Annotated in this window: 114 protein-coding genes and 2 tRNA genes (1 of these 116 running past the window's edge); 79 read left to right on the top strand and 37 right to left on the bottom strand. The window is 41.2% G+C overall.

Annotated features, from left to right (window positions below; genetic code table 11):
- From OFO07_RS05220 to OFO07_RS05245, 6 genes are all read left to right on the top strand, one after another.
- A partial coding sequence (locus OFO07_RS05220; protein ID WP_270871188.1) for a hypothetical protein occupies window positions 1–190 on the top strand: 190 nt, incomplete at its 5' end.
- 652 nt (window positions 191–842) lie between these two features.
- Window positions 843–1,217, top strand: coding sequence for a 30S ribosomal protein S12 (rpsL, locus tag OFO07_RS05225; protein ID WP_270859212.1), 375 nt, complete (start codon window positions 843–845; stop codon window positions 1,215–1,217).
- A 74-nt stretch (window positions 1,218–1,291) separates the two neighbouring features.
- Complete coding sequence (gene rpsG, locus OFO07_RS05230) at window positions 1,292–1,762, top strand: 30S ribosomal protein S7 (RefSeq protein WP_270859211.1); 471 nt, start codon at window positions 1,292–1,294, stop codon at window positions 1,760–1,762.
- 10 nt (window positions 1,763–1,772) lie between these two features.
- Window positions 1,773–3,848: an elongation factor G gene (fusA, locus tag OFO07_RS05235; RefSeq protein WP_270859210.1), complete on the top strand. Its 2,076-nt coding sequence runs from the start codon at window positions 1,773–1,775 to the stop codon at window positions 3,846–3,848.
- Between the two features lie 141 nt (window positions 3,849–3,989).
- Window positions 3,990–6,857, top strand: a complete 2,868-nt coding sequence (locus OFO07_RS05240; protein ID WP_270871189.1) for an Eco57I restriction-modification methylase domain-containing protein — start codon at window positions 3,990–3,992, stop codon at window positions 6,855–6,857.
- Window positions 6,858–7,116: 259 nt separating this feature from the next.
- Window positions 7,117–7,644, top strand: coding sequence for a hypothetical protein (locus tag OFO07_RS05245; RefSeq protein ID WP_270871190.1), 528 nt, complete (start codon window positions 7,117–7,119; stop codon window positions 7,642–7,644).
- Window positions 7,645–7,784: 140 nt separating this feature from the next.
- Here OFO07_RS05245 and fldA read toward each other — a convergent pair whose 3' ends face one another.
- The 8 genes from fldA to OFO07_RS05285 all read right to left on the bottom strand — a co-directional run bounded on the left by fldA (window position 7,785) and on the right by OFO07_RS05285 (window position 15,509).
- Complete coding sequence (gene fldA, locus OFO07_RS05250; protein ID WP_270866789.1) at window positions 7,785–8,276, bottom strand: flavodoxin FldA; 492 nt, start codon at window positions 8,274–8,276, stop codon at window positions 7,785–7,787.
- A 3-nt stretch (window positions 8,277–8,279) separates the two neighbouring features.
- Complete coding sequence (locus OFO07_RS05255) at window positions 8,280–9,026, bottom strand: hypothetical protein (RefSeq protein WP_270871191.1); 747 nt, start codon at window positions 9,024–9,026, stop codon at window positions 8,280–8,282.
- A gap of 121 nt (window positions 9,027–9,147) precedes the next feature.
- The gene (locus tag OFO07_RS05260; protein WP_270871192.1) at window positions 9,148–11,358 is read right to left on the bottom strand and encodes an endonuclease MutS2; all 2,211 of its coding nucleotides are present in this window, start codon (window positions 11,356–11,358) and stop codon (window positions 9,148–9,150) included.
- Window positions 11,355–11,582: a hypothetical protein gene (locus OFO07_RS05265; protein WP_270871193.1), complete on the bottom strand. Its 228-nt coding sequence runs from the start codon at window positions 11,580–11,582 to the stop codon at window positions 11,355–11,357. Before OFO07_RS05265 ends, OFO07_RS05260 begins: the two co-directional genes overlap by 4 nt.
- Before the next feature lie 123 nt (window positions 11,583–11,705).
- Window positions 11,706–13,013, bottom strand: coding sequence for a UDP-N-acetylmuramate--L-alanine ligase (gene murC, locus OFO07_RS05270; RefSeq protein ID WP_270871194.1), 1,308 nt, complete (start codon window positions 13,011–13,013; stop codon window positions 11,706–11,708).
- Between the two features lie 17 nt (window positions 13,014–13,030).
- Window positions 13,031–13,600: a recombination mediator RecR gene (gene recR, locus OFO07_RS05275; protein WP_270859202.1), complete on the bottom strand. Its 570-nt coding sequence runs from the start codon at window positions 13,598–13,600 to the stop codon at window positions 13,031–13,033.
- Window positions 13,597–14,841, bottom strand: a complete 1,245-nt coding sequence (locus OFO07_RS05280) for an ArsS family sensor histidine kinase (RefSeq protein ID WP_270859201.1) — start codon at window positions 14,839–14,841, stop codon at window positions 13,597–13,599. Before OFO07_RS05280 ends, recR begins: the two co-directional genes overlap by 4 nt.
- Window positions 14,838–15,509 (bottom strand): response regulator transcription factor, encoded by a 672-nt coding sequence (locus OFO07_RS05285; RefSeq protein WP_270859200.1) that lies wholly within the window; start codon window positions 15,507–15,509, stop codon window positions 14,838–14,840. Before OFO07_RS05285 ends, OFO07_RS05280 begins: the two co-directional genes overlap by 4 nt.
- Window positions 15,510–15,624: 115 nt before the next feature.
- Between OFO07_RS05285 and dnaJ the strand changes: the two genes are divergently transcribed.
- From dnaJ to OFO07_RS05315, 6 genes are all read left to right on the top strand, one after another.
- Window positions 15,625–16,719, top strand: a complete 1,095-nt coding sequence (gene dnaJ, locus OFO07_RS05290) for a molecular chaperone DnaJ (RefSeq protein ID WP_270871195.1) — start codon at window positions 15,625–15,627, stop codon at window positions 16,717–16,719.
- A gap of 19 nt (window positions 16,720–16,738) precedes the next feature.
- Window positions 16,739–16,966, top strand: a complete 228-nt coding sequence (locus tag OFO07_RS05295; RefSeq protein WP_270859198.1) for a FeoA family protein — start codon at window positions 16,739–16,741, stop codon at window positions 16,964–16,966.
- Window positions 16,967–16,990: 24 nt separating this feature from the next.
- Window positions 16,991–19,369, top strand: coding sequence for a ferrous iron transporter B (feoB, locus tag OFO07_RS05300; RefSeq protein ID WP_270871196.1), 2,379 nt, complete (start codon window positions 16,991–16,993; stop codon window positions 19,367–19,369).
- 1 nt (window position 19,370) lies between these two features.
- Window positions 19,371–19,532: a FeoB-associated Cys-rich membrane protein gene (locus OFO07_RS05305; RefSeq protein ID WP_270869759.1), complete on the top strand. Its 162-nt coding sequence runs from the start codon at window positions 19,371–19,373 to the stop codon at window positions 19,530–19,532.
- A 179-nt stretch (window positions 19,533–19,711) separates the two neighbouring features.
- Entirely contained in the window at window positions 19,712–19,861 is a 150-nt protein-coding gene (locus OFO07_RS05310) for a hypothetical protein (protein ID WP_270871197.1), read from the top strand.
- Window positions 19,862–19,869: 8 nt separating this feature from the next.
- Window positions 19,870–20,505 carry a hypothetical protein gene (locus OFO07_RS05315; protein WP_270871198.1) on the top strand — a complete coding sequence of 212 codons (636 nt, stop codon included), beginning with the start codon at window positions 19,870–19,872 and terminating at the stop codon, window positions 20,503–20,505.
- A gap of 218 nt (window positions 20,506–20,723) precedes the next feature.
- Here the strand turns inward: OFO07_RS05315 and OFO07_RS05320 are convergent, their stop codons facing one another.
- A complete protein-coding gene (locus tag OFO07_RS05320; protein WP_270871199.1) occupies window positions 20,724–21,641 on the bottom strand; it encodes a M48 family metallopeptidase in 918 nt (305 codons plus the stop codon).
- A complete protein-coding gene (locus OFO07_RS05325; RefSeq protein WP_270871200.1) occupies window positions 21,617–22,939 on the bottom strand; it encodes an MATE family efflux transporter in 1,323 nt (440 codons plus the stop codon). The genes OFO07_RS05320 and OFO07_RS05325 overlap by 25 nt, the downstream gene beginning before the upstream one ends.
- A 124-nt stretch (window positions 22,940–23,063) precedes the next feature.
- On the opposite strand from OFO07_RS05325, the gene abc-f reads away from it, so the two are divergent.
- From abc-f to OFO07_RS05355, 6 genes are read left to right on the top strand one after another with little or no spacing between them, the layout of a single operon-like run.
- Window positions 23,064–25,016: a ribosomal protection-like ABC-F family protein gene (gene abc-f, locus OFO07_RS05330; protein WP_270871201.1), complete on the top strand. Its 1,953-nt coding sequence runs from the start codon at window positions 23,064–23,066 to the stop codon at window positions 25,014–25,016.
- 8 nt (window positions 25,017–25,024) lie between these two features.
- On the top strand, window positions 25,025–26,263 hold the full coding sequence (locus tag OFO07_RS05335; RefSeq protein ID WP_270871202.1) for a M48 family metallopeptidase: 1,239 nt from the start codon (window positions 25,025–25,027) through the stop codon (window positions 26,261–26,263).
- Window positions 26,260–27,054 carry a peptide chain release factor N(5)-glutamine methyltransferase gene (prmC, locus tag OFO07_RS05340; RefSeq protein ID WP_270862343.1) on the top strand — a complete coding sequence of 265 codons (795 nt, stop codon included), beginning with the start codon at window positions 26,260–26,262 and terminating at the stop codon, window positions 27,052–27,054. Before OFO07_RS05335 ends, prmC begins: the two co-directional genes overlap by 4 nt.
- Window positions 27,054–27,698: a uracil-DNA glycosylase gene (locus OFO07_RS05345; protein WP_270871203.1), complete on the top strand. Its 645-nt coding sequence runs from the start codon at window positions 27,054–27,056 to the stop codon at window positions 27,696–27,698. The genes prmC and OFO07_RS05345 overlap by 1 nt, the downstream gene beginning before the upstream one ends.
- Complete coding sequence (locus OFO07_RS05350; RefSeq protein WP_270871204.1) at window positions 27,695–28,873, top strand: hypothetical protein; 1,179 nt, start codon at window positions 27,695–27,697, stop codon at window positions 28,871–28,873. Before OFO07_RS05345 ends, OFO07_RS05350 begins: the two co-directional genes overlap by 4 nt.
- 29 nt (window positions 28,874–28,902) lie before the next feature.
- Complete coding sequence (locus OFO07_RS05355; protein WP_270871205.1) at window positions 28,903–29,706, top strand: transporter substrate-binding domain-containing protein; 804 nt, start codon at window positions 28,903–28,905, stop codon at window positions 29,704–29,706.
- Window positions 29,707–29,878: 172 nt separating this feature from the next.
- On the opposite strand, the gene OFO07_RS05360 is transcribed toward OFO07_RS05355, so the two are convergent.
- From OFO07_RS05360 to OFO07_RS05375, 4 genes are all read right to left on the bottom strand, one after another.
- A complete protein-coding gene (locus OFO07_RS05360) occupies window positions 29,879–30,268 on the bottom strand; it encodes a DUF7674 family protein (protein WP_270871206.1) in 390 nt (129 codons plus the stop codon).
- Window positions 30,269–30,409: 141 nt separating this feature from the next.
- Window positions 30,410–30,796, bottom strand: a complete 387-nt coding sequence (locus OFO07_RS05365) for an adenylate kinase (protein WP_270871207.1) — start codon at window positions 30,794–30,796, stop codon at window positions 30,410–30,412.
- Between the two features lie 187 nt (window positions 30,797–30,983).
- Window positions 30,984–31,376 carry a YbgC/FadM family acyl-CoA thioesterase gene (locus OFO07_RS05370; protein ID WP_270865513.1) on the bottom strand — a complete coding sequence of 131 codons (393 nt, stop codon included), beginning with the start codon at window positions 31,374–31,376 and terminating at the stop codon, window positions 30,984–30,986.
- Window positions 31,366–31,869 (bottom strand): DUF4149 domain-containing protein, encoded by a 504-nt coding sequence (locus OFO07_RS05375; RefSeq protein ID WP_270871208.1) that lies wholly within the window; start codon window positions 31,867–31,869, stop codon window positions 31,366–31,368. Before OFO07_RS05375 ends, OFO07_RS05370 begins: the two co-directional genes overlap by 11 nt.
- A gap of 171 nt (window positions 31,870–32,040) precedes the next feature.
- On the opposite strand from OFO07_RS05375, the gene OFO07_RS05380 reads away from it, so the two are divergent.
- Window positions 32,041–32,116: transfer RNA gene (locus tag OFO07_RS05380), tRNA-Phe, on the top strand.
- Between the two features lie 29 nt (window positions 32,117–32,145).
- Complete coding sequence (locus tag OFO07_RS05385; RefSeq protein ID WP_270871209.1) at window positions 32,146–32,439, top strand: hypothetical protein; 294 nt, start codon at window positions 32,146–32,148, stop codon at window positions 32,437–32,439.
- A 113-nt stretch (window positions 32,440–32,552) separates the two neighbouring features.
- Here the strand turns inward: OFO07_RS05385 and uvrA are convergent, their stop codons facing one another.
- On the bottom strand, window positions 32,553–35,369 hold the full coding sequence (gene uvrA / locus OFO07_RS05390) for an excinuclease ABC subunit UvrA (protein WP_270871210.1): 2,817 nt from the start codon (window positions 35,367–35,369) through the stop codon (window positions 32,553–32,555).
- 128 nt (window positions 35,370–35,497) lie between these two features.
- Between uvrA and OFO07_RS05395 the strand changes: the two genes are divergently transcribed.
- The 13 genes from OFO07_RS05395 to tgt all read left to right on the top strand — a co-directional run bounded on the left by OFO07_RS05395 (window position 35,498) and on the right by tgt (window position 48,370).
- Window positions 35,498–36,919, top strand: coding sequence for a TrkA C-terminal domain-containing protein (locus tag OFO07_RS05395; protein ID WP_270871211.1), 1,422 nt, complete (start codon window positions 35,498–35,500; stop codon window positions 36,917–36,919).
- A 48-nt stretch (window positions 36,920–36,967) separates the two neighbouring features.
- Entirely contained in the window at window positions 36,968–38,002 is a 1,035-nt protein-coding gene (gene aroB / locus OFO07_RS05400) for a 3-dehydroquinate synthase (protein ID WP_270871212.1), read from the top strand.
- A complete protein-coding gene (locus OFO07_RS05405; RefSeq protein WP_270871213.1) occupies window positions 37,999–39,666 on the top strand; it encodes a mechanosensitive ion channel family protein in 1,668 nt (555 codons plus the stop codon). Before aroB ends, OFO07_RS05405 begins: the two co-directional genes overlap by 4 nt.
- Window positions 39,667–40,905, top strand: a complete 1,239-nt coding sequence (gene mtaB / locus OFO07_RS05410; protein WP_270862357.1) for a tRNA (N(6)-L-threonylcarbamoyladenosine(37)-C(2))-methylthiotransferase MtaB — start codon at window positions 39,667–39,669, stop codon at window positions 40,903–40,905.
- Window positions 40,889–42,658: an AAA family ATPase gene (locus OFO07_RS05415; protein ID WP_270871214.1), complete on the top strand. Its 1,770-nt coding sequence runs from the start codon at window positions 40,889–40,891 to the stop codon at window positions 42,656–42,658. The genes mtaB and OFO07_RS05415 overlap by 17 nt, the downstream gene beginning before the upstream one ends.
- Before the next feature lie 7 nt (window positions 42,659–42,665).
- Window positions 42,666–43,196, top strand: coding sequence for a molybdopterin adenylyltransferase (gene mog / locus OFO07_RS05420; protein ID WP_270871215.1), 531 nt, complete (start codon window positions 42,666–42,668; stop codon window positions 43,194–43,196).
- 3 nt (window positions 43,197–43,199) lie between these two features.
- A complete protein-coding gene (locus tag OFO07_RS05425) occupies window positions 43,200–43,517 on the top strand; it encodes an HMA2 domain-containing protein (protein WP_270871216.1) in 318 nt (105 codons plus the stop codon).
- Between the two features lie 219 nt (window positions 43,518–43,736).
- Complete coding sequence (locus tag OFO07_RS05430; RefSeq protein ID WP_270871217.1) at window positions 43,737–44,099, top strand: hypothetical protein; 363 nt, start codon at window positions 43,737–43,739, stop codon at window positions 44,097–44,099.
- Window positions 44,100–44,108: 9 nt separating this feature from the next.
- Window positions 44,109–44,408 carry a Cys/Met metabolism pyridoxal-phosphate-dependent enzyme gene (locus tag OFO07_RS05435; RefSeq protein ID WP_270859170.1) on the top strand — a complete coding sequence of 100 codons (300 nt, stop codon included), beginning with the start codon at window positions 44,109–44,111 and terminating at the stop codon, window positions 44,406–44,408.
- Entirely contained in the window at window positions 44,405–44,773 is a 369-nt protein-coding gene (locus tag OFO07_RS05440; protein WP_270871218.1) for a YtxH domain-containing protein, read from the top strand. Before OFO07_RS05435 ends, OFO07_RS05440 begins: the two co-directional genes overlap by 4 nt.
- Window positions 44,763–46,937: a heavy metal translocating P-type ATPase gene (locus tag OFO07_RS05445; RefSeq protein ID WP_270871219.1), complete on the top strand. Its 2,175-nt coding sequence runs from the start codon at window positions 44,763–44,765 to the stop codon at window positions 46,935–46,937. Before OFO07_RS05440 ends, OFO07_RS05445 begins: the two co-directional genes overlap by 11 nt.
- The gene (locus OFO07_RS05450) at window positions 46,927–47,223 is read left to right on the top strand and encodes a hypothetical protein (protein ID WP_270871220.1); all 297 of its coding nucleotides are present in this window, start codon (window positions 46,927–46,929) and stop codon (window positions 47,221–47,223) included. Before OFO07_RS05445 ends, OFO07_RS05450 begins: the two co-directional genes overlap by 11 nt.
- Window positions 47,213–48,370 (top strand): tRNA guanosine(34) transglycosylase Tgt, encoded by a 1,158-nt coding sequence (gene tgt, locus OFO07_RS05455; protein WP_270871221.1) that lies wholly within the window; start codon window positions 47,213–47,215, stop codon window positions 48,368–48,370. The genes OFO07_RS05450 and tgt overlap by 11 nt, the downstream gene beginning before the upstream one ends.
- A gap of 5 nt (window positions 48,371–48,375) precedes the next feature.
- On the opposite strand, the gene OFO07_RS05460 is transcribed toward tgt, so the two are convergent.
- Window positions 48,376–49,272 (bottom strand): hypothetical protein, encoded by an 897-nt coding sequence (locus tag OFO07_RS05460; RefSeq protein WP_270871222.1) that lies wholly within the window; start codon window positions 49,270–49,272, stop codon window positions 48,376–48,378.
- Between the two features lie 65 nt (window positions 49,273–49,337).
- Window positions 49,338–51,161, bottom strand: coding sequence for a glutamine--fructose-6-phosphate transaminase (isomerizing) (gene glmS, locus OFO07_RS05465; RefSeq protein WP_270871223.1), 1,824 nt, complete (start codon window positions 51,159–51,161; stop codon window positions 49,338–49,340).
- A gap of 134 nt (window positions 51,162–51,295) precedes the next feature.
- On the opposite strand from glmS, the gene mqnE reads away from it, so the two are divergent.
- From mqnE to OFO07_RS07875, 14 genes are all read left to right on the top strand, one after another.
- Entirely contained in the window at window positions 51,296–52,384 is a 1,089-nt protein-coding gene (gene mqnE, locus OFO07_RS05470) for an aminofutalosine synthase MqnE (RefSeq protein WP_270871224.1), read from the top strand.
- Between the two features lie 2 nt (window positions 52,385–52,386).
- Window positions 52,387–53,607, top strand: a complete 1,221-nt coding sequence (locus OFO07_RS05475) for a potassium/proton antiporter (RefSeq protein WP_270871225.1) — start codon at window positions 52,387–52,389, stop codon at window positions 53,605–53,607.
- The gene (locus OFO07_RS05480; protein ID WP_270866754.1) at window positions 53,591–54,886 is read left to right on the top strand and encodes an NCS2 family permease; all 1,296 of its coding nucleotides are present in this window, start codon (window positions 53,591–53,593) and stop codon (window positions 54,884–54,886) included. Before OFO07_RS05475 ends, OFO07_RS05480 begins: the two co-directional genes overlap by 17 nt.
- 12 nt (window positions 54,887–54,898) lie before the next feature.
- On the top strand, window positions 54,899–55,348 hold the full coding sequence (locus OFO07_RS05485) for a phosphoribosyltransferase (protein WP_270871226.1): 450 nt from the start codon (window positions 54,899–54,901) through the stop codon (window positions 55,346–55,348).
- Between the two features lie 23 nt (window positions 55,349–55,371).
- The gene (locus OFO07_RS05490) at window positions 55,372–56,526 is read left to right on the top strand and encodes an MFS transporter (protein ID WP_270871227.1); all 1,155 of its coding nucleotides are present in this window, start codon (window positions 55,372–55,374) and stop codon (window positions 56,524–56,526) included.
- Entirely contained in the window at window positions 56,504–57,712 is a 1,209-nt protein-coding gene (locus tag OFO07_RS05495; protein WP_270871228.1) for a hypothetical protein, read from the top strand. The genes OFO07_RS05490 and OFO07_RS05495 overlap by 23 nt, the downstream gene beginning before the upstream one ends.
- 25 nt (window positions 57,713–57,737) lie before the next feature.
- On the top strand, window positions 57,738–58,403 hold the full coding sequence (locus tag OFO07_RS05500; RefSeq protein ID WP_270871229.1) for a type II secretion system protein: 666 nt from the start codon (window positions 57,738–57,740) through the stop codon (window positions 58,401–58,403).
- 24 nt (window positions 58,404–58,427) lie between these two features.
- Window positions 58,428–60,323 (top strand): methionine--tRNA ligase, encoded by a 1,896-nt coding sequence (gene metG / locus OFO07_RS05505; RefSeq protein WP_270871230.1) that lies wholly within the window; start codon window positions 58,428–58,430, stop codon window positions 60,321–60,323.
- Window positions 60,324–60,404: 81 nt separating this feature from the next.
- Window positions 60,405–61,394, top strand: coding sequence for a hypothetical protein (locus OFO07_RS05510; RefSeq protein WP_270862374.1), 990 nt, complete (start codon window positions 60,405–60,407; stop codon window positions 61,392–61,394).
- Window positions 61,395–61,409: 15 nt separating this feature from the next.
- On the top strand, window positions 61,410–63,254 hold the full coding sequence (locus OFO07_RS05515) for a menaquinone biosynthesis decarboxylase (protein ID WP_270871231.1): 1,845 nt from the start codon (window positions 61,410–61,412) through the stop codon (window positions 63,252–63,254).
- 15 nt (window positions 63,255–63,269) lie between these two features.
- Window positions 63,270–63,944: a methionine ABC transporter permease gene (locus OFO07_RS05520; RefSeq protein WP_270871232.1), complete on the top strand. Its 675-nt coding sequence runs from the start codon at window positions 63,270–63,272 to the stop codon at window positions 63,942–63,944.
- 265 nt (window positions 63,945–64,209) lie between these two features.
- Window positions 64,210–64,284 (top strand) — tRNA-Glu (locus OFO07_RS05525).
- Window positions 64,285–64,903: 619 nt separating this feature from the next.
- Window positions 64,904–66,301 (top strand): carbon starvation CstA family protein, encoded by a 1,398-nt coding sequence (locus tag OFO07_RS05530; RefSeq protein ID WP_270859151.1) that lies wholly within the window; start codon window positions 64,904–64,906, stop codon window positions 66,299–66,301.
- 153 nt (window positions 66,302–66,454) lie between these two features.
- Window positions 66,455–66,559 carry a winged helix-turn-helix transcriptional regulator gene (locus OFO07_RS07875; protein WP_442867876.1) on the top strand — a complete coding sequence of 35 codons (105 nt, stop codon included), beginning with the start codon at window positions 66,455–66,457 and terminating at the stop codon, window positions 66,557–66,559.
- Window positions 66,560–66,567: 8 nt separating this feature from the next.
- On the opposite strand, the gene OFO07_RS05535 is transcribed toward OFO07_RS07875, so the two are convergent.
- The 4 genes from OFO07_RS05535 to OFO07_RS05550 all read right to left on the bottom strand — a co-directional run bounded on the left by OFO07_RS05535 (window position 66,568) and on the right by OFO07_RS05550 (window position 71,110).
- Window positions 66,568–67,533 (bottom strand): helix-turn-helix transcriptional regulator, encoded by a 966-nt coding sequence (locus tag OFO07_RS05535; protein ID WP_270871233.1) that lies wholly within the window; start codon window positions 67,531–67,533, stop codon window positions 66,568–66,570.
- A gap of 52 nt (window positions 67,534–67,585) precedes the next feature.
- On the bottom strand, window positions 67,586–68,989 hold the full coding sequence (locus OFO07_RS05540) for an anion permease (protein WP_270871234.1): 1,404 nt from the start codon (window positions 68,987–68,989) through the stop codon (window positions 67,586–67,588).
- Window positions 68,990–69,006: 17 nt separating this feature from the next.
- A complete protein-coding gene (gene purB, locus OFO07_RS05545; protein WP_270871235.1) occupies window positions 69,007–70,362 on the bottom strand; it encodes an adenylosuccinate lyase in 1,356 nt (451 codons plus the stop codon).
- A 262-nt stretch (window positions 70,363–70,624) separates the two neighbouring features.
- Window positions 70,625–71,110, bottom strand: coding sequence for a YbaK/EbsC family protein (locus tag OFO07_RS05550; RefSeq protein WP_270871236.1), 486 nt, complete (start codon window positions 71,108–71,110; stop codon window positions 70,625–70,627).
- Between the two features lie 91 nt (window positions 71,111–71,201).
- Between OFO07_RS05550 and mnmG the strand changes: the two genes are divergently transcribed.
- From mnmG to OFO07_RS05580, 6 genes are all read left to right on the top strand, one after another.
- Window positions 71,202–73,073 carry a tRNA uridine-5-carboxymethylaminomethyl(34) synthesis enzyme MnmG gene (gene mnmG, locus OFO07_RS05555; RefSeq protein ID WP_270871237.1) on the top strand — a complete coding sequence of 624 codons (1,872 nt, stop codon included), beginning with the start codon at window positions 71,202–71,204 and terminating at the stop codon, window positions 73,071–73,073.
- Window positions 73,074–73,573: 500 nt separating this feature from the next.
- Window positions 73,574–75,136: a cyclic peptide export ABC transporter gene (locus tag OFO07_RS05560; RefSeq protein WP_270871238.1), complete on the top strand. Its 1,563-nt coding sequence runs from the start codon at window positions 73,574–73,576 to the stop codon at window positions 75,134–75,136.
- A 108-nt stretch (window positions 75,137–75,244) separates the two neighbouring features.
- Window positions 75,245–75,568, top strand: coding sequence for a c-type cytochrome (locus tag OFO07_RS05565; protein ID WP_270871239.1), 324 nt, complete (start codon window positions 75,245–75,247; stop codon window positions 75,566–75,568).
- A gap of 103 nt (window positions 75,569–75,671) precedes the next feature.
- Window positions 75,672–76,646: a biotin synthase BioB gene (gene bioB / locus OFO07_RS05570; protein ID WP_270871240.1), complete on the top strand. Its 975-nt coding sequence runs from the start codon at window positions 75,672–75,674 to the stop codon at window positions 76,644–76,646.
- Between the two features lie 54 nt (window positions 76,647–76,700).
- Window positions 76,701–77,324 (top strand): riboflavin synthase, encoded by a 624-nt coding sequence (locus tag OFO07_RS05575; RefSeq protein WP_270871241.1) that lies wholly within the window; start codon window positions 76,701–76,703, stop codon window positions 77,322–77,324.
- On the top strand, window positions 77,288–78,130 hold the full coding sequence (locus OFO07_RS05580; protein ID WP_270871242.1) for a polyphenol oxidase family protein: 843 nt from the start codon (window positions 77,288–77,290) through the stop codon (window positions 78,128–78,130). The genes OFO07_RS05575 and OFO07_RS05580 overlap by 37 nt, the downstream gene beginning before the upstream one ends.
- 20 nt (window positions 78,131–78,150) lie before the next feature.
- Here OFO07_RS05580 and OFO07_RS05585 read toward each other — a convergent pair whose 3' ends face one another.
- Window positions 78,151–78,927 (bottom strand): NYN domain-containing protein, encoded by a 777-nt coding sequence (locus OFO07_RS05585; RefSeq protein WP_270871243.1) that lies wholly within the window; start codon window positions 78,925–78,927, stop codon window positions 78,151–78,153.
- Window positions 78,928–79,152: 225 nt separating this feature from the next.
- Here OFO07_RS05585 and OFO07_RS05590 point away from each other — a divergent pair, with 225 nt between their 5' ends.
- Entirely contained in the window at window positions 79,153–79,491 is a 339-nt protein-coding gene (locus tag OFO07_RS05590; RefSeq protein ID WP_270871244.1) for a hypothetical protein, read from the top strand.
- Window positions 79,492–79,498: 7 nt separating this feature from the next.
- Here the strand turns inward: OFO07_RS05590 and OFO07_RS05595 are convergent, their stop codons facing one another.
- Window positions 79,499–79,957: a hypothetical protein gene (locus tag OFO07_RS05595; protein ID WP_270871245.1), complete on the bottom strand. Its 459-nt coding sequence runs from the start codon at window positions 79,955–79,957 to the stop codon at window positions 79,499–79,501.
- 434 nt (window positions 79,958–80,391) lie between these two features.
- Between OFO07_RS05595 and rpsB the strand changes: the two genes are divergently transcribed.
- The 8 genes from rpsB to OFO07_RS05635 are packed head-to-tail and all read left to right on the top strand — an operon-like array spanning window position 80,392 to window position 87,841.
- Entirely contained in the window at window positions 80,392–81,186 is a 795-nt protein-coding gene (gene rpsB / locus OFO07_RS05600; RefSeq protein WP_270861913.1) for a 30S ribosomal protein S2, read from the top strand.
- Window positions 81,186–82,244 (top strand): translation elongation factor Ts, encoded by a 1,059-nt coding sequence (tsf, locus tag OFO07_RS05605; RefSeq protein ID WP_270871246.1) that lies wholly within the window; start codon window positions 81,186–81,188, stop codon window positions 82,242–82,244. Before rpsB ends, tsf begins: the two co-directional genes overlap by 1 nt.
- Window positions 82,245–82,246: 2 nt before the next feature.
- Window positions 82,247–82,888 (top strand): ABC transporter ATP-binding protein, encoded by a 642-nt coding sequence (locus tag OFO07_RS05610; protein WP_270861911.1) that lies wholly within the window; start codon window positions 82,247–82,249, stop codon window positions 82,886–82,888.
- A 58-nt stretch (window positions 82,889–82,946) separates the two neighbouring features.
- The gene (locus OFO07_RS05615) at window positions 82,947–84,815 is read left to right on the top strand and encodes a hypothetical protein (RefSeq protein ID WP_270871247.1); all 1,869 of its coding nucleotides are present in this window, start codon (window positions 82,947–82,949) and stop codon (window positions 84,813–84,815) included.
- Complete coding sequence (gene gmk, locus OFO07_RS05620; RefSeq protein ID WP_270871248.1) at window positions 84,816–85,430, top strand: guanylate kinase; 615 nt, start codon at window positions 84,816–84,818, stop codon at window positions 85,428–85,430.
- Window positions 85,431–85,439: 9 nt separating this feature from the next.
- Entirely contained in the window at window positions 85,440–85,643 is a 204-nt protein-coding gene (locus OFO07_RS05625; RefSeq protein WP_270859118.1) for a twin-arginine translocase TatA/TatE family subunit, read from the top strand.
- A gap of 3 nt (window positions 85,644–85,646) precedes the next feature.
- Window positions 85,647–87,242, top strand: coding sequence for an arginine--tRNA ligase (gene argS, locus OFO07_RS05630; protein WP_270871249.1), 1,596 nt, complete (start codon window positions 85,647–85,649; stop codon window positions 87,240–87,242).
- 35 nt (window positions 87,243–87,277) lie between these two features.
- A complete protein-coding gene (locus OFO07_RS05635) occupies window positions 87,278–87,841 on the top strand; it encodes a hypothetical protein (RefSeq protein WP_270871250.1) in 564 nt (187 codons plus the stop codon).
- Between the two features lie 10 nt (window positions 87,842–87,851).
- Here the strand turns inward: OFO07_RS05635 and OFO07_RS05640 are convergent, their stop codons facing one another.
- From OFO07_RS05640 to ilvC, 8 genes are all read right to left on the bottom strand, one after another.
- Window positions 87,852–88,742: a DMT family transporter gene (locus OFO07_RS05640; protein ID WP_270871251.1), complete on the bottom strand. Its 891-nt coding sequence runs from the start codon at window positions 88,740–88,742 to the stop codon at window positions 87,852–87,854.
- Between the two features lie 227 nt (window positions 88,743–88,969).
- Window positions 88,970–89,743 (bottom strand): pyrroline-5-carboxylate reductase, encoded by a 774-nt coding sequence (gene proC / locus OFO07_RS05645; protein WP_270871252.1) that lies wholly within the window; start codon window positions 89,741–89,743, stop codon window positions 88,970–88,972.
- Window positions 89,744–89,753: 10 nt separating this feature from the next.
- Entirely contained in the window at window positions 89,754–91,001 is a 1,248-nt protein-coding gene (locus OFO07_RS05650; protein ID WP_270871299.1) for a glutamate-5-semialdehyde dehydrogenase, read from the bottom strand.
- Entirely contained in the window at window positions 91,002–92,120 is a 1,119-nt protein-coding gene (gene proB / locus OFO07_RS05655) for a glutamate 5-kinase (RefSeq protein WP_270871253.1), read from the bottom strand.
- A 36-nt stretch (window positions 92,121–92,156) separates the two neighbouring features.
- Window positions 92,157–92,549, bottom strand: coding sequence for a Holliday junction resolvase RuvX (ruvX, locus tag OFO07_RS05660; protein WP_270871254.1), 393 nt, complete (start codon window positions 92,547–92,549; stop codon window positions 92,157–92,159).
- Window positions 92,550–92,568: 19 nt separating this feature from the next.
- Window positions 92,569–93,360: a DNA-processing protein DprA gene (locus OFO07_RS05665; protein WP_270871255.1), complete on the bottom strand. Its 792-nt coding sequence runs from the start codon at window positions 93,358–93,360 to the stop codon at window positions 92,569–92,571.
- On the bottom strand, window positions 93,344–94,435 hold the full coding sequence (locus OFO07_RS05670) for a divergent polysaccharide deacetylase family protein (protein WP_270871256.1): 1,092 nt from the start codon (window positions 94,433–94,435) through the stop codon (window positions 93,344–93,346). Before OFO07_RS05670 ends, OFO07_RS05665 begins: the two co-directional genes overlap by 17 nt.
- A 2-nt stretch (window positions 94,436–94,437) precedes the next feature.
- Window positions 94,438–95,460, bottom strand: a complete 1,023-nt coding sequence (gene ilvC, locus OFO07_RS05675; protein WP_270859109.1) for a ketol-acid reductoisomerase — start codon at window positions 95,458–95,460, stop codon at window positions 94,438–94,440.
- Window positions 95,461–95,568: 108 nt separating this feature from the next.
- Here ilvC and OFO07_RS05680 point away from each other — a divergent pair, with 108 nt between their 5' ends.
- The 6 genes from OFO07_RS05680 to rpsR all read left to right on the top strand — a co-directional run bounded on the left by OFO07_RS05680 (window position 95,569) and on the right by rpsR (window position 100,661).
- On the top strand, window positions 95,569–96,369 hold the full coding sequence (locus OFO07_RS05680; protein WP_270871257.1) for a hypothetical protein: 801 nt from the start codon (window positions 95,569–95,571) through the stop codon (window positions 96,367–96,369).
- Window positions 96,366–98,288: an RNB domain-containing ribonuclease gene (locus OFO07_RS05685; protein ID WP_270871258.1), complete on the top strand. Its 1,923-nt coding sequence runs from the start codon at window positions 96,366–96,368 to the stop codon at window positions 98,286–98,288. Before OFO07_RS05680 ends, OFO07_RS05685 begins: the two co-directional genes overlap by 4 nt.
- A complete protein-coding gene (locus OFO07_RS05690) occupies window positions 98,288–99,271 on the top strand; it encodes a DNA polymerase III subunit delta (protein WP_270871259.1) in 984 nt (327 codons plus the stop codon). The genes OFO07_RS05685 and OFO07_RS05690 overlap by 1 nt, the downstream gene beginning before the upstream one ends.
- 109 nt (window positions 99,272–99,380) lie before the next feature.
- Complete coding sequence (rpsF, locus tag OFO07_RS05695) at window positions 99,381–99,788, top strand: 30S ribosomal protein S6 (RefSeq protein WP_270859105.1); 408 nt, start codon at window positions 99,381–99,383, stop codon at window positions 99,786–99,788.
- Between the two features lie 11 nt (window positions 99,789–99,799).
- Window positions 99,800–100,387: a single-stranded DNA-binding protein gene (locus OFO07_RS05700; RefSeq protein WP_270861896.1), complete on the top strand. Its 588-nt coding sequence runs from the start codon at window positions 99,800–99,802 to the stop codon at window positions 100,385–100,387.
- Window positions 100,388–100,400: 13 nt separating this feature from the next.
- Entirely contained in the window at window positions 100,401–100,661 is a 261-nt protein-coding gene (gene rpsR, locus OFO07_RS05705; protein WP_270859103.1) for a 30S ribosomal protein S18, read from the top strand.
- Between the two features lie 45 nt (window positions 100,662–100,706).
- Here rpsR and OFO07_RS05710 read toward each other — a convergent pair whose 3' ends face one another.
- From OFO07_RS05710 to hemW, 5 genes are read right to left on the bottom strand one after another with little or no spacing between them, the layout of a single operon-like run.
- Entirely contained in the window at window positions 100,707–101,756 is a 1,050-nt protein-coding gene (locus OFO07_RS05710) for a hypothetical protein (RefSeq protein ID WP_270871260.1), read from the bottom strand.
- A complete protein-coding gene (gene queA, locus OFO07_RS05715; protein WP_270871261.1) occupies window positions 101,753–102,769 on the bottom strand; it encodes a tRNA preQ1(34) S-adenosylmethionine ribosyltransferase-isomerase QueA in 1,017 nt (338 codons plus the stop codon). Before queA ends, OFO07_RS05710 begins: the two co-directional genes overlap by 4 nt.
- On the bottom strand, window positions 102,769–103,551 hold the full coding sequence (tatC, locus tag OFO07_RS05720; RefSeq protein WP_270871262.1) for a twin-arginine translocase subunit TatC: 783 nt from the start codon (window positions 103,549–103,551) through the stop codon (window positions 102,769–102,771). Before tatC ends, queA begins: the two co-directional genes overlap by 1 nt.
- 3 nt (window positions 103,552–103,554) lie before the next feature.
- Window positions 103,555–104,055 (bottom strand): Sec-independent protein translocase protein TatB, encoded by a 501-nt coding sequence (gene tatB, locus OFO07_RS05725; RefSeq protein WP_270861892.1) that lies wholly within the window; start codon window positions 104,053–104,055, stop codon window positions 103,555–103,557.
- Window positions 104,056–104,112: 57 nt separating this feature from the next.
- The gene (gene hemW, locus OFO07_RS05730) at window positions 104,113–105,171 is read right to left on the bottom strand and encodes a radical SAM family heme chaperone HemW (RefSeq protein ID WP_270871263.1); all 1,059 of its coding nucleotides are present in this window, start codon (window positions 105,169–105,171) and stop codon (window positions 104,113–104,115) included.
- Between the two features lie 113 nt (window positions 105,172–105,284).
- On the opposite strand from hemW, the gene OFO07_RS05735 reads away from it, so the two are divergent.
- The 8 genes from OFO07_RS05735 (at window position 105,285) to OFO07_RS05770 (ending at window position 112,541) form a co-directional block, all read left to right on the top strand.
- Window positions 105,285–105,749 (top strand): RNA pyrophosphohydrolase, encoded by a 465-nt coding sequence (locus tag OFO07_RS05735; protein WP_270859098.1) that lies wholly within the window; start codon window positions 105,285–105,287, stop codon window positions 105,747–105,749.
- Complete coding sequence (locus OFO07_RS05740; RefSeq protein WP_270871264.1) at window positions 105,749–106,954, top strand: aspartate kinase; 1,206 nt, start codon at window positions 105,749–105,751, stop codon at window positions 106,952–106,954. Before OFO07_RS05735 ends, OFO07_RS05740 begins: the two co-directional genes overlap by 1 nt.
- Entirely contained in the window at window positions 106,954–107,487 is a 534-nt protein-coding gene (locus OFO07_RS05745) for a HobA family DNA replication regulator (RefSeq protein ID WP_270871265.1), read from the top strand. The genes OFO07_RS05740 and OFO07_RS05745 overlap by 1 nt, the downstream gene beginning before the upstream one ends.
- Window positions 107,484–108,101 (top strand): DNA polymerase III subunit delta', encoded by a 618-nt coding sequence (locus OFO07_RS05750; RefSeq protein ID WP_270861888.1) that lies wholly within the window; start codon window positions 107,484–107,486, stop codon window positions 108,099–108,101. The genes OFO07_RS05745 and OFO07_RS05750 overlap by 4 nt, the downstream gene beginning before the upstream one ends.
- Entirely contained in the window at window positions 108,101–109,237 is a 1,137-nt protein-coding gene (folP, locus tag OFO07_RS05755; protein ID WP_270871266.1) for a dihydropteroate synthase, read from the top strand. Before OFO07_RS05750 ends, folP begins: the two co-directional genes overlap by 1 nt.
- A 74-nt stretch (window positions 109,238–109,311) precedes the next feature.
- The gene (locus OFO07_RS05760; RefSeq protein ID WP_270871267.1) at window positions 109,312–110,253 is read left to right on the top strand and encodes a TAXI family TRAP transporter solute-binding subunit; all 942 of its coding nucleotides are present in this window, start codon (window positions 109,312–109,314) and stop codon (window positions 110,251–110,253) included.
- Between the two features lie 8 nt (window positions 110,254–110,261).
- Window positions 110,262–112,301 (top strand): TRAP transporter permease, encoded by a 2,040-nt coding sequence (locus OFO07_RS05765; protein WP_270871268.1) that lies wholly within the window; start codon window positions 110,262–110,264, stop codon window positions 112,299–112,301.
- A gap of 45 nt (window positions 112,302–112,346) precedes the next feature.
- Window positions 112,347–112,541 (top strand): hypothetical protein, encoded by a 195-nt coding sequence (locus tag OFO07_RS05770; protein WP_270871269.1) that lies wholly within the window; start codon window positions 112,347–112,349, stop codon window positions 112,539–112,541.
- A gap of 74 nt (window positions 112,542–112,615) precedes the next feature.
- Here the strand turns inward: OFO07_RS05770 and OFO07_RS05775 are convergent, their stop codons facing one another.
- On the bottom strand, window positions 112,616–113,803 hold the full coding sequence (locus OFO07_RS05775) for an ammonia-forming cytochrome c nitrite reductase subunit c552 (protein ID WP_270861883.1): 1,188 nt from the start codon (window positions 113,801–113,803) through the stop codon (window positions 112,616–112,618).
- Between the two features lie 145 nt (window positions 113,804–113,948).
- Here OFO07_RS05775 and OFO07_RS05780 point away from each other — a divergent pair, with 145 nt between their 5' ends.
- The 3 genes in view from OFO07_RS05780 to OFO07_RS05790 are tightly spaced (at most 9 nt apart) and all read left to right on the top strand, a layout consistent with a single transcriptional unit that may run on beyond the window.
- The gene (locus OFO07_RS05780; protein WP_270861882.1) at window positions 113,949–114,332 is read left to right on the top strand and encodes a CidA/LrgA family protein; all 384 of its coding nucleotides are present in this window, start codon (window positions 113,949–113,951) and stop codon (window positions 114,330–114,332) included.
- Window positions 114,329–115,021 carry an LrgB family protein gene (locus tag OFO07_RS05785; protein WP_270871270.1) on the top strand — a complete coding sequence of 231 codons (693 nt, stop codon included), beginning with the start codon at window positions 114,329–114,331 and terminating at the stop codon, window positions 115,019–115,021. Before OFO07_RS05780 ends, OFO07_RS05785 begins: the two co-directional genes overlap by 4 nt.
- Window positions 115,022–115,030: 9 nt before the next feature.
- Window positions 115,031–115,343: the 5' portion of a cytidylate kinase-like family protein gene (locus OFO07_RS05790; RefSeq protein WP_270871271.1), read on the top strand. Its footprint extends 263 nt past the window's final position; 313 of the gene's 576 nt are visible here — the first part of the coding sequence; it begins with the start codon at window positions 115,031–115,033; its stop codon lies off the right edge, out of view.

The raw sequence follows: 115,343 nt of genomic DNA on the forward strand, positions 1-115,343 counted from the left end.
CACTAGCGATCTAAAATCTGCCGCGAAAAAAGAAAAAGAAAAAGCCACAAAAAAAGCCGATAAAAAGGTCAAAAAAGAGGTCGTAAATCTAAAAGACAAGGCTGCGAGCACCGACACAGCTAAAAAAGCCAAAAAAGCAAAAGATACAGCAGACGAAGCCAAAAAAATCAAAAAAGCTGTGAGTGAATAAGAATTTAGAATTCATAAATTCCACGAAATTCTTAAATTTCCAAATTTACGCTATGGGTTAAATTTAGCCCGTAGCTTGAAATTTTAAAATTCGCAAATTTTATCGCATTTCAAATACTGCCCCGATACGCTAACCATTGTCATTACGCTAAATTCGCTGTCATTGCGAGCGAGTGTAACGAGCGAAGCAATCCAGTAAAATTTATAGAGAATTTAAAATTAATCAAAATTTATCTAAATTTCCCTGGATTGCTTCGCTACGCTCGCAATGACACGAAATTCAGATTTTTGTAATTGTCGCTCGTAGATTGCTTCGCTTTCTGCGAAAGCTTGCAATGACAGATTATGCGAAATTTACCCTCGCCATTGTCAGCACAATCGAGAAAAACGAAAATTTACTTTGATTTGTCATTGCGAGGAGCGTTAGCGACTAAGCAAACTACGAGTTTAAAATTTAAGGTCAGTATTTTTGCGGAATTTAGAGAATTTTATAAATTTTATATAAGAATAAAATTTTTAGTTTTTTTTGCCGCTAGAATTTTAAATTAAGAGCTTTAACATAAATTCCCTTATTTTCAACCACCTTTAAGCAAATTTTTAGTAGAATCAATCTCTTTTTTATTTAATAAATTTTTTGATGAAAGGAATTTACTGTGCCAACCATAAATCAATTGGTCAGAAAAGAGCGCAAAAAAGTGACTGTAAAGTCAAAATCACCTGCGCTAAAAGAGTGTCCTCAAAGACGCGGAGTTTGCACCAGAGTTTATACAACAACTCCTAAAAAACCAAACTCAGCTTTGAGAAAAGTTGCCAAAGTAAGGCTAACAAGCGGTTTTGAAGTCATCAGCTATATCGGCGGTGAAGGTCATAACCTACAAGAACACAGCATTGTTCTAGTTCGCGGCGGTCGTGTAAAAGACTTACCGGGTGTTAAATATCACATTGTTCGTGGTGCGCTTGATACCGCAGGTGTCGCAAAAAGAACAGTTTCTAGATCTAAATACGGTGCTAAACGCCCTAAAAAATAGTTTAGCTAAGACAGATTTAACCCTTAGTTTTGGTTAAATTTGAGTAAAATTTTCAAATTTGAAGGAATAATAAAATGAGAAGAAGAAAAGCTCCCGTAAGGGAAGTTATGCCTGACCCAATTTATGGCAACAAAGTAATCACTAAATTTATTAATTCACTTATGTATGACGGCAAAAAAAGCGTTGCGACTGAGATTATGTATGGTGCGCTTGATTTGATCGACAAAAAAGGCGGCGAAGCCAAAGGTATAGATGTTTTCAACGACGCTATCGAAAATGTAAAACCGCTTATGGAAGTTAAATCTCGCCGCGTGGGTGGTGCTACATACCAAGTTCCAATCGAAGTTCGCCCAGCTCGCCAACAAGCTTTGGCAATCCGCTGGATCATCACTTTTGCTAGAAAAAGAAGCGAAAGAACTATGATCGAGCGTTTAGCTTATGAGCTACTTGATGCAGCGAATTCAAAAGGTTCTTCATTTAAGAAAAAAGAAGACACTTACAAAATGGCAGAAGCTAATAAAGCATTTGCTCACTATCGCTGGTAAGGAGTAAATCATGGCAAGAAAAACTCCACTTAATCGTGTTAGAAATATCGGTATCGCTGCTCACATCGACGCCGGTAAAACGACAACAAGCGAAAGAATTCTATTTTTCACAGGTATGAGCCACAAAATCGGCGAGGTGCATGAGGGTGCTGCTACTATGGACTGGATGGAGCAAGAGAGAGAAAGAGGTATTACTATCACTTCTGCTGCGACAACTTGCTTTTGGAATGATCACCAAATCAACCTAATCGACACCCCAGGCCACGTTGATTTTACTATCGAAGTTGAACGCTCTATGCGTGTTTTAGACGGCGCTGTTTCTGTATTTTGTTCAGTCGGTGGCGTGCAACCACAAAGTGAGACCGTTTGGAGACAAGCGAACAAATATCAAGTCCCAAGAATTATTTTCGTAAATAAAATGGACCGCGTAGGCGCAAATTTCTTCAATGTCGAGCAACAAGTCCGCGATAGATTAAAAGCTACACCAGTTCCGATTCAAATTCCAATCGGCGCAGAAGACAACTTCAAAGGCGTAGTTGATCTAATCACTATGAAAGCCCTTACTTGGGACGATGCAAAAGGCCCAAGCGCACCAGAAGTAGGCGAAATTCCAGCTGAATTAAAAGAAAAAGCACAAGAATATCGCGACAAAATGATCGAAGCAGTTGCTGAGACTGATGAAGCTTTAATGGAAAAATATTTCGCAGGTGAAGAGCTAAGCGAAGCAGAGATTAAAGCTGGTATCAAAAAAGGCTGCCTAAGCCTAGCATTTTTCCCTATGATGTGCGGAACAGCTTTCAAAAACAAAGGCGTTCAACCACTACTTGACGCTGTTGTGTGGTATCTACCAGCTCCGAACGAAGTTCCAGCTATCAAAGGCGTTTATGAGGACGGAAGCGAAGCAGAAGTTCTATCTACTGATGACGGCGAATTTGCAGGTCTTGGATTTAAGATTATGACTGACCCATTTGTCGGCCAGCTAACTTTCGTTAGAATTTACCGCGGTATGTTAGAGAGCGGAAGCTATGTAATCAACTCTGGTAAAAACAAAAAAGAGCGTATCGGTCGTTTGCTTAGAATGCACTCAAACAAACGCGAGGAAGTCAAAGAGCTTTACGCTGGCGAAATCGGCGCGATTGTCGGCCTAAAAGATACACTTACTGGTGATACACTAGCTAGCGAAAAAGACAAAGTTATCTTAGAGCGTATGGAATTCCCAGATCCAGTTATCAGCGTCGCAGTTGAACCAAAAACAAAAGCAGACCAAGAGAAAATGGGTATCGCACTTCAAAAACTTGCACAAGAAGATCCAAGCTTCCGCGTAGCAACTGACGAAGAGAGCGGTCAAACTATCATCTCAGGTATGGGTGAGCTTCACCTTGAAATCATTGTCGATCGTATGCTACGCGAATTTAAAGTCGATGCAGAGGTTGGACAACCACAAGTTGCTTACCGCGAGACTATCCGCAAATCTGTCGAGCAAGAATACAAATACGCTAAACAATCAGGCGGTCGCGGTCAATACGGCCATGTATATTTGCGCTTAGAGCCATTAGAGCCAGGTAGCGGATATGAGTTTGTCAATGATATCAAAGGTGGTGCGATTCCAAAAGAATATATCCCAGCTGTGGATAAAGGCTGCCAAGAAGCTATGCAAAGCGGTGTTTTGGCTGGATATCCAGTAGAAGATGTCAAAGTTACTGTATATGACGGAAGCTACCACGAAGTCGATAGCTCTGAAATGGCGTTTAAACTAGCTGCTTCAATGGGCTTTAAAGAGGGCGCACGCAAAGCAGGCGCAGTTATCTTAGAGCCTATGATGAAAGTCGAAGTAGAAACCCCAGAAGAGTATATGGGCGATGTAATCGGCGATCTAAACAAACGCCGCGGCCAAGTAAATAACATGGGCGAACGCGGTGGAAACAAAATCATCGACGCTTTCTGCCCACTTTCAGAGATGTTTGGTTACTCAACTGACCTTCGTTCTCAAACACAAGGAAGAGCTACTTACTCAATGGAATTTGACCACTACGATGAAGTTCCAAAAAATGTAAGCGAAGAAATCATCAAAAAACGCAACGGCTAAAATTTAGCCCGTTTGATACTTCACACAGGGATTTGGCGAATTTGCCAAATCCCTTTTTTTATTTCTAATTTCCTTTTTTTAATCCAAATTTGGCTAAAATTCACGCATTAATTTTAAATTACAAAGGAAAAAATTCGCAAAATGCCACTTTTCAAAGAAAAAATCATCAAAGAACAAAAGCAAGATGAAAAAACTCTAAACGAACGCTACGAAAATTTACTCAAATTTCAAGCAAAAGCAGAGTTGATTAAATCCGTAAAAGAAGAAGAGTATCAAACGGCTTTTTTGCAAGATATTTTTGAAAACTGCTTGGGCTACACGCTAAAAACGACAAATCCGCAAAATTTCAACTTAGAGCGAGAAAAGAAAAATAAAAACAATAGCAAAAAATGCGACGGAGCGATTTTAGATAAAAACGGCGAAGTTATCGGCGTTATCGAGCTAAAAGACCAAAAAACGCATAGCCTTGATAAGATTGAAAATCAAGCCTTTGATTATCATAATTCACAAGATAAAAACAGCTATATCATCATCTCAAATTTCGATGAAATTCGTTTTTATATCGAGAAAAAGACTGCTTATGAAAAATTCAATCTACTTTCGATGACACGCTCTGAGTTTGAGTTTTTTCATCTGATTTTTTCGTATGAAAGTATCATTGCGAATTTGCCAAAAACGCTAAAAGAAAAGAGCGAAAGCTCGGACAACGAAATTTCTAAAAAACTTTATGCCGATTTTAGTGAATTTCGCCTAAAACTCTTTGAAAACGCCGTTTCAAACAATCAAAATTTAGACAAAAAGCAAATTCTTAGCCTAGTTCAGAAATTCTGCGACCGCATTATTTTTGTTTTATTTGCCGAAGACTGCGGACTTTTGCGAGTAAATTTCGTAAGCGAAATAAATTCACAGTGGCAAAATCAAAAATTGACGAAATTTAGCCTTTATGAAATTTGGCAAATTTATTTTGACGCTATCGATAAAGGCAATGAAAAACTAGGCGTTCTAGCCTACAACGGCGGACTTTTCGCCACCGACGAAGCTCTAAATTCGCTAAAATTTAGCGATGAAATTTTACAAAGCTATATCGCCAAACTCTCATCTTATGACTTTGCAAGTGATATTAGCGTAAATATTTTAGGTCATATTTTTGAGCAAAGCCTAAGCGACCTTGAAGAGTTAAATTCGCAAATCGTAGGCAATAAATTTGACAAAAAAGATAGCAAACGCAAGAAAGACGGCATTTTCTACACGCCTGAATACATTGTGAATTTTATCGTTAGCCAAACACTAGGCGAGATTTGCGAAAACGAGAAAACAAGGCTAAATTTACACGAAATCGCAATACCAAAAAACCCAAAACGCCTTAGCAAGGACGAAAAACAAACGCTAGAAAATATCCGTGCTTACAAAGAATTTTTACTAAATTTAAAGGTTATCGACCCTGCGTGTGGCTCGGGTGCGTTTTTAAACGGAGCGTTGGAGTTTTTACTAAACGAACATAAAAACCTAGATAAATTTCGCAAAATTTACGAAAACGAAGCCCTGCCGTTATACGACATAGAACCACAAATTTTAGAAAACAACCTTTACGGCGTGGATATTAACGCCGACGCTGTGGAGATTGCAAGGCTTTCTTTATGGCTTCGCACCGCTAGGAAAGGACGAAAACTCACAAATTTATCAAACAATATCGTAACGGCAAATTCACTTTTAAATTTTCCGTTTGATTTCAAATTTGACTGCGTTATCGGAAATCCGCCGTATGGCGCAAAAGACGCCAAAATGGAAAATGAAACAACTACCGAAAGCTATATTTTATTTTTTTATAAAGGTTTTGAATTATTAAAGAAAAATGGATATTTGGGATATATTACGCCTGATAGTTGGCTTACTAATATTAATGCAAAAAAATTAAGAAAACTTTTTATTGATAATGGTTCGATAAAAAGAATTAGAGATACTTATAAAATTTTTGATGATGCACCAGATGTTTGGTGTGATGTTACAATTTTTCAAAAAGATTTTAAAACAGAATTTACAGAAATTAGTAGAGATTTTCCATATAATTTGCCTATATTTCAATTTAAAATTTCTTGGCAAGATATAGTAAATTTTGGTGAAAATGAGTGGTTTATTTATATAAATCCAAATTTTAAACAAATATTTGAAAAGATGAATAAAAATGAAAATTTAGAAAATTTTTTTGAAGTTAAGCGTGGTTTTTCTCCTACTCCGAACGATAAAAATATTACTTTAACTAAAACAAATAGGCAAATTATTGGCGGTGAAGATTTCGGAAAATATATCTATAAAATAAAACCAAAATTTTTAATCAATGAATATGAAAAAAGCAGAAATCAAATTGATGAAATTTTAAAATCAGATTTTATAGGAATTCAAAGAATTAGAACAAATAGTTTAAATTTTTCAAGTAGTTGGTTGGTAGCTCAATATTTTTCAAATGGTTTTGTGCCTATTGATTCAATAGGTTATTTTTTGCAAAAGTCAAATTTAAAACTCAAATTTTTACTAGCAATTATAAATTCAAAACTTATGAATTTATATTACAAGTTGCATTATACGGATAAAAATGTAAAGCCGATTTATTTGAAAAAGTTGCCTATTCCAAATTTGAGCGACACAGACCAACAACCTTTTATAAATTTAGCCGATAAATTAATAGAATTAAACTCAAATTTGCAAAGTGTAAAAAGCGAATTTTTGCGTGAGCTAAATTTGGAAAAAATACCGCAAAAACTAGCCGAATTTGAAAATTTAGAATTCGACGAATTTGTCAAAGAATACGCAAAAGCCAAAAAAGAAAAATTCACGGACAAACTCGCCGAAGTGAAATTTAAAAATTACTATCAAGGCTTTTTTAGCGAATACAAATCACAAGTGCTGTCCTTAAAATCGCAAATTTTAGAGAGCGAAAAAGAACTAAATTCGCTTGTTTTTGCACTTTATGATTTGAGTGCCGACGAAATCGCCTTAATCGAAAACTCTTAAATTTCGTAGGGTGGGCATCCTTGCCCACCAAAAAATTTAGTAACCCTATTGTCATTGCGAGACGGCGTAGCCGTCGTGGCAATCCAGTAAAATTTAGAGCGAATTTAAAATTTATCAAATTTTATTGTGAATTAAAATTTTTTTAAATTTCTCTGGATTGCTTCGTCGCTGTCGCTTCTCGCAATGACAGATTAAAGCGAATTTGCAAATTTAAACAAAAAATCGCTAGAATTTGCCTAATTTTTCAAAAGGAAAAACAATGAGTTTTAAGTTTAACGAAGCCAAAATATCGGACTTAGATAGCGTTTTAAAGCCGTTTAGTAGCGTGGGCAAAGAGTGGATGCTAGTTAGCAGCGGCACTAGCGAAAAATATCCGCTTTATAACACAATGACTGCCTCATGGGGAGGATTTGGCTATCTTTGGGAAAAGCCAGTAGCGCACATTTACATCCGCCCGCAACGCCACACCTTCAAATTTAGCGAAAAAGGCGAGCTTATGAGCCTTTCGTTTTTTGAGCCTGGACACAAAAAGGCTCTGGCATACTGTGGCAAAATCAGCGGAAAAGACGAGGACAAGGCCGCGAACTGCGGTCTAAATTCGGTTTTGTTAGAGCGGGATTTAATCGGTTTTAAAGAGGCGAATTTGATACTAAAATGCAAAAAACTCTACACTTCGTATTTTAAAGAAGAGAATTTCATAAGCTCGCAAGAGCCTGAAATGTGGTATTCTAACAAGGATTTTCATAGAATTTACATTTGCGAAATTTTGGGATTTTACACAAAATAAATTTTAAAATTTAAGGCTAAAAGTGGCGAGATTTCGCCACTTTGATTAAAATTGCGCCACTAAATTTCGCGGCGCAGTATTTAAAAAGGCGCGCAAAATTCTAAAATTTCGCGGCGCAGTATCCCCCAAACCAGATAAATTTACGCCAAATTCGGCTTTATTTGCTCCACCCACGCGCTAATTCTAGAATCCGTTAAATCGCTTTGGTTGTCGTTATCTAGGGCAAGGCCTACGAATTTGCCGTCTTTGACAGCGTTGCTAGCGTCAAACTCATACCCCTCAGTGCTCACCGCACCCACGATTACGGCGCCTTTTGCGACGAAATTTTCGTATAATTCCGCCATTGCGTTGCAGTAGGCGTCCGAGTAGCTAGCGCTATCGCCCATGCCAAAGATTGCCACGGTTTTGCCCGTAACTTCAAGAGCGCTAAAATCGAAGCTCGCCCAATCGTCCTGCAACTCGCCGTCGTTCCAAGTCGAGCTTCCTACGATGAGCGAGCTGTATTTGCCAAGCTCGCTAGGGGCGATGTCGGCGACATTTACGACCTCGTTTTCTATGCCAAGTTGCGCTGAAATCGCCTTTGCGGCGTCCTCTGTGTTGCCCATAGAGCTACCAAAAATAATTCCTACCATGTTTTATCCTTTCAAAAAAATTTTATTATTTATACTGTAAGGGACGAGTTTGAGAGTGAAATCCGGCGCGAAAGAGTGGGATTTGACCTCGATATGACGGCGAAAATGCTCGTTTCTAGGATAGACTAGATATAGCGTGTCTAGATTTAGGTGCGAATTTTGCGAGATTGCAAGGGCGATGTCGCTTTGAATACCTGCGCCGTTTGCGTCGCCAACCCGCCTAAAAAAGGGCAAAATTCCAAGGCGAAATTCACCCTTTTGTATGATGATAACCTCGCCATTTAGCGAGATTTGGCAGTTTTTGTTTTTATATGAAATTTTGTCAAACACGAAATTTTTAAATCCGCTTGAAGCGTCGAAATTAATGCCAAATTCGCCGTTGTTTTGGAGTAGGGCGATGATTTTGGCGACTTTGAGTTTTGGCAAGCTCGCGCAAAGTGGAGCTTTTTTGCCTTGTAAAAATGAGTAAATGATTAAATTTGAAGTAAGGCAAAATTTGGTTGTTTTTTTGAAATTTAGGCTGTTTTTGGCGAGTGAAAATTTGATAAATTTATCAAAAATTTGGCGAATTTTGGTGCAATTACGGCTAAATTTATGCGGGATTTGATAAGCACTACCAAGATTTGCGTTATACAGCGTCAAAAAAATTTGGCAAACCTGCTCTTTGCAAAATTCTTTAAAAATATCTGGCACGAAATCTTTGTTTCCAGCAAAGCCGAAAATTTCGTTATTTGGTGTGAAATTTTTCATCGCTAACCTTTTGTATTTTGATATTTGATATTATTATAGTGGATTGTAGATTAAATTTAACTGATACCAAATATCATAAAAGTAAAAATTTCACACTAAATTTTGAAATTTCACGCAAATTTTAGAGTTTGACGACCTTGCTTCCAAAACCCCCTTCGTTCGGGGCTCCGTCGCGGAAATCTTTCACGCTAGGGTGGGATTTGAGAAACTCTTTTACGGCGTAGGCTAGTTTGCCAGTGCCGATTCCATGCTTTACGATAACTTCGTCAAAGCCCATTACAAGGCTTTGGCTGATGAATTTATCAAGGCGCGTTATCGCCTCATCGGCGCGCAGTCCGTGCAAATCTAGCACGAGCGAGGCTTCGCGCGGTTTTTCGACCTTTATGCTGATTTTATTTGGCGCTGGGGCTGGCTGATTTCCGCTTAGTTTTAGCATATCGCGTGGCACACGAAGCCTTATTCCGTCGCTTTCAATCATCGCCATAGTTTTGTTTAGGCTTACGATTTCGCCCTTGATTTTGCCGTATTTTACGCGATCGCCGACCTTGAAATCCACAGGCTCGCTGGCACTTAGCTCCGGTTTAGAAATCGCCTTAACTAGCTCGTTTGCGTGGTTTATAGCGCGTTGCTTTTCTTTGGTATCATTTAGCCTAACCGTGCGTTTGGCCTCGTTTATAGCGTGGTAATACTCGTTTTCTAGCCTAGAAATCGTGGCGGCTAGCTCGTTTTGCGCGTTTTCTTTTTGCTCTTTTAGCGTGGCAGTTAGGGCGTCGAGTTTGCGCTCTTTTTGCTCGGTGGCGATTAGTTTTTGCTTTAATTCTAGCTCTAAATTTATCGCTTTTGAGATTGCTTCGTTTAGATTTTCTTTATTTTCGCCGTAATTTTGGCGAGCAGCCGAGACCAAATTTTGCGCTATGCCGTATCTTAGAGCAGTTTCAAAGGCATAAGATTTGCCGATAATGCCCTTTAAAAACTCGTATTTTGGGACGCTGTTTTTCTCATCATACAGCGCAGCGATGAGCTCGACACGCTCATCTTTGGCTAGTAGCATAGCAAGGCGCTTGTGGTGTGTGGTGATGACCATTTTTATATCATTTTGCATTAACTGCTCGATTATAGTGCTATACAGACTAGCAGCTTCTTCAAAATCCGTGCCAAGCTCGATTTCATCGACGCCTACAATCATATCCTTGCGCCCAAAAAGTTTGCTAAATGCGACCATACGCCCAGCAAATGTGGAGATATCGTTTTTGGCATTTTGCGGATCTTCCATGATTAGCTCAAATTCCTTAAACGAGCCAATCTTGCTTTTTTGGGCGCAAATTCGCATAGGAAGCAGGTATTTGCCTAGCAAGCACGCACTCATTATGCTTTTTAAAAGCATTGACTTTCCGCCGGCATTTACGCCAGTAATCAGCAAAATTTTGCCCCTAAATTCCACGCTGATTTTTTTAGGATTTTTTAGCGCAGGGTGGGCAAATTCGCTAATTACTATATCTTTTGAACTATCGGCTAGCACGATTTCGTAGTCGTTTGCTCTCATCATCTGCGCTCTTGCGATAAGTCCGTCGATTTCGTCGAAAGCCGAGTTTATAAATTTCAAAAACGGCAAATTTTTGCTGAAATTTGAACTAATTATTTTACAATGCTCGAAAATGATTTCTTCTTTTTTATCCAAAATCGCACTTTGAGCCGATTTGAGCGCGGTTACAGCATCAGGTGCGACATAAAAATACCCATTGGCTGAGCGCCCCAAAACTGCGCCTTTTAGCGCGTGGTTAAATCCGCCCCGCACCAAAAGCGTCTCGCTGTCGTTGATATAGTGAATCTGCGTGTCGGCTAGGTAGGGCGAAATGGATTTTGTGTAGATTAGCTTTTTTAGGGTTTGATTAATCTCTTCGCGCTTGATTTTGTAAGCCTCATTTAGCGCGATGAAACGCTCATCGACGCTGTCTTTGAAGGCGCCGTTTTCGTCAAAATAGTCTTTTATGGCTTTTATGCTATCTGGAATTTCGATTTTATCGAGATACGCGCGCAGTTTTCCTTCGAAGTTTTGTCTTTTTAGATACAAAAAATAGCGGATAATCTTGCTAAATTCGTAAATTTCGCTTATGTGAAGCACGGCGTGTTTGCCAAGGCGCATTAGCGCGTCATCGAGATTTGTGATAGTTTCGCAAGGATTTATGTCAAATTTAGCGAATTCATTTATTTTTTCGAAATTTATCTTGCTATCGCCGTGCAAAAATAGTGGTTTTTCACGCGCCAAATATGAGTTAAATTTCGCCAAATACTCGCTTAAATCGAGTTTTTTAAACAGCTCGTCTATGTTCATAATTCGCACTCTTTAATCTCGTAAATTTTGCCGTTGTATGGGTGTGGGGCGTCTTTTTTGGCGATGAAGGAATTTAGCGAAAATGAGTAGGTAAAATGCGCGCTCTCCACGCTCTCACCACGGCATTTTACGCTTTTTCCAGCGTTAAAGGCATTTGCGATTTGCTGGGAATTTTTAGCAAAATTTGCGCTAAAATTTTCGTAAAAATAGGCGCTACCTCCCACGCATAAAATAATTGCAGTAAGCAAAATTTTAAATTTTGCATTTAAAATTTTATTATCCACGAAAAAAATCGCCACTATGAATAAAAAAGCAAAAATAAAAATCAAAAATCGCACAACTTTTCCTTAAAATTCGCCACGCAACTGATATGTGATATCACCTGCGCCAAAGCCGATTACTAGGCCGTCATTTATGATATGGCGCACGCCAAAAATATCGCTGAATTCGATCTTTTCGCCATTTCTAAATACTCTCTCGGCAAAAAGCGGATTAAGGACTTTAAACTCTTCTTTTAAATCCACGCCGTTTGGGTTCTCGCCGGCTGCATACACAGGCAAAATCACCAAATCCACACCCTCGCCAAAGCACTCTTTAAACCCGGCTAAATTTGCCTTTAACCTGCTGTATCTATGTGGCTGGAAAATCGCCGTAATCTTGCTAATGCCTAGCAAGGCGGCGTATTCTTTCGCGCTTTTTAGTGTAGCGGCGATTTCTGTGGGGTGATGACCATAGTCGTCGATTAGGACGAAATTTGGATTGGCGCAGAGTATGTCAAAACGCTTTTTAATGCCTTTGTAGTTTAATAAATTTTGGCGTATGTTTTCTAGCCCTGTCTCGCACGCAGCGGCTAAAATCGCTAGCGAAGCGTCGATCGCGATATGCTCGCCAATCCCAAAAACCTCGAATCTGCCAAGCTCTTTGAGATTGAAGCTAAGATATGGTTGATTATCGCGTAAAACCATTTTTAAATCCGTGATATCGCGCGAAGGGTAGAGTTTGATCGCGCTTAAATTTAACGAGCCTAAAAATTCGTCCTCGGCGTTGATAACGCGAATTTTAGCCCTTTCCAAAAATCCGCGATATGCGGCGTGAAATTTGTCTAAATCGTTGTCGTAATGATCCATGTGCTCTGGCTCAGCGTTGGTTACCACGGCGACATAAGGGTTGGAGTTAAGAAAGCTAGAATCGCTCTCGTCGGCTTCGAAAATGATATTTTCGCTGTTTTCGTATTTCATATTTGAGCCAAACTGCTTGCTAATCGCGCCGATGATAACCGAGCCATTTATTAGCGATGAGGCAATCGCGCTCGTGGTGCTTTTGCCATGCGCCCCAGCCACGGCAAATACATGCTTGTCTTTTAGCACATAAGGCAAGGCTTCTTTGCGCGATAGGCATTTGATACCGCGCTTTTTGGCCTCGACTAGCTCGACATTATCCTCTTTGATAGCGGCTGAATACACCACGACCTCTTGATCTTTTATCGCCTCTGCGCTGTGCGGGGTGTTGATATCCATACCGCTTTCGCGTAGTTTTATCGTGGTTGGGCTTTCTGAAATATCGGAGCCTGAAATCGTGTAGTTTCGCTCCTGCAAAAATCTAGCCAGCGCGCTGATTCCGATACCGCCAATGCCTATGAAATGAACCTTTTTCACTATTTTTCCTTTTAAATTTATATATTCGTGCGCCCGTTGATTGCCTTCATAAGCGAAAGCATATCGATATTATCCAAGCTTACGCCAGTTGGCACGCCTTGGGCAAGCTTGCTAAAACGCAAATTTAAATCAGAGAGTTTATCCTCGACATAGAGCATAATCCCATCTGAATTTATACTAGGCGTTAGCGCAAAAATCAGCTCATTTGCGCCATTTTGGATTATCATGGCGCGAAGTTTGTCGATGATTTCTTCGCTAGCGTCTTCTAAAACAAAATATTTGCCATTAAAAATTTTATTACTCTCAAAGATAAAAATATCTTTCGGGCTCTCTACAATGGCGATTTTCTCGCTCTCTCGCTCCTCATCGGCGCAGTATTCGCAGATCTCGTCCTCGCAAATCGCACCGCAAATTTCGCATTTTTTCAGTCCTCGCACAGCTTCTTCGATATTGTGAGCTAAATTTAGCCCGAGGGTTGAGTTTTGCACGCTGACATAATACGCAAAACGCAAAGCCGACTTTTTGCCCACGCCTGGGAGCTTTTCGAAGCTAGCAACTAGCTCTTCAAATTTATCATTTGCACTCATTTTTTACTGCCTGGATTGTTGAAAATTATAGAAAAATAATGTGTATTATCTGAATAATTATAAGTAAAGCTAAATTTATGAAGTTCGCAAATTTTATCTATGATATACAGCCCAAGCCCCATGCCAGTGGCCTTTTCGTTTTTGTTGCGAATAAAGGCTTGTTTGTAGTGCTCGAAGGATTTTTCAAGCGCGGCTCCGTGGTTGGCTACGCTGATTTTATTTTCGTCGCAAATCACGCTGACATGGTGATCGCTGGAATATTTTAGGCCATTGTCGATTAAATTTTTAATCGCCAAGGCAAAAAGCCCAAAATCGACATTGATAATGGCGTCATCTTCGATATTTTCGGCAACTAAGCTATCCCATTTATCTAGCATTGACATATCGCGAACCTGCTCTAAAATCAGGCTGAAATGGTATTTTTGGTAATTTAGCGTGTAGCTTTTCGATAGTAGTTGCTCGATTTTTGCAAATTCATTAATCAAAATTTCAAGCCTCTCAAAAACAGCCACAAGGCGCGTCTTTTGCGTCTCATCATCGAGCATTTCAGTGATTAGTCTGCCTTTGCCAATTGGGGTTTTTAGCTCGTGCATTATGGTGCGTAAAAACAGCTGTCGAGAGCGGATAAGCTCTTGAATTTTAATAATCGCGTTGTTAAATTCATGCGCTACTTGGCCGATTTCGTCCTCACGGCGAATTTGTTTTAAATCAATCTCCAAATTTCCAAGTGAGAATTGTTTTATGTTTTTGCTAAGCTTTTTTAGTGGCGCGAAACTGCGTAAAATCGAGAGATACAGCGAAAACAAAACCACAATAGTAATCAAAAATCCCACCCAGAGCGGATCGTTTAAATTTTTGGTGCCAATGCTCTCAAAAACCACTACCATTGAGTTGTTTTTGATATTTAAAAACAGAGTGTTGTTATACTCGATCGAGCTAATCTCGCCTATGGCGGTTTCTTGCGCGAAGTATTTTTTGCCCGAAATAAGGACATTTTGGACTAAATTTTTATCCTTGACAAGCTCCAAGCCAAAATTTGAAAAATAGCTTTCGATATCTTGTGGCGGGTTGTTTCGTTTGTAGGATTCTAGTAGGTAATTTACGGCGTTGATTTGGTTTGCTTGCATGCTACCTAGGGCTTTGTTCATTTGAATTCGCCCAAATGTAATAAACAGCACGCAAACCAAAATTATCGCAGTTACGAAAAATATCGTAATTTTCGTGATTAAAGAGTGCTTCATCCGATGAGCTTATATCCGATTCCGCGAACTGAAAAAATATGTTTTGGTGATTTTGAATTATCGCCAATTTTTGTGCGAAGGCGACCGATGATGACATCAAGGCTCTTTGAGTCTTTGTCTTTTAGGCTCTTGCAGTGATATACTAGCTGCTCGCGAGAAACTGAAAAGCTGTGTTGTTTGATGAGATATTCTAAAATTTCATATTCAGCCGGAGTTAGCACGAGTGCCTCTTCGCCAAAGTAAATTTCATGGCGTTTTTCATCTATGCGAAATACGCTATCAGCGACGGTTTCTTCTTTTTCGATTGTTTTTTTATAGCGGCGAATTAGGCTCATAATTCGTGCGTGCATTTCCTTTGGATCGTAAGGTTTAGGTAGATAATCATCTGCTCCGATTTGAAGCCCCACGACCTTGTCGCTGACATCAGATCTGGCCGAGCTAATGATGATTGGAATATCGTATTTTTCGCGGATTTCTTTGCATACTTCCAGTCCGTCCATGCCCGGAAGAGTTAAATCCAAAATTAGCAAATCATAGTTTTTGATTCCGGCACTTAGTCCGATATATGGGTCTTCGAAATTTGTAACATTGATATTAAATTTAGCCAAATATTCACTTAGCAAAGTAGCAAATTCGCTATCGTCTTCGATCATAAGCACATTTACCATGACGCGTCCTTTATAAAAATTTTGAAATTTTGCATTATATTGTAAAATAGTTAAATCTTAACTTGCATTTTAGCAAATTTAGATAAAATTGAGCCTTTTTAGTTTAGGAGAGATAATGGAAGAAGATTATTATGATATTTTAGGCGTGGCGCGCGACGCGGACGCTGAAACGATAAAAAAGGCATTTCGCAAACTAGCCTTGCAGCACCACCCAGACCGCAACCAAGGCAACAAAGAGAGCGAAGAGCAGTTTAAGAAAATAAACGAAGCTTACCAAGTCCTAGGCGATGAAGAAAAACGCAAAATGTATGATAGATACGGCAAAGAGGGCTTATCTGGCGGATTTGGCGGTGGCGGCAATGCAGGAGATGCCTTTGGGTTTGGTTCGATGTTTAGCGACTTTTTCGAGCAAGCTTTTGGCGGAGGTGGTAGCAGAGCCAAACGAAGCGTCGATCCATACGGCATAGATACGGAGCTAGCCGTTACTTTGGAATTTAAAGAAGCTCTACGCGGCGTGCATAAAGATGTCAAATACAAAATCAAAAAACCATGCCCTACCTGCGACGCAACCGGCTCAAAAGACAAGAAAAAACACACCTGCCAAACATGCGGTGGTTCTGGGCGAATCATGGCAAGGCGCGGATATATGAGCTTTATTCAGACTTGTAGCGCGTGTGGTGGAAGTGGCGAAAGCATAAAAGAAAAATGCAAAGATTGCGGTGGCAAGGCATATATCGAGGAGGAAATCAGCGTCAAATTTGACATACCAGCTGGCATTGATGATGGGCAAAGAATCCGCCTAGGAGGCAAAGGAAATGTCTCTAAAACAGGCGAGGTCGGCGATGTTTATGTGCTAGTAAGAGTGCGCGCTGATAGCCATTTCGAGCGCGACGGCGATGATTTGTATATCGAAGTGCCTGTGTTTTTCACCCAAGCGATTTTGGGCGAGAGTATCGAAGTGCCAACCCCTGAGGGCAAGACCGAGTTAAAATTAAAAGTCGGAAGCAAGGATAAGGATAGATTTGTGATCCATGGCGAGGGTGCGCCAAATATCAGAACGAAGCAAAAAGGCGATTTAATCGTGCAAATCAGCGTCCAAACTCCAAAAAAACTAAATGACAAACAAACCGAGCTTTTGCGCGAGTTGCAAGCTAGCTTTGGCGAAAATGACGAGGGAATTTTAAGCAAAATCAAAAATTTCTTTAAATAATGAAATTTATGGAGAATTTATGCAAAGGCTAAACGAGGTAAAAATCGGCGCAAGTGTCAAGGTGGTGAAAATCCACGGAGACGGCGCACTCAGGCGTCGGATTATGGATATGGGGATTACAAAAGGCATTGAGATAAAGCTAAAAAAAGCAGCCCCCTTAGGCGATCCTTTGGAGCTAGGCGTGAGAGGATACGAGCTCTCGCTACGCAAGGCCGACGCGTCATTGATAGAGGTCGAAAATTTATAAAATTTGCAAATTTAAAGAGTAAAAATGATAAAAATCGCACTTGTAGGAAATCCAAATTGTGGCAAAACGACATTTTTTAACGCCCTAACTGGCGCAAATGCTTTTGTCGGCAACTGGCCGGGCGTAACGGTTGAAAAAAAAGAGGGCTGTTTAATCGGCAAAGAAAATATCATAATCACCGATTTGCCGGGCATTTACTCGCTCTCGCCATACACGCCAGAAGAGATTGTGGCGCGCAACTACCTTTTGCACGAAAATCCAGATGTGATTTTAAATATCATCGACGGGACGAATTTAGAGCGAAATTTATACCTTAGCACGCAACTTTTGGAGCTTGAAATTCCAATGGTGATCGCTGTGAATATGACCGATATTTTGCGCAAAAGAGGCGATAAAATCGATTTAAAACTTCTTAGCAAAACCCTTGGCGCGCCGTGTGTGGAGATTTCTGCGCTTAAAAATATTGGCACGAATTTATGCGTGGAGCTAGCAATCGAGGCTAGCAAAAACCCTGCTCCGCACCCAAAACACGATTTTTGTGGCGCAGCCGAACACGCGCTAGCGCATATCGAAGACGCTGTTTTAAAGGGCGAAAAGGGCGATAGGTGGTATGCGGTTAAAATTTTTGAGCGCGATGAGAGCGTGCTAAAAGAGCTAAAAATCGAAAAAGCCAAATTTAGCCTAATCGAGGAAAAAATAAAATCCTGTGAAACCGAGCTCGATGACGATAGCGTGGGGATTATCGCAAACGAGCGATACAACTATATCGCGCGCGTAAAAGAGGCGTGTTTTATCAAAAACACCGATTTCGTGGCAAATGCCAGCGAAAATATCGACAAGGTTTTGACGCATAGAATTTTCGCTTTGCCGATTTTTGCGGTGATTATGTTTATCGTGTATTACACTTCGGTTACAGGCGTGGGTGGGCTGATGACGGACACCGTAAATGACGGGATTTTTGGCGATGGATTTTTCGTGGGAAGTGGCGAAAAATACGAGCAAGCGCTTAGCGAGCATTTGCAAAGCAAAATTTGCACGAGTGAATTTGTAGGCGCGCTAGATATGATAAATCCTGAATTTAGCGCAGTCTCAGAAACTCTCAAAACCGCTTGCAATGAAGGCGATTTTGGCGCATTTAGCGAAAATTTTGACGCACTAAGCGGTGAAATTTCGCAAATTTCAAACGAAAATTTAAAAGAGCAAATTTCACTAGCTAGTGCGAATTTAGAGGCCCAAATTTTACCAAATCCTAGCGAGTATGGGCTGTATCTGCGCGGTCTGCCTGTGGTAATGGACGAGTTTTTGGAGCGCATAAACTGCGCGCAGTGGCTAAAAAGCCTCATCATCGACGGCGTTATTAGTGGCGTTGGAGCGGTGCTTGGCTTCGTGCCACAAATGGCGGTGCTTTTTATCTTTTTAGCGTTTTTGGAGGCGTGCGGATATATGACGCGCGTGGCTTTTGTGCTGGATCGTGCATTTCGTAAATTTGGGCTTAGTGGCAAATCCTTTATCCCTATGCTAATCGGCACGGGTTGTGGTGTGCCTGGTGTGCTAGCCACCCGCACAATCGAGAGCGAAAAAGACCGCAAAATGGGCATTATGACGACTACATTTATGCCGTGTTCGGCGAAAATGCCGATGATTGCGCTCATTTCCGCTGCGCTTTTTGGCGGAGTGTGGTGGGTGGCGCCTAGTGCGTATTTTCTAGGGATTTGCGCGATTGTGATTTCAGGGCTAATGCTCAAAAAAACGCCGATGTTTGCGGGCAAACCTGCACCTTTTGTCTTGGAGCTTCCGCCATATCACATGCCAACCCTCAAAAATATTTACCGAAGCGTCAAAGAGCGCGTTAGCTCGTTTATCAAAAATGCCGGAACGATAATTTTCATCTCATCGGTGCTGATTTGGTGCGGATCGAGGTTTGGCTTCGCCGAGGGGGGCTTTGTCTTTGATATAGAGCTTGATTTAAACGATAGCTTTATCGGCAAAATCGGCGCGTTTGTGGCGCCACTATTTGCGCCACTGGGCTTTGGCGACGCGAAGTCTGCAATCGCTACGCTTATGGGCTTAGTAGCCAAAGAAGAGGTCGTGGCGGTCTTTGGGATACTCGATTTTTCGGGGCTTGACACGCTTAGTGGATATGCGTTTTTGGCTTTTAATCTGCTTTGCGCGCCTTGCATAGCGGCAATGGCGACAATCGCAAAAGAGATGAGAAGTGCGCGCTGGACGGCGTTCGCGCTTGTGTATCAGACGCTGTTTTCTTACGCGGTCGCGCTTATGATTTATCAATTCGGCAGATTTTTTAGTGGTGCGCAAGGCGCGGGAGTAGGGCTTTTCGTGGCGTGCGCGTGCGCTGCGCTGATAATTTTAATGCTAGCAAAACCTTATAAAGAGAAAATTTGATATGGAAATTTTAATCAACAATATCGGAACAATCGCGGTTTTAGTGGTGCTTGGCGGGCTTTTGTTTTTGGCAGCAAGAAGCTTTGCGAAAAACAAAAATTCCTGCAACAAATGCGAGGGCTGCGGCTGCAACAACCCGCAAGAGTGCAAAAAAGACGAGTGAGGGTGGTTTCGCCTTTGCAAGGCGCGCTTGGCGCGAACCTATGAACCCTGCGCCTGATTTGTCATTGTGCGGTAATCAAAGCGCAAATTTTGCTAAATCTGTCATTAGGGGAATTTTTGCGAAGCAAAAATTCGTGGCAATCTACGACTTTAAAATTCCAAAATGCAAATTTCGTGTCATTGCGAAATTTTAGTAATAAAATTGAAGCGATAAACTCGCTAATTGCTACCATAGAAGTAAAATCAGAGCTACAAGCTCACATACTAAAATCAAATTTTACGCTTAAAAAGCTTGGCTTAATCACAAGCCAAAGCAAAGCGTGTGAGTAGGTGGGGAAATGGGAAATTTAGATAATAAGCAAAAATTAGATGAAAATGTAAATTACGATACCTTATTTTCATTAAAAATTCTTTTATTGTATGTTGTGTTTGCAAGTCATATTTTTATTTTGCCAAATGATATTTTAGATAAATTTCCTTTTTTAAATTCGTATGTTGAATTTATGAAAGAGAATTTTGAGATTATAAAGCAAATATCTATAAGAACTACAAATTTTCAACAAGCTGGAACGCTTTGGGGTGCAAATATGCTTATTATTTGCTGTGTATTTTGTGTTCCGCTTGCCTATGATTTTTTCGTTAGTGCTAAGTGTAATTCAAATTTTTTACTTGATAGTATTAGGCAAGAAAAATTATTTTTTCTATCTTGTTATATCATTATTTTGCTTTTAATAGAATATAAATTTTGTAGTGTCGCTTTTAGTGGCGATTTGTTTGACACACAAATACGGTTGGGTAAAAATACGGAAGCCATAAATTCCAAATTTGGTTTATTTTTTAAGGGTGGAGCACTTTATGCTCTTATGTCTGTTTGGACTGCAATGTGTTTAACATTCACATATTTTTTTATAAATATAACATTTAAAAAATTTAAAAATTTAATAACAAAATTCAATGCAAAGGATAAAAAATAAAATTTAGAAAATTCAATTTTTAATAAAGGAGTAAGTTATGGTTAGCATAGAAAAAGCTAAACAAATTTTGGGTATTGCAGCAAGGCTACTAGTGAGCTAAACAAGGCAGAATAAAGATTATAAATTTTGATAAATTTTAAAAATTCTCTAAATTTTGCACGCGCAGATTGCTTCGTCAAGGCTTGCGCCTTTTCTCGCAATGACAACAGGGGCGCAAATTATCTATTTTTCACCAGATTAATTCGCTCTTTGAAATCAGGCATAATCCTAGCTATAAAGTCGTAAAATTCGCGCCTGTGGTGCGCAAAGATGAGGTGAGTTAGCTCGTGAAGCACGACATAATGGATAAAGCGCAAATCTTTTTCGACCAATTTTAGCGACAAATTTATGTAGCCCTTCGTGCTGTTGCAGCTGCCCCAGCGAGTTTTCATATCGCGCACGACTAGGCGATGGACGGGCTTTTGCACGAACGGCAAGTAGAGTTTAATCAAATCTTTGTATAAATTTAACGCCAAAAATTTCTTAAATTTCGCAAATTCTATCTCGCTTACGCAGTAAATTTCGTTTCCGCAAACGGCGATTTTGCCATTAAATTTCGTCAAATTTTGCGCCAAAATTTCGTTTGGCGTGGCTGGCGTGGCTGGCGTGGCTGGCGTGGCTGGCGTGGCTGGCGTGGCGGACTGGGCTGACTGGGCGTTCGTGGCGTTCGTGTTTGGCGTGGCGCTAGGCGCAGTATCACTCGCAAAATTTGCGTCAAATTTTAGCGCACTACCACTCGCGCCACTCTCGCAAAATTTCGGCGCAGTATCGCCACCGCTAAAATTTTGCGCACTAAATTTCGGCGCAGTATCCCACAAATCCGCGAATTTCTCGCCAAATTTCAGCTCATAAATTTGCCCTAAAATTTCACTCTCGTTTTCTTTTAAAGCCAAATTTTCGTATTTTGCCAAGGTTTTTTCAATCCATGCTTTGTGCGAGGCGATAAACTCTCTGGCTCGCTCCACGCTCCAAAACCACGGCACGCTAGCGCGCACGGCGCAATCAGGGCTAATGCGAATCCTAGCGTATTTGACGCGCTTGAAACTAGCCACGACGCAAATTCCGCCCAAATTTAGACTAATCGTTTGCTCTGCCATTTTTTGCTAATCCACCGCCAAGTATTCGCCCCGCCTCTGAGCCACTCATCGCACAAAAACCCAATCCAAACGCCCAAAATCCCGATTCCAAGCGAAATGCCTAAAAAATACCCCGCTGGAAGCGACACGCCCCACATAAATATTAACCCCATTAAAAACGGAAATCTCGCATCGCCACTGGCGCGCAAGGCATTTACGAAAACGATATTGAAAGTGCGCCCAAGCTCTAAGATTATCGTTAGATAAAACAGCGGCCGCATGATTTCTTTGTGCGCCCCACCCAGATTTAGCACGCTCATGATTAGCTCGCGCGCGAAAAAGACAACCGCGATGAAAAACGCCGTGACGATTAGACCGATTTTTAGCGCGTGAAAGGTGTGCGAATACGCGCGTTCTGGCTCTTTTGCGCCCACTAGGCGACCTACGATGACCTCGTTTGCCATGCTAATGGCACTTCCGCCAAAGAAAATAAAGCTTGAAATCTGAAAATAAATCGTCTGCACCGTAAGACTTGCCTCGCCCATACTCGCTACAAAGGCAAAGGCGACTAGATATTGCGTGATCCAAAGCAGATTTTCCCCCGCGCTCGGCAATCCCACGGATAAAATTTTGCGTAAAATTTCAAATTTTATTTTCAAAAACATTGAAAAGTAAAATTTCAGTTTTATGATTTTTACGGCAATTAGCGCGAAAAGTATCACGCCCACAATCCGCCCGATAATCGTGCTAATTCCCACGCCAAAAAGCCCGTAAAATGGCAGTCCAAAGGGCTGGAAGAGTGCGATAAAATTTCCCACTAGCGTGATGATATTCATCGTCACGGAGATGATGATTATGTAGTTTGCATAGCCATACACGCGAATTATCGCGCTAAAAACTATCGCCACAGCGTCGATTGCAAAGACAATGCTAATGATTTTTAGATAAATCGTGCTATCGGCAAGTAGTTCGCTTGGCACTTGCAAGGCACGGAGCAAAAGCGTGGCGCACGAAAATACAAAAACCCCGCTAAGTCCGCCGATTAGGGCGTTAAAGGTAATACTAGTATGTATTGCGCGCAGGGCTAAAATTTTATTCCTAGCCCCCAGAGCTTGGGCGACCACGACCGAGCAACCCACAGCCAAAAACCCAAAAACCGTGATAAAAAGCAAAAATACCTGATTGCCAGCGCCCAGTGCGCCTACGAGCCTGACATCGACAAGGCTTATCATGTAGGTGTTAATCAGCGCCGTAACTAGGCGCAAAAACATATCCGCATAGATTGCTAGGCTTAGTTTTGTTAGTGAAATTTCCTTCATTGATTCTCTTTTTTTAAAATAAGAAGTGCATTTTAGCGAAAAATTCATAGATTAAATTTAGAAATTATTCAAATTTAATATTTTTTTTACTACAATCGACAAATTTTATCTATAAAGGCAAATTTTGGCATTAGTTGATTTGATTGATGTAGTTAAAAAATTCGGTTCAAACACTGTCCTTGACGGCGTGAATTTCAGCCTGAGCTCTGGCGAGAGAGTCGCAATCATCGGCAAAAACGGCGGCGGAAAATCTACGCTGATGAAAATCATCGCCGGTGAGTATGAAATCGACGGCGGTAGGGTAATCACGCAAAACGGCATAAATATCCAAATGCTAGAACAAAGTCCGAAATTTGACGATAATCTCTCGGTCAAAGACGCCCTAAAACGCGAACTCAAAGAAATCTACGATGCCATTGATGAATACAACCAAATTTTAGAACAAATCTCAAACGACCCCCAAAATGAAGCACTTCTAACCCGCCAAAATGAGCTAAATAAATTTATCGACGCCAAAGACGGCTGGAATATCGACAATAAAATCGAGCGAATTTTGGAGCATTTTGGGCTTAAAATTTACGAAAACCGCTCGGCTTGCACGCTAAGCGGGGGCGAAATTCGCCGCGTGGCACTTGGTGCGCTGGTGCTAAAAAAGCCAGATATTTTGCTACTCGATGAGCCGACAAACCACCTTGATGTCTATATGGTGAGATTTTTGGAGGATATGCTTTTAAATTCGAAGCAAACCATACTTTTCATCTCGCACGATCGCTATTTCATCGACAAACTTGCGACCAGAAGTATCGAGATAGAGGAAGGCAAACTAAGCTTTTTTGATGGCGGATACGAAAACTATCTAAGGCGCAAACAAGAAATTTTAGCTAGCTTGCAAAAATCCCACGAAACGCTTTTAAAACAGCTAAAATACGAAGAAGAGTGGCTTCATCGTGGCGTAAAAGCGCGCCTCAAACGCGACGAGGGTCGCAAAGCCCGCGTGCTAGCCATGAGAGAAGAAGCCAAAAAAAATCCGGGCGTGATAAGGCGCGTGAAATTGGAGCTTGAACGCGCTAGTAGGAATTTCAACGGCACAGGTGGCGAGAACCGCAAAAAAATGCTTTTCGAGTGCAAAAATGTAAGCAAAATTTTAAACGGGAAGGACCTTTTTAAGGGCTTTTCGGCTAGGGTTTTGCAAGGGGAAAGAATTGGCATAGTCGGCGCAAACGGCGCAGGTAAATCCACACTAATAAAAATGCTGATTGGCAAAACCCGCATTGACGGGGGCGAGATCAAAAGGGGCGACATCAAAATCGGCTATTTTGATCAGGCTAGGTCTGAAATTTCAGGCGATAAGAGTTTGATTGAGATTTTTTGCCCAAACGGCGGAGATCACATTATGGTGCGCGGACATTATATGCATGTTTATGGCTATCTTAAAAATTTCTTATTTCCAAAAGAATTTTTGGATAAACCAGTCAGCGTGCTAAGTGGTGGCGAAAAAAACCGCGTCGCCCTTGCCAAGCTTTTTACTGAGCAATACGACTGCCTTATTTTAGACGAGCCGACGAACGATTTAGATATCGCTACAATCAACATTTTGGAAGATTATTTGCTCAGCTTCGAAGGGGCTGTGATTATCGTAAGCCACGATAGATATTTCATCGACAAAATCACAAACAAGCTCTGGGCGTTTGAAAAGGGCAAAATCGAGCAGATTTACATACCATACAGCGAGTATTTGGAGTATGAAGACGAGATAAAAGACCTTGAAATTTATGAAAGCGAGGTCGCTTCTAGCGCGAGGGATACTGCGCCCGAAATCAAAGAAAATAAAAAAGAAAAAACCGCCACTACCAAACTTAGCTACAAACAAAACAAAATTTTAGAAGAATACCCAGCCAAAATCGAAGAGATAGAAAATAGAATAAAAGAGCTAAATCACGCTCTTTCAACCCCTGAAATTTACCAGCAAATCGGGCTTCAACCGCTTTTTGAAGAGCTCGAAGAGAAAAAGGGCGCACTAAATCAAATGGAAAACGAATATTTCGAGGTGCTCTCGCTGGCTGAAAATTTAAAATAGGAAAATTTATGCTTTATTTTTTGATAATCATTTATATAATTTACACGATTTATAAAATTTCATTAGCCCTTTTACAGCTAAATTTCATCAAGGAAAACGCCAAAAAACCAGCCGTGATTTTAAGCGAAGCAGACTATCAAAAGGCTGGAATTGTAAGCGTTACAAATCTGAAATTTGAAATTTTTAGCCTTGCGTTTGGGCTTTTGGTCGCAATTTTTTGGATTTGTTATGGTGCGGGTGCGTTGCAGGAATTTATCTACGCTAAATTTGGCGCAAATGGCGCAAATGGCGCAATTTTGGAGGGCGGCGCGAGTATCCTAATCCAAAGCGTTTTTGTTTTGGCTTTCATCATACTTGGCGGGGTGATTGATTTGCCGTTTGAAATTTACGCTACTTTTGTCAAAGACAAAAAACTAGGATTTTCCACAATCACGCCTAAAATTTTCATCGCTGATAAGCTAAAAGCCCTTGCGCTCACGCTAATTTTTGGCTTTTTGGTGGTTTTTGCGCTAGTTTTTTGCGTGCAAAATTTGGGGCAGTTTTGGTGGGTGTATGGGTTTGGATTTTCGTTTGGGCTGATTTTGCTGATAAATTTGATTTATCCCACACTAATCGCGCCGCTGTTTAACAAAATGTCGCCACTAGCTGAGGGCGAGTTAAAATCGCAAATCGAGATTTTGCTGGGCAAATGTGGCTTTAAAAGTAGTGGCGTTTTCGTCATCGATGCAGGCAAGCGCGACAACCGCTTAAATGCGTATTTTGGCGGACTTGGGGCGAGTAAAAAGGTCGTGCTTTTTGACACTCTGATAAAAAAGCTAAGCCAGAGCGAAATTTTGGCAGTTTTGGGACATGAACTAGGGCATTTCAAGCACGGCGATATACTCAAAAATATCGCGCTTGGGGCGTTTATGCTGATTGTGATTTTTGGCGTGTTTGGAAATCTGGCTACAAAAGGGGTTTTTGACGCGCTAAATTTAGTGCGTGACGGCGGTGCGACGCTGATTTTTATCATGCTGTTTTTGCCGATTTTGCAGAGTTTTTTAGAGCCTGTGATGTCGAAATTTAGCCGTATGCACGAGTTTGGCGCAGATAAATTCGGCGCAGATAATGCGAGTAAAAATGATATGATTAGCGCACTTAAAAAACTTGGTAGCGAAAACAAAACTTTTCCGATTTCTCACCCACTTTACAGCGCGATTTACCACTCGCACCCGAGCCTGTATGAGCGTATCAAGGAGCTAGAATGAAAATTTTCGAGGCGTTAAAATGGGCGCACGGCAGGACAAATTCTAGGTATGTTTCAAGGGAGCTTTTGAAATTTAGCGAAAATTTAAGCAACGAAGAGTTTGTAATGCTCTTTAACCACGCTATGCGAAATGAGGAAAAATTTCGCCAAAGTGTCGAAATTTACGCTTCTGGCGTGCCACTTGAATACATCACAAACAAGTGCAAATTTTTCGATTTTGAGTTTTTCGTCGATGAGCGGGTGCTGATACCTCGCTTTGAGACTGAAATTTTGGTCGATAAGGCTTTTAGCGTGGCTCATCTTTTCAAAACTCCGCGCATTTGCGAGGTCGGCACTGGAAGTGGGATAATCTCGATTTGCCTTAAAAAATTTTTCCCAGACGCGCAAATTACCGCCACTGATATCAGTGAAAGCGCGCTTGAAGTAGCGCGCAAAAACGCCCAAAATTTGGGTGTGGATATTGAATTTGTGCATTGCGAATACCTAAGCGGAGTGCAGGGGGATTTCGATATCGTCGTATCAAATCCGCCATATATCGCCTCCTCGTATAAGCTCGATGAGAGAGTGCTAAAAGAGCCAAATTTGGCGCTAATCGGCGGCGAGAAGGGCGATGAGAAGCTAAAAAAACTAATATTTTTAAGCGAAAATCGCACGAAATATCTGCTTTGCGAAATGGGGTATGATCAAAAGCAAAGCATGCAAGAAACGCTAAGCGAGCATGGATTTGCCTTTGAATTTTACAAAGATTTGGCTGGGTTTGATCGCGGATTTGTCGCAAGGAAAATGAATTAATGCAGGGCTCAAAACTTCATAGATTGCTTTGCTACAAGGCGTTTGGTTACAGGTATATCGACGCTGGAATCCTTGCTAGTGGCGAGAGATTTTTTAGCGATATTGATAGCCTTTCGCACAGCGTGCAAAACTGCGCGCTGTGCGAACTATCCAAAACACGCACCCACGCCATGGTGCCTTATGGCGATAAAAACGCCAAAATAATGGTAATCTCTCAGTGCCCAACGCACGCAGAAGATGAGAGCGGTGAGCCATTTAGCGGGAATTTGGGCGAGAAATTTAGGGCTAGTTTGAAGGAGCTTTGCGGTTTGGAAATCGACGAAATTTACGCGTCGTATCTGATAAAATGCGCCCTAAATTTAAATAAAAAACTCACCTCTGAAATCATACTCAAATGCGCTCCCTACGCTATCGACGAGATTAAAATAATTCGTCCCAAAGTCGTGCTTTGCCTTGGCGAGCTGTGCGCTAAAATTTTGCTTAAAAACAACAACCTCCCAGATATCAGGCTGATTCACGGCACGCCATTTCGCGAGGGCGGGATTACCTTTATACCGACATTTGATCTAAATTTCCTAAGCCAAAACCCAAGCCAAATTCCACTTTTCCACGATGATTTGCGCAAAATAAAGGAATTTTTGTGAGAGCGATTTTTGCGCTTTTAATTGCTGTTTTTTGCTTGGCGCAGGAGAGTGAGGGCGAAAATATTTCGCTAAAAGATCTAAATTTTACGATAAGCGATGATGAAAATTCTAGCATTGAAATTTTATTTGAGGGCGAGGATTTTATCCAAAAAAGCCTAGATGAGGGATACACGCTCTGGGACCCAGACAGCGAGAAAGGCGAGGTGTATAATCTCGTGGCAAATGCGATGAGCGCAACGATTGAAAATTCGCAAAATTCGGGCTTTAAAGTGGGTGTTTTAATGGCGCAAAATATCCTTGGCTCGCGCGCAGATAGCATTGCAAATGCGCTTTTGGCATTTGTGAGCGAGAGAAATTTGCAGGCGAATTTGCGCTTTTATTACATAGGAAATGAGAGCGAGGAGGGCATTATAGCGGCACTTGAAGCTATGGAGCGCGATAATGTCGCCCTCATAATCGCTCCCTTAAATAGATCTGGCGTGGATATCGTAGATGAAAACTCGCAGTATAGTAGTATGGTTTTTGTGCCGACGCTAAATCAAAATTTAAGCGGGTTTGTGTCGAATAATATATATTTTGGCGGTATTGATTACAGCGAGCAAATGCAGTATCTGCTGGGGCGTTTCGCTGAGAATTTATACGCTATCGGCGATGAGAGCGCGCTGTCGCAGGTGCTAAACGATATGGCGTTTGATAGTCGCAATATCGAGGAGTTTTACACGATTAAAAGCAACCGAAATGCGGTGTTTGATTTTGAGAGCGAATTGCCACAAAATGCGAATTTTATCCTAAATTTGCCTAGTTCTAAAATACTCTCCATAATCGGCGAAATTTCGCACAAAAAGCTAAACACGCAAAATCTGCTTGCCACGCAAGTGGGCTTTGACGGCGAGATTATCGGTGCGCTTCCAAGCGCGATTGGCGGGAAATTTTACCTTGCAAACTCCATTTCGCCGGTTTCAAACTCGCTTCTTCATCGCGCGCTTAGCCTTGGCGTGGATTTGCGCTACGAGTGGATTGCATACAGCGCGCTTAGCGGGTTTGACTATTTTTATTCAAATTTTGCATTAAACCGCTATGAACGGGCATTTAGCGAGGAATTTTACGATAACGGCCTTAGGTTTGATACCAAAATTTACGAGGTCGGCGAGGGTAAATTTCAAAAATTAAATTAAAATTTCAAATTTTTTTAGAAAAGAATTGCATGAAAAAGTATTTCAAAACACCTTTTTTAGGGCTTTCGTTTTTGTTTTTGCTCGCTGGTTGTGCGAGTAATCAACCCGCGTTAAACCAACCTACGCTAGATCAAATCAAATCTCGCGGAACTATCCTAGTGGGCGCTACTGGGGATTATAAACCGCTAAGTGTGCGCGAGCAAAACGGCACGCTATGGGGATTTGACATCGATATCGCAAAAGCTATCGCCAAGAAGCTTGGCGTGGAGCCCGAGTTCGTCGCTACTAGCTGGCCAAGTCTGAGTGATGATACGCAAGCAGAGCGCTTCGATATCGCTACTACCGGCATTACGATTAACGAAACACGCAAAAAAACTATGCTAATGAGCGATGGCTACCTTGCTAGCGGTAAGACGATTTTGTGCCGCAAGGGCGACGCAGCGAAATTCACAAGCTTAGAGAGTATCGATAAAAAGGTCGTTCGCGTGATGATAAACCCGGGCGGAACGAACGAGAAATTTGCGCGCGCAAATTTTAAAAACGCCAAAATCATCGTCCATAAGAAAAACGCCGAAATCCCAGCGCAAATCGCAAAAGGCGCAGCCGATGTGATGATCACAGAGACCACTGAGGCGCCGTATTATGTGGCAAACAACCCTAAACTAGCCGCTCCGCTGCTAGAAAGTCCATTTACGCGCGATGAAATCGGGGCTTTGATGTCGCAAAACAAGGGCGATTTGCAGAGCTTCGTAAATAAAGTAATCGCCGAGATGAAGGCAAATGGCGAGTTGAAAAAAATCACTGAAAAATATGGATTAGTTTATTCGTATTAAAATTTTAAAATTTCGGTTGCGAGGACTGCTTTTTGGTTTTCGCAACCGCTTTTAAAATTCCACGCTGAGGCAATCTTGGATACTGCGCCGAAATTTTAGTTGTAGTGTGGTAAGTTGCCTAGCGAAAATTTTGGTAACCTTATGGTGGGCAAGGATATCCACCCTACGATACTCAAAACTTAAAACTATTCCAATTGTTAGCATATTCAAGTGATTTTGATTGAAAATATGGCTTAATTTTCTCGTACTCTTTTTTACTAGAAGTATTTACAATGCTTTCTATAAAACCAGTGCAAAATGCCGTAGATATGTAATCATCGATATTTATTACGCCACTTTCTACAAATTCAAATATTTTCTTTTTATCTAATTCATCAAGCTCATCAAAAATTTTTATAGTAGTATTAGCAAACGAACTTAATATCCATAATAAACTAGGAATATATTGCATATCAAATGGAAAAATTTGTTCCATATAAGAGCTAAAATATTTCTTATGCTTTGATATAAAAAAATAAATATATTCTTCATATTTTCCCAAATCAGTTTCCATTAAGTGCATTATTTAAATCCTTTATATATTTTTGTGCAGCACCGTAGGGCGGGCATCCTTGCCCGCTGAATTTTATAAATTTATTAAATTTAATCATTTTTAATCCTTTATTTAACCTTTGTGGTGGGCAAGGTGCTCACCCTACGATACTTATTTCTTTTTCCTTTCTTCTTTGATTTGTTTTATCCACTCTTCTTGAAATTTCTCAGCTTCTTTAAATTCGTCTTGTTTTTCTTGTTCTTTTTCAAATTCGGCATAGTCTTGAAGTTTGCCACCACATTTAGGGCAAATCATATCTTTTGTGTCGGAAAAATTATAAACTTTCTTGCATTTTTTGCAGCGAGTGAATTCGGGATTTTTTGTTTTGTATTTGAAACCAAAAAATACAAAAAACAAACCTACAATTAAATAAAATAAAGATAATTCACTAGATGGCTCACGCCAACCGCTCATTTTTGTATGAGTTTTAAAACCAAGTGATGAAAATATTCCAAGAATTAATAATATTATTCCGCCAAATATCATTTGAAATTTCATTTAGATTTTTTATCCTTATTTGTTTCAATCTCAATTAGCACCGTAGCACCGTAGGGTGGGTATCCTTGCCCACCGAATTTTATATTTTTATCAAATTTTATTTTAGCCCCTTTAATTTTTTAAAATTTCAGACAGATAAAAGCAAGTTTTTATATTTTAAATTTGCAAAATTTAGCCCTGCCAAACCTCACAACCCCTTGAAAAACTCCACGATTTCATCGCTGAATTTCACAGGTTTGCCGTTTTGCAGGTATGCGACTCTGACATCTTGGGCGAAGATTAGCTCATCAAATTCGCGCCCATTTATATCTTTTAGTTTGTAGATCTTTTGCGTCAGCACCGCGCTTGCGTTTTTTAGCTCTTTGAGCGTGGTTTTGATTTCTAGTTCGTCGCCCAGCACCGCAGAGCGCAGGAATTTCGCCTGCAAATCGCTCACCACGAAATGCGAGTGCTCGCCAAAAAAACTCACGCCCGCACGCATTAGTGCCTCGCTTCTAGCCCGCTCGCAAAATTTTATGTAGTTTGCGTGATAGACGATGCCCTGCGCGTCGGTATCGTCGTAATAAATCCTAAATTTCATCGCCTCTGCCTATGCGCAAGTTTGGCACCATTTTTAGGAAAAACAGCACCGTTTGCGCGATTATCATTAGTTTGGCGCACCACTCGCTGGCTTTGTGGATTTGGGCGAATTCGGCTGTTTGTGTGCCTGCTTCGCCTAGCTTTTGCGCGTCAAGGATAAATTCCGTGAAATACAGCACGAAAAGTGTCGCTAAAATGAGGTTTATGAGCGCTAGCATAAGGGTTGAGAGTTTTAGGTTGAAGGGCTGGGATTTGTTGTTGTTGAAATTCACCATTTCAAAAATGAGGCAAATTATCGAAAACGGCATTAAAATGGCGTTGTATTTGACAAAAATCGCGCTCATCATCTGACCGCTTTGGAAGTGGCTAAGCACGCCCTCGCCAATGAGGCTTTGCGGGTAAAAAATCGTCGGAGCCACAAGCGCGCCAAGGCTAAGCTCGATACCGATGAGCGCGCCAAGAGCGAGGATATAAATCGAAAAAATCGCTTTCATAAAAATCCTTAAATTTGTAAATTTCGTAAATTTTGTAATTTCGCGCCATTATACCCTAAAATTTGTCTTTATTTGGAAATTTTGTGTAAATTCGGCTGAAATTTAGCCGAATTTTTCAAATTTTATCATTATTTAAGCAATGTTTAAATAAAATAATTTCTCTTTTTTCGTGGTTGGATAGCTCAGTCGGTAGAGCAGCAGACTGAAAATCTGCGTGTCGGCAGTTCGATTCTGCCTCTAACCACCACTTTTATTCAAATTTAAATCCCAAAATCAGTGAAATTTAGAAAGTGGTATTTCGGACACTTTCATACAAATCGCAAGATAAACCAAAAATTTAGCGCTCTTTATAATAAAATCGAAAAGATAAATTTGAAGCCAGGGGCGAATTTTGCGCCGAAATTTGCGAATTTGCCAGGCAGGATTACAGAGGCGATAGCGAAATTTTATGACGAGCCAAAATTTGCGGGTGAGTTTTTGCAAATTTTAGATAACGCCTGCAAAAACGGCGAAATTTCACCCGCGTGCAAAGATGAAATTTATCGTAGATTTTTAGCTGAGGAATTTTAGGCTAAATCTGAAAATTTGGGAAAATTTGCGTAAATTTCATGCAAATTTGAAACTAAATTTGTCAAATTTAACTCCAAAATTCACGCTAAATTTTCCCCAAATTCACCCAAATTTTACCCTGCAAATTCCTCGTTTAAAAACTCCCCTGTATATGAGCGCGTTTTTTTGTAGTTTTTCGCCAGCTGTTTTGGTGTGCCTTGCGCTACGATTTTTCCGCCACCATCGCCGCCCTCTGGCCCCATATCTATGAGATAGTCGCAGTTTTTGATGATGTCCATATTATGCTCGATGACAAAAACTGAATTTCCCAAATCCACGAGGTGATGAAGCACCTGCACTAGCCTATCGACATCGGCGAAGTGTAGGCCAGTGGTCGGCTCATCGAGGATATAAAGTGTATTGCCGGTATCTGTGCGACTTAGCTCTTTTGCGAGTTTGACGCGCTGAGCCTCGCCTCCGCTTAGCGTGGTTGCAGGCTGACCTAGCGCGATATAGCCAAGGCCGACATCTTGGAGGGTTTTTAGCTTTTGGTGTATTTTTGGCACAGCTTTGAAAAACTCCAACGCCTCGTCGATACTCATCGCCAAAACCTCGGCGATATTTTTGTTTTTGTAGTAAATTTCAAGCGTCTGGGCGTTGTAGCGCGAACCACCGCATGCGTCGCAAACCACGCTGATATCGGGCAAAAAGTGCATTTCGATTTTGATTTCGCCCTCTCCTGCGCATTTTTCGCAACGCCCGCCCTTGACATTGAAGCTAAATCGCCCGATTTTATACCCCCTCATCATCGCCTCTTTTGTCTGCGCAAAGAGCGCGCGGATCTCGTCCATGACGCCAGTGTAAGTGGCTGGATTGGAGCGTGGGGTGCGACCGATTGGGCTTTGGTCTAGGTAGATGACCTTGTCTAAATTTTGCAGGCCTGAAATTTTGGCATTTTTTATAATTTTTACATTTCTGGCGCGGTTAAGTTCCTCTAATGCCGCTGGCAGGATTGTTTGAAGCACGAGTGAGCTTTTGCCGCTGCCACTAACTCCGGTAATTCCGACTAAATTTCGCAAAGGAAATTTTGCGCTTAGGTCGTGGATATTGTTGATTTCGACATTTTTTATGCTTAACCACTCTTTTTGCGGGCGGTTTTTTTGGTAATCAATCGTTTTGTGATTGTTCATATATAGCGCGGTTTGCGTGTCGCTTTTAAGCAGATTTTCCACGCTTCCGCTAAATACGACCTCGCCGCCGTATTTACCAGCCCCGGGTCCGATATCTACGACGAAATCTGCTTGTTGTATGGTTTTTTTGTCGTGTTCGACGACGATTACGGAATTTCCCTTTTGCTGTAAATTTCGAAGCGTATTGATTAGCTTTTGTGTATCGCGCTCGTGAAGCCCGATACTAGGCTCATCAAGCACATACATTACGCCACTAAGCCCACTTCCAATCTGGCTAGCTATTCGGATTCGTTGCGCCTCGCCACCGCTGATTGTGCGTGCATCGCGCCCAAGGGTCAGGTATCCAAGACCTACATCGTTTAAGAAAAATAGCCTTTCGTTGATTTCTTTTAAAATCGGAGCCGCGATTTGCGCCTCTTGTGTGCTAAAATGGGCGAAATTTTTCTCATCGCCAAAGAATTTGACATTTTCTTCTATGCTCGTTCGCACCACTTCGCCAAGCCCTTTGCTAGCGACTTTTACAGCTAGACTTTGGGGTTTTAGGCGCAGTCCGCCACAAGCAGAGCAGGTTTTTTCGCTCATATATTCGTCTAAATCGTTTTCGTTTTTTAGCAAATCATAGGCGTATTTTATCGCGCCCTCGAATTTACGCATTAGCTTGTGCGATTTCCAATAAAACGGCACCTCTTTCGCGCTTCCGTATAAAATGAGCTGTTTTTGTGCCTCGTCAAGCTCGGCGTATGGGACATCTGTGGGGATATCGTTTGAGGCGCAAAATCCGAGCAAAAATTTATAATAATAGCTTTTGTTAAACCCTGACATTACCTTAATCGCGCCGTTTTCGATAGAATTTGCCTCGTTTATGATTTTAGCTAAATCTAGGCTAAATTTAATCCCAAGCCCGTCGCACTCTTCGCACGCACCTTTTGGGCTGTTGAAGCTAAAAGTCAGCGGTTCAAGCGGTGTAAATGAAATTTTACAATCAAAGCACGCCATGTGTTCGCTGTAATGGATATGATCGTGCGCAAGCCCGAATTCATCGGCATTTGCGATATCTATTTCAACCTCGCCAAAGCTAAGTTTTAAGGAATTTTCGATGTCGCTTGCGATTCGCGTGGTGTTTTCTTCGCTGATACTGACGCGGTCGATGACGACTTTAATCGTGTGTTTTTTGGTTTTGGCTAGTTCGATTTCTTCGTCAAGTCTGACTAAAACGCCGTCAATCTGGGCTCTGACATAGCCTTTGTTTCGCATATCTTCGATCAAATCAGCAAAAGTGCCCTTTTTTTCGCGCACGAGCGGGGCAGAAATTGAAATTTTCGCGCCATTTGGGAGTTTCATAACCTCGGCAATGATATCAGATGAGCTCATTTTAGAGATTGGTTTGCCACATTGGTGGCAGTGTTGCACGCCCGTTCTAGCGTAAAGCAAGCGCAAATAATCGTAAATTTCAGTTATCGTGCCCACGGTCGAGCGCGGGTTTTTGGAGGTGGTTTTTTGATCTATCGCGATCGCAGGAGTTAGGCCGTCGATTTTGTCGATATCTGGCTTGCCAACCCTGTCTAAAAACTGCCTAGCATACGCCGAAAGGCTCTCTACATAGCGTCTTTGCCCCTCGGCATAGAGTGTATCAAAGGCTAGCGTGGATTTGCCAGAGCCGCTAAGCCCCGTAAAAACGACTAATTTATTTTTTGGAATTTTCAAATTTATATTTTTTAGGTTGTGTTCTCTTGCGCCGATAATTGTGATTTTATCGTTCATTTTAGCCTCTTTTTTGTGAAAATTAACCTTTAATTATATCTTAAAATTCTTTGAAAGAGTTTGCAAAAACGCTTAAATTTCAGCCATGTTTGATATAATTTTGAAAAATCAAAATTTAATGGATAAAAATGAAAAAAGTTTTAATCATAGCAAGTGGCGATTTCGCGCGCCATTTTTTAAATAGAATTTACAAATCCAAAGATGTTATCCACGAATACTTCATCATCGCAAAAGACAGCTCCTGCGTGCCTGAGGGGATTTTGGGTATGCAAAATTTCAGCGTGGAGATTTTCGATCCTACAAGCATAGAAAGGCTAAAATTAGTAGTAAATCAGGGCGAATTCGATAGGTGTATAATGATAATGGACATTGAATTTGACGCTAGGGTGAGTCTGAATAATCTTAAAGAAATTGCGCCGAATTTGGAAATTTATCTCGCTGATTTTTGGGATTTGGTGCAAGAGTATAAAGAAGAAAAGCATATTAAAATTTTAAATGTTTTATCGCTAAATTCATCTCGTTTTATGGGTTGTTTGCCAGATAGCCCGGTTTTTGCGCAGTATGTAGGGCTTGGTAGAGGCGAGATAATGGAGGTAAAAATCCCAGTGGGAAGCTCGTTTGCCTATCGCAAGGTAGGCACTCTAAGCTCGAAGCGATACAAAATCCCGATGATTTATCGCCACAACACCTACATAATCACCACGAAAAGCACGGTGATTTATCCAAACGATACAATTTTGGTCGTGGGCGAGCCAAGTGCCTTGCGCGCGGTTTTTGCGCAGGTCAAACAGCAAAACGGCCAGTTTCCATCGCCATTTGGGATAAATATTTATGCGCTAATTGATATGAAGGAAATGAACGAGAGCTCGATTTATAAGACGCTAAGAGCGGTGGAGTATCTAGATAGCAGGCTCCAAAATCACAAAATTTGCATTAGGGTGGTAAATCCCAAAATTTCGCCTAGTTTCGAGGAGATTAAGGCCAAAAGCGATGATGAAAAATTTGAAATTTTAATTGATTATAAAGAGAAAAATATCTCGAATTTAAACGGCGATGTGAGCGAAAATAAGGCTGGTTTGGTCGTGTGCGTGAGGGAGATTTTCGAAAAAAATAAAGCCTATTTGCAAAGTCTTGGCGTGCCGATTTTAAGCCTAGGGCAGAGCGAGTTAGAGGCGATAAAACGCAGTGTGGTGGTAAATGGCGGAGCGAATATGGACGAGGAATCAAGCGTGGTTTTTGATATCAGCTCGCAGCTTGGTATGAATATTCACCTGTATATTTTTAACGAAAACGGTGGCAAGGGTGGCGAGTTTGTGCAAAATTATCTAAATTTGTCAAAGCTTTTCTCAAAAGAGCTCATAATCCACGATGATATGAGCAAAAACCCATTAATCGAGCTTAGCTCAGAGAGTGATTTCTTGCAGTTTGTGCCATTTAGTGATAAAATTTTAGCCCCGAAATCGACAGCGATTTTCAAAAAAGACCTTGACAAAATGTATTTCAAACTAAGCCACAATCACCAAATTTTTCTTCCATGCGATATGGGGTAAAAAAATGCAAAATTTATGCTACAATAAGGCAAATAAAGGGGTTAGAATATGAAAATTGATATTGATTTGAAAGAGAAAAGTTACAGCGTTTTTATCGACGAATTAGCCAAAATTTCACTTCCTGGCAAGGTCGCAATCATCACAAACCCCAAGGTTAGCGGGCTTTGGCTCTCGTATTTGTTGGAGAGATTGGAGTGCGAGCAGAAATTTATTATCACAATTCCTGATGGCGAAGAGTATAAAAGCTTAGCCAGCGTGGAGCAAATTTTAGAGCAACTTTTTAGCTCCAAACTAGATCGCAAAAGCACGCTAATAGCACTTGGCGGTGGCGTGATTAGCGATATTACGGGATTTTGCGCGAGTATTTATGAAAGAGGGATAAATTTTATAAATATCCCAACCACGCTTTTAGCCCAAGTAGATGCTAGTGTGGGCGGGAAAACAGGCGTGAATAACCGCTTCGGCAAAAATTTAATCGGCTCATTTTATCAGCCACGCGCCGTGTATTGTGAGAGTAAATTTCTCTCAACCTTGCCAGCGCGCGAATTTGGCGCAGGTGTGGCGGAAGCTGTGAAAATGGCGGTTACATTTGATAAAGAGCTATTTGAGTATTTTTGCGAGCATGATTTGAAGAGTGATAGCGAAGTAGCCCATATCATCGCAAAATGCGTGGAAATAAAAGCCGGTGTCGTGGCGAGAGATGAGCGCGAAAACGGCGTGAGAGCGGTGCTAAACTACGGACACACCTTCGCGCATGTGATTGAGAATTTGACGAATTATTCTGTGTATTTGCACGGCGAGGCTGTGGCGATTGGCATGGTTATGGCAAATGATTTGGCTGTAAGACTTGGCAAACTAAGCGTTGATGAGGCGGAAAAAATTCGTTCCGTGCTCGCTAAATTTGGACTTCCGCTAAGCTATAAAATCCAAAGCGTAGATAAATTTTACGAAATGTTTTATCTGGATAAAAAAAGTGCCTTAGGCAAGATAAAATTTATCATGCCAAAGGGAATTGGTGATTTTTTCGTATCTGATGATATCGATGAAAATCTCGTAAAATCGACATTAAGAGCGTTTCAATGAATAAAATTTTAACTCTTTTTTTATTTTTTGTTTTTGCTTTTGGCGAGGGAAATTTAAGCGAAAATTTAGCAGAGCAAAATTTAAGCTTATCAGAGCAAAACAGCTCCGCCACTAGATTAAATAAAGAATATGTCAATTCAAGCGAAAGTGCCGATGTAGCGATGATTGCTCCGCTTGGCGAGCAGATTAGGGCGATTGATGAGGAGATCAAAAACAATCTTTGGGTTAGCAGATTTGCGAATTTCATCGGTTACCAAGAGCTTTTAAAACAGCAAAAAATCCTGCAAGATGAGCAAAAATCCCTAAACGACGCGGACGAGATCAACGAAATAGGCAAAAAACTTCGCGCTGTAAATGAGCAACTCTCGCTTTTAAAAGAGTATGAAAAAAGCCCATTTTTGGACATTGTCGCTATGCCAGAGACCCCAGAACCAGAGCGCGTGAGCAATCCCTTTTCGATAATCACGGGCTTTTCGACGATTCGAAATTTGCAAGAGCAAAAATTGGAGCAAAAACGAAAAATCGAAAATTTAAAGGTTTTGATAGAAAAACTCGAAACCAAGGCCGAATTATACGCCAAAGTGGAAAAAATTTCCCCAGATGATAAACTCATCAAAGATTACGAAAATTTAAAATATGAAATCGGCGAATTTAGCTCTGCTTACGAGCTTGCTGGGACGACTTATGATGTGTATGAGAAAAAAATCAACTCCCAAATCACCGCGCTAACTGCCGATATCACGGCGCAAATCAAGCGTGCTGGAAATATCCTTATATGGATTGGCATAGTTTTGGCTTTGGCGTTTTTAGCCAAATTTATCGCCAAACGATATGTCATAAATGATGAAAATTTCTACCTTGTAAATAAAATCATAAATGTTATAAATTTCACCATTATCGTGCTGATTTTACTATTTTCGTATATTGATAATATGACGCATTTTGTCACCGTGCTGGGCTTTGCTTCGGCAGGTTTGGCGATTGCGATGAAGGATATGTTTATGAGCTCGCTTGGCTGGCTTGTAATCGTATTTGGCGGCACATTTAGGGTAGGGGATCGCGTCAAAGTCTGCAAAAATGGCGTCGTGTATGTGGGCGATATCATCGATATTTCCGTGCTTAGAATGACGATTTTCGAAGATGTTACGATGACAACATGGAGAGAAAATAAACGCGCCGGCAGGGTTGTATTTATACCGAATAACTACATTTTTACAGATTTGCTGGCTAATTATACGCACTCTGGGTTAAAGACCGTTTGGGACGGCATCGATATCTTACTCACATTTGATAGCAATCACAAAAAAGCTATGTATATCATCAAAAACATAGTCAGAAAGTATTCGAAAGGCTACACCGATATCGCCAAAAAGCAAATGTCAAAACTCCGTTCTCAATACAGCATAAAAAACCCAAATGTCGAGCCTAGAATTTTTAGCTTTTTTGAGCCTTATGGTATTCAAATTTCGGTTTGGTATATGACGAATTCATACGCTACTTTGGGGCTTAGAAGTAATATTTCAAGTGAAATTTTAGAAAGCTTGCAAAAAGAAGATGATATCAAAATCGCTTACCCAGCTTACACGCTTTACAACGGCAAAACTTATGGCGCAAACAAAGCGCCAAATTTCGAGCCAAATGAGCCACCTATGGGGGAAGTATAGGTGAGGGTGTATTTTAAGACCTTTGGGTGTCGCACGAACATTTACGATACTGAATTAATCAAAAAAATGGTGCAAAACGCGCAGATTGTGGGCAATGAGAGCGAAGCAGATATCATTGTGGTAAATTCATGCACCGTTACAAACGGCGCAGATAGCGATGTCAGAGGCTATATTTCGCGTATGAATAGGGCTGGAAAAAGGGTGATTTTAACAGGCTGTGGCGCCAAATCGCAGGGGCAAAATTTGCTAGCAAAAAATCAAATTTTTGGCGTTTTTGGTATGAGCCAAAAGGCCAAAATCGATGAGTATTTGCGCGCAGATACGAAATTTTACGATATCGGAGATTTGGAGTATAAAGAAAGTAGCGTGCTCGGCGATTTTGAGAATCACACGAAAGCCTTTATCAAAATCCAAGAGGGTTGCGATTTTTCGTGTGCTTACTGCATAATCCCCTCTGTAAGGGGGCGCGCGCGCTCTATCGATGAGAATTTGATTATAAATGAGGCGCGAAATTTAGCCCAAAATGGTTTTAGCGAAATCGTCCTAACTGGCACGAATATCGGTAGCTATGGCAAGGATAGCGCCACATCTCTTGGGGCTTTACTGCAAAGGCTTGGCAGCCTTTCAGGCATAAAGCGCATTAGGCTAGGTTCAATCGAGCCAAGTCAGATTGATGAGAGTTTTCGCGAAATTTTGGGCGAGAGCTTTTTGGAGCGACATTTGCATATCGCTTTGCAGCACACTTCGCAGACGATGCTTAGCATTATGCGTCGCAGAAACACGGCGTTTAGGGATTTGGAGCTGTTTTTGGAGCTAGGTGAGAGGGGTTTTGCGCTAGGCACTGATTTCATCGTCGCTCACCCTGGCGAGAGCGAGGAAGTCTGGGGCGAGGCGGTTGAGAATTTCAAAAAATTCCCGCTTACGCACCTGCACGCCTTTATTTTCTCTCCACGCCGGGGCACAGCTTCTGCTTCGATGAGCGGGAGGATTAATGGCGAAGTGGCGAAAGCTAGGCTTAAAATGCTTAAAAATATCGTAGCGTTAAATAATTTCGAGTTTCGAAAAGCTCACAAATCGCCACTTTCGGTGCTAGTGGAGCGCAAAAATGGCGAGTGTTACGAGGGATACGATGAGTTTTATAATAAAATTTTGATAAAAAGCGAAAAAGATTTATCTAAAAAATGGGTAAGGATAGAAGATTATGAAGTCAAATTTGAGTCAAATGTGGCAGAAATTTAAGGCAAACAAGCTAAATTTAATCCTTGTGTTTTTGGGATTGCTTATCGTTTTGCTTAGTATTGTGTATTTCAAAGATGACGCGCAATACATCAGCGAGCGCGAATTTAGCGAGCTTATGCAAAGGGATTTGATCAAGCGAGCCCATATCGAGGACGGCGCGCTAAATTTCATTTACGAGGGCAAAAGATACCGCATTTTAGCCGATATCGTCGATCTCAAAGAGCTGGCAAATCACGCAGTTATCAGCAAATCGCACGGCAATAGTGGCGAAATGACAATCAGCGCGATTTTGGTGATTTTTACTTTTGCGTTTTTTCTTTTTGTCTATTATTTCGAAACCGTGCTTTCACGCCGTAAAAAAGGGCAAAATTTAGCTTCGCAGGCCCAAAATACTGCGCCGCAAAATTTCGCACCAAACTCATTTGAACCAGTTAAAAGCGATGTGAAATTTAGCGATATCGCAGGTATTAGCGAGGTCAAAGACGAGCTAATCCAAATCGTAGATTTTCTAAAAAATCCGCTCAAATACCAAAAATTTGGCATAAAACTTCCAAAAGGCGTTTTGATGATAGGAGCCCCTGGTGTGGGAAAAACGCTAATTGCAAAGGCCGTAGCCGGCGAGGCTGGCGTGCCGTTTTTTTACCAAAGCGGGGCGAGTTTTGCCGAAATGTTTGTCGGAGTGGGCGCAAAGCGCGTCAGGGAGCTCTTTGCCAAGGCAAAATCCTGCGCGCCTGCGATTATTTTCATCGACGAAATCGACGCTGTGGGCGGTAAAAGGGGCGTTGGGCGAAACGACGAGAGAGAGGCTACGCTAAATCAGCTTCTAACAGAAATGGACGGATTTGAAGAAAATAGCGGTGTAATGGTCATTGCCGCGACGAATAAAATCGATTTGATTGACGAGGCTCTGCTTCGCTCTGGCAGGTTTGATAGGCGCATTTTTATCTCGCTACCAAACTACAAAGACAGGATTGAAATTTTAAAAATTTACCTTGCGGATAAAAAATTTGATTTAAATATAACCAAGGTTAGTCGCCTTTGCGTGGGATTTAGTGGGGCGGGCGTGGCGACATTTGTCAATGAGGCTGCGATGAAGGCATTGGAGAGGGGAAGCGATAAAATCGAGCTAATAGACTTCGAAAATGTGCGCACAAAGGTCTTTTATGGCGTGCAAAAAAGCCAAATTTTAACGGAAAATGAAAAAGAAATCCAAGCCTTTTATCAGGCTGCAAAGGCGCTAATCGCGTATTGGTATTCGATGAATTTCGATAAAATCGAGCTTTTAAACGATAAATTTTTAAACGATGATTTCGAAATCCGCTCCAAAACCCAAATGCTAAATCAAATCAAAGTCTTACTCAGCGGCACAGCAGCCCTTGCGATACACAAAAACGACGCCTTTACAAACGGCTCAAACGATGTCAAAGAAGCCACCGAGCTGGCGCAAAAAATGGTCTATGAATACGCTATGGGGGATAGTTTCGTGCCAAATCCTGCCAGCGTCAATGAGATACTAAACTCGTGCTATGAAGATGTGGGAGAGACGCTTCGCACTATGCAAGAGGCGCTAAATTTGATAGCGAAGCAAATTTTTGTTTATGAGTATATCACTCACTCTGGCGTGCGCTCGATCTTGCAACCAGAGCTTGATGAGGACGAGGAAAATTTGGGCGAAGAGCAGGGCGAAAATCAGGGTGAAATTCATAGCGAAACACCTGCGCCTAGAAGTGATAGATTAAATTTCGATGATTAGGAAAAATATGCAAAAAAAGGTAAAAATAGGAATTTTAACCATTAGCGATCGCGCTTCAAGCGGGGTTTATGAGGATAGGGGCGGTCCTGAGATTAGGCGCATAATGAGCGAGTGGATAGAGGGCGAGGTGGAATTTGACTACCGCATAATCGCCGATGAGCGCACGCTAATTGAGGGTAGTTTGCGAGAAATGTGTGGTAATGGGTGCGACGCTGTATTTACCACAGGCGGCACAGGTCCAGCCCTGCGCGATGTCACGCCAGAAGCTACCGAGGCAGTGTGCGAAAAAATGCTACCTGGTTTTGGCGAGTTAATGCGCGCTGTGAGCCTAAAATATGTCCCAACCGCCATTTTATCGAGGCAAACGGCCGGTATTTACAAAAACTCTCTTATCGTAAATTTGCCGGGCAATCCAAAGGCGATTTTGCAGTGTTTAGAGCCGATTTTCCCGGCGATTCCATACTGTATAGATTTAATCGGTGGCGCTTATATCGAGGTAAGCGATAAAATCACAGCCTTTCGCCCAAAAAAGAAGTAAAAAATGCAAATTGAGAAAAACGATATTTTAAATTTCGCCAAATATTTCACCAAAATCGCCCACACAAGGGGTCGTTTGCGAATTCGCGTAAGCCCAAAGATTAGGGAGATTAGTGGGGTTGGCGAAGCGGAATTAAAGGCGAAAATCGCTAGTATTAGCGGAATAAAAGAGTATAAATTTAACCCGCTAATTGGCTCTTTGACGATCTTTTACGACAGCGAAATTTTTAAGCCCCAGCTGTGGGAGGAGTTTTTGTCTGGGCAGGTTTCGCCTGAGCTAATTTCGCTTGTAAATTCTACGGCTAATGATATTTGCTCTTAAAATTTTCATAATTAAATGAAAATCGTTTTTATAAATTCAGCTAATTTTATACAAAAATATTCTATTATTTCACACTAAAAATTTGATAAATTTATCGTTTAAAACGCCTTGAAATTTTGATTTTAAGGCGTTTTTGCGTAAAATCAAATTTTTATTTTTTATAATTATGATAGCAAAAATCATAAGTATGTAAATTTCAAAATTTTAAAAGGAGAAATTATGCCGATTAGATTTTTTTTAGGTTTAGTTTTTGGCGGGGCTAGTGTCTATGCGCTCACAAATCGCAAAAAAATCGCACAAGGTCTTAGCGAGCTTGCCAAAAGCGAGAGCGCAAAAAAGCTAAAAGATAAGGTAAAAAGTGCGAGTGATGGCGTAAAAACCACGCTAAATAGGGCAGGTGATGAGATTAGCGAGAAATTTAAAAACGCAAAAGGCGAGCCAGAAAAAACTGCTGGTGAGCCGAAAAAATCCGCAAACAAAAAAAGCGTCGAAAAACCAGCGAAAAAACCGCGGGCGAAAAAATCAACCACCCCTAAACCACGCGTCAAACGCGTAGACACTGCGACTGAGACGCAAATTTAAGGTTAGGGCATGAATACCAAACTAACTCTATCTCGCTCGCCAATCGATAACGCCCTAAGTGGCGCGCTAGCTGGGGCGATCGCTGGGGCTGCGAGCGAGATTGCAAATGTCAAAAAAGGAAAAAACAAAAAGCAGGCTATGCGCGACGGGCTAAATTCGGCACTTCGTGGAGGTATCATCGCAGGTGGGGCGATTTATAGCGCGAATAAACTAGTCCAGGGCGAGTATTTGGGGGCGCTTGTGGGCGCAGTTTTGGCGACATGCGCGCTAGAAATGAGCGAAAATTTAATCACAAAGGAAGCAAAATGAGCAAAAAAAAGATTTCTAAAAAAGAGTTAAAACAAATTTTAAAATATTGCGAAAACAGCGCAAATGGCGAGCTTGGTGAGCTATCAAAATGGATAAATAGCGCACTTGGTGGCAAAAAATCCAAAAACCTTTCAAATTTTGTCGGGCTAAATCAATTAGGCAAAAGCAAATTTTTTAAGAAAAATTCATTTCTAAATGGCGCAATTTTGGGCGCTGCGGTCGTGTATTTTTTCACTAACGAAAATGCGCAAACAAACCTTTTTAAATTTATCGCAAAGGGCTCGGAGCTCTTTGAAATGGGGATTGAGGAGATGAAGGAGCGTTTTTTGGACGCAAAAGCGCAAATGAGCGAAGATGAAATTTGAGATAAAACACGAGTGTGCGGGGCGAATCAGGCTTAAAATTTGCGCTTTTAAAAATTTAAATGAGGGCGAATTTTTAAAAGAAATTTCAAAATTTAGTGGCGTTAAAGAGTGCAGATTTAACGCTAAAATCGGCGCTTTAATTATAAATTATGACAAAAATTTTACTAGTCCAGCTTTCAAAAATACTGCCCGCAAAGCCAAGGGCGAGAGTGATGGCTTCCGCAATAGCGCAAACTCCCGCAAGAGCGCAAATATTAGCACTCGCGACGAGCTGATAAAGCACCTAGCGAATTTAGACTTAGCCAAATTTAAGCGCGCCAAAAAGCGCGAACGCTCACATGCCCCTAGCAAAAATGCTTTGATTGTCTCAGCCGCTGCGCTTGGGGCGAATTTTTTCTTTCGAAATTCGGCGTTTGTGCGACTTTTTAGCTTGATTGCTTGTTTGCCGCTTCTCAAAGAGGGGGCAAAAGAGAGCCTAGCGCACGGACTAACTTCTAAAACGCTTGAAGCTTTGGCTGTGGGGATTTCCTTTGGCAGGGCTGATACTTTCGCGGCAAATAGCACAAATGCAATGCTAGCCCTTGGCGAGTATATGGAAGAAAGCACCGTTTATAAAAGCGATGATTTGATAAAAGAGCTAGCCAAACCTGATATTAGCGAGGCGTGGGTTGAGGTAGAGCAAAACGGCGAAAAAATTGAGATGAAAATCCCAGCCAAAGAGCTTAAAACAGGCGATATCGTCGTGGTAAGATCTGGCGATATTATCGGCGTAGATGGCCATATTTTAAGCGGAGAGGCGCTGATTAATCAATCCTCTATGACAGGCGAAGCCTTGCCGGCGCGCAAAAGCAGGGGCGATATGGTGCTTAGTGGGACGATAGTCGCTGAGGGGGCGATTAGGATCTATGCCCAAAGTGTGGGCGATGAAACATCTGCGCACAGTATCAAAAAATACATCGCAAACGCACTCAAAGAGCGCTCGCAAATCGGCGCGCGTGCGATGAGGCTGGGCGATAAGCTAGTGCCTATTACCTTTGGGCTAGCTGGGGTTTCGTATCTGATAAATCGAAATTTCACTAGCGTTGCCTCTGTTTTGCAGGCTGATTATTCCTGTGCGCTCAAACTCCCAACGCCAGTTGCCTTTAAATCGAGCATTTCAAAGGCTGGCAAGGCTGGAATTCTCATAAAAGGGGCGAAAGCCTTAGAGAGCCTTGGAGCTAGCGATACCTTTGTTTTCGATAAAACAGGTACGCTCACACACGGGAATTTAGAGGTCGTAAAAATCATATCCTTTGATAAAAATTTCAGCGATAAAGACATTTTAAATTTGACAGCGAGCGCAGAGGAGCATTATTTCCACCCAGTCGCCCAGGCTATCGTTGAAGCAGCTAAAAAGCGAGGATTTATTCATGTCAGCCACGATGAGGTCGAATTTGTCGTAGCGCACGGGGTGAAGACAAACATAGAGGGCAAAATTTTAATAATCGGTTCGAAGCATTTTTTACAAGATGATGAGATGATAGATTTTTCGCCGTTTAAAAAACGGATTGAAAACTTAGAAAATCGCGGCCTCTCGCTACTTTTCATCGCATTTGACGGCAAGCTTTTGGGTGTGATTGGACTGCGCGATAGACTTCGTGATAATGCTAAATTTGTGATTTCCCAGCTTCGCAAAATAGGGGTCAAACAAATCATAATGCTAAGTGGCGATGTGAAGCAAAAAGCCGATGAAGTGGCGCGCGAGCTGGGGCTTGACGCGGCGTATGGGGAGCTTTTGCCGACGCAAAAAACCGAGATTATCAAAGATTTGCAATCGCGCGGGCATAAGGTTACATTTATCGGAGACGGCATAAACGACGCTCCTAGCCTAATGGCGGCAGATGTGGGGATAGGTATGCCAAGTTCCGCGCACATCGCAAAGGCAAGCGCGCAAATTTTGCTTTTGAAAAACGATATCGAGGGCGTGGCGAAAATCAAAGCCGCAGCAGATGATACACTAAGGCTGATTAGGCGGAATTTTAACGCTACCGTTGGGGTAAATTCGGCGATTTTGCTTTTGGCTACGCTTGGGATTTTAAGCCCGATATCTACGGCGATTTTGCATAATGGCACGACGATTGCTCTGCTTTTAAATTCGATAAAAGGGGCTAAATTTGAAAAATAAGGATAAAATTTTGGATTTGCAATTTCAGCGAAAACTAGCCAAAAATAGCCTTGCGGTGAGTATGGGAATCTGCGCGTTTAGCGGGTTTAAAAAGGGCAAGGTGTGGCGCAAAATCCATAAAATAAGCGGAATTAGTATGCTTGGCTTTGCGATTTGGCACGCAAGTCTGTATGGCACGAGATACAGTGAGTATTTAAGCGGACGCAAAAATTTCAAAAACTCTAAAAAAGGCAAAAACTTTGGTAAAATAGCGCAAAATTTACCAAAGGAAAATAATGAAATTTAAAATAGACGCAAAAGACGGCGCAGCGCGCGCCTGCACCCTAGAAATGGCGCACGGCGTGGTGCAAACGCCGATTTTTATGCCTGTTGGCACGGTGGGTGCTATCAAAGGCCTAGACGCGCATGATGCGAGCGAAATACTAGGCGCAAAGATAATCCTAGCAAACACATATCACATGTATCTGCGCCCAGGAGCTAGCGTGGTAGAGGAGTTTGGCGGACTTCATGGATTTAGCAAATTTGGGGGAAATTTCCTAACAGATAGCGGTGGATTTCAGGCATTTTCACTGCGAGCAAACACCAAAAACGACGAAAACGGCATAAAATTTAAAAGCCATATCGACGGAAGCACGCATTATTTCACGCCTCGCTCTGTGATAGAGACGCAATACGCGCTAAATTCGGACATTATGATGATTTTAGATGATTTGGTCGATTTGCCACGCAATCCAAACGAACTTGAAAGCGAGGCTAAAATCAGACTTAAAAAGCGCATTGATTTAAGCGTGAAACGCACGATAAAATGGGCAAAGGAAGCGGTGGAATTTCACAGCGAAAATAAATCGCGCGGATCTCACACTCACCAAAATATCTTTGGCATTATCCAAGGCGGCACGGATTATGAAGCGCGAAAAGAGTGCGCTAGTGCGCTTTGTGAAATGGGCTTCGACGGACTTGCGATAGGCGGGTTAAGCGTAGGCGAGACAAACGAGCTTATGTATGACACGGTCGAGGGGGTGATGCCTTTTATTGATGAAAACAGACCGCGCTATTTAATGGGCGTAGGCACGCCAGAGGATTTGGTCGAAAATGTCGCGCGTGGCGTCGATATGTTTGATTGCGTAATGCCTACGCGAAATGCGCGTAATGGCACGATATTTACAAGCAGGGGCAAATTTAGCATTAAAAATGCCTGTTTCGTCCATGATCATGGACCGCTTGATGAGGAGTGTGATTGCTACACTTGCAAAAATTTTTCGCGCGGGTATTTAAACCACCTATTTCGCGCGCACGAGCTGACATTTTACCGCCTAGCAAGTATTCATAATCTGCATTATTATCTAAATTTAGTAAAACAAATGCGAGAAGCGATAATGCGGGGTGAATTTGCTAAATTTAGGCTAAATTTTTACGCCAAAAGAGCCAAATAAAACGCCTAAACAAGGCGTTTTATCAGCAAAAATGAAAGTATATAAAGTGGCGCGATAACAGCGCAGATTGCGACATGCTGCCACCAAATCAAATCAGGGTTAATAAAGCCAAAAAATCTGTTTAGCACATTTGCGCTAAATACAGCCACGAAATCCACAATCAGGGCTAAAATGAAGAGTTTGACCCCTGTTTTTTTGCTGAGATAAAAAAATGCTTTTGATTTGTAAAAATACGCGCAAAACCCTAGCACGCCTAGCGCGCACAGCACGCCAAGGCCGTATTTTTGCAGGCCAAAGAAATTATTCATTTCTGCTAGTGCGACAATCAAAGTTAGGATAAAAAACAGATTAAATGAGTTGATTTGGCGTTTGGCGTATAGATCGTGCGTGGCGACTGCAAGGCCGTTAAATGCGAAATTTAGTGGGATTAGATAGGCTAGAAGCCAGATAAAAACTATGGCTAAATCTACGCAAATTCCAACCGAAGCTGAATTTACAAAGCCTAAATTTGCGCTATTAGCGAGTAAAAATGAGATTATTTCGCCTTTGAAAAACATTAATCCCCCGGCGAAAATCAGTGGCAAAATGCACGAGAGAATTCCGTGTTTGCGTATGAAATTTGAATAAATTTTGCTCTCTAAATTTTCGTTTTGTTTAGGCTCGATTTCGACGAATTCGAAATTTACCTCTTTTTTGAGAAACGAAGTCTCGTCCTGTGGCTCTGGGCTTACGCCGTCTTTTATGTATTTGATAAAAACTGCTTTATCTTTTTCGGCGATGAAGCTTACAAAATCGCCGATTTTTAAATTTTCGTCGTGGAAATCAAAGGTAGAGTAGGTGTATCTTTTGCCGTCGTCGCCTAAGATTACAGATTTGTTTAGAATTTGTCCTGCAAGTTTCATAAAAACCCCGTGAAAGTGAAATTTCACGGAATTTTATAAATTTAAAGTAAATAAATATTTAAAATTTATTCTACGGTTACACTTTTTGCCAAATTTCGTGGCATATCCACATCGTTGCCAAGGCGCACAGAGATTTCAAGTGCTAAAAGTTGCAAAATTATCATCATTTCGAAAAATTCAGCCATTGGGCTGGTTTGGTCGCTGGTTTTGATAAAATCATCTGCTAGGTCAAATTCCTTTGGACTAATCGCCAAAATATACGAATCCCTAGCGGCAAGTTCTTCGACATTGCTTTTGGTTTTCTCATACAGCAGGGATTGTGGCATTAGCGCGATTGTGAAAAGGTGCTCGTCTGCTAGCGCGATTGGGCCGTGTTTCATCTCGCCACTTGGGTATCCTTCGGCGTGTAGATATGAAATTTCTTTTAGTTTGAGTGCGCCCTCTAATGCTAGCGGATAGAAAATATCCCGCCCGATAAAGAAAAATCCATGTCCGTGCAAATAGTGCTTGCTAAGGCGGTAAATTCGCTCTTGTAGGCGCGGATTTATTTTTAAAATTTGCGGAATTTTAAGCATTGTTGAAATTTGCTCGTTTTGTTCATTTTCGCTGATAGTTTTGCGCAGTCTTGCAGCATAGACGCTTAGCATCCATAGCACCATGACCTGCGTAGCAAAGGCTTTTGTGCTTGCCACACCCTTTTCGATACCGGCGCGAGTTAGGATTACACTGCCTGCTAAGCGCACGATTGAGCTGTTATCGACATTGCAGATTGCTAGGGTTTTTAATCCTGCTTCTTTGGCGATTTTTAGGGCTTCTAGGGTGTCGGCTGTCTCGCCACTTTGGCTAATTACGATAAAAAGCGCGTTTGGGTTTAAAAATGGCTCTTTGTAGCGAAATTCGCTAGCGATTTCGATTTTGGTGCGAATTTTGGCTAGTCTTTCGAAAAGATACGCGCTAACTAGCGCAGCATGGTAGCTCGTGCCACACGCACAAATCATAATCTCATCTACGCCCTTAAACAAATCAGGCGAAATTTCATCAAATTTAATATCCCCAGCCTTTATCACGCGCCCCATCATGGTCTCTGTGATGACTTGGGATTGTTCATAAATCTCTTTTTCCATGAAAAATCTATAACCCTCTTTTTGCGCGTAGCCCTTGTCTTTCGGGAGTTCGCCGTAGTTTGGAGAGATTTTTTTGCCGTTTTGATATACGCTGATTTCATCGCTATTAGCCACGCCATACACGCCGTCATCTAGGTAGGTAACCTTGCTAGCTAGTCCGATTAATGGTGCGTCTGATGAGCTAAACAAAACTTCACCACTCTCGCCAAATCCCACGATTAGTGGAGCTGCGTTTTTGGCGAAAAATACCTTCCCTGGTGCTGCTTTTGTGATTAAAAGTGTCGCATAAGCCCCATGCAAACGCGCAATCGTAGCCTCGTAAGCCTTAAATGCGTCGGCGTGAATTTTATAGTATTTTTCAAACAAATGCACGATGACCTCAGTGTCTGTTTGGCTCAAAAACACCACGCCCTCGCTACTAAGCTCATCTTTTAGCTCTTGGTAATTCTCAATAATTCCATTATGCACCACAAAGCTAAATTCACCAAAATGCGGGTGAGCGTTTAGCTCGGTCGGCTTGCCGTGCGTCGCCCACCTAGTATGCCCGATTGACACGCCAAAACACTCGCTGCTAAAATCAGCCATTTTTTCATCTAAATTTTTAAGTTTTCCCACAGCCTTAAAATATGTAATATTTGCATTTTCCTTGCCCTCCATAATAGCGATTCCAGCGCTATCATAGCCTCTGTATTCAAGCTCTCTTAGACCATTTAGGACGATATTTTTTTTCTCTTTATTTCCGATATATCCTACGATTCCGCACATTTTTAAATTTTATTCCTTTCAGCAAAATTCGCAAAATTATAGTAATTTTTCGTAAATCGTTAGAAAATTTTTAAAAAATTAGCTAGATTAAATTTTAAAACTATATAATTACGATTTAAATTTTAGGAAGTTTTATGGAAATATTAAAAAAATTAGAAAATAATGAAAGATTAAATTTCGATGAAGCGACCAAATTGTGGGACTTAGACCTTTTCGACCTAGCTAAATTTGCAAATTTGATTAGAGAGCAAAAAAACGGCAAAAAGGTGTTTTTCAACTCAAATCGTCATATAAATCCTTCAAATTTGTGCGCTGATACCTGTAAATTTTGCGCTTTTTCGGCTCATCGCAAAAACGAGAAGCAATCTTACACAATGAGCAAAGATGAAATTTTGGGCATAGTGGCTGATACTGTGGAGAGAGGCACCAAAGAGGTGCATATCGTAAGCTCGCATAATCCAAATTTAAAGCCTGAGTGGTTTTTTGATTTATTTAGCTCGATAAAAGCCAAATTTCCAAATTTGCATATCAAAGCAATGACCGCAGCCGAGGTGGATTTTTTCAAACGAAAATGGAAAATGCCTTACGAAGAAACGCTAAAAAATATGATTGCTAGCGGCGTAGATAGTATGCCTGGTGGCGGTGCTGAGATATTTGATGAGGGTGTGAGGGAGCAGATTTGCAAAGGAAAGGTAAGCTCGGCAAACTGGCTTGAAATTCACAGAATTTGGCATAAAATGGGTCGCCAAAGCAATGCAACTATGCTTTTTGGCCATATTGAAAATTTTGCTCACCGCACCAATCACATTTTGCGAATTCGCGCATTGCAAGAGCAATCCCTAAAAAACGGCAATGGTGGTGGATTTAACGCATTTATCCCGCTTGTGTATCAAAGAGAAAATAACTATTTGCAGACGCCTAAGGCTATGGGTTCGGCTGAGGTTTTAAAAACAATCGCGATTGCCCGAATTTTGCTAGATAATGTTACGCATATCAAGGCGTATTGGGCGACTTCGACGCTAAATTTAGCCTTAGTGGCGCAAGAATTTGGCGCAGATGATATAGATGGCACGATAGAGAACGAAAGTATCCAAAGTAGCGCAGGCGCGCAGAGCAAAAAGGGTGTGAATAAAAAAGATTTTATCGATTTAATTCAAACTGCCGGATTAATCCCAGTCGAGCGCGATAGTTTGTATAACGAACTTCAAATTTATGCGAGTTAAAAATGGAAATTTTACTAAGTAGCCTGAATTTATATATCATCGGTATCGGTGTTATACTCTTTATCAGTGTTTATGCTAGTAAAATTTCAGAAAAAATCGGACTTCCGCTTCTGCTTGTGTTTTTGGGTTTTGGTATGCTACTTGGTAGTGAGGGCATTGTGGGGATTGAATTTGACAATCCACATTTGGCACAAGCTGTGGGGACAATCGCCCTTGTTTTCATACTTTATAGTGGCGGATTAAATACCAAATTTGAACACATTAAAAGCGTTATGGTAAGCGGGGTTTTGCTTGCTACTATCGGTGTTTTGCTGACTGCTTTGATAATGGCGGTTTTTATATATTTGGTTTTGGGTTTTGCGCCACTTCACGCACTTTTACTTGGCTCGATTATATCTTCGACAGACGCTGCGGCTGTGTTTATGATTTTGCGAAGCCAAAAAATCAAGCTCAAAAATGGCTTAAATGAACTTTTAGAACTAGAAAGTGGCAGCAACGACCCTATGGCGATTTTTTTGACAATCGCTATTTTAAATTTGATAGTTTTAGCCCAAGATACAACGATAGAAAAAATGCTAATGCACTTTTTCTTGCAGTTTGCAGTGGGCGGAGTTTTGGGCATTGCGTTTGGGTATTTGTTCCCTAGAATTTGCATAAATTTACGCCTTATGCAAACAGGACTTTACCCGCTAATTAGCATTGCGTGGCTACTTATAATGTTTGGGCTAAGCTCGCATTTGGGCGGTAATGGATATTTAAGCGTCTATATGGCTGGGGTTTTGGCGAACAAATACGCATTTCCAAACAAAGAAAATATCATAGCATTTCACGAAGTGATTGCGTGGATGATGCAAATCGTCGTATTTTTGACCCTTGGGCTTTTGGTTTTTCCATCAGACCTGCCTCAAATCGCGCACAATGCGATTATTTTGTCGCTGGTTTTGATTTTTATAGCTAGGCCAGCTAGCGTTTTTATCTCACTTATCAAAAGCAAATATTCCAAATTTGAAAAATTTTATATTTCGTGGGTAGGGCTAAGGGGTGCAGTTCCTATCATACTTGCGACATATCCTTATGTTTATCATTTAGAGGAATCTCATATTATTTTTAATATCGTTTTCTTTATGGTTTTAATCTCGGTTTTAATCCAAGGAACGACTATAAATTTTGCAGCAAAAAAACTAAATATCACTGAAAAGGACGGCGATGACTTCGTTATTTAAGTTAGAAGAAAACAAAACTTCTATCAAGCAAGAGTTGAATGCGGGAATTACCACATTTTTGGCTATGATTTACATAGTGCCTGTAAATGCTATCATTATGAGCCAAACAGGCATGCCATACGAGGCGCTAGTTACAGCTACTGCGCTAATTACGATATTAGCGACGCTTTTTAATGGCTTTTTTGCAAATACGCCTGTCGCACTTAGTGTGGGCATGGGCTTAAATGCGTATTTTACATTTGGGCTTTGCATGGGGGCGCAAATTCCATGGCAAACAGCCCTTGGAATCGTGTTTTTGAGCGGATTTTTATTTACTGTTCTTTCATTTACAAATTTCCGAATTTGGGTTATCAAATCAATTCCGCTTGATTTGCGTCGCGCTATAAGTGCCGGTATCGGCGCATTTATCTGCTTTATCGGGCTTAAACAAATGGGCATTATCGTAGCCGATCAAGCTACCCTTGTCGCTCTTGGCAATTTACGCGATCCACTTGTTTTGCTTGGTCTTGGCGGTCTAACTATCATGATTTTGCTTTTTGTTTTGCAGGTAAAAGCTTCGTTTATTTTGGCGATTTTGATTACCTCTGTGATTGCATGGGTGTTTGGGATCTCGCCTAAACCAGAGGGTATCGTCTCACTTCCTGCTTCAATTTCGCCGATTTTTGGACAGCTTGATATCATGGGCGCGCTAAAACTCGCGTTTTTGCCATTTATCATCACATTTTTTGTAACTCACCTTTTCGATAGTATCGGCACGCTAACTGGTGTTGGAAATAGGGCGAAAATTTTTAGCGACGAAGATCCTGAGGGTATGAAAAAACTAGCGCGAAATTTGACTGCCGACGCTGTTGGCTCAGTAGGTGGCGCGATAGTGGGCACTAGCACGGTTACAGCCTTTGCAGAAAGCGCAAGTGGTGTCGAGGCTGGTGGTCGCACTGGTCTAACTGCTGTGTTTGCGGCGGTTTGCTTTATTTTGACGCTATTTATGCTTCCGCTTTTTAAAGCGATTCCAAGCAACGCAATTTATCCAGTTTTGGTAATGGTTGGAATTTTGATGTTTAGCGAGCTTGGCAAGCTTGATTACAGCGATATTGGAATTTTAATTCCGGCATTTTTTATCGTTATGCTTATGCCTTTTACATATTCGATTACAAATGGTCTAAGCTTCGGATTTATTAGTTATTTGCTTGTGCGTTTGGTGCAAAGAAGGTTTAGCGATATAAATTTGGGTGTTTTGGTGCTAGCAGGAATTAGCGCGCTGGTATTTATTTTGCATTAATAAGGAGAAAATATGAAATTTTACAGCTTTGAAGAACTTGATAAAGATAGTAGAATCATCGCCAAACAAGTGCGCGATAGCTTCGCGCCTGACGCGATTGTAGCGATTGCGCGTGGCGGGCTGACATTTGGTCATGCGCTAGCAAACGCACTTGATATGAGGACGATTTTTTCGATCAACTCAATCCACTACGCAGATACGCAAAAGCTCGATACAATCGATGTTTTCAATATCCCTGATTTGGAACTTTATAAAAGAATTTTGCTAGTCGATGATATCATCGATAGTGGCGATAGTATGGTCGAAATCAAGCGTGTTTTGGAGGAAAAATACCCTAAGGCTGAGATTAAAACAGCGGTGATTTTTTACAAAAGCAAGGCGCTAATCCAGCCTGATTTTAAAATCAAAGAGACCGATGAGTGGATTAACTTTTTTTGGGAAAATTACAAAATAGAAGAGTAAATTTTAAAATTTAGAAGTGGGCTGTGAAGAATTTTAATTTTTTGATTTTATATTTTTGTGCGGTTTTAGCAATGTGCATTATGTATGCGCCACAGCCCCTGCAACCGCATTTCGAGCAAATTTTAGAAATTTCAAAATTTAAAGCCTCGCTTTTTACCACTGCGATTTTAGCTCCGCTTGCATTTGCTTCGATAATTTATGGCTATATTTTAGAGAAAATTTCGATTAAAAATGTCCTAGTGGGGGTGTTTTTTGTATTTGGCGCGAGCGAAATTTGCTTTGCTTTGGCGGATAGTTATGAAATTTTGCTTACTATTCGCATAATCCAAGGCTTCATTGTCCCAGCGGCTCTGACTGGGATAATGAGCTACATCTCCCAAAGCGCAAACAAACAAAACCTAGCCAGCGCAATCGGCGCGTATGTGGGTATGACGATAGCTGGGGGATTTATCGGGCGATTTTTGAGCGGATTTTTTACAGATTTGTTTGGGTGGAGATTTTTCTTTTTTGTGCTTGGAGCGCTTGCATTTGGCGTGAGCGCGTTGCTTTATAAAATTTTGCCTGTGATTAAAATCAGCCTTGTCAAACCCAAAATTCGCAACATAGCCCAAATTTTATCAATTCCGCGAAATATCTATATTTTTTGCGCGATTTTTGGTATGTGCTTTGTCTTTCAAGCTACGCTAAATGTTTTGCCATTTGAGCTAAAAAGGCTTCTTGGCGAATTTAACGGCTCGAAAATCGGCTTTATGTATTTTGGCTATATTGTGGGAGTTTTTATTTCCTTTAATGTCGCGCGAATTGCAAATTTTTGCAAGGGTCCGACAAATGCGATTATGATAGGGTTTTTGATATATTTCATCGCGCTTTTGCTTTTGCATGTGGAGAGTTTCGGCGTGATTTTTGGCTCGATGATAGTGTTTTATTTCGGCTCGTTTATGGCGCACTCGGTCGCCACTGCGCATGTCAATAAAAAGGCCACCGCTCACAAGGGCATTACAAACGGACTTTACATTAGCTTTTATTATTGTGGCGGGGCTTTGGGGAGTTTCGTGCCTGGATTTTTGTATGATAGCTTTGGCTGGGGAGCTTTTTTAAGCGCGCTTTGCGTGGTGGTTATGGCGTCGATATTTTTTATATGGAAACTAAAACGATATGAGCTTAGAAAAATTCATTAAAAACGAAATTTTAATCCTAGCGATTTTGTTTTGTGCTGACGCGCTTTTTTTGATTTACGCCATATCAAATTTAAGTATAAGTTACTACGAGGCTGAAATTTTTTATAACCAAAACAGCCTAACTTCGCTCATAGCAAATGTTTCGTGCAAAATTTTCGGACAAAATGATTATGCGCTAAGGGCGCCTTTTTTGATTTTGCATTTCATAAACTGCGCCTTGATTTATAAAATTTCAAAATTTACCCTAAAACGCAGATTTGATAGACTTGTCGCAACTGCCTTATTTATGACACTTCCTGCCTCGATGAGTAGCGCGATTTTGCTAAATCCAGCCGGCATTATTATCTTTGCTACGCTTTTAGCATACTATTTTGCCAAAACCAAAAACTGGGGTGCGCTTATCGCTGTTTTGGTGCTTAGCGCCTTTATTGATAGGGCATTTTTTATGCTTTATATCGGTTTTGGAATTTGGGCTTTGAGATCTGGGAAGCGAGAAATTTTCGTGCTAAATTTGGCGCTTTTTGTATTTAGCATACTCTTTTATGATATCGACACGCAGGGCAAACCGCGCGGGTATTTCCTAGACGCTCTTGGCGTATTTGCGGGGGCGTTTTCGCCTTTTGTTTTTTTGTTTTTTGTCTATGCGATTTATCGAATTTGGATTAAAGAAAACAAAGATTTGCTCTGGTATATCGCTACTAGCGCGTTTTGTTTGGCACTGATTTTTTCGCTTAGACAGCGTGTGGCTATGGAGATGATGCTACCATACTGCGTGATTGCGACGCCACTAATCGTGCGGGTCGTGTTTAATTCATACAGAGTAAGGCTCCCTAGATTTCGCTCTTTTCACAAATTTGCGCTTGGCGTGAGTTTGTTTAGCTTAGTTTTTAGCTATTTTTCTGTGATTTTTAGCGACGCGATGTATGTGGTGTTTTTCCAAAATCGCCCTAGCAAACATTTCATTTATAAATTTGATGTGGCAAAAAATTTAGCCAATGAGTTAAAAAAGCGCGGGGCTACAAGCGTGCTTTGCGATGATGAGCAAATGCAGCTACGGCTTAAATTTTATGGTATAAACAAAGGTTTTGACGCCATAATAGAGGAAAAAAATGAAAGAAATTTCGATCAAAGTATTGATATTTATAAACTTGGCGTTCAAATTGCGAAATTTTATGTTAAAATATAGCGAATTTTTATGAAAGGTAAAAATTATGAGAAAAGGTTTTACATTAATTGAACTTATTTTTATTGTAGTTATAGTTGGGATACTTGCAGCGGTTGCAGTTCCCCAAACAGAGCGAAATGCCCTAGTCGAAGCGAGCGATCAGCTCGTATCACACATACGCTATACACAACAACTAGCGATGTATGATAATAAATTTGACGCAAATGATCCTGATTGGTATAAAAAAGCATGGAGAATTCAGTTCCACAACCATAACACCGCTACTTCTGCGAGAGGATGGAGATATACTATCTACGAGGATACTGGTGCAAGTGGTAATCCAAATAGCATAAATGAAATCGCCAGAGATCCACAAAATCCAGCTAGACTTCTAACCTCTGGTTTTGCAAGCCAAGGTTTTAATAACAGAGGCGATTTGATGAATAATAAGCTAAATTTACAAGGCAAATACGGCATTACAAATATCGCTTTTGCTGGTTGTGGCGAAAATGGCAATCAAACTATTTCATTTGATCATATCGGACGCCCAATGGGGCAAGTAAGTAATTCTGCGACGCCGTATGATAGAGTGTTTGTTACTAATTGCACGATTACGCTTACAAACGACGCTGGCGATAGCTCTGTTATTACCATACGCCCTGAAACTGGCTATGTTTCATACAGGCTAAGTGGCGCAGATATCAGCCAATAATATAAACCAAACCCAAGGAAAAATATGAAAAAATACATACTAACGCCTATTTATTATGTCAATGATGTCCCGCATATCGGGCATGCTTATACTACGATTATCTGCGATATTATGGCTAGATTTTATCGTTTGCAAGGGCATGAGGTTATCTTTAAAACCGGCACCGATGAACATGGTCAAAAAATCGAAGAAGCCGCTGCTAAACGGGGCAAAACACCGCAACAATACGCAGATGAAATCAGTGCGAAATTCAGAGAATTATGGGATAAATTTGAAATTTCTTACGATATGTATTCAAGGACGACAGATAAAAACCACGAAATAGGCGTGCAAAATGTATTTCGCAAAATGTATGAAAACGGCGATATTTACAAGGGCGAATATGAGGGGAATTACTGCGTTAGTTGCGAGAGTTTTTTCCCGTCAAATCAGCTAATAGACGGTGAATACTGCCCTGATTGTGGCAAAAAAACTAGAATTTTAAAAGAAGAAAGCTATTTTTTCAAACTCAGTGCTTATGGCGATAGGCTCTTAAAATGGTATGAGAGCGATAAGTGCATTTTGCCTTTGGGTAAGAAAAATGAGGTTATAAGCTTCGTAAAAAGTGGCTTAAAAGACCTTTCTATCACACGCACAGGCTTTGATTGGGGGATTAAAATTCCAAGCGAGTTAAAAGATGATAAACATGTTATTTATGTTTGGTTGGACGCTTTAATGGATTATCTCACTTCCATAGGTTATGGTGTAGATGACGCTAAAATGGACTTTTGGGGCGACACGCTTCATATAGTCGGCAAGGATATTTTGAGATTTCACGCTGTGTATTGGCCGGCGTTTTTGATGAGCTTAAATTTGCCTATGCCACGCACTATCGCAGCGCACGGCTGGTGGACTAGGGACGGACGCAAAATGAGCAAAAGCTTAGGCAATGTCGTAAATCCTGCCGAAGTGGCTGAGGCTTATGGTTTGGAGCAGTTTAGATACTTTTTGCTCCGTGAGGTGCCGTTTGGTCAAGACGGCGATTTTTCGCAAAAAGCTATCATTAGTCGCATAAATTCAGAACTTGCAAACGAACTTGGAAATTTATTAAACCGCATTATCGGTATGAGCGCGAAGTATTCGGCAAATATCATAAACTCCAAAGATGTCTTAAAATACTACACAGATGAGATAAACGAGGCAAATGCTTTGATAAGCTCGGCAATCGCTCAACTTGAAGAAGTCGCGACAAATCGCTATTTAGAGGAGCTTTGGAAGGCTCTTGCGCTGGCAAATGGCGCGATTGCAAAATACGAGCCGTGGAATTTGATAAAAAATGGCGAGAGCGAAAAAGCAAATGCGCTTGTGGCGCTTGTAGCCAATATTTTGGCCAAAGTTGCTGTGCTTTTAAGTCCTGCAATGCCAAAAACTGCGGATAAAATCGCCTCTGCGCTGGGATTTAAAATTTCAACTGAAATTTACGAAAAACTCTGCCTTCGTGGTGAGTTATTGGATTATAGCGCGAGTGCGTGCGAGCCGCTGTTTGCGAAGGTAGAAAGCGAGCTTATGAGCAGACCAGAGGCAAGTGTCGAGCCTAAAAAAGATGAAAACGCTGAGGCACAGATCAAAATCGATGATTTTGCAAAATGCGTGATTAAAGTAGGCAAGGTCTTGGAGTGCGAAAATATCGAGGGTAGCGATAAATTGCTAAGATTTATGATTGATTTAGGCGAGGAAGCTCCACGCCAAATCGTCAGCGGTATCGCTAAATTTTATAATCCAAAAGAACTAATTGGCAAACAAGTCTGCGTCTTAGCAAACCTAAAACCAGCCAAAATTTTCGGCCACATTAGCCAAGGTATGATTTTAAGCGCGGAAGACGGCAAACTCACGCTTCTTGGCACACATGGCGAAGTAAAAAACGGCGCGCGAGTAGGGTAGGTTTGTGCTGTTTATCTCCCAAATTTCGGCACAAATTTTGCTAAAATTTAGCGCGAATTTACGCATTTTGGCGATTAAACAATGACAAATTTAGCCAATCTAGTCCGCATTGTAAATGGAAAAATGCTAAACCGCCCGAGTGTTTCGGCGGTGGAGAGTTTTTCTATTTGTGCGCATAAAATTCACAAAAAAGCAGCCTTCATAGCGGTAAATGCGAGCGCAAAAGATGTCGAGACGGCTATTGCAAACGGCGCTTATGCTGTGATTTTTGATAGTGATTTTAAGGTTAGCAACGACGAGGTCGCCTTTATCAAGGTCGAAAATTTAAATGTCGCCTTGCTTAGAATGATTAAATTTTTAGGCGATATTTGGCGTCATCAATTCGTGCTAATTGATGAAATCCAAGCCTCGATTTTGCGCTTCATCAGCGTGCCAAAAAACCTGATTTTTGCCCCAAACACGCTTCACGAGCTTTTTATTCATCTAATCAGCCATGAGCAAAAGCACATTTATTTCACCAAAAATAGGGAGTTTTTGCAGCTTTTAGAGATTAGCTATCAAAAAATCGAAAAAGATGAAAATTTAAGCGAAACTTACAGTGGGTCGATATTTTATTCGAGTTTTATTTATGATGAAATTTATTATTCAAATTTAGTTTTTCCGCAAATTTTCCTGCCAGATTTGTGTGGAATTTTGAAATTTTTGGGGCGCAAAAATATCGAATTTAGACTTCAAAATTTCAGCGCTCTAAGCCATTTTGAGCCGATTTTCGTGGATAAATTTTTAAATATCACCCCTTTTGGCGAGAGTTATCGCGCCTTTATCATCGAAAGCGATAAAGAGCTTTTTGTGCGCGCGGCGCAGTATTTGCGGGCTAAATTTAGGGATAAAATTTTAATTTGTGCGAGCTGGGACGATGAGTTTGGCGAAACCGCAATCGATTTTAGATTTTCAAAACTAGAAATCCTAAAAACAATCCCAGAGTTTCACTATGCCCTGATTTACGGCAACCGCGCCGATATAGTGAGTTTTTTGAGCCAAAAACCGCGCGAGAAAAATCTGTTTTTTTAAATTTAGGAGGCGTGAATGAAAAGTGTAGAAAATATAGAAAATCTCATAACGAGCAATCCTTGGATTCACAAACTCCATAAGGCTGGGCTTTTGCGCATTATCGCTGAGCCTTGCGATATCGATTTAGAAATCGCTCACATTAGCTATATCGAGGTGAAAAAGCCAAATTCGCAAGCTCTGCTTTTTTTGAACCCGACAAATTCAGCTGGGGCGAAATTTGCGCCGGTGCTGACAAATGTTTTTGGGAGTTTTGAGGCGCTAAATTTGATTTTAGGCCGTGAAGTAGAGGAGATCGCAGGCGAAATCGAAGCACTTTTAAAGCCAAAAAAACCAAAGAATTTTAAAGAAAAAATAGATTTTCTCTCGTATTTAGTATCGCTTCGCAAGGTTTTTACAAAAAGAAAAAAAGTGCGGGGCGAGTGTCAGCAGGTCGTGCATACTGGTGCGGATGTCGATTTGGGCTCGCTTCCTATCCTAAAAACTTGGAAAAACGACGGCGGAGCGTTTATTACTATGGGGCAGGTTTATACGAAAGATTTAAACGGCGATACCCAAAATTTGGGCATGTATCGCTTGCAAGTCTATGATAAAAACCACCTTGGCATGCACTGGCAAATTCACAAGGACGGCGCGCATCTCTACCACGAATACGCGCGCGCTGGGCGCAAAATGCCAGTATCAGTGGCGATCGGTGGCGATCCGCTGTATATCTGGTGCGGTCAAGCGCCCCTGCCAAAGGGCGTTTTCGAGCTTTTACTCTATGGTTTTATCCGCAAAGAGCCAGCCTGCCTAGTCAAATCTATCACAAACGATATTTATGTCCCGCATGACGCGGATTTCGTGATAGAGGGTTTCGTCGAGCCTGGCGAGATGTGCGATGAGGGGCCATTTGGTGATCATACGGGCTTTTATACGCCGATTTTGCCGTTTCCGGTGATGAGAGTGGAGGCTATCACGCACAAGACAAATCCGATTTTTGCCGCCACGGTCGTGGGCAAACCGCCACTAGAAGATAAATTTATGGGATACGCCACGGAGCGCATTTTCTTGCCACTTTTTCGCACGAGCGCGCCTGATTTGATTGATTATCGTATGCCTGAAAATGGGGTTTTCCATAACCTGATTTTGGCTAAATTTAGCTCTCGCTACCCAGCACACGCACAGCAGTTAATGCACGCATTTTGGGGCGTGGGGCAGATGAGCTTCGTAAAACACGCGATTTTTGTGGGTGAAGATGCGCCAAATTTGGGCGATTACAGGGCGCTAGCAAAATTTATCCTTGATAGAATTTCGCCTAAATCGCTCACATTTAGCGAGGGTGTGTGCGACCAGCTAGATCACGCTAGCCCAAATGCGTGCTTTGGCGGCAAGCTTGGTATCGATGTTTCGCAGTCTAGCGCGAGTCCTGCGCCACAGGTGCTTAGCGATGAGGATTTGTTGGAGAGCTTTCATAATATCAAAAAAGATGTAGTCTCCCTAGCACAGCACTTTACCGAGTGCAAAAATCCCTTTGTGCTTGTGAATTTGAAAAAATCTTCGAGTGTGAGGGAGACCTTTGAACTGCTTTGCAAGGAAGCTGGGGCGAATTTTAAAATTTTGATTTTCACAGATGAGAAAAACGACCCAAACAACCTGTATATGAGCCTTTGGCGCGTGGTGAATAATATCGACGCTCTGCGCGATGTTTTTATAAACGGCGAGCATATCGGAATCGACGCTACTAGCAAGGGCGCGCAGGACGGGTATGATAGGCAGTGGCCGGGCGAAACGCTGTGTTCGCGCGAAGTGCTAGAAACTCTGGTAGCTAGGGGGCTTATCGAGCGCGACGAAGAGTTTTGGCATAAATTTGAGATAGTTTAAATTTGGAGATTGGAAATGTTTGAGAGCATACAGGGATTTTTTAATTCACAGATTACTTCGCTTTTGTTAGAAGCGACGCGAGATACGCTGTATATGACCTTCGTATCGACATTTTTGGCGTTTTTGCTAGGTAGCGTGCTAGCTATCGTGCTGGTGCTCACGCGCGCTGGCGGGCTATACGAAAACCGCTCGCTATACGCGGTGCTTGATATCGTGGTGAATATCTTGCGAAGTTTCCCGTTTATTATCCTGCTAATCGTGCTGTTTCCATTTACGAAAATGCTCGTAGGCACGAGTATCGGCACCACGGCGGCGATTGTGCCTCTAACAATCGGCTCTGCGCCATTTATCGCGCGTCTAATCGAAAGTGCGCTAGTCGAGGTCGATCCCGGCGTAATTGAGGCTGCGAAGAGCTTCGGGGCGAGTAAGTCGCAGATAATCTTCCGCGTGATGTTTATCGAGGCACTGCCTGCGATAATAAACGCGATTACGCTTACTTTGATTGTGATTATCGGATTTACGGCTATGGCTGGCACGGTCGGCGGCGGTGGACTAGGTGATGTGGCGATTAGGTATGGATTTCAGCGTTTTCGCCCTGATATTATGGCTTATACGGTCGTGATTTTGATAGTAGTCGTGCAGATTATCCAAAGCGTGGGAAATTTGCTATATAAAATCACGAAAAAATAGGGAAATTGCGTTAAGTTTGCTTGTAGAATTTGAGTGAATTTGAATTTGTGAATTTGAATTTGTGCGCAAATTTAGGTTGATTTGAGAGAAATTTTCGCTGTTTTCAGACGCTGTTTTGGCGGACTGTTTATTTTCGCGTCAAATTTCAAAATTTGATTTAAATTTTAGCTATTTAACTTAAAATTTGAAATTTAGCGCAAATTTGCTTTCAATTTTATCTTAAATTTATAATCCTTTGGGTAAAATCATATTTCTTATTTTTTGTGGCCCATTCGTCTAGCGGTTAGGACACTGGCCTCTCACGCCGGTAACAGGAGTTCGAGTCTCCTATGGGTCACCAGTTTTAATTTTTAATCATTTCTTCATATTTATGATTAGTTCCTAAACAATGATATTCATGCACTTGTTCTTTTTGCTTTTATATTATAATCATTTTGTTAATTTACAAATTTAAATTTACTAGTTGCGTAAGTTTAATTTTTTAAAGGGACTAGACTAGCATTATGGTATAATAATGCTAGTCTAGTCCCTTGGTTATATGCTACTAAATATTTATTTTATGGCATGGGTTGCACAGGAGCCATTTGGAGTGAGAGATTATGTGTTGCAACTAAATTCTAAATTGAGTAACTATTTTTGGATAATGATTTTTTCGCTGTTTTTTCCTATTGGAATATTTTGTATTTTTATTGGTTTGTTTATGGGAATAATAATTCTATTAAATTTTAAAAATAGTAAAAATTTTAAGAAGTAGAGTATGGGCTATGGTTGTGTTGAAATCATTTCAAATTCACCCATTAACAAAATTAAACAAAAATCACATAAAAATCACATTTTTTCCAAATTTTAAGCAATATTATTTGTAAATGCTAGATAAATTCAAATTAAATTTATGTAACATTATATACAATTTTACAAACAATTTTTTTTGTTTTGAATTCTTTTTTGAGGAGGCAAAAATGCTTTGGTTTTTCTTTTGTGTAGCGCTTCTGATTGGAGCGTTTTTTACATACGGAAAATTCGTAGAAAGTGTTTTTGGTGCCAGTGCTGAGCGCAAAACTCCTGTGCATGACATGGCCGATGGCGTGGATTATGTCAAAATGTCAGATTGGAAAATCTATCTGATCCAAATCCTAAACATCGCCGGTCTTGGACCTGTATTTGGTCCGATTATGGGTGCGCTTTATGGTCCTGTGGCTATGCTATGGATCGTCATCGGAACGATTGTAGCAGGTGCTGTGCATGACTACTTTTCTGGTATGCTAAGCGTGCGCGCAAACGGTGCTTCTATCCCTACCGTCGTAGGTGTGCAGTTAGGAAACTGGGCGAAACACTTCATGAATATTTTCGCTCTTGTATTGCTCGTGCTCGTTGGTGTTGTTTTCACAACTGGTCCTGCTGGCCTTCTTAAAGGCATTACAGGTATGGAAGCTGGTATTTGGGTAATCATCATTTTTGCTTACTACTTTATCGCGACACTATTTTCAATCGATAAAATCATCGGTAGATTTTATCCGATATTCGGTGCTTTGCTGATTTTCATGTCAGTTGGTCTTACTGTCGGATTTATCGTTAGTGGCAGAAGCTTCTATCCAGAGGGTCTAAATTTCTTCGTAAATATGGATCCAAAAGACCTTCCGCTATGGCCATTGCTTTTCGTTACTATTAGTTGTGGTGCGCTTTCAGGCTTCCACGCTACACAATCACCGCTTATGGCTAGATGTATCCAAAACGAAAAATCAGGTAGAATGGTTTTCTACGGCGCAATGATTGGTGAGGGTATTATTGGTCTTATTTGGTGCACACTTGGTCTAAGCTTCTATGAGACCAGAGAGGCTCTTGCAGCAGCTGGTAACCCAGCACAAGTAGTCCATGAGATCTCAAAAACACTTCTTGGACCTGTTGGTGGTATCATTGCGGTTCTTGGTGTCGTTATTTTGCCTATCACATCTGGTGATACTGCGTTCCGTGCGGCTCGTTTGATTATCGCCGATTTTTTCAAAATGCCACAAAGAGATATCGTAAAACGACTTTTCATTGCCGTTCCGTTATTTGCTATCGGTATCGGTCTATCTCAAATCGACTTTGGTATCATTTGGAGATATTTTGGTTGGGCGAACCAAACAACTGCGACTATCATGCTATGGGCAGCATCAGCCTACCTATACCGCAGAGGTAAATTCTTCTGGGTTACTTTGATCCCAGCAATCTTTATGTCAAATGTCGTAATCGCTTACCTTGTAAATGCGAAAATCGGCTTTAACATGCCTATGACTATCGCGACAGCGGCTGGTATCATCGGCACTATCGTTATCTTGCTACTATTTTTCAGACTCAAAAAAGTTAGCGAAGAATAATCAATAAAGGGGCAAATTTTGCCCCTTTTTTAAATTTTAAAATTTTAAATTTTATCCATTTTTTAAAATTTGTTCCACCGCGCGAGTAAAATCTGCCAAATCGAAGCTTTGCATTAAAATTTGAGCGTTTTTATAGCTAAATAGTATCCTACCATACCACCCACCGTCGAATACACTCTCGTAAGTCGTGGTAAAACGCTAATCCCAGCGCTTGAATCGCTCTATCTCTGGGCGCAAACGCAAATGAGTGGAGAGTGAAATTTAGGCTAAATTTGCAAATTTAGCCTATCTAAATTTTTCCCAAATTTTAGATAATCCATAATCATTTTATCAAATTTATCCCTTGTTGATTTCGGCGAAAGTATCACAAAATCAGGAAACCAACGCCTTGCTAGTGGCATTAGCATATCATCGCTACTTATGGTAAATTCGACCACTCGCCATAAATTTTCTAAAATTTCATCGGTGATTTTTTGCGAAGCGAAAAATGTCTTTTTCTCGAAAAATTTAACCACTTTTGGCGAGATAGCCACTCGCACCACAAAGGGCTCGGCTCTGTATCCGTCAAAAAATGTTTCTAAATTTTGTATAAAATTTTCTGTGTATTTGTCGGTATAAAAAGTGTTTTTAAGCAACCTAATCTCATCTATAAAATTTACTCTTAAAACCTCGAAACCGCTGTTTTTATCGCAATCCCTGAGCGTTGCGACAGACCAATTTCCCTTTGAATAAATAAGCTTTAAAATTTTTACATTTTTTAAAATTTCATTATCGTATTTTAAATTTGTATATTTTTTAAATTTAATCGCTTGTTGAAGTTTGGCAAAAATATCTAAATTCGGCGTTTTTTCGTGCGGTGAGCCTTTTATTAAAAAAATTTCGCTTAGCTCTTTTTCTAGTTTTTCATCGACTTTTTTGTGCGCTTGTGGCAAAAATTTACTAAATCCGGGATTTATGATATGGAGTAAATCGATGAGTTTTTCGCTTTCGTTTTGGTATTTGTTGGGACTGATAAAGGTTTTGAAAAATTCTGTATTTTTGCAGATATAGCTTCCTTTGGCGAGTTTTGCGATAAATTCTTCGCCAAAAATCTCTCGCAGATCTTTTACATATCTTCTGGCTGTGCGGGTTGAAATGCCTGTTTGTAGGGCATAATCCTCGATGATTATCTCTTTTCCGCTAACGAAATCTTTAAGCAATTCCAAAATTTCAAAAACTTTTTTATTTGCCATGAAAAATCCAAATTTAAAAATCAAAAAGAGCGGAAAAATCCGCTCTTTTATTTTACCATAAACCTAGAACTTTCCACCAAATTCCGCCTATAATCGTCCAAATAAACAGATTTATCAGCGTTGTGATAAAGCCTAGCCTCCACCACTCGTTTTGGGTGTTGTAACCTGCACCAAAGATTATCGGTCCAGGAGCACCGCCGTAGTGGGTGATTGGCATCATAAGGTTACTTGCATAAGCAAACACGAGTGCTACGAAAACGCTAGGAGCTCCCGCTGCGATAGCAACTGCACCAAAAGCCGCATACATCGCAGTAATGTGCGCAGTTAAACTAGCAAATAAATAGTGCGAATAAACATAGATTAAAAGCAAAATTCCCATTATCAAAATCCAGTTTATATCGCCCATACCGCCTGCGACGGTGTCTGAAAACCACTTGATAAAGCCAAGTTTATTTAAACCGCCTGCAAGTGCGATTAGCGCACCCATCCACATTAGCGTATCCCATGCGCCTTTTTCGCCGATGACATCGTTCCACTCTAAAATTTTTAAAGCAACCATAACACAAACCGCTATCATGCCGACATTGGTCGCATTTATGCCTGTTAGGGTGCCGGTTGCCCATAAAAGCAATGAGCCGATAAAAACGCCTAGCATACATTTTTCACTTTTTTGCATAGGTCCGATTTTTGCAAGTTCAGCTTTTGCGATTTCCTTGCCTTGCGGAAACGCCTTTATTTCAGGCGGATAAATTTTATAAAGCACAAAGGGGATTATTATAAGCGAACAAATCGCAGGAACAATCGCACCAAGCGCCCACAATGTCCAGCTAATCTCCACACCAAATGAGCTTAACGCTAAGCTTGCAATTAGCGGGTTTCCTGCCATAGAGGTTAGAAACATACCATTTGTAATGGTGTTTCCTTGCCAAAGCGTTTGCATAAAATATGCTCCTGCCTTTTTTCTGCTTCCTTCATCAGGCTCAGAACCTAACGCCTTAGCTAACGAATTTACGATAGGAAATAAAATTCCACCAGCCCTAGCACCGCTACTTGGCATAGCAGGGCTGATAACCGCATCACTTATGACGATGGAGTAACCTAGCTTTAAGGTGCTATCTCCCAAAAGCGAGATGATTTTATAAGCAATGCGCCTACCAAGCCCTGTTTTGATAAATCCGCGCGCTATCATATACGCGCTTACGATCAACCAAATAGTCGAATTCCCAAAACCAGCCAATGCTTCTGCTGGTTTCATCGTTTTAGTTAAAATCGTAATCGTAACACCGATAAAGGCAACCGCTCCGATTGGAAGCGGTTGCAAGATAAGACCTAAAATCGTCGCAAAAACTATGGCGAAAAGATGCCATGCTTGATCACTCACAGCCTCAGGATGCGGACAAAACCATATAAGAAGCCCTATAATAACGACTAGAATTCCTTTTGTAAGCTTATTCATAGCTTATCCTTTTAAATTTATCCGAAGTATTTTTTACTATCTTCGATAACTCTATCTACAAAAGTAGCACTCAATCCGACATATTTTTCAGGCTGCATGATTTCTTCTAAATCTGCTCTTGTGAAATATTTACTAACCTCTTCGCGTTCTAAAAGATCGTCGATTACTGGTTTGCCGTCTGTGAAGGCTTTCATACAAACTTCATAAACGATTTCGTGCGCAGTTAAACGACCAAGCTTTTCGCCTAGGTGTAGCATTACGGCTTCGCTTAGCATTGCGCCTTTTAGTGCATTAAGATTTCTTTTCATATTTTGTGGATAAACAAGTAAATTTTCTAAAATGTCGTTGATTTTTTCAAGCGCACCTGCGATTAAAATAGAGCTTTTTGGAATTGCGTCCCACTCGACCGCCTCGCAACCCCAGTCGCGCTCGTTTTCGCACTCCATAGCCTCTACCATTAAAGGAGCTTGTGCGCGGACAATTTTAGTTAGAGCGATTACGCCTTCGCAAACTTGCGGATTTCGTTTATGTGGCATAGTAGAGCTTCCTACTTTTCCCATGAAAAACGGCTCTTCAACCTCGCAAATTTCAGTGCGTTGCAAGCTTAGAATTTCTCTTGCAATTCTGCCGATTGTTCCTGAGATTATCGCAAGAGTTGAGACATATTCAGCCATATGATCTCTGCTTGGGTGCCATGAAATAACCGGGATATTAAGTCCTAAATCTTCCATCATAAGTTTTTGCATTTCTAAGCCTTTGCCCTCTTGGCTCGCCATAGTACCAACTGCGCCACTTAGCTGTCCTACCAAAACTCTTGGCTCGATTTCGTTTAATCTATCAAGGCTTCTGCGAATTTCTTGCGCCCACATTGCAGTTTTAAAACCAAATGTGATAGGCAAAGCGTGTATTACATGCGTTCTACCAGCCATAACTGTGTTTTTGTGCTCGGCTGAAATTCTCAATGCCTCTTTGTAGGTTTTTTCCAAAAGTTTTTTGATGAGCGGTAAGGCTTCTTTGATTTGCAAAACCATACCATTATCCATGATGTCTTGGCTTGTCGCACCCCAATGCACAAATTCGCCACTATCATCATCAAAGACTTTTTTAAATTCTTTTAGCAAAGGAACGATTGTGATAGAGCTTTTGTAGTTTTCACCTATCGCATCTAAATCTAAAAGCTCGGCTTTGGCAAATTTTGTGATTTGCTCGGCGCGTCTTGGCTCGATAATGCCTAGTTTTGCTTGCGCTCTTGCAAGAGCAGCTTCGGTATCTAGCCATTTTTGCGCTTTGTTTTCGTCGCTGAAAATCTTTCTCATCTCTTCGCTGACGAACATAACTCTAAAAACTCTACTATCTACAACACCTGATGCCATTTTGCACTCCTTAAAAAGAAATTTGTTTTTCTAATTTTCTTGACAAAATTTTACTGAATAAAAATGTCAGAAATTGTCCGTTTGGATTTTAAAAAATTTGGGTTAGTGAAATTTTGATTTAAAAAGTGCGCTGTTTTGGGAATTTTCTGAAATTTGGCTAAATTTGATTTATTTAAATTTAAGCCCAAATTTAGGGAATAATTTTAAAAATAGTGTCAAAATTCGTCCATTTAAATTTAAAAAAAGCCAAATTTTGATTTGGCTAAATTTTAGCGAATTTTACCAGCTTTGGATTTGCGATTTTTTGGTAATCTTTCGCGTCTAAAATCACCGAGTGATCGAGCAAGCCTGCGTTAAATGCGATTTCGTCATATCGCTCAAAAAGCGCAGGGTCGCAGACTAAAACTAGCTTTTCGTGGAAGCTAAACGGCGGCACAGAGCCAAAAACGCAATCACTTAGCTCCAAACCCTCTGCTGGCGATACTAGCGAAGCGCGATTTCGCTCGAACGCCCTTGCTAGCGCGCTCAAATCCACTTGCATATCGGCTGGAAGCACGGCTAGGGCATAGATTTTTTCTCCGCCACCTTTTAAGGTGCAAATCAGAGCTTTTGCACCCTGACCAAGCTCGGTGCCTCTTGCTTTGGCAACCTCTGCGCTAGTGCCTACACTATCGTGAGTTACGACGCGAAATTTTGCTCCATTAGCCTCTAAAATTTCAACGATTTTATTAAAAATTTTCTCGCTCATTTTCAATCCTTTTTAAATTTTAAAAGCTCAATTTTACCAAAATTTCATAGAGTTTTTGATACTATCGCACGCAAAATTTTAAAGGAAAAATATGAATTATGATGTGATAGTTATAGGCGGCGGACACGCTGGAATCGAGGCTGCGCTAGCAAGCGCGAAAATGGGCGTGCGCACACTTTTGATTACGATTTTAGTTGAGCAATTAGGCGCTGCAAGCTGTAATCCTGCAATCGGAGGCCTAGCTAAGGGGCATTTGGTCAAAGAACTCGACGCTCTTGGGGGTCAAATGGGGCGCACCACCGATGAGTGCGGTATTCAATTCCGCATACTAAACGAGAGCAAAGGCCCGGCTGTGCGTGGTTCGCGCGCGCAAATCGATATGGATAAATACCGCATTTATATGCGAAATTTGCTTTTAAACACGCCAAATTTGGAGCTCACGCAAGAGATCGCAACCGAAATTTTAAGCGAAAATCGTGGTGATGAAATCATCGTGCGAGGCGTGAAAACCCACCTTGGCAACGAATACACCGCCAAAAAGGTCGTCATCACCACTGGCACATTTTTAAACGGCCTTGTGCATGTGGGCGAAAGCACCATAGAAGCGGGGCGCGTTGGCGAATTGCCATCGAAAAATCTCTCAAATTCGCTCAAATCTTTCGGCCTAAAAATGGGCAGGCTCAAAACCGGCACCTGCCCTAGAATCGACGCAAAAACAATTGATTTTAGCGTCTTAGAACGCCAAGACGGCGATGAAAATCCAAAGCCATTTAGCTTCCGCACCGAAAATTTCGCGCCAAATCAGCTTCCATGCTACATCGCCTATACAAACGAAAAAACCCACGAGATAATCAGCTCAAATTTCGCCCGCGCGCCGATGTTTACTGGGCAAATTTCAAGCACGGGGCCAAGGTATTGCCCTAGCATAGAAACCAAAATTTACGAATTCCCAGATAGAGAGCGCCACCATGTCTTCGTCGAGCCCCAGACTGCGCAGGCTAGCGAGTATTATGTCAATGGACTTTCAACTTCGCTGCCTTACGATGTGCAAGTGGGCTTTATCCGCTCGATTAAGGGCTTTGAAAACGCCAAAATCGTGCGCCCAGGATACGCTATCGAATACGACTATGTCGATCCAACTGAGCTCAAACACTCTTTGGAGTGCAAAAAGGTCTCGGGGCTGTATCTTGGCGGACAGATTAATGGCACCACAGGTTATGAGGAGGCTGGGGCACAGGGGCTTATGGCGGGTATTAACGCAGGCCTTGCCGTGCGCGGTAAAGAGCCGCTAATCTTGCGCCGTGATGAGGCCTACATCGGCGTGCTGATTGATGATTTGGTCACCAAAGGCACGAAAGAGCCATACAGAATGTTTACTTCGCGCGCCGAGTTTAGGCTACTTTTGCGCGAGGATAACGCGATTTTGCGCCTTGGCAAATATGGCCACGAAATAGGGCTGATTGATGATGAAATTTATAGCAAAATTTGCAAGATTGAGGGCGAGACGAGGGCTGGTGTGGAGCTTTTAGAGGTCAAAGAACTCACGCCAAACAAGGCAAATTTGGCGTTTTTAGCAGAACTTGGCGAAGAGCCGATAAGCCAAAATGTAAGCTTGCAAAAAATCGTAGCCAGAAAGAGCTTTACAAAAGAGAAATTAAAATCACTTGATCCGATTTTTGCGGGATTTTGCAATGAGAGTTTGGAGCAAATTTTAGTCGAGTGCAAATATAAACACTACATTGCCGAACAGCGCGCCAGTATCGATAAAATGAAGGATATGCTAAGCGTGAAAATCCCTGAGGACTTCGATTTTCGCGCGGTTAGCGGGCTTAGCAATGAAGTGGTTGAAAAGCTAGAAAAATTTGCCCCGCCGACGCTGTTTGCTGCAAGTGAGATTTCAGGTGTAACACCTGCCGCGATTGATATTTTGCACATTTATATCAAAATGCGTGGGAAAAAATAAGGAAATGCGAAGCATTTCCGTAAAAATAAAATCAGCTAAATTTAGAAAAACGAAGTTTTTCTAAATTTAGCCACTTCTAAGGTTTTACAGGGGTGGGGGTTGGTAAGGGGGAGGGTAGCGTCTCCTAAAAAGCGCGCCCTCCCCCTTACGAGAAAAGCAAAATTTTGCCTAAAATTTAAAAAATAATTCAATGCTAAATTTAGGTTGAATTTTGAATTTAATTTTACTGGATTGCTTCGCTCGTTACACTCGCTCGCAATGACAGCAAAATTTAGCGTAAGGAATTTTAAAGTCGTAGATTGCTTCGCTTTCTGCGAAAGCTCGCAATGACAGATTTAACAAATTTGCCTACCATTGTCATTGCTAGTAAATTTCGGGGCAGTGTTTGGGGGTTGCGCTAGCGAAATGCCAAATTTTAAAATTTCAAATTTGCCAAATTTAAAATTTATAAAATTTTTTGTGCTTAAATTCCGCAATTAAACAAATTTAAGGACAAAATTTTGAAACATTACAAAGGTTTTGGCAAGCAAATTTTGCTAATGATTATCTTTAATGCCGTTTATAGTGGCGCTGGAATCGCGATTTTGGCGTTTATCAACAAATATTTGCTAGGTGAGGGCGAGAAAACGACCTCGCTAATTTTTATGTTTTTTGGGCTTTTGGTGCTGTTTTTGGCTCTATCAGTCGCTTCGCGCGCCGTGCTTTGCGTGATTGAGAATAACTTCGTCTTCAACCTGCGCTCAAAGGTCATCAAGCAGATAATCGATACGAAATTTGAGCGCATTGAGGCCGCTTCTAAGGCGAATTTGCTGGCGTCGCTGAGTTCTGATATTTCGCGCTTGACTGATGGATTTATGCGCATTAGCGAGCTAATCCAGGGCGGTATGACGGTCGTGTTCGCTGGAATTTATACGATTTACATTTCGCCGAAAATGTTTTTGTTTTTGTTCGTGTGGATCGGCGCGCTGATGATTTTAAACCAGCTAATCATGCGCAAAGTAATGCAAAATTTCGACGCTTACCGCAAAAACGAGGACGAGCTTTACAAGAACTATTCTAAGGCGATTGAGGGGCACAAGGAGCTTTCGCTAAACATAAAAAAAGCGCGCTATCTTTACGAAAACGAGTTTATCCCAAACGCAAACAATCTGCGCCAAACCTCGCTAAAAGCGCAGGTTTATCAGGCATTTGCGGGGAATTTTATGAGCGTGATGATGCTAGGAGCTGTGGGCGTGGTGCTGTTTTGGGGGCTAAATGGTGGCGCTCAGGCCCTCGCAAATGCCGTAACAATCGCACTTACGATATTATTTTTGCGCGCGCCATTAATGATGCTCGTTTTCTCTTTCCCAAGCATTTTGCGCGCCAAAATCGCTTACCAAAAAATCGAGGAATTAGGGCTAGATCCGCATGTGGCGGGATTTGAAATAAAAAATTTAGCCCCGTGGGAAAAACTCGAATTAAAAAATGTAAATTTCACATATAAAAACGGCAAATTTGGCGTGAAAAACCTAAATTTAGCCATAAATTCAGGCGAGGTCGTGTTTTTAGTCGGCGAAAACGGCAGCGGCAAATCGACGCTGTTTATGATTTTATCTGGGCTTTATGGCGCACAAAGTGGCGAAATTTGCGTCGATAATAAGGCAGTAAGTGCAGATGATTTGCGTTCATATAGCAATAATATAAGCGCGGTTTTTAGCGATTTTTATCTGTTTGATTATATCGTGGGCGATGAAAACACTGCGCGCGAGTGGCTCGAAATCATGGAAATTTCGCAAAAGGTCAGTATCGAAGGGGGCAAATTTAGCACCACAAATCTCTCCGCAGGTCAGCGCAAACGCCTAGCACTCGCGGCTGCGCTAAGCGAGGGGCGCAAATTTATCATGCTTGATGAGTGGGCAGCAGATCAAGACCCGCACTTTCGCGCGCACTTTTACGAGTGCATAATCCCAAGGCTCAAAGAGCGCGGATACACGATATTTGCGATAAGCCACGATGATAAATATTTCGGTGTGGCAGATAAAATTTATAAAATGAGCGGGGGCGAAATTTCGCAAATTCGCTGAAATTTTGGTTTAAATTTTGTCGGATTAATTTTTCTTTGATAAAAATTTAATTTTAATTTACAAAATTTAGATTATACTTCACACGCAATTTAACTGAAAGGATCGAAAATGAAAAAAGTTTTCATCGCATGTGCTGCATTAGCGGCAATTAGTTCAAGTGCTTTTGCTGCTGACGGAGAGGCGCTATTCAAAAAATGCGCAGCATGCCACGGCGCAAACGCTGACAAACCTTACCTAGGCGGTAAAGTTCCAGCGCTAAACACACTTGCAAAAGACGATATTGTCGCTAGTGTCAAAGGCTACAAAGAAGGCACTGTCGGCGACGGCGGTAAGGGCAAATATGGCATGGCTGGCGTAATGAAAGGCCAAGTCGCAACACTAGATGACGAGTCAATCGCAGCATTGGCTGATTTCATCGAAAGCAAAAAATAATCCCCCTTTTTAATCAATTCTAGCCTGGCGCGTCCCCCTCGCGTCAGGCTTTTTTAATTTAATCAAATTTATAATCCTTGAAATTTCGAAATTTGGAGCTTTTATGAGCGATTTAAATTTTATAAACGAGATGAAAAACAAGGCTATCGCCGGTGAGTGTTTAAGCAAAAATGAAGCGTTAAATTTAGCCAAAACTAGCGATTTGGACGCACTTTTGAACACGGCAAACGAGATTAGGCAAATTTGCTGTGGCGATGAGTTTAATTTTTGCTCGATTATAAATGCGCGTTCTGGCAAATGCTCGGAAGATTGCAAATATTGCGCCCAGTCTGCGCATTTTAAAACAGGTTGTGAAACTTACTCGCTTTTGGACATGGCGCCCGTTTTGCAAATGGCACAGAAAAACGAAAAGGCAAAAGTTCATCGCTTTTCGCTCGTTGCTAGCGGTCGTGGGATAAGCGAAAATGACAAAGATATGCCAAAAATCGAGCAAATTTATCGTGCGCTAAGAGAGCAGACGAATTTGCACCTTTGCGCGTCGTTTGGGCTTGCAAGCGTGCAAGCCTTGCAAAAGCTCAAAGATAGTGGCGTGAAAACTTATCATCATAATTTAGAGACTTCGCGCAGGTTTTATCCGCGAATTTGCACCACGCACACCTATGATGATAGAGTGCAAACTATCAAAAACTGCCACGCTGTCGGGCTTGATGTGTGTAGCGGCGGGATTTTTGGGCTTGGCGAGAGCGTGGAAGACCGCATAGATATGGCGTTTGAGTTGCGAGAACTTGGCGTAAGCTCTGTGCCGATAAACATTTTAATGCCGATTTCAGGCACTCCGCTTCAAAACTGCGCTCCGCTTAGCGAAGAAGAAATTTTACGCTCTATCGCCGTGTATCGATTTATTTTACCACGCGTTTATCTGCGTTTTGCAGGCGGACGCATAAAGCTAGGTAAGAGTATCGAAAAAGCGCTAAATTCCGGCGTAAATTCGGCGATTACGGGGGATTTTCTTACCACCACCGGAGATAGCATAAGTGGCGATATGGCGCTTGTTTCTGCGCTTGGATTTAGGATATAAATTTGCGAATTTAAGCTGTTTTTTGTAAAATTTCGCAAAAATTTTGGAGAAAAAATGTTTAACGGACTAATCAGAGAAATCGCCGAAGTCGTTAGTTTTAGCGGAAATTCGCTTCGAATTCGCGCCAAATTTCGCCCTGAGCGTATCGGCGATAGTATCGCTATAAACGGCGCGTGTTTGAGCGTAACGCAAATTTTAGCTGACGGCTTTGTCGTGGAGATTTCAAGCGAAACCGCCGCACTTATCGCCACGCAAAATTTCAGAGGCAGGGTGCATATCGAACCTGCTATGCGGCTTGGAGATCGCATTGACGGGCATTTGGTGCAAGGGCACATCGACGGCGTGGGCGAAATCACAAAAATAAATAAGCTAAAAAGCGGATTTGATTTTTTTATAAATTTGCCAAAAAATTTAATGCCATTTGTCGCAAACAAAGGCTCCGTGGCGATTGACGGCGTGAGCCTTACCATAAACGAAGTTTTATCTAGCGGAATTCGCCTAACCATAATCCCCCAAACTATGAAAGATACGCTATTTGGCGAGTTTAAAACGGGGCGAAAGGTAAATGTAGAAACCGATTTGCTCGCAAGATACGCAGCGCGAATTTTGGGCTTTGTGGGCGAGAAAAAAGAGAGTTTGTCGTGGGATCAGGTGAATTTGATTTCAAGCCTTTACTAAATGCCTTTAAATTCGGCTTTACAGATAAATTTGGTTTAGCTAACGCAATTTTTAAGGATACTGCGCCGAAAAATTTGAACGGCGAAAATTTGGGTAAATTTGGCAAATTTAACCTTGCTTTTCATGTGGGCGATGAATTTGAAAATGTGCTAAAAAATCGTTTTAAACTGGCAAATTTGCTGGGTTTAGAGTTACGAAATTTGATTTTTATGAACCAAATTCATAGCGATAAAATTTGCGTTGTTGATGAGAAATTTATGGCTGAATTTGGAGCGAAATTTGATAAATTTTTTGAATTTGGCGAATTTAGAGATTTTGGCGAAAAAACGCAAGGCGAATTTGTGAAAATTTTCCCAGAGTGCGATGCTTTGGTTACGAATTTAAAGGGCGTTTGTTTGTGCGTTATGGTGGCGGATTGTTCGCCTGTTTTGCTACTAGATGAAAAAAGCGGCGCAGTGGGCGTGGCACACGCTGGTAGAGCCGGGATTACGCAAAAAATCGTAACCAAAACAGCCATTAAAATGAGCGAGTGTTACGGCACGAAAATTTGCGATTTAAGCGTGATTGTGGGTGCAAATATCAGGGGCGAGTGCTACGAAGTGGGCGAAATGGATTTGGGCGAATTTAACGCCTTTAAGCGTGGCGATAAATTTGATATGAATTTGGCTTTAAAGGCTGAATTTGCTGAGCTTGGCATAAAAAAATTCGCATTTAGCAAATTTTGCACTCATTGCGAAAATTCGCTTTACTCATATCGCCGAGACGGCGTAACAGGGCGTTTCTGCGGGTTTGTTATTATAATTTAGGTTAAATAACCTAAATTATACTAATTTTGTTTTATAGATTTTAATTTTACATATAAATCACTCGTTCTATTTTCATATTCAAGAATATCCTTATGCTTTTTGACAAAATCTCCAAATTTACAACAGCCATAATTTTTAGGATTAAAATCTGGTAGAAATTTTTGTAATTTTTGACTTAGAGTGCTTGCTGGTAAAAATTCTTTATCTGATTGTTCGTAAATTTTTTTTAAAATTTCTTTTTCTTTCTTTGATAATATTTTTATAGTGTTTAAAGTATTATCTAGTGTTTCTATGTATATAAATTGATTATATGTTGCAATTAGTGATTTATTGGTAGTTTGATTGCCAAAACCATATACTTTTTTTCCAAGCTCTTTAACTGTTATGGCTAAATGCGTAAAATCACTATCGCTAGAACATATACAAAAACAATCTATTTTATTTTGAAAACAAATTTTCATAGCATCTATAATCATAACGCCATCTGCTGTATTCTTCTTTTTTATGTATTCGGGGGTTTGAATTATATTGATAGCATTGTTTTTTGATACTTCTCTCCAAGAATTAAGTTTTATAAAATCACCATAGGCTCTTTGTATCACTACTTCACCAAATTTTTTTGCTTCAAGTAATATTTTTTCTACGGCTGATGCCGGAATATTGTCGGCGTCTATCAAAACTGCTACCTTATTTCTAGCGTTATCAACCATATTTATCATCTCGTTCATAAACGGTATGATTTGAAAATTCCCGTTTTCTAAAATTTTATCTTGTATATTTTGAAGTTCATTTGTCATTTTATATCTTTTGTAAATTAATTTGTAGGTAAGCCCTATTGCTAGGGCTTACGACTTATTTCCCTTTCGGTGTATTGCCACGACCGCCACCACTTGGTTTGCCAGTGGTTGAAGGGTAATTTGGATTTGAATTACCTTTTGCCATTTTTTACATTCTCCTTTCTTTAAAATTTGCTATAATTTCTTATAGCTTTGACGAAATTATATGATAGAAAGTAGGGACAAATGGCGACAGAAAATCAAGAAATGTTGGAAAAATTAAAAAATGAAATTAAAAAAATTTACAAAAGTAACAACGAATTTTTTAAAAAATTTGTTGTGGCTAATGGATATAACAGCGATGATATAACCATAGAAAATTGTAAAAAAATATTTCAAAGAATACAAAAAGGTAAAAATCCAACAAAGTTGGATACAAAAAGATTAAAAGAAATGTTTAATTTTTTACAAGAACAATCAGAATATAAAAAACACAAAAGTTATAAGCCATTAGTAGATGATAAATTTCATAAAGAACATTTAACTTCCGATGAAATCGAAGAAGCAATAAAATTAGGTCAATAAAATAGCATTATTTCAACAAACATTGTTTTGAATTTTGAGTTTTAATACAATCAGCAGTTTTTATTTGCTTTCTCATTTTCTCTATTTTTTCATTGTATCCATTGATACATTTTCTAATTTGTTCATCGCTTCTATCGCCACCTATACACTCATCGATAAAAGCAAATTCTTTTTCTACATTATATCTGCCGTATTGGTATCCGCCAAAAGATAAAAGTATAATTAAAATAAATTTAGGTATAAAGTTAGTATCTTTATCGTTTGTTAAAGTTGATATTTCATTATTTTGTGATAAGAATTCATAAATTTGATTTGCCTGATGAATATTAATCTTGCCTTTTATGATTTCAATATTTAGCTCTTTGGCAGCATTTTCTACTAAATGGCAAAAATTTGGTGGTTCTTCAATATTTGAAACCATATATTTCCAAATTTCACCAATTTCAATTTCTTGTAAATTTGACATAAGTCTTCCTTGAATTTATTATTAAATAGAATAATTATATCTAAATTAAATATAAAAATTTAATGTTAATTATTTTTTTGGTAATTCTATGATTTTTTTACAACATGTGAATTTGGACTACTTATGCCGACGATTTTTTGTGCTTACGAGTTTGGACGAGTGAGATAAGCCTGTTTTGGCTATCGAACGAAGTCTAAACGAAGTATCACAAAAAAGCTAGGCTGGGTTCAATCTCTAAATTTATACCATAAATTTATCTTAAATTTAGCATACTTTCAGTATAATCCACACTTCATTTCACACGCATTTATCCTTATTTAGTTGCAAATTTGGCAAGTTGTGAAAGCAAATTTCACGCCCAAAAAGCCCTAAATTTGCTAAAAAATGCGGAGGAAGAAACTAAATTTCGGGCTAGTCCCACAAGGAGAAAACTCATGGTTACAATGAGAGATTTATTAGAATGTGGCGTTCATTTTGGTCACCAAACACGCCGCTGGAACCCAAAAATGAAAAAATTCATTTTTGGCGAGAGAAAAGGTATCTATATCATAGATTTGCAAAAAACTATCCGCTACTTCCGCTACACTTACAATGTCGTTCGCGACGCAGCAGCTGAGGGCAAAACAGTGCTATTTGTCGGCACTAAAAAACAAGCAGGTGCGACTTTGCGTGAATACGCTGAAAAATGCGGAATGCCATTTGTAAATCATCGCTGGTTAGGCGGTATGCTAACAAATTTCAGCACTATCAAACAATCAATCCGCAAACTAGAAGTCATCGAAGCTATGGAAGAAGACGGCTCAATCAACCTTTTAACAAAAAAAGAAGCCTTAATGCTGCGCCGCAAAAAAGAGAAATTAGAACAATATCTTGGCGGAATTCGCAATATGAAAAGCTTGCCTGATATGATTTTTGTCATCGATGTAGTAAAAGAAAAAATCGCCGTAGCAGAAGCAAACAGACTAAAAATCCCTGTTGTAGCGCCACTAGATACAAACTGCGACCCAGATGTTGTAGATTTCCCAATTCCGGGTAATGATGACGCTATTCGTTCAGTTCAACTTTTCTGCCAAGAAATGGCTGAGGCTATCAATGAAGGAAAAGCGCTAAGAGATCAAGACAGCGTAGAGGGCGAGGGTGGCGAACCAGTTAGCCAAGCAGAAAAAGACGAAATCGTAGAAGAAGCGATGAGCGAAGAGGATTTCGAAACAGCAGAGGACGCAGAATAATGGAAATTTCAGCACAAATGGTAAAAGAACTGCGCGAAAGCACTGGCGCAGGTATGATGGATTGCAAAAAAGCATTAGTTGAAACAAACGGCGATATGGAAAAAGCCGTAGATCTACTACGCGAAAAAGGTCTTGGCAAAGCTGCGAAAAAAGCAGATCGCTTAGCTAGCGAAGGTCTAGTATGTGTCGAAGTAAATGGCAACGCTGCAACAATCAGCGAGGTAAATTCAGAAACTGACTTCGTCGCAAGAAACCAAAATTTCATTGATTTGGTTAAAAATATCACTATTCATGTCCAAAAAAATAGCATTGAAACAGTAGAAGCGCTAAATGAGAGCGTAATCGACGGCGTGAAATTCGAAGATCACCTAAAAACTCAAATCGCAACAATCGGCGAAAATTTGGTTGTCCGCAGATTTGAAACCGTTAAAGCTGGCGTAAATGGCGTAGTCCAAGGATACTTGCACTCAAACAGCCGTGTGGGCGTCATCATCGCAGCAGCTTGCGATAGCGAAAAAACTGCCGAAGGCGCAAAAGATTTAATCCGCAACCTTTGTATGCACGCAGCAGCTATGAAACCAAGCGTGATTAGCTACAAAGATTTGGATAAAGAATTTATCGAAAAAGAATTCGCAGCACTTGTGGGCGAGTTAGAAAAAGACAATGAAGAGAGAGTAAGACTAGGCAAACCTTTGCACAAAATCCCAGTATATGGCTCACGCGCTCAAATCACTGATGAGGTTTTGGCGACTGAGACTGAGAATTTAAAAGCAGAACTTAAAAAACAAAACAAACCTGAGCAAATTTGGGACAAAATTATCCCAGGTCAAATCGATAGATTTATCGCTGATAACACTCAAATCGATCAAAGACTTACGCTTATGGGGCAATTTTTCGTAATGGACGATAAAAAAACTATCGAGCAAGTAGTGGCTGAGACAGCTGAGAAACTCGGTGGCAAAATCGAAATCGTAAAATATGTCCGCTTCGAAGTAGGCGAGGGCTTAGAGAAAAAAGTCGATGACTTCGCAGCAGAAGTCGCAGCACAAATCGGCTAAAAATGACACTTTTAAAGGGCGTTAATCTTACTCATGCGTATGATTATACGCTCTTTAATGATATAAATATCACAATAAATTCAAATTCTACTAGCGCCATTTTGGGCGTGAGTGGTTGCGGTAAATCCACACTTTTGCACATTTTATGCACACTTTTAAAGCCAAATTCGGGCGAAGTTTTTTACAATGACACAAATTTATACTCGCTAAGCGCAGACGAACGGCTTAAAATTCGCAGGCATGATTTTGGTATAATTTTTCAATCACACTACCTTTTTAAGGGCTTTTCTGTCAAAGAAAATATCGAACTTGCAGCCAAGCTTACAAACAACAAAATTGATTATGAAATTTTAGAAAAACTAAAAATTACAGGGACGCTATCCCAAAATATCGGCGAGCTTAGCGGTGGTCAGCAGCAACGCGTCAGTATCGCTAGGGTGCTAAACAAACGCCCACGCATTATTTTTGCCGATGAACCAACTGGAAATTTGGACAAAAACACCGCTAATGAGGTCATGGAGGTGATATTTGATTATATCGCCAAAAATGACGGCGCACTCGTGCTTGTCACCCACGACGAGTCGCTTGCAGGCAAATGTTCGTCAATTTATCGCCTAAATAATCAAAATTTAGCTAAAATATAAGCAATCACTAACCAAAATTATCCTAAAATAGGGAAATTTTTTTTCAAAAAGGCTAAAAATGAAAATTTTACTTGATAGCACAAATGAACAAGTTGCAAAAGTAGTTAATATTTGTTGCGAACGCACACACTCTGATTTAGCGAATTACAGCATTGATGAACAAGATTATGATTTGGTGATAAAAGATTATAGCGAAGAGGATAGCATTTCTCATTTTGATGTCGATAAAACCTTGTTTTTGATCTCCAAAGACGATATTATCGTAGGCGCGACACACACGCTGACTAAGCCATTTGCGCCTGCTGAATTGATTAAATTTATTAGCGGATTTTCATCTGCAAAACCAAATCCTGAGATAAAATCAAAAATGGCACAAGAATTCGCCGATGTCAGCTCGATGATGAAAGAGATCGAGTCAATCGATGAAAAGGGCGATAAGGGCGCTGATATGGGAATCGGCCTAGCGCCAATCAACGATAGCGCAGATGAGGAAACAAAAGCTGAAAACCCTGCGCCAAAACCAAAACCAACCCTAAATATCGATGCTGGCGATACAATCTCTCTTGCTACTAGCGCAGAAGCTAGCGATGAGGTGCAAAACGAAGTAAAATCTGAACCTGCAAAAAATGAGCCTTTTAATATCGAAATTCCTGATAATTTAGATGATTTGGTTTTAGAACTTGCCCCTAGCGAGCCAGAAGCTAAACCAAGTGATGAGAGTGTTAGCGAGCCTGCAAACGAGGCCGAAACTACCGCAGAAGCTAGCGTAGAGCCAGCTAGCGATGTAGCTTCTGAAAGCAACGAAGCTAGCCAAAGCGAGGCTAGCACGCAAAATTTCGAAAGCCTTTTAGATGATTTTTACAACTCTGACGATGATGTTCCGCTATCTGCATTAGCTGAAAATATCGATGATGACACACCACTTTCTGCTATGCTAGATAATGTAAATGACGATGTTCCGCTATCTGCATTGGCCGAAAATATCGATGATGATACGCCGTTAAGTGAAATTTCGCTTGATGATCTTGACGATGATAAACCTTTAAGCGCATTGGCAGATGAAATTTCGCTAGATGATATCGATGATGACATGCCACTAAGTGCTGTTATGGATCAAATTTCAGACGATATGCCACTTAGTGAGATTGCGCAAAATAACGAGCCAGAAGAGGCGCAAGAAGAGCAAAAAGAAGCAAAAGTAGAAGCGCAAGAAGAGGCAAAAGAGCAGAGCGAAGATTCATCTGATAGTGATTTTGGTTCGATGTTTTCTTCGATGTTTGATAATTCTAGTGATGATGAGCCAGAGGATAAAGCAGAGGGCGAAAAAGAGAGTGAAGCCCCAATCGCGCTAGCTAGCGACAAAGAAATTCCTTTGGCAAATGTTTCGTTAGAGCCAGCATTTGAGAGTGTAGAGCATGGTGAGGACGAGGCAAAGGCTGAGCCAGAAGCCCAAATTTCACAAGATGAGACCTCAGATGAGGACGATGAGGAAGCTGGCGATGATGACTTGCTATTTGATAATATTTTAGCCCTCGAAAAAGATAAAAAAGTCGCTTCCGAGCCTGTTAAAGCGGCAGCGCAAGATGAGAAAAAAGATGAAAAACCAAATTTTGATGATTTGGATTTACCGCAAGTCGCAAGTGGCGTAGAGCTACCTGATATTAAACCAGCTGTCGATGTTAGTGTCGAGCCTACCGCTCAAAGCGAGGTTCCTGCGCATGTCGCACCAAAAACTCGCGATGAAGTTAATCGAATTTTAGAGCAAGAGCGCAGATTTTTGAGCGTTGATGAGCTAAAAGAGCAGTTGCGCTACGATTTAGAGGCAAATATCGCTAGTGTGTTGGAGCAATTCTCTGGCGAGGAAAACATACAAGAAGCACTTAAAGACCTTAGAATCAATATCAATATCTCATTTGAGGATAAATAATTGCTAGGTAAAATTTTACTAGTTTCAGGTCCAAGCGGAAGCGGTAAGAGCACCCTTATAAAGAGGCTTATCGCTGAGTTTGGCACAGATGAGATATATTTTTCTATCAGTTCTACCACAAGAGATATGCGAGATGGCGAAAAAGACGGCGTGAATTACCATTTCATCAGCAAAGACGAATTCAAAGCCGGCATAGAAAATGACGAATTTTTAGAGTGGGCGCTCGTGCATGGCAACTACTACGGCACATCGTTAAAAGCCGTGCGAGAGGCGCTAAATTTGGGCAAAGTCGTGATTTTTGATATTGATGTGCAAGGTTTCGAAATCGTTCGCCAAAAAATAAGCAAAAACGAGCTTACTACGGTTTTCGTAACCACTCCGAGCCCAGCAGAGCTAGAAAAGCGTCTGCTAGCACGGGCAGATACAGCCTCTGCGGACATTGCTACGCGTTTGCAAAACGCAAAAGACGAGATAAAATATCTCGCGCAATATGATTATTTCGTGATCAACGACGAGCTAGAAAGCGCGTATTTAAATTTTAAATCAATCTACAAAACAATCAGATTAGAAACCGCTAGATGCGATATTTCAGCGGTTATGAAATCTTGGAAATAAGGAGATACAATGGGCGTTAGCGTTCAACAATTGCTAATTATTTTGGCTATTATAGTGTTGCTTTTCGGAGCGAAAAAAATCCCTGAACTTGCAAAAGGCGTAGGCAAGGGTATCAAGTCGTTTAAAAAAGAGATGGAAGACGACCCAAAGCTTGAAGAGAGTGTGAAAAAAGAGAGCGAAACTACCAAAGCTGACGAATCTCAAAAGGCTTAGTTTTTGAAAAATTTAGCTATAAACGAAATCTCTCGCGTCCTAGGGCGCGAGGTAATCATCGAAAAACCAAAAGACAAAACCCTAGCTCACTATGCTTCGCCTGTGGCTTTTTCGCTCGCAAAAGAGCTTAGAAAAGCCCCTAAAATCATCGCCCAGGAGCTAGCGGCTAAATTTAGCGATAACGAAATTTTATCAGCAAGTGCGATAAATGGGTATTTGAATTTTCATATAAAACCTAGTGTACTTGGAAATTTAGCCCAAAATGCGCTAAATTTGGGCGAAAATTTTGCGAAAAATAGCACTGACGCCAAAGGCGAAAAAATCCTGCTTGAATACATTAGCGCGAACCCAACCGGCCCGCTTCACATAGGCCATGTCAGGGGCGCAGTTTATGGTGATACCTTCGCTAAGGTAGGAAACTACCTAGGTAGCGAGGTTTGCACAGAGTATTATATAAACGACGCTGGCAATCAAATCGAATTGCTTGGTATTTCAATGATACTGCGCGCGAAGGAAATTTTCGGGCAGAGCGTCGAGTATCCCGAGAAATACTATCGCGGCGAGTATATTGATGAGCTGGTAAATTTAAGCGTAGAAAAATTTGGCAAAGAGATTTTTTACGATGATGGTAGAATTTTAGAGCTTGCTGAATTTGCCAAAGATGAAGTTTTGAAAATCATCAAAAAAGATTTGGCAGATTGTGGAATTTTTATACAAAACTGGGCTAGCGAAAAGAGCCTTTATGGCGAGCTTGACGCGACGATTGCCAAGCTTGAAAAAAGTGGCGAAATGTATAAAGAAGGCGGCAAGGTTTGGATCAAATCCAGCGCCGTGGGCGACGAAAAAGACCGCGTCGTCATACGAGAGGACGGCCGTCCGACATATCTAGCGGGCGATATTGTATATCACAATAACAAATTCGAGCGCGGATTTGAGCGATATGTCAATGTCTGGGGCGCAGATCACCACGGCTATATCGCGCGCTTAAAGGCGGCAATCCACTTCCTAGGATACGATGAAAGTGCCCTAGAAATCGTGCTTATGCAAATGGTAAATTTGCTAAAAAACGGCGAAGCGTTTAAAATGAGCAAACGATCAGGCACCAGCGTGCTAATGAGCGATGTGCTAAGCGCGATTGGCAAGGATAATTTGCGCTTTATGTTTATTAGTAAAAAGGGCGAAACACCGCTAGAATTCGACATTGACGAGCTTGGCAAAGAAGATAGCTCGAACCCGATTTTTTATATCAATTACGCTCACGCTAGAATTTACCAAATTTTTGGCAAAGCTGGCAAAAATATGAGCGATAGCGAGGTTTTGGGTGCAGATTTTAGCACGCTTGACGAAGCTGGGCTAAATTTGGCTTTTGAGGCGATGACGCTAAATGAGGTTTTAAACGAAGCCTTCGCTAGCAGAGGATTGCAAAAAATCCCTGATTTCCTTAAAATTCTAGCCGCAGATTTTCACAAATACTACAACGAAAACCGCGTGGTTGGCAGCGAAAACGAAAATGCCAAACTCAAACTTTTTGCCCTTGTCGCGCTTAGTATTCGCACGGCGTTTGGCTTAATGGGGCTAAGTGCGAAAGAGCGCATGTAAATTTTGCCGAATTTTCGGCAAAATTTCATTTCAAAATGAAAAATCCTATCAAAACTCTACTTTATAAAATCAAAAAACCGCTCCCGCCGGGTGCGCGTAAAATCAGCGGAATCATCAGCGATGTGCGTGCCTGCGAGGTGAGGGAGAATTTTTTTGTCGTGATTTTTCATGTAGGAGGGCTTAGGTTTAGCTCGATTTTCGCCAAATGGTGGGCGAAAAACGGCGATTTGATTGATGTGATTTACACCAGAGGCTGGCAGGAGGGCACTTATAGCGCGCTTAGTGTCACCAGCTATTCGACCACGGCTTATTGGGGAAATTGGAACTTGATAAAGCGATTTTGTGGCGTTGTATTTTCGCTACTTTTCGTCGCATTTATGAGCGCGGTTATCGTATCTGGCGTGGAAGAAATCGCGCGGATAGAGTATTTTTACAACAAGCTAGTTTATTTTCTTTTCTTTTGCATTGTCGCAATCGTCTATGGCATGGGCGTGGTAAATGCCTATGTCAAATTTAAAGTATTTTTTAGTTTTATCTACTACAAGCGCAAATCTGATAAATTTTTAAAAGCCCTAAATTTAAGATTTCCGTTAAAATAAATTTTAAATTTTAGCCCAAATTTTGATTTTTCGCCTTAAAATAGCTTCCAATCTCGCTGATTAGCACGCCCGCGATTATCAAAACAGCGCCTAAAATTTGCCAGCGATTTAGGATTTCTCCACCTATGAAAACCCCCATAATACCCGCAGTTACTGGTTCTAGCGTGAAAAACAGAGCAACTTTAATCGGCGTGGTGTAGCGCTGCATCAAAGCCTGCGCAAAAAATCCAAAAACCGTCCCTACAAGGCAAATAAAAATCATTGCGATAAAAAATTTCGTATCCAGCACAGGCGCGACACTCACGCCACTGACAAAGTAGCTAGCCAATGCGCAAAACAGGCTAAGCGAGGCGATTTGGACATAGACCATGCCAAAAATTTCGCATTTGCGCACGAAATTCGCCGTCAGCACGATGTGAAACGAATACGCGCTCGCGCAAACGAGTGCCAAAATTTCGCCCACTCCAAAGCCAAGCTCGGTTTGGCAAATGAGATAAAGCCCCGCCACAGCGAAAGCAACGCCGATATAGGCGTATGAGTAGATTTTGTATCCAAACAAAATGCTGGCGATAAATGGCACGAGCGCGACATTCAGCCCCACGATAAAGGCCACCGACGAGCTAGCGGCAAATTTCATCGCAAAGGCTTGGCTTACAAACCCCGCGAACAAAAACAAGCTCAAAATCACGCCATATCGGATTTGCGTGCGTGAGATAGATTTGATTTTGCGCCAAAACAGAGCCGCGACAATCACGCTAGCGATAAAAAATCGCCAAAAAAGCAAGACAAAAACATCGTTGCTCTCAATCGCCCATGCTGTGGGCAAATACCCCAACCCAAAGGCAATCGCCACAAAAATCATGCCGATATCGGCTCTAAATTCCATGCTTAAATTTTTCATAAAGACCCTTTTTGTATTTGGCAAAAATTTAGCAAATTTGGCTTAAATTTGGAATTTTAAAATGTAATTAAATTTACAAAATAATCAAGAATTAATTATGGATTTTCCGCTTCGCAAGCCCGCAACCCTGCTCTGGAATTTGAAATTTGTGGTTGAAATTTTAAATTTCGCCAAATTGCAAGTTTTTGTAAAAATGCAAATTTGGCTAAATTTTGCAAAAGCCAATTTTAGCCTTTTGCCTTTTCTTCGCAAGCTTTTATCGCTTCGATGATAGCGGTGGCAAAGCCCATTTTTTCGAGTGTTGCGACCATTTCTATGGTGGTGCCTCCCGGCGAGCAGACCTCGTCTTTGAGTGCGCGTGGGTGGGCTTTGGTGCGAGCACATAGGCTAGCTGAGCCAAGCACGGCATTAGCGATGATATCGTGCGCCATTTCGCGCGCTATCCCACCGCGCACAGCCCCGTCGCTAGCGGCTTCGATTAGGTTAAAAATCATCGCTGGCAAGCTTCCGCTAATGGCTGTGAAAATCGCAAATTTGCTCTCATCAATCTCGTAAGTCTGCCCAAATGCGCTAAAAATTTCCCTGATTTTTGCTTTTTCTTCTTCGCTAACTCCGCTAAAACACAGCGCAGTATTTCCAAGCGAAATTTTAGCAGGAGTATTTGGCATGGCGCGAACGATTTTTTGCGCCCCGCAAAGCTCGCCAATGCGTGATATGCTAAAATTTGGCGCAAGCGAGATTAAAATTTTATTTTCCAAATTATATTTTATTTTTTCTAGGACGCTCTCATAAACGGCAGGTTTGATTGCCAAAATAAAGATATCGGCAAAATTTGCAAGCACTGCCTCATTTTTGGCGGATTTTATGCCTAATTTTGCACAGAGCTTCTCGCCTTTTTCCCTACCATAAACGCAAATTTTATCCTTTTCAAATTTCGCTCCCACGAGCGCCTCTATCATCGCTGCGCCCATATTTCCTGCGCCTATAAATCCTATTTTCATCGCATTTTCCTTATCTGATTTGTCCCTCGCCACGCACGATGTATTTCGTGGTAGTGAGTGCCTCCACGCCCATTGGACCGCGCGCGTGAAGCTTTTGTGTGCTTATGCCGATCTCGCCACCGAATCCAAACTCGCCCCCGTCGCTAAATCTGGTCGAAGCGTTGGCATAGACGACTGCGCTATTGATTTCGTTTAGAAATTTTTCGATATTGGCTGAGTTTTGGCTTAAAATCGCTTCTGAGTGCGCGCTGGAATTTTCGTTGATAAACTCAATCGCTTCGGCTGTGTTTTTTACGATTTTAACAGCCATTATTAGCGATAAAAACTCCGTGCCAAAGTCGCTAGAATCCGCTTTTTTGGTGTTTGCAAAATTTGTAAATTTCGCGTAAATTTTCTCATCTAGGCGAAATTCTACTTCGTTCATTTCCTTTAATAAAATCGGTAAAATTTGCTTTGCGATATTTTCGTGTAAAACTAAGCATTCTAGGGCGTTGCAGACACTTGGGCGTTGGGTTTTTGCATTTTTGATAATCTCTACTGCCTTGCTTAAATTCGCGCTCTCATCGACGAAGGTGTGGCACACGCCAGCCCCTGTGATGATGACTGGGATTTGCGCGTTTTGCGTGATGAAGTCTTTGAGATTTTTGCCACCACGAGGGATTAGCACATCGATCCACTCTTTTAGCTGGATTAGTTTTAGCACATCTTCGCGCTCTTTGGATTTTATGAGTGATACTGCGCCGCTAGGCAGGCCAAATTTCTCTCCCACACGGCAAAAAATTTCACTTAGGCAGATGTTTGAGGCAAGAGCGCTAGCAGAGCCTCGCAAGATTATCGCATTGCCCGCTTTTAGCGCGAGTGCGGCGGCGTCTATGCTGACATTTGGCCTGCTTTCATAAATCATAGCGATTACGCCAAGAGGCACGCGCACTTTGGCGATACTCATGCCGTTTTGGTGGCGCCAGCCTCCCACGATCTGCCCGATTGGATCAGGAAAATTGGCTAACTCTTTTAAAGCCACGCTCATTGCGCTAATCCTGCTATCATTTAGCGTGAGTCTATCAATGAGAGCCTCGGAGATACCTGCCTCGCGCGCGTTTTTTATGTCGATTTGGTTTTGCTCTTTGATAAGCTCTTTTTGAGTGATTAGCTCATCAGCAATGCTTAGTAAAATTTGATTTTTTTGCTTGCTACTTAGCTTTGCGACCTCGTTGCTTGCGCGTTTTGCGCGTTTTGCTAATTCTAAAATTTCCATAATCTATCCTAAGACAATATTGTTTGCATGCACGATATAATCATCGCTCACGCTAGGTAAAATTTTCTCATATTCGCTCGATTTTTTCCCCATAATCAGCGAAATTTCAGAGGCGCAGTAGTTTGCGATACCGCGCGCGATACGCTGTGAATCCGCGCCCAGTATTTCGATGACATCGCCCCGCTCAAACTCGCCACTCACACCCACAATCCCTACGCCTAGCACGCTTTTGCCGTTTTTTATGGCTTTGCATGCGCCCTCATCAAGGCTGATTGCGCCACGCACATTGGCACCATAAGCGAGCCAGTATTTTTTCGCGCTAATGGATTTTTCCTCTTTGCAAAAAATCGTTCCAACTTCCTCGCCAGCGATGATTTTGGCTAAAATTTTACTCTCTTTTCCATTTGCGATTATCATATTTGCGCCGATTTTAGTAGCCATTTTAGCAGCACTAAGCTTCGTTGCCATGCCACCAGTGCCAAATTTCGACCCCACATCGCCTGCCATTTTAAGGGTGTTTTCGTCGATAAAATTTACGATTTTTATCAGTTTTGCGTCAGGGTTCGTGCTAGGGTTTTTATCATAAAGCCCGTCGATATCGCTTAAAAGCACGAGTAAATCAGCGTCGATTAGCCCGGTTACTAGCGCGCTCATTGTGTCGTTATCGCCGATTTTGAGCTCATCGCCACTGACTGGATCGTTTTCGTTGATGATAGGGATAATGCCTTGCGAAAGCAGGGCGGTAGCGACATTTCGCGCACTTAGATAGCGCGCGCGGTCGCTAAAATCAATGCGCGTCAGCAAAAGTTGCGCGATAATCTCATCATGCGCCCAAAAAAGCCTCTCATACAGGTGCATTAAAGCGACCTGTCCCACGGCTGCTAGGGCTTGTTTGGCGCTTAACTCTTTTGGTTTTTGCTCGATTTTTAGTATGCCCATACCAGCCCCAACCGCGCCAGAGGTTACTAGCACGACCCCAAAGCCTTGTTTTTTGAGTTCGCAAATTTGAGCCACGAGCGATTTGATAAAGCCCTCATTTAGCGAACCGTCACTGTGAGTTAGGGTGCTGGTGCCTACTTTGATGACGATTCGTTTGGTGTTTTTTAGTAGATTTTTTCTCATTTTTTGCCTTTTGAAATTTTGGTATTTTACCTAAATTTAGCCATTTTTCGCCAAAAATCGTTCTAAAATTATCATCGCTGCGACGCTATCAAATTTCTCATTTACACCGCCTTTTTTCGTGCTTTTTAGCGCGAATTCCTTTGCCTCGACACTAGAAAAGCTCTCGTCTTGGTAGCAAATTTCGCCGCTAAATTCTAAAAGCGAGACAAAATGTTTTATGCGACGCTCCATTTCTTCTTCGCTTGCACCGCCTTTGGGAAGGCCAACGACGAGCTTTTGCGCTCCCCTTTCGCGTAAAAACTCGCTAGCTTCCCTGGCGGCTTGGTTGCGGTTTTTGCGCAAAATAGGCTCGCTAGGAAGGGCTAGTGCGCCATTAGGGCTGATTGCTACGCCGATTCGTTTAAGTCCCACATCGAAAGCTACTATCAAATTTAATCCTTTTTTTGGGTTACGCAAGCGAAATTTTCGTCGCTTCGATTATGATTTTTCCCTCTAATTCGTATTCGTAAATGCGCTCGCCAAATTTCATCAATGCTTCATCTAAGCTCGAATTTAGCGCGACAAAATCCAAAATTTCGTCGCTGTGCGAAAAGAGATTTTTTGGTTTTTCTTTTCCGCTAAATTTAGCCACAAATTTATCCAAATCGCTAATTAGCGTGGCATCTTTTTTAGCCAAAAGCTCGTTGGTGCCGACACTCTCGTCGATTCTGTGTGGCAGGACAAAGACAGGAATCCCAAGCTCTCTTGCAATGCGCGCGCTTTGAAGTGAGCCTGATTTTGGCTCGGCTTGGGCTACGATTAGGGCTTGGCAGAGGGCTACTACTATGCGGTTGCGCTCTAAAAACTGAAAATTTCGCGCAGGCGTGCCGTCTTCGTATTCGCTCAGTGCAAGGGCATTAGCGTAAATTTTGCGTATCATATCCTCGTTTTGTTTGGGGTAAATTTCATCTAGCCCGTTTGCAAAAACAGCAATCGTGCGCGAAAATGCGCCCTCATGCGCCGTGATATCGCAGCCAATTGCTGCTCCTGAGACCACGCAAATACCAGCGTTTGAGAGTTTTTGGGCTAATTTTGTGATTAAATTTTTGGTGTAAATGCTCATTTTACGAGAGCCTACGATTGCGATTTTTGGCATATCTAAAAGCTCTAAATTTCCCTTGTAATACAGGGTTTTAGGCTCTGTTTTGCCCAGTCTGGATAGGGCAGGGATTTTGAAATTTAGCTTATTTGTAGTATTCATAAATTTCGCCTAGATAGATGACTTCGACGCCGTTTAAAATATCTGCGCTATTTTCTAGGGCGGTGAAGGTGGATTTTTTGGGGTGGCCGATAGCTATGGCAAAGCCCCTTTTCTGCGCGATTTGCACGGCTTTTTGTAGCATTTGGCGCACAGCTTTTACCTCGTCGGTATTATCAATAAAAACATCTCTATAAACATAGCGCAAATTTTGCCTTTTAAGCTCGTCGGGTGCCTTGGTCTGCGCGCTCGTGCGAGAATCGACGAAATAAAAATCGTATTTTTGCATAGCTTTGATTAAATTTCGCATCGAGGCTGAATTTGCCGTAAATTTCGAGCCTGTGTGGTTGTTGATAAATTTAGCGTGCGGGAAATCAGCTCTGATTTGCGCTAGAAAATTTTCGATTTCTTTGTAGCTATCGCCCACTTTTAGCGCCTTTACATCGTGAGCGAAGACCTCTGCTTCCATTGGCAGGTGAATTGCGAAATTTTGCAAATTTTTAGCCAGAGCCGGTGTGTTTTTGTAATTTTTCGCCGGTGGGAAAATCGATGGCGTAACCTTTATCGGCAGAGCCTTGATACGCGCTATTTGCGCGCTTGTGGAGATATCGTCCATTATGATAGCTAATTTTGGTTTTGAGCCTTTTGGCAGGGTTTTGGCTGCTTTATTGCTAGGGGCTGAAATTTTTGGCTCTGTTTTTTCCTGCGATTTTGGCGTGATTTCGCCTATACTTTGGGCTGCGATTTTGGCTAATTCTTCTTTTATGATTTCTTCTTTTGTTTTTGAAATTTGGGTTAAATTTTGCTCTTTTATCTCAGGCGAAATTTGGGGTGCAGGTTTTGCCACGCTCAAATTTTTATCTTTTTGAATTATGGGTTTTGAAATTTCGCTTTTATTCTCATCGCGCGGGAGTTTAAGCACAATTTTTGGCTCGTCTTTGAAAAATTTATTTAGCACGGCATACGAAAGAGCGGCGCAGGTAAAGCAAAAAATTGCGATTAAAATGTATTTTATGAAATTTGGATTGAAATTTAATAAGGGCGCGTTTTTGCGCCCTTTGGTGCGTTTTTTAGCCAAGATTAGTTTTTATCTTTGTCGATGATTTTGCCACTTGCGATCCATGGCATCATACCACGAAGTCTCTCGCCTGTTTTGGTAATCAGCGCGTTTGCGGTCATATTGCGCTCTGCGTTCATTTTGACATAGCCAGCTTGGCGCTCTAAAATGAAGTTTTTCGCAAAAGTTCCGTCTTGGATCTCTTTTAGGATTTTTTTCATTTCGGCTTTTGATTGTTCGTTGATGACGCGTGGTCCGCTGACATAATCGCCAAATTCAGCTGTGTTTGAGATAGAGTATCTCATATCAGCCATACCGCCTTGATAGATTAAATCTACGATTAGTTTCATTTCGTGTAAGCACTCGAAATACGCCATTTCTGGGGCGTATCCAGCCTCTACTAGGGTCTCAAAACCAGCATTTATGAGCGAGCATAGACCGCCGCACAAAACTGCTTGTTCGCCAAATAGGTCTGTTTCGGTCTCGTCTTTAAATGTAGTCTCGATAATACCGCTTCTGCCACCACCAATCGCGCTAGCATAGCTTAGAGCGATCTCTTTTGCCTTGCCACTTGCGTTTTGCTCTACTGCGATTAGATCAGGGATTCCACCACCATTTACAAATTCATTGCGCACAGTGTGTCCTGGGGCTTTTGGAGCTATCATGATTACATCTATGTTTTTTGGAGCTTTGATTTGTCCGAAGTGGATATTAAATCCGTGAGCAAACGCGATTGCTGCGCCGTCTTTTAAATTTGGCTCGATTTCGTTTTTGTAAATTTCGGCTTGAAATTCATCTGGGGTTAGTATCATTATGACATCTGCCTCTTTTGTCGCATCAGCTACGCTTAATACTTTAAAACCCTTGTCCTCGGCCTTTTTCCAGCTTGCGCCACCTTTTTTTAGTCCGACTACTACTTCTACGCCACTATCGCGTAAATTTTCAGCGTGAGCGTGACCTTGTGATCCAAAGCCAATCATAGCCACTTTTTTTGAGCGAATTAAATTTAAATCGCAGTCTTTGTCGTAATACACAGTAATTGCCATGAGCCATCCTTTTCAAAAAAAATTTTGCGTGATTTTAGCGCAAAAATGCTTTTATGTAGCTTTTTTGTGATATTATAAACGCAAAATTTATGAACGGAAAATGTAGATATGCAAAGCTTTATTAGCGAAAAAATCGCTTCAATGCCTAAATTTAACGATAAAATTTTAAAAATTTTAAGCTCATTTGACAATGCTAGTAGCGATGATGAGATTATTTTTCAGATTATGAATAACCCAGAATTTGAGAGTAGGATACTAGACTACGCATTTAGCACTTTTGCGCAAATTAGCATGGAAAAAACCCTTCCAAACGCCTTTAAATTTTACGGACGAGAGGGGGTTAGGGCGCTATTTTTGTTTAGTATTTTTAAGGGTAAATTTGAGCTAAATTTCGAGTGTTATAAGACAGATCGCGCTAGGTTTAATGAAATTTCGCTAAAAAGACATCTGTTTTTGAAAGAGTGGATTAAATTTTACCCAGAGATTTCGCCTGATATCCTATCTAGCGTGATTTTAATGGATTTTGGTAGGGTTTTTATCAGCGAGTATATCGCTAAGCACGATAAAAACAGCGAGTTTTATCTGCATATCAAAAACTGCCTTTTCCCGCAGGATTTCACCGATGTGGAAATGCGATTTACCGGTATGAGTAGAGAGAGCGTGGGGGAGGTTTTGTTTAAGCATTTTGGGCTAGAAAAAATCGCCAAAGACATATATTTTTCTGATTTAATCGATGAAGCGCCGTTTGAGAGTGCGAGGCGATACGAAATGCTAAAAGTAGCCAAAACCGTAATGGGGATCTATCACTGCTTCGATGAGCGCAGTATCGACAATACGCTAAATTTGCTAGTGGAATTTGGCTTGGAGCAAGAGGCGTTTTTCGAAGCTAAAATAAGGGCTGGATTATGAAGGAATTTTTAAGCTCGCTTAGCCTTGGAGTGGTGGAAAAAAATCTAAATTCTGACCAAAAAGAGTTGGTGCGAAATTTGCTAAATTTAGGCGCATTAAGCTCTCACAAAGGCAAAATTTATCTAAATAATAGCTATGTTTTTGGAAGGCTTGATATCGCGCGCGATGGGACTGGGTATTTGCAAAGCTACGATGATAGATACAAAAAAGATTTGATAATCGAAAACAAATACCTAAATGGCGTGCATTTAGGCGACATAATCCTAGCAAAAATCATCAACTCAAAAAAGGCTAGAATCCACGCAAAGGTGCTAATGTGTGTAAAACCTGCCTTTTCATCAAGCGTGGTTTATACGAAGAATTTCGGGCGCGAAATTTTGGGCGTAAATGTCAAAACAGGCCTTGCAAACCCGCTAAAAGCCACGCAAAAATCGCTCAAAATGCTTCCACCTGGCACGCTTTTGAAAATTGATAATTTAAGCAATGAAATTTGCGAAGTTTTAGGGAATTTAGACGATCCGTGGGTCGATGAGAAAATTTCACTTGCGATTTATAACAAAAACGACGAATTTAACGAAGCCTGCAAGGAACAAGCCCTTAGCTTTGGCTCGTCGGTCGATCCTACGCTTTACCCAGATCGCGTGGATTTGCAAAATTTGAGCTTTTGCACGATTGATCCAATCGACGCCAAGGACTTTGACGACGCGATTTATTATGATAAAAAAAATCGCACAGTCTATGTCGCAATCGCCGATGTGAGCGAGTATGTCAGCGAATACTCGCCGATTGACAAAGAAGCGAAGGTAAGAGGGTTTTCGATATATTTCCCGCATAAATCTATCCCAATGCTTCCGCGCGAGCTTAGCGAAAATATCTGCTCGCTAATGCCGAATTTACCGCGATTAGCATTTGTTTTTAAAATTTGCCTTGATGAAAATTTGAGCGTGATTAGCGAGGAGCTGTTTTCAGGCATAATCAAATCAAAAAGGCGTTTTAACTACGATGAGGTCGATGAGATTTTGCGCACAAAAAGTGGCTGCGAGAGCGAAATACTAGACTGGCTACTTCCGCTAAATGAGCTTTGCGAAAAACTTAGAGCGCAAAGATTAAAGCACGGATTTGACTTTCGCACAAAAGAACTTCGCATGAGTATCGATGAAGCGGGGCTTTTAAAATCGACTAGATTTGAGAGCGATACACCCTCACACAAGCTAATAGAAGATTGTATGCTTCTAGCTAACAAAGCCGCTGCCAAGCGCATAGAAACGGGCGTTTTCCGCAATCACGGCGCAGCTGAATTAAAGAAAATTTTCGCTTTATTAGATGATTTGGCGCTGTTTGGAATAGACGCGATTTATAAGCCAAATTTGGCAAAAATGATAGGCGAAATCCAAGCCCAAGCTGACGCGCTTGGCATGCGAGAAGAGGTCGATAAACTCATAATCAAAGCGCAAAAACGCGCCGAATACGGCTCAATTTCGCGCGGCCATTTTGGGCTTGGTTTTGATACATACACTCATTTTACAAGTCCGATTAGGCGGTATTCGGATTTGATTTTACACAGGCTTTTAAAGGCGCAAAGCAGGGGCGATGAGAAATTTTATAATTACTTGCTTTTAAACATAGACGCGACTTGCGAGAGGTTAAATGAGCTAGAAAGAGAGGCTGATAAGGTCGCATTTGACTTTATGGATCGTAAATTTGCGCGCTGGGCGAGAGAGAATTTGGGGGCTAAATTTCGCTGTTATATCGACGAAAATGCAAATGTCGTAACCGCCAAACTTGATGATAAATTTAAGGGTGCGAAAATTTTTATTACAAATTTTACAGCCGATATTTTAACGCCAGTTTTGGTCGAAATCACAGACGCAAATATCGCAAGTGGCGTGATTATGGGAAGAGTGGTGAAAAAAATATAATGTATAAAAGAGATTTTGACGCTAGGATTGCTTCTGGAAATGTGGCGAATTTTATCTTGCTTCGCGGTGTCGATGACTTTCAAAACGAGCTTTATGCTTGGAGATTAAAGCAAATTTATGGGGCCGAAAATTTTATGAGTTTGTATTTTGGCGAGTATGAATTTAGCGTGGCAAAGAGCTTTTTGGAGCCATCGCTTTTTGGCGAGAGCAACACACTTCATATAAAAACAAACTCTTGCATAAAAAAAGATGAAATTCGCCGTTTGATTGAGTATTGCAAAAACGACGAAAACAACCATTTAATCTACGAATTAAACGAGAGCGAGGGTGCGGCAAGTAGCGATTTTGTGCGGGAGTTTGGCGGAAATGAGGTGAGGTTTTTCCGCCCAAGCAGTATGAAGGAAGCCATGGGATTGCTAGCGCAAAAGTGCGAAATGGTGGGGATTTTCGCAAACAGCGCCGCGCTAAATAGAATTTATCAAATCCACAACGAAAACCTAAATTTAAGCGCAGCCGAGATTGAAAAATTCGCAAATTTGGGGATTGAGCTAAATTTGGAAAATGTAAATGATATGGTCTATGGGCTAAGCGAGATAAGCTACGAGGAACTTTTCGATAAAATTTTTACCCTTGGCGATTTTCGCAAGGACTTTTATAGATTGGCCCAAAATGGCGGATACAACGACATGGAGCTGATAAATCAATTTTACAGATTTTTGCATAGAATTTTTAGGCTTCATATCTCGATAAAAACTGCGAATAATTCTGATTTTAAGGTGATTTTCGGATACACTCCGCCGCCAAATATCGCAAACAAGCTAAAAACATACGCTCAAAATTTAAATGAAAATTTATTTCGCAAAATTTTCATACATTTAAATAAACTCGAATTTGCGCTAAAAAGCGAGAAAAATTTAATCAAAGACGAGTATTTGCTCGCCTCACTTTTGGAATTGCAAAGAATTTTATCAAAGAAAAACTAGGCTAAAAAGCAAAGATTAAGTCAAAATTTTGTAATATACAGGTTGCATTTTTTGCAAAATCCTTGCCCGCAGATTACATTTGCGAGCTAAAAATCCATAAGGAGAATTTATGAGAAATTACGAGGTTTTATTCATTGTCAAGCCTACGCTGACTGATGATGAAGTAAAAACAAAAGTTGATTTCGTTAAAGAAATCATTACAAAAAATGGCGGAAATATCGCTTCTGTCATCGAAATGGGCGCACGCAAACTTGCCTATAAAATCGATAAATATGAGCGCGGTGTTTATTTTGTCATTTATTTTACTGCCGAGCCAAGCTTGATCGCTGAGCTAGTTAGAAATTTGCGTATCACAGAGGATATCATTAGATTTTTGACTGTGAAATACGAGACAAAACGCGAGGTTTTGGCATGGGAAAAATTAAGCAAAGGCATTAAACTAAGCCCAGCTAAAAAAGAGCGCGAACCACGCGTAGCACCTGAGGCAAAAGAACAAGCAGAGCAAACCGCTGAATAAAAGGATTTTAGATGTTTAATAAAGTAGTTTTGGTTGGAAATTTAACTCGCGATATTGAGCTTAGATATTTACAAACTGGCACCGCAATCGGTAAAACTGGCATTGCTGTAACTCGTAAATTTAATAGCGGAAATGGCGAAAAACGCGAAGAGACTTGCTTTATTGACATTGATTTTTGGGGACGCACAGCAGAAATCGCAAATCAATATTTAAGAAAAGGCTCAAAAGTGCTAGTTGAGGGGCGTTTGAAGCTCGATCAATGGCAAGACCAAAATGGTCAAAACCGCTCAAAACACAGCGTAGTGGTAGAGTCTATGGAAATGCTAAGTGCTCCACAAGGTGGAAATGGCGGAAACAATAGTTATGGCGCAAATAGTGGAAATTACGGAGCAAATAGCGGTAATAGTTATGGTGGCGGATACAACCAACACTCAAACTACTCTAACCCAAATCGCCAAAGCTCTGGCGGATATGGCGCGAACCAAACCGCACAAAATCACTATGAAGCACCGAAAAAAGAGAGCTATGAGAGCCAAATTCCAGAATACGATGTTGATTCGGACAAATATGACGAAGGCAACGATACAATTCCATTTTAATTAAGGAAAAACAATGGCAGAAAAAAGAAAATATAGTAGAAAATATTGCAGATTTACAGAGGCTAAAATCGAATTTATCGATTACAAAGACACAGGGTTACTAAAATATTGCCTTTCAGAGCGTTTTAAAATCATGCCAAGACGCCTAACTGGCACTAGCAAAAAATACCAAGAGATGGTTGAGAAAGCAATCAAACGCGCTCGCCAAGCAGCTCTTATCCCTTATGTCGTAGATCACAACGAAGTCGTTACAAACCCATTTGAAAATCTATAATTTTTCTTAGGCTAGGATTTTTCCTAGCCTATTTTTTTCTCTTTTTTACTCTACTTTCAAAAAGTCTTTGTCTATTTTTAGCTGTTTTACTAGATCCAAAATAGCGTAAATTTCATCGTGGAAATACGGCATATCCAGCTTGAAAAAGTTAAATTTCAAATCATTTAATGCTTTTTGCGAATTTGCATTTTTGCGCAAAAATACGAAATGTGCCTCTTCCTTGTCGATTAAATTTAAATAAGCAATCGCAGTTGAGTCTGTGCGCAAAATCTCGCTATCAATTAGCACGATATCGGCCTTGTAAATGCGGTCTGCTAGGTGTGTTTTGAGATTTTCCCAGGTGTTGTTTGGCACTACATTACAACCCGTGCTATCTAAAAAATCCTTCAAATCATCGAAAATTTCTTTCTCTTTGTGCGCGATTAAAATTTGATAATTGTATTTTTTACTTCTTAGTCTGTTTTCTTGCTCCAAATACGAGCACTGAGCGTGCAATTTGATATGGGTTCCGCCATTATCGTTGCTTAGCTCCGCGATTTTGCCGATATCGCCTATGCTTTGTTTGGCTTTGGAAATGTATGGGTCGTTTATGACTTTACCGCTTATGAGGGCAGTTTTTAGGTTGTGGATATATGTGGTGCGGATCTCTTTTTTAACGCTGATATCGACTAAGAGTTGCATCCTTGATAGTCCCGGCTTATCATCTCGCACGGAAAATACGATTTTTATAAGGGTAGGATCTTTGACATTTTGCAAGAAAAATAGGCAAATATGATAAATCGCATTTGAGAGATTTATCACATATCCGTCATAATATCGTGGCGCGTCTGGCGGGAATTTGATAAAGACCGAGCTATCGTATCTACTACACTCTTCGAATAAAATTTCACTTTGAAATTTAAGCGGTTTTAAGATATCGACTTGATTTATCGGGATAATTTTCTTTTTTACAGGTTTTATTTCGACCGGCTCTTTTTTAGGGAAAATATCGCCCTTATACGCCCTGCGCCTAAGTGCCTTGCGAAATACGATTCTATACGCCAAAACTAATGCCAAAAGCCCTAAAATCCCAAGTAACGCGTAATCTTTAATCATAGTATTATCATCCCGTCGCCATAAGAATAAAATCTATACTTTTGCTCCACTGCTTCGCGGTAAATTTCAAGGGTCTTTTCAAGGCCGATGAAGCTAGCAACCAGCATAATTAAAGTAGATTTTGGTAAGTGAAAATTTGTAAGCAGATAATTTTGCCTAATAGGCGGATTATTTGGGTGCAAAAACAGCTCGCAAGCCCCACATCTCTCGCCATTTCGTGCGAAATTTTCCACGGTTCTAGTAACCGTAGTGCCTACACCTAAAATTTTTTTATCGCTTTTTAAAATTTCGGCTGTATCTTGCGCAATGCTGTAAAATTCGGAGTGCATTTTATGCTCTCTTAAATCCCTTGCCTCAACCGGCTTAAATGTCCCAGCGCCCACATGCAGGGTAATGTAGTAAATCTCGTGATTTGCTCTAAGCGCGCGTAGCATTTCCTCGCTAAAATGCAGGCTTGCAGTCGGAGCCGCCACAGCCCCTGCCTCGCGCGCGAAAATGCTTTGATACCAGCTCTCATCGTCTTTGGTGTCTTCGCGCTTGATATATGGTGGTAGCGGGACATGGCCGATTTCATCGGTGAGAGCGAAAATTTCGTGTGTGCTAAGCGCGCGATTATCACGGCTAAACTCCACCACTCTAAGCCCATCTTCACAGCACTCTACGACCCGCGCGCGCAAATTTTTATCAAAAACTAGCTCACTACCCACGCTTACTCGCCCTCTGATATATGCGCTAAATTTATTATCATTTAACGGCGAATTTAGCAAAAGCTCAATCTTGCCACCGCTTGATTTAGCCCCGAAAATTCGCGCTTTTATGACCTTGGTATCGTTAAATATAATCTCGCAAGGTGGCAAAATTTCAGCCAAATCGCCAAATTTAAGGTGTGAAATTTTATTTTTTTCTCTCTCATAAACCAAAAGCCTTGCGCTCTCTTTTGGCATTAGTGGGGCGTTTGCGATTAAATTTGGCGGCAGGTGGTAATCATAGCTATCTACTAAATTTAGATCCATTACGCCTCTTTTACTGCGCCTTGTGCGCTTTTCTCGCTCTCTTCGTCCTCGTCTGCCTCGTCATCATCATCGGCTTTGTATGGATTTACTATTTTTGCGATGAGGATTGAAAGGGCGTAAAGCACGATTAGCGGGCCAGCTAGCATGAATTGGCTCAAAACATCAGGCGGTGTCATAATCGCGGCAAAAACGAAGATTATAACAATAGCAAAGCGGAAAAAACTAGTCAAGCTTTTGTTTGTAATAAGCCCTAGTTTGGCTAGGAAAAATGTAACTACCGGAAGCTCAAAACTAATGCCAAAAGCCACAACTAATTTTGTGAAAAACCCGACATATTCGCCGATTTTAAGCATAGCAGAGTATGCCTCACCACCGAAATTTATCAAAAAGTTAAAAGCTACTGGAATTACGAAATAATAACAAAACGCAGCCCCTAAAAAAAACATCACACTAGCGCTTAGCACAAATGGAATTACATATTTTTTTTCGTTATCATACAGCCCTGGGGCGACGAAAAGCCATGCTTGCCAGAAAATTATCGGCATAGAGAGCAAAAGCGAGGTAAAAAACGAAACCTTCATCGCTGTAAAAAAGGTTTCGCCAAGTTGGGTGAATACGACTTTGCCGTCATCTGGAAGGACTTTGACAAGTGGGGCTTTCATAAAATCTAAGATTATTTCCCAATAATTAAAGCATACGACAAACATAAGAATTACCGTGATTACGCAGATAACTAGGCGTTTGCGAAGCTCGGCAAGGTGTGGTTTTAACTCTTCGAACATATTTTACTCTTTTGAATTTTGTGTTGGATTTGAATTTTGCGCTTGCGGGTGCGCTTCTGACTGCGCCTGCGGTTGCTCCTGCGTCGAATTTGGCGTAGAATTTTGCGCTAAATTTTGCGTAGAATTTTGCTTAGAATTTAGCGAATTTTCCGCTTCATTTAGCGTGGTATTAACAGAGCTTTCTATATCACTTAGCCCTGCATTTAGCGTATCTTTGACCGAATTTAGCCCGCTTTTTATCTCGTCAAGCTCCTCGAAAGTAAGCTTTTTGCGCATGGTTTCTGTGGTTTTGCTAATGCTTTCTTTGTATTTTTTGGCGTCCTCTTTGAGTTCGGCTATGCGGACTTCTTGGTCGAAAGTGGCTTTTGCGTCGTTGATTGATTTTTTGATGACTTTGAAGTATTTTGCAATCTCAACTAGCGCGCTAGGGAGCTTTTCAGGGCCTAGGGCGATGACTGCGACGATTAAAATTATCGTAATTTCAGGGAAACTGATACCAAACATTAAAATTCCTAAACAAAAAGATTGCGTATTTTAGCTAAAACTTCATTAATCTTAAATTTAATGCTCGCTCACAAATAGGGCGATTTCGTCGGCTAGCAAGAAATTTGGATTGTAAAAAACGCCGTTTTTGAAATCCAGCTTGCCCTCTGCGCTTAGAATTTGGGCGTTTTTAAGCTCTCTTTCGCGCAAAATTTCGCCCCTCACGCCCAAAAACGAGCGAAATCCAAGGAAAATTTTCTCCAAAATTTTATCCTCTAAGCTTAAATTTTCCACGCTTTTTGCAAGCGGATTTTGTATGTATTCCTCGATACTGCCTGCGCCGCTGTATCGCACAAATCCGCTCGTGCCCACAGCGTGTGCGCCAAATCCAGCGTAATCCTCGCCACTCCAATACGCCACATTGTGCGCGCAACGCCTGCCAGGCTGGGCGAAATTTGAAATTTCGTATTGCGTAAAGCCTAGCTCGCTAGTTTTTTCAAAGAAAAATTTAGCCAAATTTTCATCATCTTTGGCAAACTCTGTGCGCCCGAAAAATGGCGTGCCAGGCTCCAATGTAAGGGCGTATGCGCTTAGATGCGAAACCCTCGCGCGCGCAAACTGCGCAAGCTCGAATTCTAAATTTTGCTTATCATCAAATTTGCTAGCATAAATCAAATCCAAATTTATATTTGAAATTCCCGCGTTTTTGGCGTTATCCACGGCTTCGAAAATTTCATTTTTTCCGTGTGCGCGACCTAGAAATTTGAGTTTTTCATCATTGAAACTTTGCGCGCCAAAACTTATGCGATTTACGCCAAATTTTCGCATTTGCTCTATCCATTTGGGCTTGGCAGAATTGGGGTTTGCCTCGGTTGTAATCTCGGCGTTTTGGGCGAAATTTGGCGAGAGTTTTTCAAAAATCTTTTCATAATACTGCGCCGATACCACACTTGGCGTGCCGCCGCCGATAAAAAGGGTTGAAATTTTGAAATTTTTATTTTTTTTAATGAAATTTGAAATTTCGAAATCTAGCGCGTCAAAGTAGTTTTTAGCTAATTTAAATGCGTCCATGCGTGAGCCAAACGCGCAATACGGGCACTTTGAGGTGCAAAACGGGATATGAATATAAATATGCAAAATTTCTTCCTAGCCAAATTTAAAGGGCGAAATTTAGCAAAAATTCTTTGAATTTTAGCCAAATTTATACCTATTTTCGCTAATATTTTGCAAATTTTTTTCAAAGAGCTAATATGGAGAAAAATTACAGACCAAATGTCGCAGCTATCGTGCTTGCGCCTTCGTATCCGTTTAGTTGTGATGTGCTTATCGCCCAGCGCAGTGATATACGCGGGGCTTGGCAGTTTCCCCAAGGCGGTATCGACAAGGGCGAGACGCCAAAAATGGCGATTTTACGCGAACTAAAAGAAGAGATAGGCACAGATGATGTCGATATCATAGCCGAGTGTCCGCAGTGGCACAGCTACGATTTTCCAGAGGCTGTGGCGCAAAAAATGCGCCCATGGGACGGGCAAATGCAAAAGTATTTTTTACTAAGATTAAAAAGCCTAAAAGGGCTTGATATCAAAACGCATAAGCCTGAATTTGATGATTTTAAATTTGTAAATGCAAATCAAGTTTTAAAGCATGTAAATCACTTCAAAAAGCCGATTTATGCGCTTGTTTTAAAATATTTTAAAGAGGAGGGATACCTTTAATGCTTATAGTTCAAAAATACGGTGGCACTAGCGTAGGCACATTAGAGCGCATAGAAGCGGTTGCCGAGCGCGTGATAAAGACTAAAAACGAAGGCCATGATTTAGTCGTAGTTGTATCTGCGATGAGTGGCGTTACAAATAGATTGGTCGAGTATGGAGAGTATTTTACAAAAGATCTAAACACTCGCGAAATGGATATGATGCTAAGTGCTGGTGAGAGGGTTACTAGCGCGCTTTTAGCCCTTGCGCTAAATGCAAAAGGCTACCCTGCGGTGGCGTTTTCTGGCAGACAGGCTGGTATCGTAACCGATACAATGCACACCAAAGCTCGCATTATCTTTATCGATCCGACTAATATGAATAAAGCCATAAAAGAGGGCAAAATTGTTGTCGTAGCTGGATTTCAAGGTATTACCGAAGAGGGCGATATCACTACTCTTGGCAGAGGTGGAAGCGATCTATCTGCTGTGGCGATAGCTGGGGCGATAAATGCTGATACATGCGAAATCTACACAGATGTCGATGGGGTTTATACCACAGATCCACGCATTGAACCAAAGGCGAAAAAGCTCGATAAAATCAGCTATGAAGAGATGTTAGAGCTTGCTAGCATGGGAGCTAAGGTTTTGCAAAATCGTAGCGTAGAGTTAGCCAAAAAGCTTAAAGTAAATTTGGTAACTAGAAGTAGTTTTAATAATAACCAAGGAACACTAATAACAGGAGAAGAAAATATGGAAGACGCAGTAATCAGCGGAATAGCATTAGATAGAAATCAAGCAAGAATCACAATCAGAGGCGTAGATGATAGACCGGGCGTTGCGGCTGAGATTTTTTCATCTTTGGCGCAAAAAGAGATAAATGTAGATATGATAGTCCAAAATATCGGCATTGACGGAGCGACAAATTTAGGCTTTACGATTCCACAAAACGAAATGGAACCAGCCCTAGAAATCATGCGCTCAGTAATTTCTAATCCAAAATGCGTAATCGAAAGCGACAACGAGGTCGTAAAGGTCTCAATCGTGGGTGTGGGTATGAAAAGCCACAGCGGTATCGCTTCGCTAGCATTTCGCACACTAGCAGCCGAGGGTATCAATATCCAAATGATCTCAACTAGCGAGATTAAAATTTCGATGATTGTGGCTGAAAAATACGGCGAGTTAGCAGTTAGAGCCTTGCATAAAGCATATAATTTGGATAAATAATGCAGGATTTATACACTTGGAGCGCTAAAACTCTGCAAAACGAGCGAGATATGGAGTGGCTCGAAAATCGCAAAGAGCACTGGATACCGCTATTAGCGACAAAAATGCGTCTGCTATATAGCGGGTATTCGTTTGTGGTGATGTGCGATGATGAGAGAAGGTGGTTTGGCGAATATATCGTCAGTAAGATAAACGATAGCAAAAATACCAGACCGCTTCTGCCATTTTTCGAGTTTTCATCGCTTTATAACCAAGAGATTACCTCCCAAGAACAGGTCGCTTTGCTAAATGATATGCTCTCGCTCTCATTTAGCAACGGCTTCATTTATTTTTACATAGGCAGGGGCGATCACGCTTACGCCAAAATAGCCAAAAGCCATGAGGACAGCTATTTGTGGCTCATCGACGAGGCATTGCCAAACAGCTTTCAACTAAGCGAAAACGATGAGAGCCTAGATATTAAACTGCTTCAACTCTTTAAAATTTTAAACAAAAGTATCGACGCGGTGCTTTTTGGTGAAGTTGTGCTTTGAAACTCATTAATCAAATTTTTATAACGAACGATTATGCGGGTTTTAAAGCAAAAATTCTATCTGAATTTTCCCCTAAAAATTTGCGCTTTTTCGAAAGCGATGAGCTCAAAATCGACGAAGCTAGAAAGATAATCGACGAAGCCTATATCGCCGAGGTAGAAAACAAAATCATCGTAATTAGCGCGGTTAAATTTCGTGACGAGGCGCAAAACGCGCTTTTAAAAATTCTAGAAGAGCCACCGCGCAATACGATTTTCTTTCTCGTTGCGCCCTCGATTACACTGCTGCTGCCGACGATTAGATCTAGGCTAATGGTGCAAAATTTGCTTGGCGAGAAAAAGCGCGAGCGCACGGGGCTAAATTTGCGAAAAATTGATTTAAGGCAGATTGATGCGTTTATTAACGAGTGCATAAACAAAGAACGCGTCGGTTCGCTCGACAAATTTGCCCTAAAATCGCTTGTCATGCAACTTGTCATCGAGTGCTTCGAAGCTGGGATTAAATTTAGCCAAGCCGAGCTAGAACACATAAACAAGCTCGTCTATCTCGTCGAACACAACGCCAAATCCCACGCTGTATTGCCACCGCTATTTTTGATAATCAAAGGCAAATAATGAAAATTTTTAAAATTTCAAATAGTGCCGATTTTATGGCACTTTGCGCGCGCATTAATTGCACAAAAGAGGGTGCGAAAATCATGTGCAAAAAGTCGATTCTGAACTTTTTTTATATCAAAGATTTGCGCACCCCTGCGGCAAATATCTTAAAGCAAGATGCCCTTAGCATAGGCGCAGAGCTCGTAACGGCTGAGCATGTAATCACAGGCGGGGCAAATTCAGACGCGCTTTTGATTGCAAACGATAAACAGGTTGAAATTCTCTCAAAAAAAGAGAAGGCGCAGGATTTTGGGCTAAAAAATTTGGCGCAGTTTTTGGGCCAAATTTTCAAAAAACCCAAAATTTGCGAGATTATGGGGGTTTTAAATCTAAATTTCGATAGTTTCAATCCCGCTTCTCGCACCCAAAATTTAACCGAAGCAATCGCAAAAATCGAAAAGATGATTGAAGATGGAGCCGATTATATCGACATTGGCGGGGTTAGCTCGCGCCCTGGAAGCCAGTATTGTGGCGGAAAGGAAGAGTTTGCGCGCATAAATGGCGTAATAAGTGAAATTTATAGGCAAAATTTACACAAAAAGGTCAAATTTAGCCTTGATAGCTTTGATGAATACTGCGCCCGTTTCGCGCTAGATCACGGATTTAGCCTTATAAACGATATTAGCGCAAATTTAAATTTAATCAGTGTTATCAAAAATTACGGTGCGAAATACTGCCTAATGCACATGCAAAACTCGCCCCAAAATATGCAAATTTCGCCACATTACGATGATTTGATTGGCGAGATTGATGAGTTTTTCGCGCGAAATTTGGCGCAAATCGTCCAGCTTGGCGTGGAAGATGTGATTTTGGATGTGGGGATTGGCTTTGGCAAAACGGCCGAGCAAAATTTGATTTTAATCAAAAATTTAGAGCATTTTTTGCACCACGAAAAACCGCTTTTGGTGGGGGCTAGCAGAAAAAGTGTGATTGATTTTTACCACAAATCAAGCGTGGAAGAGCGATTGCCTGGGTCTTTGTATTTGCATTTGCTAGCAGCGCAAAATGGCGCAGGTATCATCAGGGTGCATGATGTGAAAGAACACAGGCAAATGCTTGATTTAAAATCGGCTTATGATAAAATTTTGTTGTGAAAATGGCTAAATTTTATTAGAATTTTATCCAAATTTAGCAATACTTATCAGCTTAAATTTCACAAGGAGGGAATATGAGAAAAATTTGTGTTGGTGTCGCTGCGTTAGCGATGTTTGCAGGTAGTTTGAGTGCGAAAGAATTTATCAATATCGGCACAGGTGGAATGACAGGGACTTACTATCCTGTGGGCACTGCGATTTGTCGCCTTGTAAATACCGATAAAAATTTTAAATGCTCAGTTCAATCCACAGGCGGATCGACATACAATGTCAATAATGTCCTTAAAAAAGAGCTAAATTTCGGCTTCGTTCAAAGCGATGTCGTTTATGACAAATACAATGGCAAGGGCAAATTCGAGGGCGAGCCAAATCCAAAACTTCGCTCAGTTATTTCGATTTATCCTGAGCTTTTGGCGTTTGTAGTCGCGCGCGATAGTGGAATCAAGGCTTATGCTGACATAGATGGCAAAAAGATAAATTTAGGAAATCCAGGTAGTGGAAACGAAGTAACAAGCACTTTGATTTTTAATGAATACGGCATTGATTTAGCTAAAATGGCGCAACGAAGCGTGCTAACCGTGCAAGAGTGCCCAATGGCGCTAAAAGATAAGAAAATCGACGGATATTTCTTTATGGTAGGACACCCGACTGCAAATATCATTGATGTAGCGACATCTATGCCGGTTGATTTAGTTAGCATTGATGAAGCCACAGCTGATAAAATTGTAGAAAAATACCCATATTTCGCAAAAGGCGTGATTCCAAAAGGGCTTTATGAGGGGATTGATTACGATACTACGACGATTGGCGTAAAGGCTGTATTAGTCGCTGATGAGAGCGAGAGTGATACAGCTGTAAGAGCGATCGTAAAGGCTATTTTAGATAATTTTGACGAGTATAAACAGCTCCACCCTGCGCTAAATTTGGTTAGCAAAGAATCCTTGATCGAAGGTCTTAGCGCACCACTTCACCCAGCGGCTGAGGCGGTATTTAAAGAAGTTGGAATTTTAAAATAAGGCAGTAGATGAAAAAAGACGAGCAGGTATTAGAGGTAAAAAGTAGAGAATTTTCGTCGAAAAAGCTATTTTGGCTTGTGACGCTAGTGTGCTTCGCGTGGGCTGTTTTTCAGCTTTATATCGCGTATTTTCCGATAAATGGCACGCGCGCTAGATCTATCCACTTAGGTTTTGCGATTTTTATCATTTTCGCTCTTTTTCCTGCTCGTTCGCACTCTAAGGCGCATTTTTACATACCATTTTATGATTATATTTTGCTTGCTATTGGCACCTTTGCGATACTTTATCCTGCGATTGATTTTTACGGGATTGCGCAAAGACCAGGCGATTATTTGCAAAGAGATGTGGTAATTGCGTTTTTAGGAATTTTTGTTTTATTCGAAGCTGGGCGCCGTATGATGGGTCTAGCGCTTCCGATAATTGCATTTTTATTTTTGCTGTATTGCTATTTTGGGCAGTATATGCCAGATGTCATCGCGCACCGTGGCGCAAGTATCGAAAAGCTAGCCGGACACATGTTTCTTACCACAGAGGGCGTTTTCGGCGTGCCTGTGGGGGTTAGCACAAATTATATTTATCTATTTGTGCTTTTTGGTTCGCTTTTAGAGCGCGCTGGTGCGGGGCAGTATTTCATAAATGTAGCGTTTGCGCTTTTGGGTAGATTTCGTGGCGGACCAGCCAAAGCTAGCGTTATTGCTAGTGGGCTAACCGGTATGGTTAGCGGAAGCTCGACTGCAAATGTCGTTACCGTGGGAACCTTTACGATTCCGCTTATGAAAAAAGCAGGCCTTAGCCCAGTCAAAGCAGGCGCAATCGAGGTCGCAGCTGGCGTAAATGGCCAACTCATGCCACCTATCATGGGCGCGGCTGCCTTTATCATCGCGCAGTTTTTGGGTATGGAATACACGCACATTATGATTGCTGCGCTAATTCCTGCGTTTGCGTGCTATGCGGGGCTATTTTTTATCGTGCATTTAGAGAGCTGTAAGCTAGGGCTTAAAGGAAATTCAAACTACAAAAGAGTTTCAAAGCTAAAACTGATTTTAAGCGGAATTCACTTTTTAATCCCGATTATGGTGCTTTTATACACACTTTTGATTTTGAAGCAAAGTGCCTTTGCAGCGGCATTTAATGCGATTGGTGTGCTATTTATCATAATGGTTTTGCAAGAGCCAGTTCGCAAACTAATTTACAAAGAACAAATTTTAAGGCAAGATTTTATCCAAGGTTTTAGCGATATTTTTTGGGCTATGGTCGCAGCGTCGAAAAACATGGTAACAGTCGCAGTCGCCACTGCGTTAGCTGGCGTCATCATCGGCTCTATTTCGCTAACTGGTCTAGGAGCTGTGCTATCTGATCTAGTCGAGGCTGTGGCTGGGGATAATATTTTGTTGATTTTGCTAATGACGGCGATAATGAGCTTGATTTTAGGCATGGGGCTTCCGACTACGGCGAATTATATCGTGGTTTCTAGCCTAATTGCGCCTGTGATTTTGATTTTAGCTGATAGAAATGATTTGCTTGTGCCTGCGATTGCGGTGCATTTGTTTGTGTTTTATTTCGGAATTTTAGCTGATGATACCCCGCCTGTGGGAATTGCAGCGTATGCCGCCGCAGGTATTGCCAAGGCAAACCCTGTAATCGTGGGCGTGCAGGGATTTATTTATGATTTGCGAACAGCGATTTTGCCGTTTGCGTTTTTTTTCAACAACAAACTTCTTTTAATCGAGTCAATCACCACCCCAATGGATCCAAAGGGCATTACATGGATCTCAGATCCCGCCCAAATCGCGCTTATTTTTGCTAGCGCGCTCATTGGTATGTTTGCGTTTAGCTCCGTGCTTCAAGGCTGGTTTGTGAAAAAATGCAACGCCTTAGAGCGCGTGCTACTACTATGCGTCGTGCCGCTAATGCTCGTGCCAAATATGTGCGTGAGATATTTCGATTTCATCAGTAGCGAATATATCTGCTACGCTACTGCTTTGGCGATTTATGTGGGGATTTTTATTAAGCAGTGGTTCGCAAAACCAGAGGGCGAGCAAGCTTAAATGCAAAATTTCAAATGGCAAATTTCAAAGCAGTTAAAAACTGCAATGAGGCAGAAAAATATAGATAATTTTAGCCTTGTTGTTTTGGTTAAGACTTTTTATGACGAGGCGCACCCAGGTCATAGCGAGGATATGAGAGCGGAGGTTTTTGCTATACTTGATGAATATAATCCAAATTTAGATATCGAAATTTTTGATATGGTTTGCAGGGCTTTGGGTATCAAAATCACACTCGGATAAATTTGATATTTTTGTGAATTTTAAAATTTAAAAATGGGGTCAAATTTGACCCCATTGTGCTTTTTAAAGCAGAGTTAGAAAGTTATTTCTATGATTTCATAAGGCTTGGTGAAGCTTTCGTCCTTGACTTTGAGCAGGTTTTGAAGCTGTGGCGCTAGGACATAATAGACGATTTTGACATCGACGGTGTAGGTGTTTTGTGGCATAGTTACGCTAAATTCTCTGCTCTCCCCGGCGTTTAATCTCGTATCTTCCTTCAAAGTTTTTGCGGCATACGATAGGGTTTCATCGCCTCTGCTGTCTGTATAGATCGCACGAAGCGCGCCTAAATTTTGCGTTGATAAAATTTTGCCAAGTCTGTCTTTGAATCTGACATGCACTTCAACCGAACGCCCGCTAAATCCTGTCGGAACCTTGTGAGTGGTTAAATTTTTTAAATTTATCACCGCTTTATCGCCGCCTAAGCGATTAAATCTAAGCTCAATCGCCTCTTTTAGGATATCTGAATTGCGTGCGCCGTTGAAAAAGTGAGATCTGATATCTCTGATAACCGCGCCTTCCCTAGGTGCGCCAGGGGCGATGATTTTTTTGGTCGATTTGCCCATGTGGCAATCCACGCAAAGTTTGGCGTTTTGCACGCCTGCACCCTCAGCTTGTGTGTTATAAATCGAAAGCTTAGATTTGCCGCCTTGTCCTTGGTGGCAAGAGTTGCAAAGCTCGTCGTTGTTTTGGAAAAAATCTCGTTTTTGGCTTTGGTGATACAGCGCGTCAGCCTCGCTCACATCGTATGGGCCAGTCACATAGTCCTCGCTCCACGAGAAGCTTTTGTATCCAGAGATACTCGGATCGCTTTGGTCTGGTTTGATTTTATCGACATTGTGGCAAATGTAGCACGAAATGCCGTTTTTGACATCTTCGCTTTTGGTAAATTCTTTGACCTTGTCTTTCTCGCCAAGATCAAGCGACAGCGCCACGCTCATCGATACATCTAGCTCTTTGATTTTCATTTTTGCGTTGTGGCATTGACCGCATGATAGCGTTAGACTCTCTTCTAAATTTCCCGTTTCTTTGGCGATTAATGAAATTGATTTTTTGTAAAGTTCGTTAGAATCCTCGTGTGATAGCGCGTGTAGGGATTTGACCCAAGCTTCATGCACATCGCTGTGGCAGGTGGCACAGACATTTGGATCAGCGAAATCAGCCTCAGCGGCAAACAAAAATGAGAAACCTAGTCCCAAAAGCCCTAAAAATTTAAACCTCATAATCTCCCTCCAAGTCGAAATTTAGGCTATTCTAGCAAAAGAATTCTTAAAATATTCTATTAGTTAAATTACACTTTTTAGATAAATTTAATATTTTATTTATCCGAATTGCGCTAAATTTCGACGAATTTTTGGAGGTTGAAATTTGAAATTTTTAGAGCAATTTAGCATTATTTTAGGAATTTCTCTGTGCGCTGAAATTTTATCCAAACTTATCCCGCTTAGCATACCGGCTAGTATTTATGGGCTGATACTTATGCTTTTGGCTTTGATTTTTAGGGTGGTTAAAATCTCGCAAATCAGGGAGAGCGCGTCGTTTTTTATGCAGATAATGCCTGTGATTTTTATCCCGGCAGGGGCTGCTATCATCGTAGCTGGCGATGTTTTGATGGCGAATTTTTGGGCAATAATCGTGATTGTGGTGATTTCTACGATTTTGGTAATGGGTGCTAGCGGATTTGTAACGCAGATTTATTACGAAAAAACGCTAGAAAAAGAGCGCAAAAAGCTCTACGAGGACGAAAAATGAGAGAGATACTCATAAATTCGGCGTTTTTTGGCGTTTTTTTGTGTTTGATTTCGTTTCAGGCTGGAATTTATCTGAAAAAACGCTTCAAACTAGCGATTTTCAACCCGCTTTTGGTGGGGACGATTTTGACGGTTTTGACGCTGGTGCTAGTGGATATCCCATACGATAAATTTAACGCCAGTGCCGCGCATGTGAGCTTTTTTCTCACGCCGATTACGGTGTGTTTGGCAGTGCCATTATACGAGCAACTCTCGCTCTTGCGCAAAAATTTCGTTGCGATTTTTGCGGGGCTGTTTTCGGGCGTGCTGGCTGGGACTTGCAGTATTTACGCGCTGGCTTTGATTTTTGGCATAGATCATGCGCTCTATGTGACACTGCTACCCAAATCCGTAACCGCGCCCATTGGCATGGGCATTAGCGAGAGTTTGGGCGGAATCGTAAATTTGACCATGGCGTGCATAATCGCAACGGGGATTTTAGGAAATATATTTGGAGAGGCGATTTTAAGGCTATTTCGCATAAAAAAATCCGTAGCAAAGGGGATTGCGCTTGGGTGCGCAAGTCATGCTATGGGGACAGCAAAAGCCCTTGAAATCGGAGATATCGAGGGCGCAATGGCGTCTTTGGCGATGGCTGTAACTGGGCTTTTTACCGTGGTTGGGGCCAGTATTTTTGCAAACTTTATTTAAGGAAATTTTATGGTAATCACAATCGCTAGACAAACAGGGGCAGGCGGGCGCGAACTAGCCCAAAAATTGGCAGCTAGGCTAGGATATACTTACCTCGAAAAGGCCGATTTGCTCAAACGAGCTGATTCTTTGGGGTGCTTTGAGATGATGTATGAATTCTACAACGAAATGCCCATAAATATGCTCTTGCACGCCATTTCGCACAATGAAATCGCAAACGAAGAGAAGCGCGAACGCATAGCCAAAATTTATCGCCAAATCGCACATGACGGAAATATCATAATTTTGGGGCGTTGCGCTGGGTATTTTTTGCGCAGTAGGG

It is taken from the genome of Campylobacter sp. JMF_06 NA1, from assembly GCF_027737785.1.
Lineage (GTDB): Bacteria > Campylobacterota > Campylobacteria > Campylobacterales > Campylobacteraceae > Campylobacter_B.

Bases quoted from the DNA above. Each gene is read 5' to 3' on its own strand.
- rpsG (WP_270859211.1), top strand. From the start codon at position 1,292: ATGAGAAGAAGAAAAGCTCCCGTAAGGGAAGTTATGCCTGACCCAATT.
- fusA (WP_270859210.1), top strand. From the start codon at position 1,773: ATGGCAAGAAAAACTCCACTTAATCGTGTTAGAAATATCGGTATCGCT.
- OFO07_RS05240 (WP_270871189.1), top strand. From the start codon at position 3,990: ATGCCACTTTTCAAAGAAAAAATCATCAAAGAACAAAAGCAAGATGAA.
- OFO07_RS05245 (WP_270871190.1), top strand. From the start codon at position 7,117: ATGAGTTTTAAGTTTAACGAAGCCAAAATATCGGACTTAGATAGCGTT.
- fldA (WP_270866789.1), bottom strand. From the start codon at position 8,276: ATGGTAGGAATTATTTTTGGTAGCTCTATGGGCAACACAGAGGACGCC.
- OFO07_RS05255 (WP_270871191.1), bottom strand. From the start codon at position 9,026: ATGAAAAATTTCACACCAAATAACGAAATTTTCGGCTTTGCTGGAAAC.
- OFO07_RS05260 (WP_270871192.1), bottom strand. From the start codon at position 11,358: ATGAACATAGACGAGCTGTTTAAAAAACTCGATTTAAGCGAGTATTTG.
- recR (WP_270859202.1), bottom strand. From the start codon at position 13,600: ATGAGTGCAAATGATAAATTTGAAGAGCTAGTTGCTAGCTTCGAAAAG.
- OFO07_RS05280 (WP_270859201.1), bottom strand. From the start codon at position 14,841: ATGAAGCACTCTTTAATCACGAAAATTACGATATTTTTCGTAACTGCG.
- OFO07_RS05285 (WP_270859200.1), bottom strand. From the start codon at position 15,509: ATGGTAAATGTGCTTATGATCGAAGACGATAGCGAATTTGCTACTTTG.
- dnaJ (WP_270871195.1), top strand. From the start codon at position 15,625: ATGGAAGAAGATTATTATGATATTTTAGGCGTGGCGCGCGACGCGGAC.
- OFO07_RS05295 (WP_270859198.1), top strand. From the start codon at position 16,739: ATGCAAAGGCTAAACGAGGTAAAAATCGGCGCAAGTGTCAAGGTGGTG.
- feoB (WP_270871196.1), top strand. From the start codon at position 16,991: ATGATAAAAATCGCACTTGTAGGAAATCCAAATTGTGGCAAAACGACA.
- OFO07_RS05305 (WP_270869759.1), top strand. From the start codon at position 19,371: ATGGAAATTTTAATCAACAATATCGGAACAATCGCGGTTTTAGTGGTG.
- OFO07_RS05315 (WP_270871198.1), top strand. From the start codon at position 19,870: ATGGGAAATTTAGATAATAAGCAAAAATTAGATGAAAATGTAAATTAC.
- OFO07_RS05320 (WP_270871199.1), bottom strand. From the start codon at position 21,641: ATGGCAGAGCAAACGATTAGTCTAAATTTGGGCGGAATTTGCGTCGTG.
- OFO07_RS05325 (WP_270871200.1), bottom strand. From the start codon at position 22,939: ATGAAGGAAATTTCACTAACAAAACTAAGCCTAGCAATCTATGCGGAT.
- OFO07_RS05335 (WP_270871202.1), top strand. From the start codon at position 25,025: ATGCTTTATTTTTTGATAATCATTTATATAATTTACACGATTTATAAA.
- prmC (WP_270862343.1), top strand. From the start codon at position 26,260: ATGAAAATTTTCGAGGCGTTAAAATGGGCGCACGGCAGGACAAATTCT.
- OFO07_RS05345 (WP_270871203.1), top strand. From the start codon at position 27,054: ATGCAGGGCTCAAAACTTCATAGATTGCTTTGCTACAAGGCGTTTGGT.
- OFO07_RS05355 (WP_270871205.1), top strand. From the start codon at position 28,903: ATGAAAAAGTATTTCAAAACACCTTTTTTAGGGCTTTCGTTTTTGTTT.
- OFO07_RS05360 (WP_270871206.1), bottom strand. From the start codon at position 30,268: ATGCACTTAATGGAAACTGATTTGGGAAAATATGAAGAATATATTTAT.
- OFO07_RS05365 (WP_270871207.1), bottom strand. From the start codon at position 30,796: ATGAAATTTCAAATGATATTTGGCGGAATAATATTATTAATTCTTGGA.
- OFO07_RS05370 (WP_270865513.1), bottom strand. From the start codon at position 31,376: ATGAAATTTAGGATTTATTACGACGATACCGACGCGCAGGGCATCGTC.
- OFO07_RS05375 (WP_270871208.1), bottom strand. From the start codon at position 31,869: ATGAAAGCGATTTTTTCGATTTATATCCTCGCTCTTGGCGCGCTCATC.
- uvrA (WP_270871210.1), bottom strand. From the start codon at position 35,369: ATGAACGATAAAATCACAATTATCGGCGCAAGAGAACACAACCTAAAA.
- OFO07_RS05395 (WP_270871211.1), top strand. From the start codon at position 35,498: ATGAAAAAAGTTTTAATCATAGCAAGTGGCGATTTCGCGCGCCATTTT.
- aroB (WP_270871212.1), top strand. From the start codon at position 36,968: ATGAAAATTGATATTGATTTGAAAGAGAAAAGTTACAGCGTTTTTATC.
- OFO07_RS05405 (WP_270871213.1), top strand. From the start codon at position 37,999: ATGAATAAAATTTTAACTCTTTTTTTATTTTTTGTTTTTGCTTTTGGC.
- OFO07_RS05415 (WP_270871214.1), top strand. From the start codon at position 40,889: ATGTGGCAGAAATTTAAGGCAAACAAGCTAAATTTAATCCTTGTGTTT.
- mog (WP_270871215.1), top strand. From the start codon at position 42,666: ATGCAAAAAAAGGTAAAAATAGGAATTTTAACCATTAGCGATCGCGCT.
- OFO07_RS05425 (WP_270871216.1), top strand. From the start codon at position 43,200: ATGCAAATTGAGAAAAACGATATTTTAAATTTCGCCAAATATTTCACC.
- OFO07_RS05430 (WP_270871217.1), top strand. From the start codon at position 43,737: ATGCCGATTAGATTTTTTTTAGGTTTAGTTTTTGGCGGGGCTAGTGTC.
- OFO07_RS05435 (WP_270859170.1), top strand. From the start codon at position 44,109: ATGAATACCAAACTAACTCTATCTCGCTCGCCAATCGATAACGCCCTA.
- OFO07_RS05440 (WP_270871218.1), top strand. From the start codon at position 44,405: ATGAGCAAAAAAAAGATTTCTAAAAAAGAGTTAAAACAAATTTTAAAA.
- OFO07_RS05445 (WP_270871219.1), top strand. From the start codon at position 44,763: ATGAAATTTGAGATAAAACACGAGTGTGCGGGGCGAATCAGGCTTAAA.
- tgt (WP_270871221.1), top strand. From the start codon at position 47,213: ATGAAATTTAAAATAGACGCAAAAGACGGCGCAGCGCGCGCCTGCACC.
- OFO07_RS05460 (WP_270871222.1), bottom strand. From the start codon at position 49,272: ATGAAACTTGCAGGACAAATTCTAAACAAATCTGTAATCTTAGGCGAC.
- glmS (WP_270871223.1), bottom strand. From the start codon at position 51,161: ATGTGCGGAATCGTAGGATATATCGGAAATAAAGAGAAAAAAAATATC.
- mqnE (WP_270871224.1), top strand. From the start codon at position 51,296: ATGGAAATATTAAAAAAATTAGAAAATAATGAAAGATTAAATTTCGAT.
- OFO07_RS05475 (WP_270871225.1), top strand. From the start codon at position 52,387: ATGGAAATTTTACTAAGTAGCCTGAATTTATATATCATCGGTATCGGT.
- OFO07_RS05480 (WP_270866754.1), top strand. From the start codon at position 53,591: ATGACTTCGTTATTTAAGTTAGAAGAAAACAAAACTTCTATCAAGCAA.
- OFO07_RS05485 (WP_270871226.1), top strand. From the start codon at position 54,899: ATGAAATTTTACAGCTTTGAAGAACTTGATAAAGATAGTAGAATCATC.
- OFO07_RS05495 (WP_270871228.1), top strand. From the start codon at position 56,504: ATGAGCTTAGAAAAATTCATTAAAAACGAAATTTTAATCCTAGCGATT.
- OFO07_RS05500 (WP_270871229.1), top strand. From the start codon at position 57,738: ATGAGAAAAGGTTTTACATTAATTGAACTTATTTTTATTGTAGTTATA.
- metG (WP_270871230.1), top strand. From the start codon at position 58,428: ATGAAAAAATACATACTAACGCCTATTTATTATGTCAATGATGTCCCG.
- OFO07_RS05510 (WP_270862374.1), top strand. From the start codon at position 60,405: ATGACAAATTTAGCCAATCTAGTCCGCATTGTAAATGGAAAAATGCTA.
- OFO07_RS05515 (WP_270871231.1), top strand. From the start codon at position 61,410: ATGAAAAGTGTAGAAAATATAGAAAATCTCATAACGAGCAATCCTTGG.
- OFO07_RS05520 (WP_270871232.1), top strand. From the start codon at position 63,270: ATGTTTGAGAGCATACAGGGATTTTTTAATTCACAGATTACTTCGCTT.
- OFO07_RS05530 (WP_270859151.1), top strand. From the start codon at position 64,904: ATGCTTTGGTTTTTCTTTTGTGTAGCGCTTCTGATTGGAGCGTTTTTT.
- OFO07_RS05535 (WP_270871233.1), bottom strand. From the start codon at position 67,533: ATGGCAAATAAAAAAGTTTTTGAAATTTTGGAATTGCTTAAAGATTTC.
- OFO07_RS05540 (WP_270871234.1), bottom strand. From the start codon at position 68,989: ATGAATAAGCTTACAAAAGGAATTCTAGTCGTTATTATAGGGCTTCTT.
- purB (WP_270871235.1), bottom strand. From the start codon at position 70,362: ATGGCATCAGGTGTTGTAGATAGTAGAGTTTTTAGAGTTATGTTCGTC.
- OFO07_RS05550 (WP_270871236.1), bottom strand. From the start codon at position 71,110: ATGAGCGAGAAAATTTTTAATAAAATCGTTGAAATTTTAGAGGCTAAT.
- mnmG (WP_270871237.1), top strand. From the start codon at position 71,202: ATGAATTATGATGTGATAGTTATAGGCGGCGGACACGCTGGAATCGAG.
- OFO07_RS05565 (WP_270871239.1), top strand. From the start codon at position 75,245: ATGAAAAAAGTTTTCATCGCATGTGCTGCATTAGCGGCAATTAGTTCA.
- bioB (WP_270871240.1), top strand. From the start codon at position 75,672: ATGAGCGATTTAAATTTTATAAACGAGATGAAAAACAAGGCTATCGCC.
- OFO07_RS05575 (WP_270871241.1), top strand. From the start codon at position 76,701: ATGTTTAACGGACTAATCAGAGAAATCGCCGAAGTCGTTAGTTTTAGC.
- OFO07_RS05585 (WP_270871243.1), bottom strand. From the start codon at position 78,927: ATGACAAATGAACTTCAAAATATACAAGATAAAATTTTAGAAAACGGG.
- OFO07_RS05590 (WP_270871244.1), top strand. From the start codon at position 79,153: ATGGCGACAGAAAATCAAGAAATGTTGGAAAAATTAAAAAATGAAATT.
- OFO07_RS05595 (WP_270871245.1), bottom strand. From the start codon at position 79,957: ATGTCAAATTTACAAGAAATTGAAATTGGTGAAATTTGGAAATATATG.
- rpsB (WP_270861913.1), top strand. From the start codon at position 80,392: ATGGTTACAATGAGAGATTTATTAGAATGTGGCGTTCATTTTGGTCAC.
- tsf (WP_270871246.1), top strand. From the start codon at position 81,186: ATGGAAATTTCAGCACAAATGGTAAAAGAACTGCGCGAAAGCACTGGC.
- OFO07_RS05610 (WP_270861911.1), top strand. From the start codon at position 82,247: ATGACACTTTTAAAGGGCGTTAATCTTACTCATGCGTATGATTATACG.
- OFO07_RS05615 (WP_270871247.1), top strand. From the start codon at position 82,947: ATGAAAATTTTACTTGATAGCACAAATGAACAAGTTGCAAAAGTAGTT.
- OFO07_RS05625 (WP_270859118.1), top strand. From the start codon at position 85,440: ATGGGCGTTAGCGTTCAACAATTGCTAATTATTTTGGCTATTATAGTG.
- OFO07_RS05635 (WP_270871250.1), top strand. From the start codon at position 87,278: ATGAAAAATCCTATCAAAACTCTACTTTATAAAATCAAAAAACCGCTC.
- OFO07_RS05640 (WP_270871251.1), bottom strand. From the start codon at position 88,742: ATGAAAAATTTAAGCATGGAATTTAGAGCCGATATCGGCATGATTTTT.
- proC (WP_270871252.1), bottom strand. From the start codon at position 89,743: ATGAAAATAGGATTTATAGGCGCAGGAAATATGGGCGCAGCGATGATA.
- proB (WP_270871253.1), bottom strand. From the start codon at position 92,120: ATGAGAAAAAATCTACTAAAAAACACCAAACGAATCGTCATCAAAGTA.
- OFO07_RS05665 (WP_270871255.1), bottom strand. From the start codon at position 93,360: ATGAATACTACAAATAAGCTAAATTTCAAAATCCCTGCCCTATCCAGA.
- ilvC (WP_270859109.1), bottom strand. From the start codon at position 95,460: ATGGCAATTACTGTGTATTACGACAAAGACTGCGATTTAAATTTAATT.
- OFO07_RS05680 (WP_270871257.1), top strand. From the start codon at position 95,569: ATGCAAAGCTTTATTAGCGAAAAAATCGCTTCAATGCCTAAATTTAAC.
- OFO07_RS05685 (WP_270871258.1), top strand. From the start codon at position 96,366: ATGAAGGAATTTTTAAGCTCGCTTAGCCTTGGAGTGGTGGAAAAAAAT.
- OFO07_RS05690 (WP_270871259.1), top strand. From the start codon at position 98,288: ATGTATAAAAGAGATTTTGACGCTAGGATTGCTTCTGGAAATGTGGCG.
- rpsF (WP_270859105.1), top strand. From the start codon at position 99,381: ATGAGAAATTACGAGGTTTTATTCATTGTCAAGCCTACGCTGACTGAT.
- OFO07_RS05700 (WP_270861896.1), top strand. From the start codon at position 99,800: ATGTTTAATAAAGTAGTTTTGGTTGGAAATTTAACTCGCGATATTGAG.
- rpsR (WP_270859103.1), top strand. From the start codon at position 100,401: ATGGCAGAAAAAAGAAAATATAGTAGAAAATATTGCAGATTTACAGAG.
- OFO07_RS05710 (WP_270871260.1), bottom strand. From the start codon at position 101,756: ATGATTAAAGATTACGCGTTACTTGGGATTTTAGGGCTTTTGGCATTA.
- queA (WP_270871261.1), bottom strand. From the start codon at position 102,769: ATGGATCTAAATTTAGTAGATAGCTATGATTACCACCTGCCGCCAAAT.
- tatC (WP_270871262.1), bottom strand. From the start codon at position 103,551: ATGTTCGAAGAGTTAAAACCACACCTTGCCGAGCTTCGCAAACGCCTA.
- tatB (WP_270861892.1), bottom strand. From the start codon at position 104,055: ATGTTTGGTATCAGTTTCCCTGAAATTACGATAATTTTAATCGTCGCA.
- OFO07_RS05735 (WP_270859098.1), top strand. From the start codon at position 105,285: ATGGAGAAAAATTACAGACCAAATGTCGCAGCTATCGTGCTTGCGCCT.
- OFO07_RS05740 (WP_270871264.1), top strand. From the start codon at position 105,749: ATGCTTATAGTTCAAAAATACGGTGGCACTAGCGTAGGCACATTAGAG.
- OFO07_RS05745 (WP_270871265.1), top strand. From the start codon at position 106,954: ATGCAGGATTTATACACTTGGAGCGCTAAAACTCTGCAAAACGAGCGA.
- folP (WP_270871266.1), top strand. From the start codon at position 108,101: ATGAAAATTTTTAAAATTTCAAATAGTGCCGATTTTATGGCACTTTGC.
- OFO07_RS05760 (WP_270871267.1), top strand. From the start codon at position 109,312: ATGAGAAAAATTTGTGTTGGTGTCGCTGCGTTAGCGATGTTTGCAGGT.
- OFO07_RS05765 (WP_270871268.1), top strand. From the start codon at position 110,262: ATGAAAAAAGACGAGCAGGTATTAGAGGTAAAAAGTAGAGAATTTTCG.
- OFO07_RS05770 (WP_270871269.1), top strand. From the start codon at position 112,347: ATGAGGCAGAAAAATATAGATAATTTTAGCCTTGTTGTTTTGGTTAAG.
- OFO07_RS05775 (WP_270861883.1), bottom strand. From the start codon at position 113,803: ATGAGGTTTAAATTTTTAGGGCTTTTGGGACTAGGTTTCTCATTTTTG.
- OFO07_RS05785 (WP_270871270.1), top strand. From the start codon at position 114,329: ATGAGAGAGATACTCATAAATTCGGCGTTTTTTGGCGTTTTTTTGTGT.